The sequence below is a fragment of the Micromonospora sp. NPDC002575 genome, from assembly GCF_042889525.1.
Classification (GTDB): Bacteria; Actinomycetota; Actinomycetes; order Mycobacteriales; family Micromonosporaceae; genus Micromonospora; species Micromonospora carbonacea.
Genome location: NZ_JBIARA010000017.1, coordinates 1 through 115343, shown reverse-complemented (window position 1 = coordinate 115343; position 115343 = coordinate 1). Strand labels below are relative to the sequence as shown.

Sequence of the window (115343 nt, the reverse complement as noted above, 5' to 3'; positions counted from 1 at the left end):
TGCGCCCGTCCAGCCGCCCCGCCTCCGCCTCGGCCGCGAGGTAGCGGTGCGGCCAGTCGACCACCACCTCCCGCGCCTGCGGGAAGCGGCGCGCGGTGGCGAAGACCGCGCGGGCGTCGCAGACGGTGACCCGGTAGCCGAGGACGACGCCGATGCGGGCCAGCTCGGCCGCCACGTCGATCGCGCCGCACACGATCAGCCGGGGCGGCGGGGGATAGGAGCGCACCAGCACCTTCACCTGCTGTGCCGCGCCGGGGCCGGCGGGCGGCAGCCGCACCGGCCCGCTGCGGCCGGCGGCCAGCAGCCGGCGGCCGGCGGCCAGCGCCGCCCCGTCCAGCCGCGGGTCGCCGAGGCTGCCGTGGTGGCCCTCCGGCCCGGCCACGATCCGCCGGCCGAGCCGCCCCGGCGGCCCCTGCACGCAGGTCAGCACCGCCGCCGCCGTGCCCGCGCGGACGGCCCCGGCCAGCGCCGGCAGCTCCGGGAAGCCGGCGCGGTCGACCCGTTCGACGTACACCTCGATGGTGCCCCCGCAGGTCAGGCCCGCCGCGAACGCGTCGGCGCCGGTCACCCCGAAGCGCAGCAGCGCGGGCCGCCCGGTGCGCACGGCCTCCCGGCAGGCGTCGTGCAGCGCGGCCTCGACGCAGCCGCCGGAGACGCTGCCGGTGACCGCGCCGTCCGGTCCGACAAGCATCGCGGCGCCCGCCGGGTGGGGGGCGCTGCGCCAGGTCTCGACGACGGTGGCCAGGCCGACGGCGTCGCCGTCGGCGCAGCGGCGCGCCAGCTCGGCGAGCACCTCATCCACGGCCGGGCCGCCCGTCGGCGTCGGCGGGCGGCGCGTCGGCGGGAAACCCGGGCGCCTTGGGCCTGCCGTAGCGGCGGCCGGCGCCGGCGGCGAGCACCAGCCCGGCGACGGCGGGGGACGAACCGGGGGTACGGGACAGCTGCACGACGTCTCCCTCGCGCCGGGTGGAGCGCCCACGCCTGCCGATGCCCGCGCCGGGCCACGAGCTGCCTCCTCGCGGGGGCCGCTGCCCGAGCGGGCGTCGGATCGGCCCACCATGCGGAGCGGGCCGGGAGGCTGTCAAGGGCGTCCGCCCCGGGCGCGGCGATGCCCGCCGTGGTTTGGAGATTCGTCCAACGAAGCCGGGCCCGCCCCCGGCCGTGTTGTCGCCGGCGCGCATTGTCGCGCCGGCGGCCGGGTTGCTTGGATTCCCCCTGAACGGCCACCGCCGCCGGCCCGCGCCCCCTGACCCACGCGCCTGGGCCGGCGGCATCCGCCCCGAACGAAAGCGCGAAGCCTGTGGACCTGTTCACCGTGCACGACGTGATCGCCGCCGACGCCGACGTATGGCGGGAGGGTGACCGCTGGCTCGGCGGCGGCACCCATCTCTTCTCCCAGCCGCAACCGCAGGCGCGCCGGCTGCGCGACCTCACCGCCCTGGGCTGGCCCCCGCTGCGGTTCAGTCCCGACCCGGACGAGCCGGGGCTCGACATCGCCGCGACCTGCACCGTCGCCGAGCTGTCCCGGTACGCGCCGCCGCCGCGCTGGCCGTCGCTGGGCCCGCTGGTCCGGGACTGCTGCGACGCGTTCCTCGCCTCGTTCAAGGTGCGGAACGTCGCGACGGTCGGCGGCAACCTGTGCGCGGCGCTGCCGGCCGGGCCGATGATCTCGCTGGTCACGGCCGCCGCGGGGAGCTGCCTGATCCGCAGCCTCGACGGGCGGCGGCGGCGCGTGCCGGCGACCGGGCTGGTCCGCGACGTGGGCGTCACGGTGCTGCGACCGGACGAGTACCTGCACACGATCCGCCTGCCCGCGCGGGTGCTGGGCGGCCGGTTCGCGCTGCGGCGGGCCTCGCTGCACCCGCTCGGCCGGTCGGCGGCCCTCGTCGTCGGCCACCGGGACCCCGACACCGGGGCGTTCACCCTCACCGTGACCGCCGCCACCCGGCGGCCGGTCGGCGTCGCCCTGCCCGGCCCACCCCGGCCGGGCGAGCTGGCCGAGCTGCTGGACGCCCGGATCCCCGCCGGAGACTGGTACGACGACGTGCACGGCCTGCCGGCGTGGCGGCGGCGGATGACCCTGCGGCTGGCCGAGCAGGTCCGCGCCGAGCTGGCGCAGGTGACGGCGCGGTGAGCGTGCGGGTCAACGGCCAACCCTGCGCCGTCGCGCCGGCCGGCGGCCAGTGCCTGCGCGGCTACCTGCGCGAACAGGGCTGGTTCGGGGTGAAGAAGGGCTGCGACACCGGCGACTGCGGCGCGTGCACGGTGCACGTCGACGGCGTGCCGGTGCACAGTTGCCTCTATCCCGCCGTGCGGGCCGTCGGCCGCGAGGTGACCACCATCGAGGGCGTCGCCGCGGTGCCCGGCGGGCCCGAGACGCAACAGCGGTTCCTCGACGCCCAGGCTTTCCAGTGCGGCTTCTGCACCGCCGGGCTCATCATGACCGCCGTCGCCCTCGACGAGGCGCAGCGCGCCGACCTGCCCGCCGCGCTGAAGGGCAACCTGTGCCGGTGCACCGGCTACCGGTCGATCGCCGACGCGCTGCACGGCGTCCGCACCATCGAGGACGCCGCCCCGGGCGAGACGGTCGGCCGTAACCTGCCGGCCCCGGCGGGGCCCGACATCGTCACCGGCGCGGCCCGGTTCACCGCCGACGTCTCGGTGCCCGGGCTGGCCCACGTCCGGCTGGTCCGCGCCACCGTGCCGCACGCCCGGATCGTCGACATCGACGCGAGCGCCGCCCTGGCGGTGCCCGGCGTGCTCGCCGTGCTCACCCACCGGGACGCCCCGGCGGCGCTCTTCTCCACCGCCCAGCACGAGAACGCCGACGACGACCCGGCCGACACCCGGGTCCTCGACGACGTGGTCCGGCACGTCGGGCAGCGGGTCGCCGCCGTCGTCGCCGAGACCGAGGCCGCCGCCGAGCAGGGCTGCGCCCTGGTCCGCGTCGAATACCAGGCGCTGCCCGCCGTCACCGATCCCGAGCGGGCGATGCGGGCGGGCGCGCCGGCGATCCACGGCGACAAGGACGCGCGGTCCCGGATCGCCCGGCCGGCCGGGAACGTGGCCGCCGAGCTGCACGGCGAGTGCGGCGACGTGGCCGCCGGGTTCGCCGCCGCCGACGTGGTGTACGAGGAGACGTTCCGCACCCAGCGGGTGCAGCACGCGCACCTGGAGACGCACTGCGCCATCGTCTCGTTCGACCCGGACGGGCGGATCGTCGTGCGCAGCAGCACCCAGACGCCGTTTCTCACCCGACGGGCCCTCGCCCGGATCTTCGACCTGCCGGCCGAGCGGATCCGGGTGGTCGCCGGCCGGGTCGGGGGAGGCTTCGGCGGCAAGCAGGAGATGCTGGTCGAGGACGTGGCGCTGCTCGCCGCGCTGCGCACCGGGCGGCCGGTGAAGCTGGAGTTCACCCGGGCCGAGCAGTTCACCGCCGCCACCACCCGGCACCCGTTCACCGTCCGGGTCCGCGTCGGCGGCCTGCGCGACGGGACGCTGACCGCGCTGCGGCTGCGGGTGGTCTCCGACACCGGCGCGTACGGCAACCACGGGCCGGGGGTGCTGTTCCACGGCTGCGCGGAGTCGGTGGCGGTCTACCGGTGCCCCGCCAAGCGCATCGACGCCTTCGCGGTCTACACCAACACCGTCCCGGCCGGGGCCTTCCGGGGCTACGGCCTCGGTCAGGTCTCCTTCGCGGTCGAGTCCGCCGTCGACGAGCTGGCCCGCCGGCTGGGCATCGCGCCGCAGGAGTTCCGCGCCCGCAACGTCGTCCGCGCCGGCGACGACCTGATCACCCCGGCCGGACACGCGGCCGACCTCGCGATCCGCAGCTACGGCCTCGACCAGTGCCTGGACGTCGTCCGCGCCGCGGCGGCCGAGCCGGACACCGGGCCCGGCGCGCCGGCGGGATGGCTGGTCGGCGAGGGGTCCGCGGTGGCCATGATCGCGACCGGGCCGCCGGGGGGACACCACGGCCGCGCCCGGTTGAGCCTCACCCCGACCGGCGGTTACCAGCTCGACGTGGGCACGGCCGAGTTCGGCAACGGCTCCACCACGGTCCACCGGCAGATCGCCGCCGACGTGCTGGGCGCCACAGTGGACAGGATCCGGGTCCGGCAGTCGGACACCGCGCTGGTCGGGCACGACACCGGCGCGTTCGCCTCCACCGCCACGACGGTGGCGGGCACCGCCGTGCTCCGGGCGGCCACCGCGCTGCGCGCGCTGCTGCTCGACGTCGCCGCCGGGGTCCGCCCCGGCGTCGGCCCCGCCGGCCTGCGGCTGGGCCCCGACGCCGTCCACGGCGGCGGCGAGCCGCTGCCCCTGGCCGACCTGCACCGGCTGGCCGTCGCGCGGGGCGTCCCGCCGACCGCCACCGGGCACGCCGACGGGGCCGAGCGGTCGACGGCGTTCAACGCCCACTGGTTCCGCGTCGCCGTCGACCCCGACACCGGCGAGATCCGGGTGCTGCGCAGCGTGCACGCCGCGGACGCCGGCACGGTGCTCAACCCGATGCAGTGCCGCGCCCAAATCGAGGGGGGCGTGGCGCAGGCGCTCGGCGTCACCCTCGCCGAGCACGTGCGCCTCGACGCGGAGGGCCGGGTGACCACCACCGGCTTCCGCGACTACCACCTGCCGACCTTCGCCGACGTGCCGCGTACGGAGGTGCACTTCGCGCGCACCGCCGACCCGCTGGGACCGGCCGGGGCGAAGTCGATGAGCGAGAGCCCGTTCAACCCGGTCGCCGCGGCCATGGCCAACGCGCTGCGCGACGCGACCGGGGTCCGCTTCACCGACCTGCCGTTCACCCGCGACCGGGTCTGGCAACGTCTGTCCGGGCGGGACGGTCGGCACGTTCCGCCGTGAACCGGCGAGGATCCGATACGAGACGGAAACCTCACCGTCCTACCGTTTGCCGATCGGGTTCCTCGACGACGGGGATGACGATGCTGCTACGCGACGCGCTGGCCCTGCCGGCCCTCAGGCTGACCCTGCTCACCGGCGGCGACGGGCTGGACCGGCCGGTGACCCAGGTCTTCGTCACCGACCTGCCCGACCCCCGCCGCTACCTCTGCGGCGGCGAGGTGGTGCTCACCGGCCTGATGTGGCGGCGGGGGGCCACGGACGCCGAGAACTTCGTCCGGGCCTGCGCCACGGCCCGGGTCACCGCGATCGGCGCCGGGCACGCCGCCCTCGGCCGGGTGCCGGCCGACCTGGTCGAGGCGTGTCGCCGGCACGGCGTGACCCTGTTCGAGGTTCCGGTGGAGGTGTCCTTCCGCGAGGTCATCGAGGCGTTCGCGCCGTCGGTGTGGAAGCAGCGGGCCAACGGGCTGGCCACCATGCTCGGCCGGCAGCGGGGGGTGGTCGCGGCGATGGCCGCCGGGGCCCGGCTGCCCGACCTGCTGCCGGCCATCGCCGCCGACCTGGGCGTACGGTGCTGGCTGCTCGCGCCCACCGGCCGGCTGATCGCCGGCACCGCGCCGTTGCCGGCCCCGGCCGCCCGGCAGCTGTGCACCGCCTTCCTGACGGCCACCCGGCTGCCGTTCACGACCCGGGTCGACGGGATGCGGGTGTCGGTCGCCGCGATCACCGGATCCCCGGAGCACCGGATGGCTTCCTGGCTGCTCGCCTGCGCCCCGGCCGGGCCGGAACCGCCGGCGGTGCCCACCGCTGGCGGGGACGACGCGCTGGCCGAACTGGTCGACGTGGTCGCCCTGGAACGGACCCAGGCCGACGAGGCCGAGCGGGTCGAGCAGCGCCTGGCCGACCAGGTGGGTCGGGCGCTGGCCGGCGATGGCGACGAGGCCGACCTGCGGGCCCGGCTGCGGGCCTGCGGGCTGACGCCGGACCGGGGCTTCGTCGCGCTGGCCGCGACCCTGACCGGCCTGCGGACGCCCCCGGCGTTGGCCCTGGCGGTGCTGCGCGAGGCGATCCGCGCCACGGGCCTGCCGGCGGCCGTGACGGCGGCGCCGCCCGACGGCGCGCCGGACGCGACCCTGCTGGCGGTGGTGGGCGACGCCGCGTCCGGGCCGGCCGCCGCGAGCGTGGCCGGCGCGTTCCGCGACGCCCTCGACCTTCTGGCGGCCGGGCTGGGCGTCGGGCGGCTCTCGGTCGGGATCAGCACCCCCGGCCGGGCCGCCACGGCGCTGCCGGGCCTCGTCCAGGAGGCCACCCACGCCCTGCGCGCGGCGGCGGCCCGGCCCGGGCCGGTGGCCGTGGTCCGCTCCGACGAGGTGGCCTCCCATTTGATGCTGCTCGCCGGGGTGCCGGCCGACACCCAGCGGGCCTTCCGGTCCCGGCTGCTCGACCCGCTGACCGGCTACGACCGGCAGCACGGCACGGACCTGGTGCACACCCTGAACGCCTTCCTGTCCGCCAACGGCGCCTGGCGGCGGTGCGCCGAGTCGCTGCACGTGCACGTCAACACCCTGCGGTACCGGATCGGTCAGATCGAGCGGCTCACCGGCCGCGACCTTGACCGGTTCGCCGACCGGGTGGACCTCTTCCTGGCCCTGCGGCTGGGTGAGCCGTCCGGTTCCTGACCCCGCCGGCCGTAGCCGGCGCGGCGCGCGGGCGGCGGCCGTCCTCGAACTTCGGCGCAATCTACTGAAACCCGCCGCCCGCCTCGCGCGTCATCAGGTCGAGTCGAGTGAGGACCGCCAGCCGGCAGGGCTGCCGGCCTCGGCCTGAGCCTCGGGAGGCGGGGCAGTGGGGAGGTAACGGTGTTGGTGCGTAGGTGGCTCGCCGCGGCGGGCCTGGCGGTGCTGACCGGCGCCGCCGCGACGCTCTACGGCGCGTCGGCGTCCGCCGGTGACGCCGCACCGGCCACAGTGCTGCCGGCGGCGGTGCCGCCTGGTGCCGCGGCGCTGGCGGCCCCGGCGGCGCGGGCGAGCGCCGACCCGGTTCTGTCGGGCAAGCGCCGCGTCACGATCGTCCGGGTGGGGTCGTTCGAGTCGGGGCTGTCGCTGCTCGACGGCGGGCGGCTGGCCGAGGTCGACGACGACCGTGGCCGGCAGGTGTTCGTGCCGACCCCGCTGGGCGCGGGGGAATACCTGATCAAGGCGTACTACGGCGGCGGCGCCGGGCAGCCGGTCTGCTGGCAGGCGCGCAACCCGGACAACGGCCAGCCGCTGTACGTCGCCGGCGCCGCCTGCCGGGCCGACGACCCGGCGCAGCGGTTCGCCATCGCGCCCGCCCCCGGCGGCGGGGCCCGCGAGTACCTGGTCAGCAACCGGTGGGCGTACCTGCGCGACTCCGCGCGTTCGGGCCTGATCCTGGAGGAACTGGGCGACGCCCCGCCGGCCAGCAGCTTCCGGTTCAACGACACCGGACCGGCCCCGCGCCGGTGACCGCCGTCGGCGGCCCGGCCGGTAGTGTCCCGGCCGGGCCGCCGACGCCACCCGGGAGGACCCCCATTTACGGAATCGACCAGGTCGGGCGGAGACTTTGACCGATGCGTGACGCCGCGGAGTTCGACGCCTTCTACTCCGCGTCCGCCCACCGTTTGCTGGGACAGTTGTACGCGATGATCGGCAACCGGGCCGAGGCCGAGGACGCGGTGGCCGAGGCGTACGCCCGGGCCTGGGACCGCTGGGCCGTGGTGCGGGGGTGCGACAGCCCGGAGGCGTGGGTGCGCCGGGTGGCGTACCGGGTGGCGGTCAGCGCCTGGCGCAAGACCGTCAACCGGATGCGTGCCCACCGCCGGGAGGCCACCGGGCAGCGCGTCGACGCCGTCTCGGTCGACCATGTCGCGATCGTGGCCGCGCTGCGACACATCCCCGCCGAGCAACGGCGGGCCGTGGTGCTGCACCACCTGGTCGGGCTGAGCGTGGCGGAGATCGCGGCGGAGGTCGGCGCCAACGAGAACACCGTCAAGACGCGGCTGGCCCGGGGCCGCCGGGCCCTCGCCGCGCACCTGACCGAACCGGAGCACCACGGCGTGGACGAAAGGGCGCGGTCATGAGCTCTGACAACCAGCTCGCCGACGCCCTGCGGGCGCTGGCGGGCCACGGCGGGCGGGGGAGGGTCCCCGCCGCCGCCGACGTCCGGCGGCGCGGCGACGCCCGACGCCGGCGGCGACGGGCGGCCTCGGTGTCGCTCGCCGCCCTCGCCGTCGTCGCGCTCGGCGCGGGTGTCGCGCTGGCCCGGGCCGGCGGCCCGCCGCACCCCCTCCCGGTCGGGCCCGCCGGCCCCACCTCCGCCCCGACCGCGTCGCCCGGGCCGGACCGCACGTCCCCCGGGCCGGAGCGCACCTCGCCCGCGCCGGAGCGCAGCTCACCGGGGCCGGAGCGCACGTCGTCCGGGCCGGGCGGCACGTCCGGCCCGCCCACCGGATCGTCCCGCCCGCCCGCCGGGCCCCCGGCCGGCGACCCCGTGCTGTCCGGGCAGCGTCAGGTCACCGTCGTGCGGGTGGCGGCCTCGGCGGGCGGCGTGTCGCTGCTCGACGACGGCCGGCTGGCGGAGGTCGACGGGGACGAGGGCCGCCAGCTGTTCGTGTTCGCGCCGCAGGGCGACACCTACCAGATCCGCGCCGCCGAGCCCGGCCCCGACGGGGCCGACACCTGCTGGGAGGTCCGGTCGTCGGGCAGCGAGCCGCTGCGGGTCGAGGCGGCGCCCTGCGCGCGGGACGAGCCGAGGCAGCGGTTCACCGTCGTCCGCGACGGCTCGGCGTACGCGATCAGCAGCCAGTCGGCGTACCTGCAACACTCGCCGACCCGGGGGCTGATCCTGGAGGAGGCCGGCGACGCGGCCGTGACCGCCCGGTTCCGGCTGGTCGACAACGGGCCCGCGCCGGGCTGACCGCCCGGGCCGGGGCCGCGCCGGCCGCTACGTGCGCCGCCGTCGCAGGTCGAGCGCGATGTCGACGATCATGTCCTCCTGGCCGCCGACCAACTGCCGGCGGCCCACCTCGACGAGGATGCTGCGGGTGTCGAGGCCGTACTCGGCGGCGGCGGCCTCGGCGTGGCGCAGGAAGCTGGAGTAGACGCCGGCGTACCCCAGGGTCAGCGTCTCCCGGTCGACGCGCACGGGGCGGTCCTGGAGGGGGCGGACGAGGTCGTCGGCCGCGTCCATGAGCGCGAACAGGTCGCAGCCGTGCTCCCAGCCGGTGAGGTCGGCGACGGCGACGAACGCCTCGATCGGGCAGTTCCCGGCGCCGGCGCCCTGGCCGGCGAGGGACGCGTCGACCCGGTACACCCCCTCCTCGACGGCGACGACCGAGTTGGCCACGCCGAGGCCCAGGTTGTGGTGGGCGTGGATGCCGACCTGCGTCTCCGGCGCGAGCACGTCGCGGTACGCGCGCACCCGCTCCCGGACGCCGTCCATGGTCAACCGGCCGCCGGAGTCGGTGACGTAGACGCAGTGCGCGCCCGCCGCCTCCATGATCTTCGCCTGCTCGGCGAGCGCCTTCGGCGGCGTCATGTGCGACATCATCAGGAAGCCCGAGACGTCCATGCCCAGCTCCCGGGCGGCGGCGATGTGCTGGTTGGCGATGTCGGCCTCGGTGCAGTGGGTGGCGATGCGGATCGAGCGGACGCCGTGGTCCCAGGCTCTGCGCAGCTCGCGCACGGTGCCGATGCCGGGCAGCAGGAGGCCGGTGAGGGTCGCCCGCCGCACCACCTCGGCGGCGGCCTCGATCCACTCCCAGTCGGTGTGCGCCCCGGGGCCGTAGGTGAGGCTGCTCCCGGCCAGCCCGTCGCCGTGCGAGACCTCGATCGCGGCGACGCCGGCCGCGTCCAGGGCCGCGGCGATGGCCCGGACGTGGTCGAGGGTGTAGCGGTGCCGGATGGCGTGCATGCCGTCGCGGAGGGTGACGTCCTGTACGTAGATCCGGGTGTTCATCGGGCCGTCACCGCCGTCGCCAGTCGCTCGCCGACCTGCCGCGCGGCGGAGGTCATGATGTCCAGGTTGCCCGCGTACGTGGGCAGGTAGTGGCCCGCCCCCTCCACCTCGAGGAACACGCTGACCACCCAGCGGTCCCCGGGCGGAGCGTGCGGGACGAGGTCGGCCTCCGGGCTGTGCGCCGTGATCCTGCGGAACTGGACGTCCTGCTTGAGCCGGTACCCGGGCACGTACGCCCGGACCTTCTCGGCCATGGCCTGCACGGCCGCCGTGACCGCGTCGCGGTCGCAGTCGTCGACGACGCAGAAGACGGTGTCGCGCATGAGCAGCGGCGGTTCGGCGGGATTCAGCACGATGATCGCCTTGCCGCGCCGGGCCCCGCCCACCCGCTCGATCGCCCGCGCGGTGGTCTCGGTGAACTCGTCGATGTTGGCCCGGGTGCCGGGCCCGGCCGAGCGCGCCGAGATCGACGCGACGATCTCGGCGTAGTGGGTGGTGGCGACCGAGGAGATCGCCGCGACGATCGGGATGGTCGCCTGCCCGCCGCAGGTCACCATGTTGAGGTTGCGCGCGCCGAGGTGCTCGTCGAGGTTGACCGGCGGCACCACGTACGGGCCGATCGCCGCCGGCGTCAGGTCGACGAGCGTGAGGCCGGCTCCCCGCAGGGCGGCGTCGTTGGCGAGGTGGGCCTGCGCCGACGTGGCGTCGAACACGATCCGGACGTCGCCGAAGCCGGGGTGGTCGAGCAGCCCCCGCACGCCGGTCGAGACGACCGGCACGCCGAGCCGCGCCGCCCGCGCCAGGCCGTCGGAAGCCGGGTCGATGCCGACGAGGGCGGCGACCTCCATCGTCTCCGACCCGCGCAGGATCTTGATCATCAGGTCGGTGCCGATGTTTCCGGAGCCGATGATGGCGACCTTCGTCGTGGACATGTCTCCTGCTCCTTGGCCGGGGACGAAACGGACGCCCCGGCCGTTCCGCCCGGCGGGACGGTCATGCCGGCGCGACCCGGCAGCCCGGTCTCCAGGTGTAGACGCCGCGCCCACCCGCTGGCAACCTTGTGTTCCATGCCGCGGAACAACAGGGAACAATCCGCCGACGCCGACAGCCCGGGGGCGTCGGCGCCCGACGCTGCCGGGCCCGCGCGCGGCAACGTGCTCGACCGGGGGGTACGGCTGCTGCGCGCGTTCCGTCCGGCGGAGGAGGCCCTGCGCCTGACCGAGCTGTCCCGGCGCACGGGCCTGCCGAAGGCCACCGTGCACCGGCTGGCCGAACAGCTCGTCGAGCTGGGGCTGCTGCAACGCGCCCCGGCGGGGTTCGGGCTCGGCATCGGGCTGTTCGAGCTGGGCGAACTCGTGCCGGTCAAGCTGCGCCTGCGCGAGGCCGCCCTGCCGTTCATGCAGGACCTCTACGAGGCCACCCACGAGACCATCCACCTCGGCGTCCGCGACGGCCTCGACGTGATCTACGCCGACAAGATCCGCGGGCACGCGGGGATCGACACGCCGTCGCGGGTCGGCGGACGCCTGCCGTTGACCTGCACCGGCGTCGGCAAGGTGCTGCTCGCGTGGTGCGGGCAGGACCTCATCGACGAGGTGCTGGCGCAGCCGCTGCCCCGGCTGACCGCGCACTCGATCACCGACCCGGGGCGGCTCGCCGACGAACTGGCCCAGATCCGCTACTCGGGGGTGGGCTACGACCGGCAGGAGGCGGCCCCCGGGCTCTCCTGCGTGGCGTCGCCCGTCCTGGTGCACGGCCAGATCGTCGCCGCGCTGTCCATTTCGGTGCCCGCCCACCAGCTGCCGCCGGCCCGGCTCGCCCCGGCGGTACGCACCGCCGGTCTCGCCCTCTCCCGCGTCCTGTCCCGGGCGGGCCCGCCCGTTCTCAGGCCAGCAGGACCTCCCGCATCCGCGCGCCGGGGTTGAACCCGCCGACCACCCGGGGCCCGGCCGGGTCGTGCACGTCGAGGGTGTTGTTGCGGCGCATCAGCTCGCGCACCGCGGGCGGCAGCCGGGGCGGGTCGTCCATGGTGGCGAGGACCCGCCCAGCGGCCGCGATCAGGCGCTCGGCCAGCGCGGCGGCGTCGGTGTCCACCCGCACCCGCCCGTACTCCCAGCCGGCGGTGGTGAGGTCGAGCACCTCGAACACGTGGGTCACCAGCGGGGTCGGGTCGGTCACCCGGTCGAGCCGGTCGGCTCGGCTGCCGACCACCGCGGCGGCTGCGGCCACCTGCGCGTACGGGTGCAGGCCGGACGGCAGCGCGAACAGGGGCCACCGCAGCGAGGGCCCGGCCTCCTTCCACAGCGGCCGGTAGTTGCGCCGGTGCAGCAGCAGCCGCCGGCCCGTGCGCCGGTGCACGTCGTGCACCTGGGCCTGTAGCTCCGCGTGGGCCTCGTCGGCGGCCTCGCCCAGGATCCGGGCCGCCACCACCAGCCCGTCGTCGCCGTCCAGCAGCCGGGCGATCGCCTCGGCCTGCTCCGGGAACCGCTGCGGCGAGCGGGCGCCGTAGCGGTGCCGGACGTCGCGCAGCAGCGTCTGCTGCCGCTCCGGGTCGAGCTGGACCCGGTTGCCACCCAGCAACTGCCGCAGCCAACGCATCTCGCCTCGATTCAGCAGACGTCGTGGACCGCGGCAATGCTAGTGGGCCGGGCCCGCCCCGTATCGTGGTGGGGTGGCCCAGCGAACCCTGACCCTGATGGCGGTGCACGCGCACCCCGACGACGAGGCGACCAGCACCGGCGGCGTCCTCGCCCGGTATGCGGCGGAGGGCGTCACGACGGTGCTCGTGACCTGCACCGACGGGCGGTGCGGCGACGGCCCCGGCGGCGTCAAGCCGGGCGACGAGGGGCACGACCCGCAGGCCGTGGTGGCGATGCGCCGGGCCGAGTTGGCGGCCAGCTGCGAGGCGTTGAAGGTCACGCACCTGGAGACGCTGGACTACGCCGACTCGGGCATGATGGGGTGGGCGACCAACGACGCGCCGGGCGCGTTCTGGAACACGCCGGTGGCGGAGGCGGCCGACCGGCTGGCCGAGCTGATGCGGCGCTACCGGCCCGACGTCGTCGTCACCTACGACGAGAACGGCTTCTACGGCCACCCCGACCACATCCAGGCGCACCGCATCACGATGGCCGCCGTCGAGCGGACGGGCATCCCGGCGAAGGTCTACTGGACCACGGTGCCGCGCAGCGCGTTCCAGGAGTTCGGCCGCGCCATGAAGGAGATCGGCGTCGAGTTCCCAGAGCCGGACGCGCCCTCGGAGCTGCCGCCGATCGGCCTGCCCGACGAGGAGATCACCACCTGGGTGGACACGAGCGCCTACGGCGCGCAGAAGTTCGCGTCGTTGGCCACGCACGCCAGCCAGGCGGAGAACATCTTCTTCCTGCAACTCGGCCAGGAACGGTTCACCGAGCTGATGGGCATGGAGACCTTCGTCCGGGTCCGCGACACCACCGGTGCGCCGACGCCCGAGGACGACCTGTTCGCCGGGCTGCGCTGAGGCGGACGCGCCCGCCCCGGCGGGCCCGTATCCCCGCTGTTCCCCGACGCGACGGGGCCCGCAGCCGCCTGGCTGCGGGCCCCGCCTGTTGCCGGCGTGGGTCAGGCGGGCGCCCCGGTGACAGACGTCCCGGACTTGGTCACCTGGTATTTGATCTTCGTGCCGCTCCAGAAGTGGAACGTCAGCGTGACCGGGCCGTCCTTGACCTCGGCGAAGAACTCGGGCTTCATGATGATCGTGTTCGCCGTGTAGTCGGGCTGGAAGTTGGACCAGAACTCCTTGTAGGGGGTCCAGTTGGCCGGGCCGGCGGGGCTGCCGTCGGCGTACGTGGCCTCCATGGTGGCGAGCTGGTCCCCGCGGAACTGGGTCGGGATGGTGAACGAGCTGGTCGTCCCGGTGGCCGCCGCCTGGGTCGGCGGGTCGTAGGTGATGATGCTGATCTGCCACGGCACGCCCTGCGAGAAGCGGGCCTCGATGGTGGCGTTGACGCCGTAGGCGCGGCTGCCGACCAGCCGGGTCAGGGCCGAGGCGGTCAGGGTGAGGGTGGTGCCGGAGACGGTGTAGTCGGTGCCGGAGACCAGGTTGGTGCTGCCCTGCCGGAGGCCCTGGAAGGTCGCCCCGTTGAGGTTCAGGGTGAGCGACCTGCTGGTGATGGCGCCGGTGCGGGGCACGTAGACCTGGTCCGAGGAGGCGGTGGCGGAGCGGGTGGTCAGGCTCGCCTTCATCATGTCGTAGATGCCCTGGTCCCGCCATTGCAGCGTGTTGCGGTTGAGGAACGAGCCCGCGTCCCAGAGCATCGTGGTGAGCTTGCGGATCCGGGCGTGGTAGCCGACGGCCTCGAAAAACTTGAGCAGCTCGCCGCGTTCGATGATGCCGGGCCGGGTGTAGTCGTAGCTGAGCAGCGCCCACTCGCCGACGATCACCGGGATGCCCCGGGAGACGAACGTCTGCTGGACGCGGTCGAAGCCGTCGACGATGTCCTGCTCGACGTTGCTGTCGTAGCGGGTGCCGCCGGCGATGTTGACGCTGAACGGCCACCAGCCGTAGAAGTGGACGGTCGCGGCGATGTTGCGGTCCCCGAGCTGGTCGATCGTGGCCGTCAGCGCGTCGAGCCGCTCCTGGTTGGAGTTGGTGTAGAGGGTGGGCAGCACGAGCAGCCGGGTGGCGTTGTTGCCCCCGGACTGGCGCATCAGGCGGACGAACGCGACGTTCAGCTCGCGCAGCACCTCGTCGCTCTGGGCATCCCCGGACGTGCCGGTGAACTGCGGCTCGTTGATGCTCTCGAACGTCAGCTTCGAGGAGTAGTCGCGGAAGGTGGTGGCGAGCTGGGTCCACAGCGCGGTGTACCGGTTCATCACGTTCGTGCGGTCACTGGGATAGGTGTTGATCCACTGCCAGGAGTCGTGGTGCAGGTTGACCAACACGTAGAGACCCTCCGCCAGCGACCAGTCGACGACCTGCCGGACCTTGGCCAGCCAGGCCGGGTCGAGGGTGTAAGTCGGTGCGGGCCCGTGGTGGTTGCTCCAGGTCACCGGGATCCGGATGCTGCGGTAGCCCTGCGAACGGATCTTCTGCAGCAGGGCCTGGGTCACCGGCGGATTGCCCCAGGCGGTCTCGTCGGGGATGGCGTCGTAGGTGTTGCCCAGGTTCCATCCGGGCTGCATCGCCGCGACCGTGGCCATCGCGTCCCCACCCGGCGACGGCGACGGCGAGGTGGTGGGCGTCGGGGACGGGGGAGGGGTGCTGGTCGGGGTCGGGGTCGGCGTGCCGCCCACGCTCCCGGTGCAGGCCACACCGTTGAGGGTGAACGAGGTCGGTGCGGTGTTGCTGCCTGACCACGAGCCGTTGAAGCCGAAGGAGACCGAGCCGTTCGTGGCGATCGCCGCGTTGTAGCTCATGCTCTTCGCGGTGACCTGGTCACCCGACGAGGTGACCGTGGCGTTCCACGCCTGGGTGACCCGCTGGCCGGACGGGAACGTCCAGCCCAGCGTCCACCCGTTGACCGCGTCGCCGAGGTTGGTGACCGACACGTCGGCGGTGAAGCCGCCCTGCCACTGGGACGGCACCGCGTACGCCACCCGGCAGCCGGCCGCCGCCTGGGCGTTGCCGGCGACCATCGTGCCCGCCATCATCAGCGTGGCGACCGCGGCGGCGATCAGGCCGATCCGCCGTCGCGTCTTTCCGAGGTACTGCGAACTCATCAGGGACTCCTCGCCATGGTGGCGGTTGAGGGGGTACGCGGGGCCGCGCGGGCGGACCGACAGCGCTGCCCGCCCGCGCGCCCGGAGAATGCGGAGTGTGCGGACGCTGCCCAGGCGTCCGCCGCGACCTTCAAGGCTCCCGAATGGAAACGATCGGTCCGTCAAGGCCGAAAGTTTCCGGCCCGACGGTACGTCAACCGGTGATGTGCGTCAATGAACCTCGCCTTCCCCGGGGCAGGGGCCCGGCGAGCGGCGGTGCCGCCGGGTCCCCGCCAGGCGAAAAGCCTGGCCAGCGTGTGGCGATCCACTTCGGAAACTTTCAGATCAAGCGTGGAAAGCCGTCGGTGCCCGCCGGGCGACGGCCGAACGGCTATCCTTGCGCGCGGAACGACGCTGGTGGCCCGCCACACGGCGGCGTCGGCGTGGCGGGTGGCCGCCGCGGGAGCGTTGCAGAGGAGGCCGGGTTGACGCACGGCGAGTCGGGCGAGCCGGCCGACGAGGCGGGTTCGGTCACCGATTCGACCAGGCCGGTGACGATCGCCGTCATCGCCCGGTCGGCCGGAGTGTCGATTCCGACCGTGTCAAAGGTGATCAACGGGAGGTCCGGCGTCTCCGCCGACACCCGGGCCAGGGTGGAGGCGGCCCTCAGCCAGCACGGATACCGTCGGTCGGCGCCGGTCACCCGCAGCAACATGATGGAGCTCGTCTTCGACGAGATCGAGGACATGTGGGGCCTGCAGATCATCCGCGGCGTCGAGCGGGCGGCCCGGAAGCAGCGGGTCGGCGTCGTCCTGACGGAGTTCGGCCCGCAGCACAACGCGATCCGGTACTGGATCGACGACACCCTCTCCCGCCGCCCGGACTGCCTGGTGGTGGTCGCCCAGCTCGGCGCGGAGCAGCACGACCAGCTACGCGCCCGCGGGATCCCGTTCGTGGTCTTCGATCCCACCGCCGAGCTGCCCGACGACGTGCCGTTCGTCGGGGCGACGAACTGGGCCGGCGGCAGGTCCGCCACCCGCCACCTGATCGAGCTGGGCCACCGGCGCATCGCGATGATCGGGGGCCCGGAGCACGTCCTGTGCTGCCGGGCCCGGCTGGACGGCTACCGGGCCGCCATCGACGCGTCGGGGCTGCCGGTGGGGCCCGGCCTGGTCGTCCACACCGGGCTGAACCACGTCGACGGCCGGTCCGCCGCGCTCGACCTGCTGGGCCGACCCGACCGGCCCACGGCGATCTTCGCCTGCAACGACCAGCAGGCCCTCGGCGTCTACCAGGCCGCGCGGGAGCGCGGGCTGCGGATCCCCGCCGACCTCAGCGTGGTGGGCTTCGACGACCTGCCGCTGGCGGCGCTGGTCGACCCCCCGCTGACCACCGTCCACCAGCCGCTGGCCGAGATGGCCGCCACCGCCACCGAGCTGGCGCTCGCCCTCGGGCGGGGGGAACGCACCGCCCAGGTGCGACTGGAGCTGGCGACGACCCTCACGGTCCGGCAGAGCACCGCACCGCCGGCGGGCTGACGCGGCCCCGGCCGGCACGGGTCCCCCGGCCCGTCAGACCCCGGGTGCGCGGCTGGCGCAGGGGGTGGCCCGGCCGCCCGGCGGGAGGGCGCGTCACCGTTTGGTCAGAGCCACGGTGCACGATGGTGAGATGCGCACGAAGGGCTACGCGTTCGACAACGCGAGCGAACAGGCCGGCAGCCACCACGACGCGCTGGCCGACCTGCTGGACGGGTCGACCCGTGAGCTGCTCGGCGAGCTGACCGAACTGGACGGCAAGCGCTGCCTCGAGGTGGCCGCCGGCGCGGGGAGCATCGCCGCGTGGCTGGCCGAGCGGGCCGCCGAGGTGGTCGCCACCGACATCGCGCCGCAGCACATCCCGGCCCGTGCGCGGCTGGCCGTCCGCCGACACGACATCGTCGCCGACGAGCCGCTGGGCATCTTCGACCTCGTACATGCCCGCCTGCTGCTGGGCCACCTGCCCCGCCGCGAGGAGGCCCTGCGGCGGATGGTCGCCGCGGTGGCGCCCGGCGGCGTGCTGCTCGTAGGCGAGTTCACGCCCGCCCCCGGCAACTTCGTGACGTACGCGCCGGACGAGGCGACCGCCGACGTGCTGACCCGTTACATGGCGGCCCACACGGCGGCTCTCGTGGCCGCCGGCTTCGACCTCGCGTGGCCCCAGCGGGCTCCCGCGGCCTTCGTCGCGGCGGGCCTCACCGAGGTGGCCTTCCAGGTGCGGGGAGGCAGTTGGCGCGGCGGCGATCCGGGCTGCCGGCTGCTGCGTGCCAGCATCCCGCAGCTGCGCGACGCGCTGCTGGCGCAGGGCCTGACCGACGCCGATCTGGCGGCGGCGACCGAGGCGCTCGGCGATCACCGGGTGATCGTGAACGGTTTCCACTTCATCCAGATCAGTGGCCGCGCCGCGCGACGCCGCGGCGCGGCCTGAGCCCGATCCACGACGTCGGGCGGGGACGGCCCGGTGAGCTATCCTGGCTCGAGTTGCCGAGAGGGGAGCACAGCGTGGCAGGTGACGACGACATCTCCGGGTGAGAGCCCCGGAGCGGTGACCGACGGAGCAGGGCCGACCCGCCGTCGCGTCGCCCATGTCGTCATGCCCCGCTCGCGCCGGGCAGCGCGTGCGCGCGCCCGGACCACCTGTCTGCTGAGGTTCCCATGTCCGACAGTCATGTCGTCAGCTCCGCCCTGTCCTTCTCCTGGCCGGACGGCACCCCGGTCTTCCAGGACCTCTCGTTCTCCGTCCCCGGCGGGCGCACCGGCCTGGTCGCGCCCAACGGCGCCGGCAAGTCGACCCTGCTGCGGCTCGTCGCCGGCGAGCTGCGGCCCACCGGCGGCAGCGTCACCGTCGAGGGGACGCTGGGATACCTGCCCCAGCACCTGCCCTTCGCCCGGCAGCAGACGGTCGCCCAGGCGCTCGGGATCGACCACGTCGTCGCCGCGCTGCACGCCATCGAGGCCGGCGACGCCGCCGAGGAACACTTCACGACGATCGGCGACGACTGGGACGTCGAGGAACGAAGCCGCGCCGAACTCGACCGCCTCGGGCTGGGCGGCGTGGCGCTGGACCGGCGGCTCGGCACCCTCAGCGGCGGCGAGGTGGTGTCCCTCGGCCTCGCCGCCCAGCTGCTCAAGCGGCCCGACGTGCTGCTGCTGGACGAGCCGACCAACAACCTCGACGGCGAGGCGCGGGCGCGGCTGACCGCCGTGCTGCGCTCCTGGACCGGCTGCCTGCTCGTGGTCAGCCACGACCGGGCGCTGCTGGACGAGATGGACCGCATCGCCGCCCTCGACCACGGCGGAATCCGCTGGTACGGCGGCAACCACACCGAGTACGAGCAGGCGGCGCGGGCCGAGCGGGAGGTCGCCGAGCGGCAGGTGCGGCAGGCCGAGCAGGACGTCAAGCGGCAGAAGCGCGAGCTCCAGCAGGCCCGTGAGCGGGCCGCCCGCCGCGCCTCCACCGCCTCGCGCAACCTGGCCGACGCGGGGCTGGCCCGGATCGTCGCCGGCAACCTCAAGCGCGACGCGCAGGTGTCGGCGGCCCGGTCCCACGACGTGCACGCCTCGCGCCTCGCCGAGGCGCAGGCCCGGCTGGACCAGGCGAGCGGGGCCGCCCGCCGGGACGACCACCTCGCCCTCGACCTGCCGGAGACGACGGTGCCCGCTGGTCGCACCGTCTTCCACGGCGAGGCCCTGCAGGCCGCGTACGACGGGCGGCCGGTCTTCGACGGCGACGGCGTCGGCCTGGACATCCGCGGCCCCGAGCGGATCGCCCTCGTCGGGCCCAACGGCGCGGGCAAGTCCACCCTGCTCCGGCTGATCGGCGGGCACCAGGAGCCTGTCACCGGCGTCGCCACGCGGGCGCAGGGCCGGGTGGCGTACCTGTCGCAGCGCCTCGACCTGCTCGACCCGGACCGCACGGTCGCCGAGAACCTCGCCGCCTTCGCGCCCACGCGGGCCGAGGCGGAACGGATGAACCTGCTGGCCCGCTTCCTGTTCCGCGGCGCCCGCGCCCACCTGCCGGTCGGCGTGTTGTCCGGCGGCGAGCTGCTGCGCGCCACGCTGGCGTGCGTCCTGAACGCCGAGCCGGCGCCGCAACTGCTGCTGCTCGACGAGCCCACCAACAACCTCGACCTGGCCAGCGTGGCCCAGCTCGAGGGCGCGCTGCTGGCGTACCGGGGCGCGTTCGTCGTGGTCAGCCACGACGAACGGTTCCTGGCCGCGATCGGGGTGAGCCGCTGGCTCCGGTTGGCAGCCGGCCGGCTCACCGGGATCGACGGGCCGCGGTGACCGGCACGCCCTTTGTCCTAGGACGCTTTGGGGGGTGTGTGCTCCGGCCCAGGCCGTCGGCGGCGCGCGAGGGGCGGCCCGCCGCGGTGGCCGGCAGCCGGGGCCCGACGAGCTTCCTACCCGGCGGGCCCGTGACATGATGGCGCCCATGGCGAAGCAGCAGGACGTCGGCGGGCCCACCCGCCGCAGTGGGTCGGGCGCTCCCGCGGACGGCGCGGACGGCGACGGCGCCGAGGCCCGGCTCGCCCTCGCGCAGGACCCCGAGACGCCCCAGCTGACCCTCATCGACCTGGCGTCCGACCCGTCGCCTCTGGTCCGCAGGGCCGTCGCCAGCCGCACCGACGCGCCCGCGCAGGCGCTGCGGCCGTTGGCCCGCGACCACGACCGTCAGGTTCGGGAGGCCGTGGCGAGGAACCCCTCGGCCTCGGTCGGCAACCTCGTGCGACTGGTCAAGGACGCCGACCGGTGGGTCCGCTGGGCGGTCGCCGGCAACCCGGCCTGCGACGAGTCGGTTCGCCGGGTGATGGCGCAGGCCCACGACAAGGAGCTGCGCGGCCTCCTCGCCGAGTCGCGCGAGCTGGAGCCCGAGCTGGCCGCACGGCTGGTCGACGACGTCTCACCCGAGGTGCGGGAGCGTCTCGCCACCCACACCCACGACCCCGAGGTCATCACCGCCCTGCTGGCCGACCGCACCGCCCGCGTACGCAAGGGGCTCGCCCGCAACCCGCGGACCACCACCGCCCAACGCGCCGCGCTCGCCCGGGACCCCGTGGCGGACGTGCGCGTCGCGCTGGTGCTCGCGGTCGAGCTGACCGAGGCGGACCTGCGACGCCTGGTCGACGACCGCTCCGTGCAGGTGCGCATGGCGATGGCGACGTCGGAGCTGGTCCCGCCGCACATCCGGCAGGCGCTCGGCGACGACCCCGACGAGCTGGTCGCCGCCGCGGCGCGAAGCCCCCGCCCCGGGCGGGGAAGCTCCCCGGTGGTGCAGCCTCCCCGCGTCGGTCACCGGGCCGTCGGCGCCGGCCGGGGCCGACCGGGCGGCGGCCGGCGCTGACGCCGGCGGCCCGGTAGGGGACTCCGGATGACCGAGGCCGGCTGGCAGCCGAGCGCGCCGGGCGTCATGCGACTGCCGTCCGGGCGGCTGGTGCGTGGCCGTGGCCTGCGGAACCCGCTGCCGGCCGGGCCTGAGCCGCAGTTCGGGGTCTACCTGACAGGTGCCCCGCCGGGGCCGGTGCCGTGGGACAGCCGCTGGGTCCGCTGTCGGGACTTCTGGCTGCCCGCCGACCGCGCGGACTTCACGGCCGCCCTGCGCGAGGCGCTGGACCGGGCCGGCACGCAACGGGTCGAGCTGGCCTGCGGGGGCGGCTTCGGGCGCACCGGGACGGGGCTGTCGTGCCTGGCGATCCTCGACGGCGTGCCCCCGGCGCAGGCCGTCGCCTACGTCCGCGAGCACTACCTGCCCCAGGCCGTCGAGACGCCGTGGCAGCGGCGTTTCGTCGCCCGCTTCGACCCGGCGGCCCAGCACCGGCGCTGACCGGCTGGCGCTCCGGTCCGCCCGGGGCGCGTCGACGCCGAGCCCCACGGCCGGTAGCGTCGTCGGCGTGGACTCCGCCGACATCGCCGCCCGGCTCGGGGTGCCCGTCGAGGACGTCGAGCGCGTGCGCCGGCTCGCCGGGGACCAGCCGTCGGCTCCGCTGCCCGCCAGGGCCGACGCGCCCGCGATCCTCGACCGGCTCGCGGTGCCCCCGGACGACGCCGCCGAGATCATGGCGGGCTGGCCCGACGCCGACTCTCCGCTGTGGACCCCCGAGCTGCGCTGGCTGCTCGACCGCTCGATCGCCCTGGTCCGCGCTGACCTCGGGGGCCACGGCTGGCTGTCGCCCGGTCCGGCGCTGCCCCGCGACCGGGGTCCCGCCTGGCGGCACCTCTACGTCTACACGTACCTGGCGCTGGTCGACGTCGTCCGGGGCTACCACCGCGACCACGGCATCGCCGACGCCGTGTCGTGGACGACCCTCGCGGACCTGGGCCGCAACCTCGCGGTCGACCGGCGGATGCGCGGCGAGGGCTGGCCGGTCATGCAGAGCTGGCTGACGCTGCACGCGCGCGGCGGCCTCTACGAGCTGGGCCGGTTGCAGCACCACCGGGGCGACGACGCCATCGGCCTGCACGTCCCCGACTCGGGGCCGCTGACCCCGGAGGCGGTCGCGGCGTCGCTGGACGAGGCCCGCGCGTTCTTCCCGCGCCACTTTCCCGACGAGCGCTACACGGCGTTCGCCTGCGGCTCGTGGCTGCTCGACCCGCAGCTGCGGGAATACCTGCCGGAGGAGTCCAACATCGTGCGGTTCCAGCGGAGGTTCGCGCTGGAGCCCTACGAGGAACCGGAAGGGCTCGACGCCGACGTCGAGGTGCTGCGGTTCGTGTTCCGCACCCTGACCACGCCGCTGGACCGGCTGCCGCGCCGCACCGCGCTCCAGCGCGCGGTCGTCGACCACCTGAGGGCCGGCCGGCACTGGCAGTGGCGTCAGGGCCGCTTCCCGCTCTAGGCCGCCCGGCGGGCCGGCCTTCTCCCGGCGGTCGGGGTCAGCGCGCCGGCTGCCAGCCGAGCAGGGGGCCCAGCCGGGTCGCGATGTCGGTGAGCAGCTGCACGTAGTCGGCGTGGTCGAAGGTGAAGGGCAGGGCGAAGGCCACCTCGTCGACCTCCCGGAACGCGGCGAGCGCGGCCAGTTCCTCGGCGATCCGGTCGGACGGCCCGACCAGGTCGCGGGCGAACACCATCCGCTGCGGGCCCTGCGGCGACGTCGTGCGGGGGGTGCGGCGGCGGACGTAGTCCTCGTAGCGGGCGCGCTGCTCGGCGGTGGCGCTGTCGGTGGGGATGACCACCAGCCCCTGCGACACGCGGGCGGCGGGCCCGTCCGGGTGGTGGGCGCGGTACGCGCGGATGTGCGCGAGCTGGATGTCGTCGAAGCCGGTGGCCTCCTCGGCCTTGACCACGCTGCTGGTCAGCAGGTTCATGCCCTGCTCGCCGGCCCAGCGCGCCGACCGGAGGCTGCCGGCGCCGTACCACATCCGGTGGATCAGGCCGGGGGAGTACGGCTGCACCCGGCGGGAGTACGCCTCGAATCCCTCGACGCCGTCGAGGTCGCTGGCCTGCTCCCCGCGGACGAGATCGAGCAGCCGACTGACCCGGGCGTGGCCGAAGTCCTCGGCGTCGCCGGTGTCCGGATACAGCGCGTGCCGCACCCGGTCGTAGTGCATCGGCGGGCCCACGCTGACCCCCGGGTTCAACCGGCCACCGGAGAGGACGTCCACTGTGGCCAAATCCTCCGCGAGGCGCAGCGGGTTCTCCCAGCCGAGCGGGATGACCGCGGTGCCGAGCTCGATGCGGCGGGTGCGCTGCGAGGCCGCCGCGAGCACCGCGACCGGCGAGGAGATGCCGAACTGGAGGTGACGGTGGCGCACCCAGGCGCTGTCGAAGCCGAGCTGCTCGCCGAGCTCGATGAGGCTCAGCGTGGCTTCGTGGCCCGCACGGGGATCCGCCTCGTCGAAGAGGCCGATCGTGAGGAAGCCGAGCTTGTGCAGGGACACCGGGGGCTCCGTCGCTGGTGGGAGAGGGCGTCACCACGATAACCCACCTGGAGCATGGGGAATGGGCGGCCGGCGGCGGCTGCGTCGCGGGGGTTTCGGTGCGATGCTTCGACAGGAGACCATGAGCGACTACGCGGGCGCGGACGTCCCGTCCGGGCCGAGTGGGGAGAGTCATGACCGGCGAGTTCACCGGACTGACCGCCGTGGTGACCGGCGGCGCTTCCGGCATCGGCCTGGCCACCGCCCGCATGCTCGCCGGGCGGGGGGCGGCCGTCGCGTGCCTCGACCTGGACCCGTTCGGGGCGCCGGCCCCGCTGCACGGCCTGCGCTGCGACGTCACGAGCGACACGTCGGTGACCGAGGCCGTCGCCGCCGCGGCCCATCACCTCGGCGGCATCGACATCCTGGTCAACAACGCCGGCGTCGGCGCGCAGGGGTCCGTCGAGGCGAACCCGGCCGACGAGTGGCACCGCGTCTTCGACGTCAACGTGGTGGGCATCGTCCGGGTCACCCGGGCGGCCCTGCCCCACCTGCGGGCCTCCGCCTGCGCGGCCGTGGTCAACACCTGTTCCATCGCGGCGACGGTGGGCCTGCCCGACCGGGCGCTCTACAGCGCCACGAAGGGCGCCGTGCAGGCGTTGACCCTCGCCATGGCCGCCGACCACGTCGCGGAGGGGATCCGGGTCAACTGCGTCAACCCGGGCACCGCCGACACCCCCTGGGTGCGCAGGCTGGTCGACTCCGCCGCCGACCCGGCCGCCGAGCTCGCCGCCCTGCGGGCCCGCCAGCCCCTGGGGCGGCTGGTCGCCGCCGACGAGGTCGCCGCCGCGATCGCCTACCTGGCCAGCCCGCTGGCCGCCTCCACCACCGGGACCGTGCTCGCCGTCGACGGCGGCGTGCACGGGCTGCGCGTCCGGTCGGCCGCCCCCGGGGGCCCTCCGCCGGGCGACCGCCCCCGAACCGGCAACGAGGAGACGTCATGAGGACCACCCGCCTGGGGCGCTCGTCGGCCCCGGTCACCGCCGTCGGATTCGGCGCGGCCGGGATCGGCAACCTGTACCGGGCGGTCGACGACGACACGGCCCGCCGGGCGGTCGAGGCCGCGTGGCAGGCCGGCATCCGTTACTACGACACCGCCCCGCACTACGGCCTCGGCCTGTCCGAGCGCCGGCTCGGCGCGGCGCTGGCGGGCCGGCCCCGCGCCGAGTTCACCGTCTCCACGAAGGTCGGCCGGATCCTGGTGCCGTCGCCGCAGACGGCGCACCTGCGCGACGAGGCCGGCGGGTTCGACGTGCCCGCCGACCACGCGCGGCGCTGGGACTTCAGCGCCGACGGGGTACGCCGGTCGCTGGAGTCCAGCCTCGCCCGGCTGGGCCTCGACCGGGTGGACGTCGTGCTGATCCACGACCCGGACGAGCACTGGCGGCAGGCGGTCGACGAGGCGTACCCGGCCCTGCACGAGCTGCGCGACCAGGGCGTGGTGGGCGCGATCGGCGTCGGCATGAACCAGTGGCAGATGCTGGAGCGGTTCGTCGCCGACACCGACGTCGACGCCGTGATGCTCGCCGGCCGTTACACGCTGCTCGACCAGTCCGCGGCGCGGACGCTGCTGCCCCGGTGCCGGGAACGGTCGGTCGCGGTGCTCGCCGCCGGAGTCTTCAACAGCGGCATCCTCGCCACCGAGCCACCGGGCCGCACCTACGACTACGGTCCGGTGCCGGACGCGACGTACGCCAGGGCGGTGCGGATCGCGCAGGTGTGCCGCGCGCACGGGGTGAGCCTGCCGCAGGCGGCCATGGCCTTCGTGGCGCGGCATCCCGCCGTCGTCTCCGTGGTGTTCGGCGCGGGCGACGCCGAACAGGTCGACCGCAACGTGCGGCTCGCCGCCACGCCGGTGCCCGACGCCCTGTGGGCCGACCTGCTGGCCGAGGGGCTCATCGACCCGTGACCGCAGCACCTCACACCGTTATCCCTCGGGGCGTCAGGTCGCCATAGGGTGGGGCGGTGGACACGGAACTGGTCCGGCGGGCGTACGCGTCCGCCGCGGAGCTCTACATCGAGCTGCTCGGGACGACCCGGCAGGTGCACGCCGACGACCTCGCCTTCATCGGGCGTCACCTTGCGGTCTGCCCCGGCCCGGTGCTCGACCTGGGCTGCGGGCCCGGCCACCTCACCGCCCACCTCCGCTCGCTCGGCGTCGACGCGACGGGAATCGACCTGGTCGGCGAGTTCATCGACCATGCGCGGGCGACCCACCCGGACGGCCGGTACCTGCTCGGGTCGATGGAGAGGATCGCCGTCGCCGACCACTCCGTGGCCGGCATCCTGGCCTGGGGCTCGGTGATCCACCTGCCGCCGCCGGACCTCGACGGCGTGCTCGCCGAGTTCCGGCGGGTCGTCGCCCCGGGCGGGAAGCTGGTGGTCGCCATCTTCGTCGGTGACGAGGTCGCCGCCTTCGACCACAAGGTCGTGACCGCCTGGCGCTGGCCCGTCGACGAGTTCTCCGCGCGGCTGGCGTGCGCCGGCTTCACGGAGGTCGAACGCCTGCATCGGCCCGGCGACGGCACCCGTCGGCCGCACGCCGCCGTCGCGGCGGTCGCCACCGGGGGGTGAGGGCGGCGGGGTGGATCCGTGGGAACGAGCGTCCACTCCCCACCGCCATCCATCCACCCGCTGCGTCCGGGCCGTCCAGTGCGCTGAAGTGCGCAAACCCGGGTGTTGACTCCTCTGGAGGGCGTGTGCTTAGGTGTGTAACTAGTTACCTGAAACTAGTTACATCACTCCTTCAGAGGGATGCACAACATGAGAAAGTCACTCCCCGTCGCGCTCATGTTCGGACTTCTTTGCATCACGCTCGCCGCCTGCACCTCGACGAGCGTCGACGACGGCGCGGGCGACGTCCTGCTCGTCGAGGGCTACGGCGCCGAATACCAGCAACTCTTCGAGGAGACCGTCGCCAGGCCGTTCACGGAGAAGACCGGGATCCGGATCCAGTACACCGCCGGTGGATCCGCCTCGGAACAGTACGCGGCCATCCGGGCGTCGAAGGGAAACCCCGGCTTCGACGTCGCCGTGATGACCAGCATGGAGCTCTACCAGGGCAGCATCGACAAGCTCCTGGCCGAGGTCACGCCGGAGCAGGTGCCCAACCTGGCGAACCTGCCGCCGAAGCTGCGCGAGCACACCTATCGGGCCGGGGCCGTCCAGGAGGTCCAGCAGGTGGTGCTCATGTACGACCGGAGGGCCTTCGCGCAGCCGCCGACGAGCTGGAACGTCATGTGGGAACCGCGCTACCGCTCCGGCACGCTGATCTTCAACCCGGCGAACGTCCTGGGCGTCTACGCGATGCTCAACGCCGCGGAACTCGACGGCGGCGGGATCGACGACACGGCGCCCGGCTTCTCGCGGATCGCCGAGCTGGCGAAACACGCGCTCGCCACGCCACAGGCATCGTCCGAGGCGGTGCCGTTCATGCAGAAGGGCACGGCGACCGCGTTCCCCTACTTCGACGGGCGAGCGGCCATCTACGCGCAGACCACGAACTACGACTACACCGTCCCGAGGGAGGGCACCTACGCGCTGCTGGGCGCGCTGGGCATCCCCGTCGGCGCCGCCCACAAGGAGGCCGCCTACTCGTTCGTCGACTACTGGCTCTCCGCGGACGTCCAGCGCCGCTGGGCGCTGGCCTACAACGTGGGGCCGGCGGTCACCGGCCTGGACTTCCCGGCCGAGTTCGCCGCCAAGCACATCACCACGCCCGACCAACTGGACAGAACCAGGATCGCCGACGCGGCGAAGGTCATGCGGAACCGGACCGCATGGGGGCAGCAGTGGGCGGAGGCCGTCCGGTGACGGTATCCGCGGGGAACCCGCCGGCCCGAAGCCCCGCCCGGCCCCCCACCACCGTCACCCGACCCGGCCCCCGGCCCCCGTTGCCGTGGCTGGCCCTGCCCGCGACGGTCTGGGTGCTGGCGACCTTCGCGATCCCGACGGCGATCCTGCTGGCCAGCAGCGTCCTGACCTACGACGGCGCGACGCTGACCGGCCCGCTCACGGCCGCCAACTACGCCGAGTTGTTGGGCAACGGCTACTTCCGGTCCGTGCTCTGGGAGACGGTGTGGATGTCGGGCACCGTGGGCTGCGTCTGCATGACGGCCGGGCTGTCGGTCGCGCACTTCCTGGTGCGGTCGGGGTCCCGGTTGCGGACGCTCGTCCTGCTCATCGTGATCTCACCCCTGGTCTCCAGCGTCGTCGTCCGGACCTACGGATGGCTGGTCCTGCTCCAGGACGACGGCCTGGTCAACAAGGCCCTGCTCGCGGCGGGGCTGATCGACTCGCCGGTGCCCCTCATCGGCTCCCGGTTCGCGGTGATCCTCGGTCTCGCCCACGTCCTGTTGCCCTTCGCGGTGTCCACCGCCATGTCGAGCCTGCAGGGCGTCGATCCCCGCCTGGAACTGGCCTCCCGCGACCTGGGCGCCGGCCCGGTGACGACGTTCTACCGGATCACCCTGCCGCTGATCCGCCCGGGTCTGATCGCCGGGTTCACCCTGACCTTCGCGATCAGCCTCGGCGCCTACGCCTCGGCCGCGGTGCTCGGCGGCGGGCGGGTGCAGACCCTCGCCACGTTGGTGCGCGACCGGATGGTGGTCAGCCTCGAGTGGGGCCAGGCGGCGGCGATCTCCGTGGTCATCCTCGTGGTCGGGGCGGTGACCGTCTCCGCGCTGCTGGTGACCGGTCGCCGGTCCCGGGGGAGGCTCGGATGAACAGCCGGATGCTCCGTGCCGCCCTCCGGCACCGCCAAACGTGGACCGCCCTGCGCGGCGTGCTGCTCGTGCTGATCCTCGCGTTCATCGCCGTGCCGATGCTCATGGTGGTCTGGACCTCGATCCAGCCCGACACCTATCCGGCCTTCCCGCCCAGCGGCCTGTCGCTGCGCTGGTGGAGCGCGGCGCTGACCCGCGAGTGGCTGCTTCCGATGGCCCTGTCGGCGCAGGTGGCCCTCGGGTCCGCGGTGTGTGCGCTGGTGTTGGGGTCGGCCGCGGCCTACGCCCTGACCCGGGGCGTCGGCCGCGGCAGGAGGTTCCTCGAGGGGTTCCTCGCGGCCCCGTTGCTGCTGCCCGAGATCGTGATCAGCCTCGCCGTGGTCCAACTCGTCTCGGTGCTCGACGCGCGGCGGCTGATCGGTCCGACCCTGCTGGTGGTGACGCACGCGCTGATCGGAATCCCCTTCGTGCTGCGGACGGTCGGGGTCAGCCTGCTCGGCGTCAACCCGGTCTGGGAACGCGCCGCCCGCGACCTCGGGGCCTCGGCCTGGCGGGCCTTCCACACGGTGACGCTGCCGCTGATGCGGTCCGGGATGTTCGCCGGAGCCCTGTTCGCGTTCATCGTGTCCTTCAACAACGTCGAGCTGTCGCTGTTCCTGACCTCCCGTGACGCGAACACCCTGCCCATCCGGCTGCTCCAGTACATGGAGTACCAGTATTCCCCCACCTTGGCCTGTGTGGCGGTGACGAGCGTCGTCGGCATCTGCGCGATCGCGGGTGCGGCCTCCCGGTTCGTGCGCCTGACCGACTTCATCCACGGAGGATCCACATGATCGCACCAACGCGAACCAGCGCCGAGCCGTCGGCTCGCGCGTCCGAGGCGGGGACCTCCGGCGGCTTCGGCGTCGTCCTGCGCGGCATCCGCAAGCAGTTCCGGGCCTCGGTGGCCGTCGACGACCTGGACCTCGACGTGCGTCCCGGCGAGTTCCTGACCCTGCTGGGCCCGTCGGGCTGCGGCAAGACGACGACGCTGAACATGATCGCCGGATTCCTCACCCCGGACCGGGGGCGGATCCTGCTCGACGGGCAGGACGTCAGCCGGCAGCCGCCGGACCGGCGCGACACCGCCATGGTCTTCCAGCAGTACGCGCTCTTTCCGCACCTGACCGTCGGGCAGAACGTCGGCTACGGGCTCAGGATGCGCAGGCGACGCCCGCAGGAGATCCGGACGCTTGTCGCGGACGCCCTCCAGCGGGTCGGCCTGGCCGGTCGCGAGGGGGACGTGCCCGGTCAGCTCTCCGGGGGCCAACAACAGCGCGTCGCCCTGGCCCGGGCGATCGTCGTCCGGCCGAAGGTCCTGCTCTTCGACGAGCCGCTGTCCAACCTGGACCTCAAGCTCCGTGAGCAGCTCCGCCTGGAGATCAAGCACCTGCAACGCGAGCTCGGCATCACATCGGTGTTCGTCACCCACGACCAGACCGAGGCGCTGGTGATGAGCGACCGGATCGCGGTGATGCGCGCCGGACGCATCGAACAGCTCGGCACGCCCGAGCAGATCTACCACGACCCGGTGAACTCGTTCGTGGCCGGCTTCGTGGGCCAGTCGAACCTGGTCACCGGCACGTGCACGGCCGCCGGACCCGGTGCGGCCGAGTGCACCGTGCGGCTGCCCGGCGCGCACCTCGTCCGCGCGCGGGTCGCGGGGACCGAGCTCCCCGGGCCCGGGGCGTCCATGCAGATCCTGCTGCGACCGGAGGCGTTGCGGCTCGTCGGTCCCGCCGATCCGCCCGCCCCGGCCGGCGTCACGCTCGACGGCCGGGTGACGGAGGTCGTCAACGAGGGCAGCGTCGCGACCGTCGTGGTGCGGGTCGCGGAGGCGCTGCGGCTGCGGGTGGCCGTGCCCGACCCGGGCAGCCGGGGGATCCCGGCCCCGGGCGGCGAGGCGTCCGTCGTGATCCCGCCGGGCGTCGCCCGTGCCCTGCCGAACTGAACACCGGCCGTCCCGGCAGTCCCGCCGACACGCGTCGGCGACCCGACCCGTCCCCCGAGAGAAACGGAACTCAGATCACCATGGTTGAGCACGTAGTCGTCATCGGCGCCGGCGTCTATGGCGCGGCGGTGACCGCCGCCCTGACCCGGCGCGGGGCCCACGTCACCGTCGTCGACGCGGCGGCACCGGCCGGCGGCACCTCCGGTGCGACGTTCTCCTGGACCAACTCCTGCGGCAAGCAGCCCCGGCCGTACCACGACCTGAGCGTCGCGAGCATGGCGGCACACCGCAGGCTGGCGGCGGAGACGCCGCTGAGCGACTGGTACCACGAGGGCGGCAACCTGGAATGGGCCGACGACGAGGCCGGGCGCGCGAAACTGCGCAGGAAGGTCGACGGCGTCCTCGACTACGGGTACGAGGCGCGCTGGCTCACCCGGGCGCAGGCGCTGCGCCTGGAGCCGGACATGAACCCCGCCGAGCTGCCCGACGACGGGATCGCCTACTTCCCGCGGGAGGGCTGGATCGAGCCGACCCGGCTGATCGGACACCTGCTCTCGACCGCCGTCGCCGGCGGCGCGGAGCTGGTGCGCGACAACGCCGTCACCGGTCTGGAGGTGACGGACGGCCTGGCCCGGTCCGTGCAGCTCGCCTCGGGGCGGCAGATCGCCACCGACGCGGTCGTGAACTGCGCGGGGCCGGGGGCCGACCGGATCGCCGGCCTGGCGGGGCTGACGCTGCCGATGCGCAACACCCGGGGCGTGCTCATCTACACGTCCCCGGCCGCGGTCGCGGTGTCCCGCGTCGTCCACGCACCCGGCGTGCACCTGCGTCCCGACGGCGGCGGACGGCTCCTGCTGCACACCCACGAGATCGACGGCGCGGCGCGCCTCGACGACAGCGGCGCGATCAGCGTCGAACAACCGGCGGTCGACAAGGTGCTCGCTGCCGGCCGCGCGTTGTATCCGGGGATGCGGGACGTGGTCGTGGAGAGCGTGCGGGTCGGCGAGCGCCCCATCCCCGGCGACGGCCTGCCGGTGCTGGGCCGGGCGCTGGGCCTGCCCAACTTCCACTTCGCCGTCTCGCACAGCGGGGCGACCCTGAGCGTGCACGCGGGCGACCTGGTCGCCGCCGAGGCGCTCGGCGAGGACCGGGACGACGCCCTGGCCGCGTTCCGGTTCGAGCGCTTCTGACCCTGAGCCGGAACCACGTGAGGGAGAGACTGTGGCAACGACCGTCCTGCACGCCTGCGATTTGATCGACGGCCAGGGAACGGACCAACAATCGGGGATCGACGTCGTCGTCGAGGGCGACCGCGTCGTCGAGATCGTCCCCTCCCGGCCGGCGCAGACCTACGAGGCGGTGGACGAGATCGTCGACGCCAGCGGCATGCTGGTGCTTCCCGGCCTGATCAACAACCACACCCACGGCACCGCGTACGGGCCGCTGTTCCCCAGCGGCCACGAGCGCCTGTCGCACGAGCAGGTGCGGGCCAACCTCGACCGCCACCTCCTCGAGGGCACGACGACGGTCCTCTGCGTCGACGGCTTCGTCACGGCCGAGGAGCTCGCGAGCACCGACGAGGCCCACCCCGTGAACGTCCGGCTCGCCTCGTGCAACACCCCGGCCTGTCTGGAGGCGGCCACCATCGCCGACGGCGGTGGCCTCACCGAGGCGAACCGCCGGTTCGGCGCGGGACAGGCCGTGGCGGCCGGCGCGGTCGCGCTCGGTGAGATCGGGGCCGGGCACACCCTCGGCGGTGGCGGGGCGAGCTACATGTACATCCCCGCGGAGGTGCGCAGGCGCACCGGGGTGACGATCACCCCCCGCCAGGCGAACGGCCTGAAGGTCGCGGTGCTGGGCCGGCACATCTCGGCGTCGGCGTTCGACCGCGACGCGGTCGAGGAGGCGCTCGCCGCTGCGGGGCTGATCGGCAGGTTGTCGGTCGAGGACGTCCGGGAGATCGTCTCGGGCATCGTGCTGCCGGCCTTCGACGTCGCCCTGCGCGGGCTCGCCGAGGCGGCCGAGCACGCCCGGGCGAACGGCGTCCCGGTGCTGGTGCACAACGCGGCGGCGTCGATGACCCAGGTCACCGCGATCGCCAAGACCGACGTAAGGTTGATTGCCGGACATTCCAACCATTCGAGCTTCGCCCTGCGCGAGGCCGTCGAGCACGCCGAGCGGCTGAAGGAGGCGGGGGCGATCGTGGACGTCTCCACCCTGGACACGTTCGGCGCCCAGCGGCTCACCCCCAGCCCGGACCTGCTCTACGCCATGTTCGCCGCGCAGGTGGTGGACACCATCTCGACCGACTACGCGGGCGGCCACCACGACCCGATCCTGCTGGCGATCGACCGCTGCGTCAGGGCGGGCGTGGTGGGCCTGCCCGCGGCGGTCGCCATGGCCACCGCCAACGTCGCGGACGCGATCCCGGGCGTGGCCCCCCGGCGCGGCCGGGTCGTGCCGGGGGCGATCGCCGACCTGATCGTGACCGACCCCGCGGAGCTGACCCGGGTGGGGCTCGTCATGATCGGCGGCAGGGTCGTGGTCCGCGACGGCCGGCGCGTCACCGGCTGACGACACCAGGTGGAGAGGAAGCTGCGAGGCATGGGAAGGCGAGTAACCATCGGCGACGTCGCCGCGCACGCTGGCGTATCCACGGCCACGGTCTCCCGGGTCATCAACGGCGGCACCGTCGCCGAGGCGACAGCCACCAGGGTGTGGGAGGCGGTCACCCGTCTCGAGTACACCCCCAACGCGCTCACCAGGAGCATCTTCGCCGGGCGCTCCAGCACGATCGGAGTCGTCATCCGTGACCTGAGCAGCCCCTTCTACCTGGATCTCATGCGCGGCATCGAGGAGGTGGCGGCGACGAACGACAGCCTCGTGATGTTCGCGAACACGTTCCGCCACGCCGACCTCGACGTGGCGCAGGTGCGGGCGATGGACGAACAGCGCGTACGGGGCCTGGTCGTGACGACCGGCGAAGCCTCCGACAAGCTGACCCGGCGGATGGCCGAGCGCGGCACGCCGTGTGTGATCGTCGCCCGCACCGTGCCGGACCCCGTCGCCGGCATGCACTCGGTCAGCCTGGACAACGCCGAGGCGGGCCGGCTGATGGCCGCGCACCTGGCCCGGTGCGGCCGGTCGGCCGTCGGCGTCGTCTCCTCCGGGGCCCGGCCGTCCCAGGTCGAGCGCACGGCGGGCCTGCGGCGCGGGCTGGCCGACGCCGGCCTGCCGCTGCCCGAGGAGGCGGTGACCGTGGCGGAGAACGAGGACGGGGTGGACGGGGCCGTCGGTGCGCTGCTCGCCGCGGGACAGGCCCGGGGCAAGCCGCTGGACGCGATCGTCTGCACCGCCGGCTGGTTGACGGTCGCCGTCTACTCGGCGCTGGTGGCCCGCGGTGTCGCCATCCCCGACGACGTGGCGTTCCTGACGATGGACGACTTCCCCTGGGCGGCCATGCTCGGGATCACCGTGATCGACCAGCCCTCCTACGAGATGGGTCGGCGGGCGGCCGAGCTCGTCGTCGAGGCCCCCGACGACGCGGTCGAGATCGTCTTCGAGCCGGCACTGGTGGCCCGCCGCTCCTGCGGGGAGCAGCCGTGACCCGGTGCCGTCGCGCACGAGCCGCGACGCGGGGGGCGACGGCCACCGACGGCGGCGGTCAGATCATCCCGGAGCGGAGGGCGTACGCCACGGCGTGCGAGCGGTTCCGCAGCTTGAGGCGGTGCGTGAAGCCGTAGATGACGTTCTTGACGGTGCGTTCGGAGTAGCAGAGCCGGCTCGCGATCTCGTTGGTGTCCAGGCCCTCGGCCATCAGGCGGAGCACGTCGAGCTCCCGGGTGTTGAGGCCCGAGGCGGTCAGGCCGTGCGGGGTGAGCACGTCGCGCTGGAGCCGTTCGATGTGCTTGAGCAGCTCGCCGACCAGGTTCGGCGGCATCACCCCGCCGCCGTCGCGGGCCGCCACCACGCTGTCGACGAGCCGGTCCGCGGTGACCGCCGCCCGGGGCTGGATGGCCACCACCCGGCAGTCGACCGCCGTGATCAGTTCCGCCTGGCTGATCTCGTTGGCGATCAGGACGGTGGGCGCGCCGGATTCGGCCGCGTTGCGCCGCAGCACCGCCACGACGTCGGTGGTGAGCCGGTCGGCGACGACGAGCAGGACGTCGGCCTCGCCGTGCCGCCCGTCGTCGAGCAGGGTCACCTCGGCGCGATGCCGCAGGTAGTCGCCGATGCCGGCCCTGCTGAGCGGATCCGTCGCGTGCACGGCGACCCTGACCTGTTCCACGGAAACCTCCCGGTGACTCGGTGCGTCACCGAGTCTCGGCGGGGCGTCTTCACGAACCCTTCACGATCCCGGCGGGCGGGTCACGGCGGGCGGGTCACCGGGGCGGCCGGCGGGCGAGCCGAAGGGCCTCGATGTACTTGGGCAGCTCCCGGGCCGCGTGCTCCAGCCGGCCGGGCGTCATCTGCTCGGCGAAGACGACGTCCACGACGGCCTGGGCGAGCCCCGGCGGGAGGTCGCGCACGACGGGGCGGGCCCCGCCCTCCCACACCCGTAGCAGCCGCATCCGCTCCACGACGACGTCCAGCGTGCGCCGCAGCCCGGCGACGGCCTCGTCGGCCACCGCCGCGTCCAGCTCCAGGCGGCCCTGCGCGGCCAGCGTGAGGAACAGGTCCCCGGCGAAGTCCTCGGCGTCCACCGGGCCCGTCCTCAGCCGACCGCGGCCAGGCCGCCCGTCGGCTGCGGGCTCCAACGCACGCCGACCAGGTCGGCCACGGCCAGGGTACGCGACGCGGCGGTGCGGGCCAGGCCGGCGGCGAGCAGGTGCGCGCCGCGTACGGTGGGCTCGGCCAGCTGCGCGGCCAGGTCCGCGATCGCCGCGCGTACGTCGTCGGGCACCTCGTGTCCCCGGCGCAGCAATTGCCGCACGGCGATCTCGCCCAGCTCGGCCGCCGGGTGCTGCGGCACCCGCCAGTGTTGGCCGAAGACGTCCGCCAGCCCCGGCGTCCCGTCGGCCATCGGCTCCTCGCCGATCAGGACCACCAGCGGGTCGGCCGGGTTGTCGCGCATCTCGTCGACCAACGCCTCCAGCACCTCGGCGGCGCCCTCGGCGCGGACGTGCTCGACGACCAGCACCCCGCCCCGCGCGTCGCGGGCCGCTGCCCGGACCAGGTGGCGGGCCTGGCCGGGCCACTGCGGCGCGAGCTCGCCGGCCACCGACACCCGGACCACCTGGCCGGTCTGCACCAGGCCCAGCTCGGACAGCGCCGCGGCGTAGTGTCGGGCGTACTCGGTGCGGCCGTTGCCCCGCCGGCCGGTGATGACGACGTTGCCGGCTCTGCCGATCGACCGGCGACGGCCGCGCAGCCGGCAGAGCTCCACCAGGGTGGCCGCGGCGGCGTCGCGCACGGTCCCGCCGCCGACCAGCTCGCCCATCCGCCGCCAGCCGTGGGTCGCGTCGACCGCGCCGGCCGGGTCGGCCGCCGCGTCCGGCGCGGCGTCGGCCGGCACCGGCAGCTCGTCGAGCAGGGCCAGCTCCGGCCCCAGGTCGGCCGCGGTCAGGCGGTTCAGGGCGACGTCCCGGCCCGGCGGCAGGGCCGCCAGCCGGGACGCCTGGTTGTTGATCATCGCCTCGAACAGCTTGCGGGCGACCCGGCCGTTGCCGAACGTCGGACCCTTCGGCACCCGCTCGAAGTAGCGGGTCACGGCGTCGTGGGCGTCGTCGGTCAGCTCGTAGTAGTGCTTGGCGCACAGGTTCGAGGTGATGGTGACCAGCTCGTCGACCGAGTAGTTCGGGAACTCGACGGTCCGGGTGAAGCGGGAGGCCAGGCCGGGGTTGGAGTCGAGGAACCGCCCCATCAGCTCCGAGTAGCCGGCGACGATGACGACCAGCTCGTCGCGGTGGTCCTCCATCATCTTCATCAGCGCGTCGATGGCCTCCTGGCCGAAGTCCGGCCCGGAACCGCCGGAGCCGGCGGAGAGCGTGTACGCCTCGTCGACGAACAGGACCCCACCCAGCGCTCTGGTGACCAGCTCGGTGGTCTTGATCGCGGTCGATCCGATGTACTGTCCGACCAGGTCCGCCCGGGCCGCCTCGACCAGGTGTCCCTTGGTCAGGACGCCGAGCTCGGCCAGGACCGAGCCGTAGAGCCGGGCCACCGTGGTCTTGCCGGTGCCCGGCGGGCCGGCGAAGACGAGGTGCCGGCTCATTGGCGGCATCGGCAGGCCCATCCGCTGCCGCGCCTGCGCCATCCGGATGAGGTTGACCAGGGCGCTGACCTCCTGCTTGACGCCCCTGAGCCCGATCAGGCCGGCGAGTTCGCCCAGCGCCCCGGACGGCGACTCCGCGCCGGCCGGCGGGGTCGGCTGCCCCTCGTCGCCCGGGGACGCCTCGGGCGGGCGGGGGGAGTGGGCCGGCGCGCGACCGGGGTCCTCCGTGTCCCGCAGCGCCACCCGGGCGTCCGCGCCACGGCGCAGGTCCTCCCCGGCGCTGCCCCGCACCGTGCAGCGGGTCAGCTCGACCGGCAGGTCGGTGTCGACGCCGACACCGTCGCCGGCGCTGTCCAGCACCTCGCACTCGGTGAGGGCGCCGCTGCTGCCGGGACCCAGCAGCACGCCGGTGCGGCCGGCGTCGCGGACCCGGGTCCGGGCGGCGGTGAGCACCACCCCGTCCCCGGCGGTCAGCGCGGTGCCCGACGCCGCCACGATCTCGCAGTCGCGCACGGTGACGGTCGCCGCGTCCACGGCGAGCAGCCCGGCGCCCCGCAGCCGGGCCGATTCGAGCCCCAGGGTGGACCCGCCGCCGACCGTGACGGCGTGCTCGCCGCTGCCGGAGAGCCGCGCGTCGCACACCGTCGCGACGCCGTCGCCCCGGACCTCGACGGCGACCCCCTCGCCGCCGTCCACCCGCAGGTCCGTGCCCTCGACCGTCGCGCCGTCGACCAGCAGGCCGCCGCCGGCGAACCGGTCGGCGCGCAGCCGCCGCAGCTCGGCGCTGGCGCCGCCGACGACCCTGGCGACGTGCTCGCTGGTGCCGTGCACGGTCAGGCCGTCGAACCGGGGCCGGCTCCCGCCGTCGGCCTGGACGCCGACCGGGGAGTCGGCGACCGTGCAGTCGGTGAAGCGGGGGCGGGCCCCGCCGGTGACGTGCACGGCGGCCCCGCCCGCCGAGCGGAAGAGGCAGTCGTGGAAGTGCGGCGTGGCGTCGTCGGCCACGTGCGCCGCCTGCACCTCGGCACCGGTGAACTCGGAGCCCGTGACCGTCAGGTCCACCCCGCCGCGGACGTAGAGGTCGACGTTGCGGCTGTCGCGGACGGTCAGCCCGGTGACCCGGGCGTGCCCGCGCTGCTCCACCACGAGCGCCGGCTTGCCCGCACCGGTGATCTCGCACTCCTCGATGACGCAGCGGGCGTCGCCGTTGACGCAGATGCCGTTGTCGCCGGGGCTGCGCACGGCGCTGCGCCGCAGGGTGAGCACGCCCTTCTCGGCGACCACGATGCCGGACGAGCTGACGTCGGTGACCACCGTGTCCTCGACCGTGCTGAGCCGGTCCGAGGTGACCACGATGCCGGCGCCGCCCGTGCTGCCGACCGTGCAGCCGTGCAGCGCGACGGAGCCCTCGTGCCGGGCCAGCAGCGCCACCCACGCGGCGCCCCGGACGGCGCAGTTGTCCAGCGCCACCTGCCCGGAGTGCACGTCCACGGCGGCGAGCCGGTCGTCCGCGCTGGAGAGCACGATGCCGCGCAGTTGCGCCCCCGCGCCGTTGCCGACCAGGACGCTGCCCTCCTCGACGTGCACCTCGACGGTGCCGACGCCGTCCTCGGCGGCGATCGTGACGCCGTTGCCGACCACGAGCCGCTCGCTGTAGCGCCCGGCGTGCACCGCGATGGTCGTGCCCGGGCGGGCCCGCGACAGCGCGGAGCCGATGGTCGGGTACGCGTTCGGGCGGCCCCCGCCGACCACCAGCACCTCGCCGCTCACCGCGCCGCACCGCCGCCGACGAGGCCGGGCAGCGCGGCGAACCGGCCCGCCGCCCCGGGCCCCACCCGCGTCGCGGGCTCGGCCGCGGCCCACCGGTCCACCCCGCGCCGCAGCGTGGTCAGGGCCAGCTCGTCCAGGGACAGGCGGTGCGGATCGACCCGCCCGTCGGGGTCGATCTCGTTGGCGCCGAGCTCCCGCATCATGACGTGACCGCGCCGGCCGCCCTCCGGGCGGCGTACCTCAAGGATCTTGAAGCTGGTGCCGGGCACGAACAGCACCCGGTCCTCGGCGCGTTCCTCGCCGTCGGGTTCGAGCAGGGCGGTGCGGCGCGCGGTCATCGACCACAGCAGCACGTCCACGTCGCCGTCCTGACCGGCGCACGGCGCGGTCAGGGCATTGACGAAGCCCCACTCGGTGACGAGCTTGCCCCTGCGGTAGAGCGCCCACTGGGCGTCGGAGGCCGTGGTCGTGTAGACGGTGGCGCCCCGGTGCGACGGCAGCCGGGACAGGCCGGCGACCGCGCAGCGGGCGAAGGGCACGTGCGGGCCGGGCTCCCCGTTGCGCAGGCCCGCGTCGATGGCCGTCCCGCGCCGGGACAGGTAGAGGCGGACGGCCACCCAGTCGGCCAGGACCTCGTCGACGGCGTGCCCGGCGCTGCGCTGCATCCCGGGATGCTCGGACAGCAACCGGGCCACCGAGCTGGCGAGCTGGTCGAACTCGCGGCTCAGCGTCCGCCGCAGCCAGGCCCGCTCGTCGGTCAGCGGTCGTCCCTCGACCATCAGCGCCGCCGCCGCCGGAGCGGGGACGGGCTGCCGGCGGACCGGGGCCGGCGCGGGCGCGGGGGCGGGCGGGCCCGGCGTGGGGGAGGCGCCGGTCGCGTCGGTCGCGGCGGGGTGCGGGCGCGGCGCGGGGGGCGGCGGGGCGGACGTCGGCCCGGGCGACACCGGTTCCAGCCCGACCGCCAACGCGATCGGCTCCGGGACGGCGGCGGCCGGCGCGGTGATCGGCTCCGGGACGGCGGCGGCCGTGACCGGCTCGATCGCGGCGACGACCTCGACGGCGACGACCTCGACGGCGGCACCCGCGACGGCAGCGGCGGCCCCGATGGTGGGGGCGGGCGGCAGGCCCCCGCCGGCCGGCGACGCCGAGGGCGCCGCGACCGGCGGCCGGTCGGCGTCCGGGCTCAGCGCGCCGAGCGCCGGCCCGGCGGGCCGTGACTGCGGGGCCAGGGCCGACGCGGGCAGCAGCACGTTGCCCGCCGCCGTGCGCTCGTCGAGCCGGGCCAGCACGTCCGCGGCGAGCTCCCGCATCCGGGTGGCGGTCCCCTCGACCGAGTCGTCGAAGAACAGGGTGCTGTGCTCCGGGTCGACGAACGCGGCGCGGACCCGCTCGGCGTTCGGCGGCACCTGCGGCGGCCGGATCCACAGCCCGGCCTGCACGACCTCGATGACGGCGTCGGCGGCGTACCAGTAGACGCGCGGCTCCACCTCGTCGCTCCAGCGCAGCGGGCCGCGGTGGCTGAGCACCACGGGGCACCGGGCCGCCGACCGGGGGCGTGAGCGGGGCGCGTATCCGAGCTCGCTGGCGAAGACGGGCCAGCCCAGCGACGCGTCGGCGCGTACGGTGAGGAACTCCGTCCGGTCCGGGGTGCCGATCGGCACCCCGGTGTAGCAGACCACCGTGGCCTGGAAGAGGTCGGCGAGCCGTTGGCCGAGGGCCTCGCCGTCGGGCAGGTCGACGGCGCCGTACTGGACGAACCGGGCCCGGGTGCGGCTGTCCGCGTCGAGCTCGCGCCAGAATCGCATGACGTCGTCGAGCGACAGCGGCGCGGTGCCGGGGCAGCCGAGGAGCACGGTCATCGTCTCGTGGTGGCACGGCACGCCGTTCACCAGCCGGTCGCGGTGCCGCTCGATCAGCTCCGGCTCGCCGGTGTCGTGGATCCACACGCCGCCCGGCAGGGGCTCGATCTCCCCGGTCGAGCTGGACGCGCGACGCCGCACGGCGGCGGCGTCCCAGGACGGCGCCGGGTAGCGTTTCGAGTCCCATTCCGGCGCCCGGCCGGGCCGGAACCGGATCCAGCCGCTGTCGGAGGCGGAGTGGACGAACAGCGATCCTGCCGCCCCCCGGACGAGGGTGCCGTCGGGGGCGACGACCGTGCGGTTGAGCCGCTCGGACAGCCACTGCCCGGCCATCGCCGCCGGCCCGTGCTGGCGGCCGCAGGTCATCAGGCGGATGCCCCGGCGGCGGCGGGGCAGCGCCCCGGCCATCGACTCCCACGACGTGATCGGCATTCCGTCGGCGAGGTCCAGCACCACCACGTCGTTCTCGTGGTCCTCGGCCACGGCGAGCGCCAGCGACTGGGCCTCCGGGCTGATCACGCCCTCGGCGTGCAGCACCACGGCGTTGCCCACGGTGTGCCGGACGATGCCTCCGGCGTCCCGGTCACCACGGAAGCGGCCTCGGAGCAGGGATACCACGGCGTTCCACCTTCCGTCGAGGTCGGGTGACGGGCACACGGCCCGCGCGGCCCGCCCGCTGCGGGGGCCACGCGGCAACCGGACCGTACAAGCGGTGGCCCGGCCGGGTCTGCGCCCCGGCGACGGGGAGGTACGAGCGCGCAACATGACTGCACGCGAGCGCCCGCCCGGACGAGCGCGGGCCCCGGGACGGCGCAGAATCACACCGTGGGGGCGGCGCGGTGGATCAGTGGGCGTGGTCGAGCCAGAGCAGGACGGCCTCGGTGCGGTTCTGGACGCCGAGCTTGGCGAAGATGTGGTTGAGGTGGTTCTTCACGGTCTTCTCGGTGAGCCCTAGCCGGCGGCCGATGGCGGCGTTGGTGATGCCGGTGCCCAGCAGGTCGAGCACCTCCTGTTCGCGCCGGGACAGTCCGTACCTGCGCAGCGCCGACTGTCGGGCCAGGTCGCGGGCCCCGGCGTCGTCCGGGTGGGGCCCGTGCCGGCGCAGCGCGGTGACCGCGACCGAGGCCGCGGTGGGCGACAGCCAGCTTCCCCCGGCGGCGACCTCCCGGATGGCGTGGAGCAGGTCGTCCGGCCGGAACTGGCCCCAGACCAGGTAGCCGCCGGCCCCGCCGCGCAGCATCCCGGACACCGTCTCCGGGTCGGTGTCGCTGGTCAACGCCAGGACCCTGGTGTGCGCGCTCAGGTCGCCGACGACCGCCAGCCCGTCGGCGACCGGCATGCGGTAGTCGAGCAGCGTCACGTCCGGGCGCAGGCTGGTCACCAGCCGCACCGCCGCCCGCCCGTCGGACGCCTCGCCGACGATCCGCACGTCGGACGCACCGGCCAGGAAGCCCCGCACGGCCGCCCGGACGATCGGGTTGTCGTCCACGACGACGAGGTCGATCATGCGGGTCGGTACGCGGGGACCGGCGCGAACCGCGGCACGCCGACCTCGATCGTCACGCCGCGCCCCGGGCTGGAGCGCACCGTGGCCGTGCCGCCGATCGTGCGCGCCCGTTCGGCGATCCCCAGCAGGCCGTAGTGGCCCGTGGCGCGCAGCTCGGCGAGGTCGGCCGGCACCTCGAAGCCCTTCCCGTCGTCCTCGACGGTCAGCCGCAGGACCGCGCCGGTGCGCGCGAGGCCGACCGTCACCCGGCCGGCTTCGGCGTGCCGCTCGACGTTGTGCAGCGCCTCCCGCAGGATCCGGCTCAACTCGTAGCGCACGGTCGCCGTGGGGTCGACGTCCTCGGTGGTGAGCCGCACCGGCGTCCCCGTGGCCGCCGACCACTCCCGGCAGATCCGGTCGAGGCAGCCGGGGAAGTCCTGGTCGGCGTCGTCGAGGCGGAGCCCCTCGATCAGGTCACGCGCCTCGCCGGCGGCGGCGTCGGCACCGGCCGCGACGACGTTGGCGAGCTGTTCGGCCAGCTCCGGGCCGCTGCGCAGCGACGCCGGCAGGGCCAGGGCGGCGAGGGAGACGCCGCGCAGCGTCTTCGCCACCGAGTCGTGCAGCTCCCGGGCCAGCCGGGCCCGCTCGGAGGCCGCCGCCGAGCGCTGCGCGACCCCGATGATGTCGACCAGCATGTCCACGTGCCGCACGGTCGCCTGCGTCACCCACGCGGCGACGATCCCGGTCACGACGGTCGCCATCGGGAACGCCACCACGAACGCGGACACCTCCGACGGCACGTCGTCGGCGCGCAGGATCCGCGCCGCCGCGATGAAGCCGAGGAGCGCGTCCACCGCCCACAGCGGCCAGGCGCGGGTGCCCAGCAGGACCCCGGCCAGGGCGGCGCCGCCGGCGGCGAACAGGAAGAACGCCGCGCCGCCGGCCTGGAGCGCGAGAACCGCGCCGAGCAGCAGCGCGTCGATGGCGAGGGCGGAGCCGACGAAGCGTACGTAGTGGGGACGCCGGGAGAGCACCGCCACCTCGACGGCGGTCGACAGCACGACGAGCCCGATCACCATCAGCAGCCGGTCCGGGCGGTCGACGATCAGCAGGCCGGCCGCCGAGGCGGTGACCGTGACGACGGCCCGCCCGAGCAGGACGGCGCGGCACAGCGCGGCCACCGCCGCCAGCCGCTCGACCTGCGTGGCGGAGTGGACCCGGTCAGCCGACGATGGCGATGTCATCGAGGTAGAACCGGTTGACGTGTGGGACCTCGTCGGCGGCCACCACCAGGTCGATGCGGGTCAGCGAGGCGGCGTCGGTCAACTGGCCCAGCCGGACCGAGTAGTTGGTCCACCGGTCCGCGCGGGCGCTGACGGTGACCGTGCCGTGCCCGGCGGAGACCCTGAGGACGGTGCCGTAGTCCCGGCCTCCCCACACCCGGAACCGCAGCACGTCGTCGCCGTCGATGCGGACGGGCCGGGCGGCGACCAGCGCCATCTCGGTCTGCGGCAGCCCCGGCCGGGTGCGCTCCACCCGGAGGGCGACCTCGTCGGTCTCCGGGACCTTCCAGCCGGGCAGGAGCTTCAGGCCGTGGCCGGTGGCCCGCCAACCGTTGCCGAAGCCGACGTCGTAGATGCCGCAGGAGACCCCGGCGGTGAGGACGACGTCGTCGCCCCCGGCTGTGGCGGCGCATCGGGACGTCGGGCCCGACGCGTTCGGCCCGGCGTCGCGACGCGACGCGGGACGGCCGGCGGTGGGTGTGGCCGCGCCGGAACCCGGCGACGCGGCGGCCGGGGTCGGCGGGCCGGGCGCGGTCGGTGAGCCCGGCGGGGTCGGTGGGCCGGTGGGCGTGCCCGCCGGAGCGGACAGCGCCATCGGCGGTGGGCCCGTCGCGGCCGGTCCGTCGTCGTCGGGGCCCATGACCAGGGACGGCAGGGCGATCGTCGCCACGGCGACGCCGATGAGGAGCGCGCCGAGCTGGACGCGACGCCGGGGCGCGCCCCGGGGGAGGATGTGACGGTCGGCTCCGCCGACGTCCACAGTGGACGATCCGTCCCCGCCCGCGTCGTCCCCCACTCCCATGATTCGGGCACGATACCGGCCGCCGAGGAAGCGGAGCAAGTCGAGCCGACGCAGGTTGACCCGGCTGTTTCCGGCCGATGTCCAGCATGGACACGAACGGCGCGGAGCCGCCGGAAACCGTCGTCCGGAGATTCGGCGACGCCATTGCGCGACGGCGGCGGGGCCCGCGAATTGGGTCCCCGACAACGGCCACGGTGGGCACTTGGACCCATCGTCGCCGCGCGCCGCTGACCTATGTTTCCGGCGTCCGCCCGGCCGCGGCCGGGAGGACGGTTCGTCGAAGCTGCGCAAAGGCGGTCAGCAATGGTGAGGACAGAACGGACGGATGCGGTCGCCGTCGGCGACGCGGCTGGGGTGCGGCTACGGGTGTCGGTCCTGGGCCGGCTGCGCGCCTGGGTGCACGGCGGTGAGATCGACCTCGGCCCGGCGCGGCAGCGGGCCGTGTTCGCGGTGCTCGCCGCCCGCGCCGGCCGGGCGGTCGGCCGGGACGAGCTGGTCGAGGCGGTGTGGGGCGCCTCCCCACCGGCCACGGCGGTCGGCAGCGTCTACACGTACGTCTGCGGGCTGCGCCGCCGGCTGCAACCGGACCCGGACCGCCCCCCGGCCAGCGACCTGCTCACCTCCACGCCGCACGGCTACGTGCTGCGCCTGCCCGGCGACGCGCTCGACGCGGCGGTGTTCGAGCGGTGGCGGGCCGAGGCGGCGGCGCTGGTGGCCGCCGGGGACGCCGAGGGCGCCATCGGACGGCTGGGCGACGCGCTGCGGTTGTGGCACGGCGACCCCTACGCCGGGCTCCGCGCGCCGCACCTGGAGTGGGAGCGGGAGCGGTTGACCGAGCTGCGGCTGGCCGCCGCCGAGCAGTGGGCCCGGCTGCTGCTCGAGCGTGGCCGCGACGACGGGCTGGTGGCCGAGCTGGCGGGCCTGGCCCGCGCCAACTGCCTGCACGAACCCGTCCACGAGCTGCTGATCCGGGCGCTGCACCGGGCCGGCCGGCACGCCGACGCCCTCGTGGTCTTCCAGCGGCTGCGGCGCACCCTGCGGGAGGAGCTCGGCGTCGAGCCCGGCCCGGCCCTGCGCGCCGCGTACCGCCGGGTGTTGGCGGCGGGCGTGCGTCCGTCGGCCCGGGCCGAGGCCGCCCCGGCGTCGGCGGCGCGCGGCCACGGCCGCGACCACGCCGTCCCGTTCCGGCACGACCTCGCCCCGGCGCGCACGGCCTGACCGAGGAGCCAGACCAACCAGGGAGCAGGAATGACCGAACCGGCCACCAACAGGACGATCTTCGTGTCCGTGGCCTCGTACCGTGACCCGGAGCTCGTCGCCACCGTCCAGGACTGCCTGGCCAAGGCCGACCGGCCCGAGCGCCTCCGCATCGGGGTCAACTGGCAGCACGCCGACGGAGAGGACATCTCCGCGCTGCGCGGCGACGCGCGGATCAGGATCGTGGAGTTCGACGCGGCCGAGAGCCGGGGCGCCTGCTGGGCCCGCGCCGAGGTCATGCGGCTCTACGACGGCGAGGACCACTTCCTCCAGATCGACAGCCACACCCGGTTCGCGCCCGGCTGGGACAGCAGGGTCCTGCGGCACGCGGCGGCCACCGGCTCGGCGAAGCCCATCGTCACGTCGTACTTGCCGGCCTACGAGCCGGGCGCCGACTGCGACGGCACGGGCGAGCCGACCGTGATGGTGTGCGAGAGCTTCACCGACGACGGCATCCCGCTGTTCGGCCAACGGGCCATCGACGGCTGGCAGCAGCTTGCCGCCCCGCCCCGGGCGCGGTTCGTCTCGGCGCACTTCCTCTTCGCGCCCGGGTCGTTCGTCGCCGAGGTTCCGTACGACCCGAGGGTCTACTTCATGGGCGAGGAGATCAGCCTGACCGTCCGCGCGTACACCTGGGGTTACGACCTGTTCCACCTGCCGGACCTGCTGGCCTGGCACTACTACCTGCGGCAGGAGGACGCGAAGCACTGGACCGACCACACCGAGCCCGGGGCGGGCAAGCCCTGGTGGGCGCGGGACCGGGCGAGCCGCCGCCGGGTCGTGACCATGCTGCGCAACCCGACGCCGGGCCCCTGGGGGTGCGGCCCGGTGCGCACCGTCGCCGACTACGAACGGTACGCGGGGATCGGCTTCCGCTCCGGCGTCAGCTCGCCCGAGTGCCGGGCGGGCGTGGAGCCGTCGTCCGGGGCCCCGGTGGGCGCCGGCACGGCCGGCTGAGCGCCGCCGCCGAAGCGGGCCGCGTCGCCGTCGGCCGGGGGAGCGTCCCACCGGACGACGGCGACGCGGTCGTCGGCGCGCAGGCAGCGCCCGGCAGCGGCGCTCACCTCCGCGTCGGTCATCAGCACCGTCTCGCGGACGAACTCGCCGGTCAGCCGGGTCGTGGCCGGGCCACCGGGGTTGACCAGCACGTCGACGCCGTCGACCAGCAGGGTCACCAGGTCGTCGGGGTCGCCGCGACGCCACGCCGGCGGCGCGCTGCGGGCCCGGTGCGCGGGCGCGGTCGCCACCACCACGCAGGGCACGCCGTCGGGGGACCGCACGACCAGGGGCCGCCCGTCGCCGTCCACGCCGATGTCGAAGGCCGAGTCGCGGAGGACGAGCTGCAACTGTTCCGCGTCGGCCCGGTGGGACATGACGAGCCGCAGCACGGCGTCCAACGGGTCCGTCGGGGCGTTCCGGTCGCGCGGCAGATAGCCGGGGTTCGCCCGGAACGCCCCGATGTCGCCGCCGTCGGTCACCGGCCACCCGCCGACGACCACCTCCAGCGGCGGCACCTCCGCGCCCGGCCCCGGCTCCCAGTCCGGGTCCAGCAGGAGGAAGTAGTGCGCGGCGTCGTGCGGCTGCCCAGGCTGCATCCCGGCGGCCGTGCGCGTCGGCGGCACCCGCCTCACCGGGCCGGAGCCGCGGCGACGGTCCAGGCGGGCGGCTGCTCGACGGGAGCGGTGAGCGCCACCATCGCGCGGTGCGCGGCCACCGAGTCGACGACGGGTGGGTCACCGGCCGACCGCAGGTGCGCCATCAGCTCGACGTCGGGGCTCAGGCCGTACCTCTCCAGGTAGTACGCCACGGTGTCGGTCCAGATCCAGGCCCCGTCGGTGCGGTAGCTCATCGGCACCACGTCGCCGCGCCGCGGCTCGACGACGTCGGGCGCGCCGGCGGTCGTCGCCATCAGCACGTGCCCGGCGCGTAGGTAGGACAGGACGCGTTCCCGCTCCGCGCCGGTTGGCAGCACCTCGTGGCCGGGATCGAAGCGGGGCCCGGCGACCGGGTCGACCCGGTCGAAGACCCGGGCGACCGTGACCGGGCCGGCGGGCCGCGCGGCCCACAGCAGCGCCGAACGGCCGCGCGCGAGCCGTTGGTACGGCGGCAGCGCGGTCGCCGGGCCGTACACCTCGACCTGCGGGTGCTCGACCCCGGCGGCCCACAGCACGCCCTGGACGGCGGCGGCGACGCCGGGCCGGTCACCGGGCGCCGCCGTGGTCTCCAGCAGGTAGACCGGCACCGGCCGGCCCGGGTTCGTGGCGTTGGGCGCCCGCCACGCCCGCCACAGGCCGACGGCCCCCGGCGTGGTGGCCGCCGCCGCGACGGCCGCCGCGTCCGGGCCACCGTCGACGGCCGCGGTCGCCGTGAGGTCCAGCACCACCGGCACGGCGGCGGAAGCCCCGGGCAGCAGCGGCGCGAAGGCGTACGCCGGCAGGGCCGCCACCCGCGCGGCGCCCGACGGGGCGGGATCGTCGACGTCCGGCAGGGCGTCGGCCAGCAGCGCCGCCTCGGCGGCGTCGACGGTCAGCCGGCCCGACCCGACGGCGGCGCGCAGCGCCCGGGCCACGTCCTCGACGCGCCCCTCGGACAGCCGTTGCCGGGCTCCCGTGACGACCACGTCCGACACCCGTCCGGCCAGCCTGAGCAGCAGTTCGTGGTAACGCCCGAGCGTCGTCGTTGCGGTCATCGCCTGCCTCCCGTCCTGTCGTTGCGCCTCAACCTACGGCGGCACGGCGTCCCGCGAGCCGTGCCCGCGGATCGTTGCCCCGACATCGTGGCGGACTGCCCGACCGCACCGTGCCCCGGCCGCACCGTGCCCCGGCCGCACCGTGCCCCGGCCGCACCGTGCCCCGGCCGGGCGGGCCGGCGGCCGGGCGTCCGCATCAGGTTGGCGGCCCACCGGCCGGCCGGCCGGAGCCGGGGAACGTCACGAGCATCCCCATGTCGGACACGGTGATCTTGTGCTTGTCGGTGAGCGACACCCACGTGGTCTGCGTGCCGCCGTACGCCTCGCCGTCGTGTCCCCACGACTGGACGCTGCGCACGAACTCGTACACCGCGCCGCCCGGCCCGGGGTAGCGCGCGCCGCTGCACGACACGAACAGCAGCGGCGCCTGCCGGCCGGAGGGTGCCCGCAGGAGGGCGCCGGACTGCCACACCAGGAACGCCAGCTCGTTGCCCCTGAGCTTGCGGTGCGCGCCGCTGGCCGCCAGCCGGACGAGGAAGCTCGTCGGGTCGGCGTGGGCACTGATGTAGAACAGCTGCCGCTGGCCGAGCCCCGCGCGACCGCCGAACGGGGTCGGCAGCTCCTGCTGGAACCTGTCGGGGTCGCCGTCGCTGGTCTGGGCGTAGTGGTCCAGCGGATCGTCCTCGGCGACCTCCTGGAACTCGTACCAGATCCTGGTGCTGCCCTGGATCGGGAAGACGATGCCGACGACCTTCCCCGCCTTGTGCACGACGACGTGCTCGACGTCGTCGATGGTCAGCGGCTGTCCCCGCCTGGTCGGCTGGTCGGCGGCGGTCGGCGCGGTGACGGCCAGGGGCGCGGCCGGGGCCGTCGGCGGCGTCGGGACGGTGCCGCCCGGCGACTGGGGGATCTGCACGTACATCCCCATGTCGCTGACGGTGATCTTGTTCTTGCCGAAGACGGACGGCTCCAGCCGCTGGGTCGGCCCGAACGCCTCGCCGAGATGTCCCCACTCCTGCACCTGCCGGAAGAAGTCGTGCGCGGCGCCGCCCGGGCCCGGGTATCGGGCGCTGGAGGACGACAGGAACAGGATGGGCGCCAGCGCCCCGGAACGCGCCCGCCGCAACGCGCCGGTCTGCCGGACGAGGGCGGCGAAGTCCCCGCCCGTGAGGAGCCTGGTGCCGCCGCCGCGCAACGCCACCGCGAACCTCGTCGGGTTCCCCTGGGTGTAGACGTACACCGGTTCCCGTCCGCCGAACGCCCGCCGTCCGCCGAAGGGCATCGGCAGCTCCTGCTCCTCGCTGTCCGGTTGGAGGCTGGTGGTCTGCGTGTAGGACTCCAGAGCGTCGTCCCGATCGATCACCGCCACGCTCTCGGGCATGTGCTCACGGTCGCGGGGCCGGACGGGAAAGACGACGGCGACCACCTTCCCCGAGTCGTCCCTGAGCACGAGGTTCTCGGTGTCGCCGATGCCCAGGCCGGTGTCGCCGGTGGGGTCCGGCGCGCCCGGTCCGGCCGTCGACACGTCCCAGGAGACCGGGTCCTCCCCGCCGGCCGGCACGGCTGCTGTCGACGCCGCCGGGAGCAGCGCGGCGGCGCGGAACTCCTCACTCGTCAGGCCCGTGGCCGGGGCGACGGTGAACGTCTTCCACCGGTCGGCGGTGGTGGATTCCGCCGGTCGGCCCCGGCCGTCCCCGCCCCGGCCGTCCCCGTCCCGGGCGGGCGCGACGAACGCCCGGCCGTCCGACGTGGTCCACGCCGTACCCTCCGGGGCGGTGACGGGTGTGCCGGGCAGCAGCCGGGCGAGCTGCTCGGCGACGCCCGACCCGGCCGCCGTGTGCCCGGCGACGAGCAGCACCGGCCGCCCCAGCCAGCGTGGGTCCGCTCGGATCAGGTCCGCGAGCTGCGTGGCTGGCAGCGGCGTGTCGCCGACGACGATCCCGCCCGCGTCGCCGTCGGCGAAGACGACGAACGTGTCGTCGCGGGCGGGGAAGCGTCGCGCGGCGGCGAGGGCGGCGGTGTCGCCCGCGTCGGCGAGGAGCAGCCCGGCCGGCACCGGTCGCGGGGTCACCGGCGTCGTGGCCGGGCCCCACGGCACCGCCGCCGGCCCGGGTGCCGTCGCCGGCTCGTCGAGGTGGGGCCCGGCGCTGGTGGTGGTCCCGGCGTCGGGGGTGATGCGGTGCCAGGCGGCGGCGTCGGTGGCGCCGGGCCGGGGGCGGCCGTCGGCGGTGTAGACGGTGGGCGCCGTGAAGGTGTGGTGGTCGGGCGTGGTCCAGGCGGCGTGGGTGGGCGCGGTGACGGGCACGCCGAGGTGGTGGGCGAGCTGGGTGGCGAACCCGTCGGGTCGGGCGGCGGTGTCGCAGCTGACGAGGGTGACGGCCTGCCCGGGACGCCAGGCCGGGTCGGCGCGGATGAGGGCGGCGAGTTCGGCGGCGGTCAGCGTGGCGCCGGCGGCGGTGAGGTGGGTGGGGGTGCCGTGGGCGAAGACGAGATACCGGCCCGGGACGTGCGGGTGGCGGGCGGCGAGATCCAGGTTGGTGGTGTCGGCGGCCGGCAGCCAGACGAGGCCGGCGGGCACGGGGGCGGCCACGATCGGGCCCGCACCGGCGGTGGCCGGCGACTCGGCGAACCGGACGGCGGCGGGCGGGTCGACGTCCATCCCGTCGCCCTCGGCGTCGTCCAGCTCCATGTCGTCGCCGGGGCCGCCGACCTCGTCGTCGTCCGAGTCGGCCACGTCCGGGTCCTCGTCCATCGCGTCGTCCATGGCATCGTCGGCCGCCGCGTCGTCCGAGGCGGCGTCGAGGTCTTCGGTGTCCATGGCGTCGGACTCCGACTCCGCGTCGGCCCGGCCGCCGCCCCCGGTGTCGCCGTCGCCGTCGCCGGGCCCGGTGGCTGCGGCCTCGGGCGGGGGCGGGGGCGGGTTGGCGGTGGTGTGCAGGTGCCGGTACAGGCCCCGCGGAAGGGTGTCGCCGAACTGGCCGGTGAGTTCCTCGAGGTCGACGCTGGGCCGTTCCATGTCCATGACCGCGCCCAGGGCGTCCAGGTCGACGGTGGACGCGGCGCGGGCCAGCAGGTCCGTGCCGTCGGAGACCGCCGTGAAGCGGTCCTGACCGTCGTAGTTGGACATGAAGTAGTCGCGGCGGGTCGTCGCGGTGGCCTGGACCGGCCAGGGGTCGCAGATCACCGCGTCGGGGCTGTCGGGGTCGCCGATAACCACGAACGCGTGGTCGAGGCTGTGGTTGATCTGGGTGAGCCGGACCCCGGGCAGCAGCTTCCAGAGCAGCGAGAACGCCAGCGCGGCGTTCTCGCCGCAGTTGCCGGTGTGCAGGTGCGCGGCGACCACGCCCTGCTGGGCCAGGCGCACGGCCGGATCCTGGTCCGGGGTGAAGTAGTCGCCGCTGCGGACCTTGCCGAGGTACTCGTGGGTCAGCCCGCCGGTGCGGGCCACGTGGTCGACCTGGTTCGCCGAGCCGCGGTAGAGGTGCCTCTTCGTCGTCTCGATCACGTGGTCGCTCACCATGAGCAGCAGCCTCTGCTGCTGCTCCGGGGTGCCGGTGAGGGCCTGGAGCTGCTGCTCCCGTTCCGCCTGCCGCTCCGAACCCCGGGCCTCCTGGAGGTCCTGGAACGCCTGCCATGCCTGCTGCTCCCAGGACGGCGGCGGCGGTGACGGCGCCCACCTGACCGGCCCGGCCACCGCCGGGTGCGCCGCCCCGCTCAGGCGCGCCCCGTCGGGGCGCAGGTCGACCTGCCCGGTCGCCGGATCCACGGTCACGGTCCGCCACTGGTCGGCCTCCGTGCTGGGGGCCGGCCGGGGACGCCCGTCGGCGTCGTAGTCGGTGCCCGCCACGAACGCCTGACCGTCCCCGGCCAGCCATGCCGTGCCGTTCGGCGCGGTGACGGGGGTCCCCGGCAGCAGGCCCGCCAGCGTTTCGGCGAAGCTCGCCGACGGCGTCGCCGCCCCGGTCGGCGCGGCGGCCGTGTCGCACGCCATCAGGACGATCGGCCGGCCGCCCCAGGCGGGATCGTCCTGGATCATCCGGGCGAGCTGCGCGGGCGTGATCCGGCGGTCGCCGACGACGAGGTGCCCGGGCGTGCCGTGCGCGAAGACGACGTACCGGTCGGGGTCGGGCGCGAAGGCGCGGGCGGCGTCGAGGTTGGCCCGGTCCGAGCCCGGCACCAGCACCCGTCCGGCGGGCACGGACAGGTCGACCACGTCGCCGGGCGCGTCCCCCCGCGCCCACGGCACGGGCTCCCGGGCCGCCTGCTGCGCGGCCGTGGTGACCCTGGTCGCCAGGTCGGCCGTCTCCCCGGCGAGCCGGGTGGCGCTGCGCTGCTGCCCGGCGACCTCCGGCAGGGCCGTGTCGAGGGCGGCCGACCACTGCGCGGGGCTGCCCGCCGCCGCGTCCGCCCGCGCGAGGCCGTCGGCGGCAGCGGTGAGCGCGGCCCGCGCCCGGCCGTGGGCCGACCTCGCCGCGGCGTACGCCGCCCATGCCTCGCGGGCGGCCAGGCGGGCGGCGGCCGAGTGCGGCTCGGCGGCGGCGATCCGGGCCGCGCCGTCCCGTGCCGCCGCCTGCGCCCTGGCGACCTCGGCCGCTGCCTCCGTGACGTGGCTCGCGGCCCGGTCGAGCTGCGCGACGGCCGGGTGGACCGCCGCGGCGTACGCGTGCAGGCGTCCGGCCGTCTCCCGGGCCCCGTCGAGCGACCCGGTGGCGGTGGCCAGCGCCTCCCCGGCCCGGCGGAGGGCGTCCTGCGCGGCCGACTGCGCGTCCCGCGCCGGCTGGAGCCTGGCGGCGGGCGCCTTGGCGGCGAGTTCGGTGACCTCCCCTGCCGCCAGCTCGACGGCCGCGCGGGCGTCGTCGTACGCCTTGCGCACCTGCCCCTCGGCGGCCTCGGCGGCGGCGATCCCGGCCGTCGCCGCACGATCGAGGTCCGCCGTGCGGCGGTGTGGCCGCGACTCCCCGGCGAGCCGGTCCGCCTCGGCCGACGCGGCGGTGACCTCGGCGCTCAGGTCGGCGAGGGCGACGTCGAGGTCGGCCAGGTCCGCGATGGCGGCGAGCTCGGCCGCGTCGACCGCGTCCGCCGCGGCCTGCGCGGTGAGCGCGTCCAGGCGTGCGACCTCGTTCGCGTGGTGCTCGACGTCCCGGCGTGCGGCGTCGAGCTGGTCGCGGTGCTGCTCGGCCGTGCCGGCGTTGGCCGTCGCCTCGGCGAGGGCCCGCATGGCGTCGGCGAGGGCGAGGGGGGCGTCGGCCATCCCGGCCTCGGTGGCGGACCGGGCCGACTCGGCGTCCGCCGCCGCGTTGCCGGCCGCGTCCCGGTGCCGGGCCAGCAGCATCGCGGTGGTCCTCGGGTCGGTCGCCGTCCCGTCGGCCGCCTGCTTCGCCAGATCGGACGCGGCGGCGACGGCGGTGGCGATCGTGGCGGCGCTGGCCTGGGCCGTCGCCTCCGACTGCCGGGCGTGCCGGGCGACGCCGTCGGTGTGGGCGGCGGCCCGCGAGGCGACGTCGGCCGCGTAACGGGTCGCCTTGTCGAGCCGGTCGAGCTGCTGGGCGGCGTGCAGGGCCCGGTGCAGGGCCTGTTGGGCGGCGGACCGGGCGGCCATCGCGCCCAGCAGCGCCTGGGTCAACGCGTCCCGCCGTTGTCTGGCCCGCTGCGCCGACGGCGTCTGCCGGTCGGTGATCAGGGGCGCGATCTCCGCGAGGGTCCGCTCGCCGACGGTCAGCGCGGCCTGTCGGGCCCGTCCGGCCTGCTCGTCGAGTGTCTTCGCCTCGCCGAGGGTGGTCAGCGCCTGCCGGGCGAGGTCGGCCACCCGCCGGTGCGGCGGGGCGATGTCGGCGGCGGCCCGGTCGACCTGCGTCGCCGTCCGGGTCGCCGCGTCGGCCAGGTCGGTGACCGCGTCGATGGTCCGTTCGATGCTGCGGCCGATGCCCGTCAGCTCGAACAGGGCGTGCTCGGCGGTGGTGTCGAAGGTGTGCAGGGCGATGGCGGCCGGCGTGACCTCCTCGACGACGATGTGTTCGTAGCGGTCGTTGGTCGTGCGGCTGACCACCCTGAACCGGGCGCCGGGCAGGAAGAGCACCTCCTGTTCGGCGGGCTTGGCCGACAGCGGCGTGATGTCCCGTCCCGAGTGGCCGTCCAACCGCAGCTCCAGCAGCACGGGATGGCTGGTGCCGTCGGGGGCGTAGTCCGCCAGGAACCCCTCCGCGACCGCGCTCTGCCGGCTCGCGCTGCTGAGCGTGCCGAAGGTGATCTCGGTGCCGCCGTACTGGCCGAGTTTCCCCGACACCGGGTCGCCCAGCTTCCCGACCGCCCAGTCACCCCGCCACACCGTCATGCCCGTCGCGGGCGGGAGCAGCTGGATGGCCTCGATCGCCATGTCGAAGTGCGCCCGCATCTCCGGTTCGAGCTCGGCCGCCAGGGTGCGTGCCCGGTCGCGGAGCTGCTGCCGGTAGGACTCGGCCTTGTCCCGTCCCTCGGGGTCGGACTGGAGCTGCCCGAGCAGCTCGACGACGGTCGGGTCCGTCCGGACCGCCGACGGGATCTCCTTGGCCGCGGCTCCGAGGGCCTCCTCGACGAGGTGGTCGACGCTCCTTCGCACGGCGCGTTCGAGGAGCAGGCCCGACGCGACGGTGGCCAGGACGGTGGCGGGCGCGACGGCGTTGAGCAGGCTGTGGTTGCTGCCCGTGTACGCCTGGAGCGCGGTGAAGTGCGCCGGGGTGAGCTGCCGGGCCAGCGCCCTCGCGTCGATCCCGTTCGCGCCGATCCAGTCGATCATGGCCCTCGACGCCAGGTGCGGCTGGCTCGATGCCTGCCACAGCTCGTGCTGCCTCCTGCGGGCGCGCGCCAGGTGGCCCGGGGCGAGGCTTCTGAAGCCGTTTGCCTCCGCCTTGGCCTGGTAGGCGGCCTCGTGCGGGAGCATGCCGGAGTCGGCGAGGCCACGCAGGGTCGTGATCGGCAGGCCCAGCGTGGCGAGCGCGTGGTAGACGTCCTCGGCGCTCGTCGCCTCCGACACGACGGGCCCGACGTCGACGATCTCCGCGCCGCGGAGGATCTCGTACAGCGAGTGGTCCTCGGAGGTGAGCATCCACGCGGCGATGGCCAGCAGGAAGTGCTCCGGCGCGACGCCCGGGACCTTGAGCCAGGCGAAGGCGGCGAGCAGCCGGGCGGTGGTGCCGGAGATGCCGGCGACGACCGGCAGACCGGTCTTGGTGTGGGTGTCGCGGTACCACAGCGAGGTGGTGTCGTTGTCGAACCAGGCGCGTCCGCCGACCCAGGGCAGGGGCAGCTCGACCCCGAGGGCGCCCTCGTCCGTCCAGGTGCCCTCCGGCTGGTCGTGGCGCTGCTCGGTGCCGTCGGCGGTGGTGACCGTGAAGGCCCTGCGCCCGGGGCCGGTGAGGTAGCGGCGTTCCCGATCGCTGAGCGCGGCGCCGAGGGCGGCGAGCTGCCGGGGGGTGAGCTTGCCGGGCACGCCGAGGTTCTTGGCGAAGTCGGCCGCGCCGAGCCGGTTGGAGCGGCCCGCCTGGCTGGCGGTGATGGCGGTGGTGTCGGCGGCCGGCTTCTTCGACAGGGCGGTGATGTTTCCGAGGGCGAAGGGGTCGACGGCGTAGTTGTAGCCCCTGCCGACCATGTCCGCGATGCCGTGCATGACGGAGCGCCTCCAGCCGGTCAACTGCTGGTGCAGCTTCCGCAGCGCGGCGGTGTCGAGGCCCAGCGCGTCGGCCCGGGTCCAGTCCTGGTCCGCGACGATGCTCTGGAGGACCTTCTTGAGGGTGGCGTCGGCGCTGGCGTCGTTGTAGTAGGCGGCGTTGTAGAAGGCGGTCATGAGCTCGCGCAGGTTGCCGTCGCGCAGCAGCTCACGGACCTCCGCGTCGGTGAGGTGGTCGCCCACCTGGCCGGCGCTGGTCGGATCGTCCTTGACGAACGAGCGGCGCACGCCGTCGGGACGCCCGTCGTTCGCGTACGCCTCCAGCACCTCACGCAGCCGTTCGACCGTGGCCTTCGCGGCGTGCTGGACGTGGGGGAGCTGATAGAGGTGCGCGCCGAGGTCGCGTTCGAACCGGGTGGCGTGTTCCCGGTACTCGGCGGTGCCGAGGATGGGCCGGGCGCCGTAGGGGCGGCTGTCGGGACTCCAGGCGACCGGGTGCGGCGGTGCCGGGGCGGCGGCGTGGGGCGGCGTCGAACCGGCGAGGCGGGGTCCCAGGTCGTCGACGGCGAGGAGGCCGTCGGGCGTGGGGGTGAAGGTGCGCCACCCGTCGTCCGGGCCCGGTTGCGCGGGCCGGGGCCGCCCCTCGGCGTCGAGGACGGTGCCGGCGACGAGCGCCGAACCGTCTTGAGTGCTCCAGGCGGTGCCGGTGGGCGCGGTGACCGGCACGTCGAGCAGGCGGGCCAGCGCGGCGGCGAAGCCGGTGTCGCCGTCGGCGGCGGTGTGACACGACATCAGCAGGATCGGCCTGCCCCGCCACCCGGGGTCGTTCCTGATCAGCCGGGCCACGTCCGCCGGGCTGCGGCCCCGCCCCCCGCCGAGGTCGAGCTCGTGCGGCGTGCCGTGCGCGAAGATCACGTACCGGTCGTCGTCCGCGGGGAACGCCCGGGCGGCGGCCAGGTTCGCCCCGTCGAACGCGGTGACCAGGACCCGCCCGGCGGGGACCTGCTCGTCGACGACCGGGTCGGTGACCCAGCCGATGGTCAGCTCGCCCTCCAGCGGCGAGGCGGCCGGCCCGAAGGTGTTGGCGGCGTCGAACGCCAGCGCGTCGAGGTCGTCGACGAGTTCGTCGATCAACCGGGTCAGCTCCTGCGACCGGTCGTACCGGGAGTCGATCTGCTCCGCCAGGGACCGCACCGCGTCGAGGGCCGAGCCGGCGCTGCCGATCTCCCACTCCGCGCTGGCGACCGCCGCCTCGACCCGCCGGAGATCGTCGGCCAGGCCACGGATCTGCATCGGCAGGTGGGCGTGCGCCGCCTCGGCCTCCAGCATCGCCCGGGTGGCGGCGTCGCGGTTGCGGGCCAGCGCCCCCGACCGGATCAGCAGTCCGTCATCGTCGTCGGCCGGCAGGCCGTGGGTGAGCCTGGCGGACTCCTGCTCGGTCGCGGCGATCTGCGTGACGCCGTCCTCGATGGTGTCGACGGCCTGCCCGGCCTCGTCGATGGCGCGCTTCCCCGACTCCGTGGCCTGGAAGTCGGCGAAGAGGACGTTCTGCGCCTGGCCGAGGGCCCGGCTGACGGCCGCCGCCTCGTGCTCCATGGCCTCGAAGAGGTCCTGGGCGTCCTCGCCGGCCTGGTGCAGGTCGGCCCAGACCCGTTCGGCCTCCGTCACGATCGCCCGGGCGTTGCCCGGGTCCTGCGCCCGGTCCTCCAGGTCCCGCACGACGGCCCACGCGCTCGCGATGACGTCCGCGTAGCGGGCAGTCGCCTGCTGGGCCGCCAGCACCCTGCCCCGTTGCTGCCGCACGGCGTCGGTCGCCTCGGCCGGGGCCGTGGACCGGTCGAGCAGGTCGTGGAACGTCGCGACGGCCGCGGTGAACTGCGGCGTCAGCGCCCGCACCTGCTGCGCCAGGGCCGGGACGTCCTCGGCGAGGTCCCGGACGGCGGCGCCGAGCCCCGACACCTCCGCGAGAGACCGCCTGGCCTCGGCGACGAGCGTCTCCCGGGCGACCCCTTCGGGCTCCACCTCCCTCATCATGATCTTTTCGATGCCGGCGGCCTCGTCGATCTCGCGGGACGTGACGGCGAAGCGGGCGCCCGGAAGGAACAGCACCTCCTGCTCGGTGGGCTTCCCCGAGAAGGGGGTGATGTCCCGGCCGGCGTAGCCGGCCAGCTCGATCCCGATAAGCACCCGATGGCTCGTGGCGCTGTTGGTGTACTTGGTCAGGATCTCCCGGGCGACGCGCTCGTCCCGGCTGGCGCTGTTCAGGCCGGTGAGGGTGAGGTCGTCCCCGCCGTAGGCCGAGAACACCTTTCCCAGCTGGTTGGCCAGGCCGCCGGCCGCCCAGTCCCCGCGCCACACGACGCCCTTGTCGGCCGGGGGAAGCTGCCGCAGCGCGTCCACGATCATGTCGAAGTGCGCCCGCAACTCGGCCTCGACGGCGCCCCGGATCTCCCGGCCCCGGTCCTGCGCCTGCTCCCGCACGGCGGCGACCCGTTCCGGCGTCCGGTCGGGATCGGCGGCCAGCTCGTCGTGCAGGCCACGCAGGATCGGGTCGTTGGTGAGGATGGTCGGGATCTCGGCCGCTACGAGATCGACGAGCAGGTCCACGGCCTCCCGGATCTTGTGCTCCAGCACCAGCTCCGAGGCGAGGTCGGTGAGCGGGCCGGCGGGGGCGACCGCGTTGATCAGGCTGTGGTTGGAACCGGTCCACACCTGTAGGGCGAGCAGGTGGGCCCGGGTGAGCCGGTGGGCGAGGGCCTTCGGGTCGACGGAGTTGAATTTCAGCCACTCCTGGGTGAGCTGCTTGGCCGTCGCCACGTCGTAGGCGGCGTTGGCCAGCTCGTCCGACACCTCCAGGGACTCGTCCAACTCGTCGGAGGTCATCGCGGAGTAGCCGTGGGCGGTGTGCGCCGCCCGGGCCTTGGCGTAGTAGGCGGCCTCGTGCGGCAGCAGCTGCTCCAGGATCGCCGTGTCGGTCAGGTCGACCGCCGGAGGCAGGCCGTCGGGCGTGGCCGCCGGCAGCCGGTGCTGCGGATCGCCGACCTGGCGCAGGACGGGGGCCGGCACGCCGAGGGCGGCGAGCGCTTCGTACACCTCGTCGGCGGCCATGGTGGACACCGGGTGGCCGCTGCCCACGATCTCGGCGCCGCGCAGGATCTCGTACAGCGAGTGGTCCTGGAAGGTGAGCATCCACGCGATGACGGCCAGCAGGAAGTCCTCGCGGCTGACCCCCGGCACCTTCAGCCACTCGAACGCCATCATGAGCCGGGCCGTGGTGCCGGAGATGCCGGCGGTCACCGGCAGGCCCGCCTCGTGGTGGGTCCGGCGGTACCAGACCGACGCCAGCCGGGAACTGGTGTCCAGCACGACGCCGGCCCGGCCGCCGACCCAGGGCAGGGGCATCTCGACGCCCAGCGAACCCTCGGCGGTCCACGAGGTGTCGGGCTCGGCGTGGGCCGCCTCGGTGCCGTCCGTCCCGACGGTGGTGAAGGGCCGCCGCCCCCGGCCGGCGAGATACCTCTTCTCCCGGTCGCTCAGCGGCGCGCCGAGCGAGGCCAGGCGGGTGGGGGTGAACTTGCCGGGCCCCCCACGGTTCGCCTGGTCGTCGTGGCGGGCGATCCGGTTGGCCTGGCTGCCGCCGAGCGCGATCAGGTCGGTCAGCGGTTTTCCCGACTGCCCGGCCACCCGGCCGAGGGCGAACGGGTCGCCCTCGCCGAAGGTGTGCCCCCGGCCGACCAGCTTGGCCAGCCCACCGATCAGCGCACCGGAGAGCGTGTCGAGCTGCTGGTGCTGCCGTTGCAGGGCCGGCACGTCCAGGCCGAGCTGCGCCGCGCGGTCCCAGTCCGTGTCGGCGAACAGCTCCTGGACGACGGTCTTCAGGGTCGGGTCTGGCGAGGCGTAGTGGAAGTAGGCGGCGTTGTAGAAGGCCGTCATCAGCTCGCGCAGGTTGCCGTCGTCCAGCAGCTCGTCGACCTCCGCGGCGCTGAGCCGGTCACCCACCTGCCCGGCGCTGGTCGGGTCGTCCTTGATGAACGAGCGCCACACGCCGCCGGGACGACCGTCGAAGGCGTCCAGCACCTCCCGTAGCCGCGCCACGGTGGCCCGCGCCGCCCGCCGCACCCGGGGTAGTCGGTACAGGTACGCCCCGAGCTGCTCCTCCAGGTGGGTCGCGAAGATCAGGTGCTCGGTGGTCTCCAGGACCGGTCGGTTGGCGTACGGCCGACCGTTGCCCTTCCACGCGACGGCGTCCCCGACCGCGTCCGCGCCCGGACGGGGCGGGGTGCCCGGCAGGTCGGAGCCGGCCTCCTGCACGTGGGTGTCGCCGGTGGCGTCACCGGTGAACGTCCGCCACCCGTGGCCGGCGTCCGGCTGGGCCGGGCGTGGGCGTCCGTCGGGGCCGTAGGCGGTGCCCGCGACGAACGCGTGCCCGCCGGGGGTCGTCCAGACCGTGCCGGTGGGGGCGGTGACCGACGTGCCGGGCAGCAGCCGCGACAGCTTGGCCGCGAAGCCGTCGGCGTCCGCACCCGTGTCGCAGGACATCAGGGTGATCCGCTGTGGACGGTCGGCCCCGAGCAGGTCGGCGAGCTGTTCGGGCGTGACCCGCCGGTCGCCGAGCACGAGGTGGTCGGGGGTGCCGTGCGCGAAGACGACGATCTCGCCGTCGCGGTCGGGGAACGAGCGGGCGGCCTCGACGTGGGTCGTGTCGTACGGGTCGATGAGCGCCCACCCGGCCGGGACCGGCTGTGACCCGTGTGCCGCTGGTCCGCCTGGCCCGTCGGTCGGGGTCGGCCGTGGCCCGTCGGTCGGGGTCGGCCGTGGCCCGTCGGCCGGTACGGGCCCGCCCTCGCCGCTCGCCTGTCCGGTCGGCGGGGGCGGCTCGGCGGTGGCCCGCACCGGCTGGGTCGACTGGGCCGCCTCGGTCGGCTGGGTCGACTGGGCGGCCTCGGTCGACTGGGCCGCCTTGGTCGGCTGGGTCGCCCCGGCCAGTGGGGCGACCGGCCCCGGCGTAACGGTCCCGACCGGCGGCTCGACCGGCTGGACGACGCTGTCGGCCACCTGTGGTGGAGGCCCGGCGGCGGAGCTGGTGGCGGTGCGCGGGCCGGCGTCGCGAGCGGGGTGCCCGCCGGGCCGAGGCGGCCCGGTCGTGGCTCCGCGCGGGGGCGCGGTGGTGCCGTCGCGGGCCGGCAGGGCCGGGCCGGCAATGCTGGTGGCCGGGGCGGCGGTGCTGGTGGCCGGGGCGGTCGTGGCCGGCGTGGTGGCGGTGGTGGTGGCGATCCCCGGCACGGCCACCGGACCGGCCGGCGGGACCGGGCCGGCGGGCGTCAACTGGGTCACCACGCCGGGCAGGCCGGGGCCCGTGGGCCGCTGGTCCGCCTGGCCCGGCGGCAGCACGGGCGGGCTGCCGAGCGGGGCCGAGCCGCCGACGTCGCGCGGGGCACCGGTGTGACCCGCGGTGACGCCCTCGGCGTCCTGAGGGAGCGGGCCGGCCCGCAGGCCGGTGTCCACGGGCGGGGGCACGTGGCCGCCGGGGCCGTGCGCGCGCGCCTCCGGGCCGGCGGGGCGGTCCTCCGGGCCGGCGGGATGGGTCTGCGGGCCGGCGGGTTGGTGCTCCGGGTTGGCAGGGGGGTGCTCGGGGCGGGCGGAGGGGTGCTCCGGGTCGCCGATGCGGTGCTCCGGATCGGCCGGACCGGGTGTGTCGCCCACCGGGGACGGCGTCTCGCCGGGGACGGCGCGCCCGGGGTCGAGGGTGGATGGCTGCTCACCGGGCCGCTGCGGCGTGTGCTCGGGACCGCCGGAGGCGTCGTCCCGGTCGAGGGGCGGCGTGTCCCCGCCGGCGGGCAGGTCACCCGGGCCGGTGGGCGGGCGGGTGGCGGACTCGTGGGTGGCGGGTGGGCCGGTGACCGGCGCGGGGTCGCCAGGCGCGCCGTCGCGGGTCGGCGGCGTCCCGCCGCGGGTCAGGGGCGCGGGCTCGGTGACGGGGTGGGTGACGGGCGGGGGGTCGCGGCGGGCGGTGGGGTCCGTTGAGCCGCCCGTGGCCGAGGGCGTCTCCGGATCGTCGCCGGCGTTCGTCGGCGGGCCGGTGCGCTGCGCGCCGGGCTCGCGCCCCGGCCCGCCGAGCCGCCCACCGTCCGCCACCGGGAACGGGCCCCCCGTCACGTCGTCGTACGAGGGCGGTTGCTCGTGCGGGGGCGGGTCCTCGCCGGTGACCGGCGGCGGGCCGGGACGTTCCGCCGGTTCGTCGTCGCGTGTCGTCGCGTCGTCGCGGGGCGGCGATCCGTGCCCGTCCCGCCCGATCCCGAGCGGGCCGCCGCCCGGCCCGTCCGCCCCGGGCTTCTCTTCCGGGGAGTCGCCGCCCGGCCGCCACGGGTCCTGTCCGGGGCCGGACTGGTCGGTCTTCGGGCCGTTCAGGCCGGCCGGGTCCCCGATGCCGTTCCCGCCCGGGCCGTCGCCGCCCGAGTGCGGCCCGGGGCGGATGCTGTGGCCGACGTCCTCGGCCCACTGCTGGGTGAAGCCGGTGATGACGGACGAGGTCACCGTGGCGCCCGGGTTGAAGTCGCCGCCGAGGATCCCCCACAGGAAGGTCTCGCCGAGGAGCTCGCCGGCTGCCGCGAAGATCTCCTGGCCGTACCGGTGGGTGCCGACCTTGGGGAACCACTTCGCGCCGGCCTGTATCACGCCGCTCGCCGTCGCCCCGATCAGCATGCCCGCGAGGAAGTCCAGCAGCACGTCGGCGCCGTCGACCTTGTCCCGGTTGCCCTCGACCATCTGGAGGCCCTGGGCGGCCAGGCCCTGCCACAGCTCCTCGAAACCCTCGCCGATCGCGTCGAACGTCAGGTTGGCGATGCGTTGCAGGATGCGGCTGCGCAACTGCGCGATCAGGGTGCTGACGATCTCGCTGCCGGTCCGGATCAGGGCCGGCACCATGAAGGCGCTCGCGCCGCCGGACAGGGCCAGGAAGACGTCCCACAGCGTGGTGAACATCGCGATGGCGATGTTGTACTGCGTCTGCTCCGCGTCGAGGGCGAAGTCGTAGGCGCTCTGCCCGAGGGCGGTGGAGATGTCGCCGGCCACCGGCACGTTCGTGGTGAGGCTCTGCGCGAAGTGCTCGAACGCCTGCGCCGCGTCGCCGCTCAGGAGCGCGGGCATGTTGCCCGCGAGGCCGGCGGTCCCGGCCACCTCCTCGTTGAGGGTGTTGGTGAAGGCGAGCAGCTCGTCACCCATCTGGCGCAGGGCGGTCGGGTCGGCCTCCGGATACTCCTCGCCGACGCCGTAGAGGATGGCGTCGTAGACCCACTGCCATTCCGGGTCGGTGGAAATGTGCAGGTCGGGCATCGGGCGCTATCCCTGAGCCGTGCCGTACGGCTCGGACGTGCCGTCGGGGTGGTAGTCGACGTACGTGTGCACGGCGGGCGGGACGTCGGCCGGCGCGCGTTCCACCAGGAACAGCTGGTAGCCGTCCTTCACCTCGAACGGCGTGCCGTCGAGCCGCACGTCCGTCCCGGGCGGCAAGGGGGTGATCGCGCGGTAGTGACTGGTGTCCACCCGCACGGTGCCCGGCGCGACCTCCCGGAAGTACACCACCTGCTGCTGGTCGCCCACCGGCACGCCGCCGACCAGGATCTCGGCGTCCGGCGGCAGCGCCGGGGCGAGGACCGAGGAGCTGAGCGTGCCCGCCGGCACGGTGAAGACCAGCCCCGGCCTCAGCTGTTCTGGCTCCCGTCGGTCCGGCACGGTACGCAGCAGCGCCGGCCGTTGCCTCTCCTGGCCACGGTGGTCCGTGCCGGAGCTGGTGACCGGGTTCGGGCGGAGGTTCCCGAAGACGGTCCCGAGCCTGCGGCCGGCGCCGTACGCGTCGTCGTCGGCGCCCCGGAAGGTCGTGCCGGAGACGGTCAGGCCGTCGGCCGTGTAGTCGAGCGTGTCGGCCGCCGCGCCGACGATGCCCTCCAGCGCGAGCAGCCCGGCGACGAACTTCTCGGCGAACTGCTGGCCCAGGTCGTCGGTGCCCCAACTGGTCCCGTACGTGTAACGCAGGGCCTCGATGTACGCCTGGAGCTGGCGGAACGCCTCCGCCCGGCCACGGTACTGCTCCCCGAGGCGGCCCAGGCCCTCCGGGTCGACGAAGAGGTCGCCGCTCATTCCGACACCCTCCCCAGCCCCAGCTGCTGCCGGACGCTGTTGACCATCCGCGGCTGCGGCGGCAGCAGCGTGTCGGTGTCCACGTCGCCGCTGATCAGGTCCCGGGCGTTCATCCCGTCCGGCAGCAGGGGCGCGATGACCGCCGCGGCCTGCGACTGGGCCTCCTCCCTCGCCTCCCCGATGGTCTGCATGAGCAGGGCGCGCAGCTCGGCCGGCGCGAGCCGGCGGTAGGCGTTGGTGGGGAAAGTGATGTCCGAGACGACGCCGTCGTGCCCCACGGTCGCGGACACCTCGCGTCGCGGCGACGTGCGGGTGACGGCGATCGACCGCATCCGCCGCCGCAGGGCGCCGAGGCCGTCGCGTTGCTGCTGGTACCGCTGGAACAGGCTCTCGATGCGCTCGCTGAACTCCACGCGCTCCTCCTTCGCCGGACGCGGCCCCCAGTACAGGGCCGGCGGCGGCCGTGGCCAAAGCGCCGACGACCGATCAGGGCGGAACAGGCAGCGGATCTTCCCGAGCGTGCCGCCAGGGCGCCGGGAGGCAATCCGGGGCGTCGAACGGGCAGTCCCGTCGGCGGAAGCCTCCCGACGGGCAGGGTCGATTGGCAAAACTGTCGCCGACGCCGGCGGAACCGGACGACCGACCGCGCGGCGTCATCGCGGAACGACCGTTCGGAGGAGATTCGCTGTGACGATGCCAGTGGTGCAGACCAACGAACCGGGCATGCAGCAGGCGGCCCAGGAGTTCGCCAGCCGGGCAGAGGAGTTCACCACTCACCTGCGCAACGTCAACGACCAGATGGCAATGCTCCAGGCGTCCTGGACCGGTGAGGCGTCGGCTCAGTTCAACACGGCCATGGACGCCTGGGAGAACGCGTTCCAAAAGGTGATCAACGAGCTGCTGACCATCATGGAGACCATGGGTGTCAACACCCAGTCCTACTCGGCCGCCGAGGACGAGGCGTCCTCCACGGCGGCGTCCTTCGCGCAGGCGCTGCCGGGCTTCTGACCACACCACCGAGAAAGGACCTGATCGATGTCGAACTACCGTTTCAGCTTCACCCAGGCCGACGCCACGCTCACCGACATGAACGGGATCAACGGGCGCATCACCTCCGCGCTGGCCGAGATGGAGGGCAGCGTCGAGCGGACGCTCGCCGAATGGACCGGCGCGGCGCAGGAGCAGTACCAGGTGTCGAAGGCGGCCTGGAACGCGGCGGCTGCCCAGATGACGGTCGCGCTGGATTCGGCGCGGCAGACGCTGCTCAGCATCGCGGACAACTACGGCACCACCGAACAGAACGCGGCGAAGATCTGGAACGACGTCCGGGGCGGGTGACCGCGCGTCGGGGCTGCTGCGCGGCGGCGGCCTCGACGTCCACCCGACCGGCGGCATTCCTGGTCATCGTGTTCTGGAGGTCAGATGGTCGACTACAGCACGCCGAACGACGAAGCCATCAAGAGCCTGGGGCTGCTCGACCGTTTCGACGGCGACCGCTATCCGGGCTGGGCTTTCGACACCATGGTGCGGATGCGGGAGGACGCCGCAGACAACTTCATGGACAACGAGTACACCCTGTACGAGACCAGCATCTGGGTGTACTACCGGGACGAGATCCTCCCGCAGGACAAGTGGGAGAAGCTCGTCGAGAATCCGGCCCCCGATCCGGGGGACTACGATCCGCAGCGCCACTACACGGACAAGCCGCCCATCGACTTCGAGCCGCCGACGGGCGTGCACGGAAGGTCGGGCGACCGGGGCGAGGTCGTCATCAGCTCGGCGGCCATCGAATACTTCTGCCGGCAGATAGAGAGCATCACCGAGGACGGCTCGCTCAGCCAGGCGGTGCGGAAACTGTCGGCGCTGGACATCAAACCGGGCACCTTCGGTCACGCCGTCGCCCTGCGGGAGGTGATCACCGGACCCAGCGGTTCCACCACCAACTACGGCCTCAAGGGCGACACCATCGGGTTCCTCAACGCGGTCGACCAGGCGCTCGTCGGCCTCGCCAGGAACCTGCGCGCGATGCTGCGGGAATACGAGAGCGCCGAGGAACTCAACAAGTTGACCGCCGCCACGTTCGACAACGCCATGCGGGACACCTGGTCCAAGATCGGCATGTTCAAGGACTACGGCAACAGCAGCTCGGGCGTGCCGGGCGGCTCGACCGGTGGCGACGGCGACGACGAGGGCGCCCCCGCCCAGCCGTAGGGGAGAGCCGGCTGTCGCCAGCCGGTCGTACTTCAGATGGATCGAGGATGAACCGTGGCGGACAACAACTCCGACCCCGATGCCGACTGGAAGCGTCCGAACATCGATCCGGACGCCGTCTTCGGCAGCACGGCGGCCACCGCCAAGGACCTCAACGACTACTTCGACTGGGCCAACAGCGACCCGCCGCAGTGGAAGAAGCTGAAGGCATCGGTCGTCGGGGTGTCGGCCACCGCCCTCTCCGGGGCGGAGAAGACGGCGATCGCCACTGGCATCGTCGACGCCCAGTCCCTCGCCGACGCCTATGGCGCCTTCCAGTACGCGTACGAGTTGTTGTCCTGGCTGGAGTCGTTCATCTACGACCAGGCGCACGCGATCGCGGGCGAGGACCGGGCGTGGGCGGGAGTGGCCGCCGAGGCGTTCCTCGCCAAGATGCAGCTGTTCGCCGACTACCTCGGGGCCAACGCCGAACGGATCGCCGGCGGGGGCGGCAGCGGGGGCGTCGGATCGGTCCCCGACCAGCTCTGGAACAGCGCCAACTACCTCGCCTGGGCGCAGAACGCCATGGAGACGATCGACGTCGGCTGGGCGGAGATCGCCAAGGCGAACGGCGCGGGGGTGACCGACACCGGGCTCGTCGCGATCAGCTCCACCGAGTACGTCAAGCCGATGACCGCCCAGATGTTCGAGGTGGTGGACACGCTCGCCGGTCAGTACCAGCTCACGTACGGCCGGGTGGTCCCCCCGACCCCGAGCCAGAGCTTCCAGACGACGCCGCCGACGACCACGACCAGGCCCACGACGACGCCGCCATCCACCACCACGACGAAGCCGCCGCCGACGACCACGACGAAGCCGCCGCCCACCACCACGACGAAGCCGCCGCCGACGACCACGAAGCCGCCGCCCACGAAGCCGCCGACCGTCACGCCGCCGCCCACCACGACCAAGCCGCCGCCGACGACCACGAAGCCGCCGGTCACGCCGCCGGTGACGAAGCCGTCGTTGACGTCCCCGGTGGTGACGCCGCCGGTGACGAAGCCGTCGTTGACGTCCCCGGTGGTGACGCCGCCGGTGACGAAGCCGTCGTTGACGTCCCCGGTGGTGACGCCGCCGCCGACGAGGCCGCCGTTGTCGACGTCCGCGCCCGTGGTGACGCCGCCCGCGACGAGGCCGCCGTCGAGATCCCCGGTCGTGACGCCGCCGCCGACGAAGCCGTCGTTGACGTCTCCGGTGGTGACGCCGCCGGTGACGTCCCCTCCGGTGGTCACGCCGCCGCCGACGAAGCCGCCGACGCCCCTGCCGGTCGGCTCCCCGCGACCGCCCGGCGGCACGCCGCCGGTGACCACGCCCCCGCCGCGCGTGGACCGGCCCGGCGGCACGTCGCCGCCGACCGGCACGCCGCCGCCCCGCGGCGGCGGTGTGCCCGGAGGCCAGGACGGCGGCGGGCTCCCGGGCTTCGAGACGCCGGACGTCGACGCTCCGCCGACGGTCGGCCCGCCCGGCGTGGACGGGCCCGGTGGGCTCGCCCCGCCGGCGCTCGGCGGCGTGGATCCGCCCGACGCGACCGGCGGCGGCAGGCCGGACGGCACCTCCGGGGCGCCCCCGTTCCTGCCGCCGCCGTCGGGTGCGCCCGGTGGCGCGGGGGGCGGCGCGCCCGAGCGTCCGGACGCGTCCGGCCTGGTCGAGGGGGAGCCGCAGACGTGGCAGCCTCCGGTGCCGGACGGCGTCGACGCGCCGGACGCCCCGCAGGGCGCGCCGCCCGGGGGATCCGGCCTGCCGCCGGTGCTGCCGCCGGCCGCACCGGCCGATCCCGACGAGCGTGCCGCACCGGAGCGGCCGGACGCCGCCGAACTGCTCGACCCCGAACCGGACTGGCACCAGGACCTGCCGGTGCCGGTGCCGCTGCCCGTGCCGTCGCGGGCCGCCGGCCCGCAGCGTGCCCCCGAGCCGCGGCGTGAGCCCGGCCCGAAGGGCACCCCCGAGCCGCAGGGTGCCCCCGGCCCGGAGCGCGCCGGCGACCCACCGGGCGGCCCCGCCGCGCCGGTGCGGCCGGTGTGGGCGGCAGCGCCGGTCGGTTCGGTGCCCGGGCCCGGGGAGCGGGAGAGGGCCGAGCGGCCCGAGGCCGCCGAGCTGTTGACCGAGGCCCCGACGAGCTGGGCCGCCGCCGACGACGCGCCGGCTGAGGACCGGGTGCCGGTGGTACGCCCGACCGGCGAGCCCGAGGACACCAGCGCCTGGGACGCGCCGGGCGAACGATGGTGGCTGGCCGGCGCGGACCTGCCGGCTGCCGACCCGAACCGGGCGGACCGGAGGACGGATGGGTAGCCGGCCGGAACCGGTGCGCACCTGGCGGTGGGACCGGCGGGGCGCCCCGCTCGCCGAGGAACAGCCGCCCCGCTGCGGCGGGCCGGACTACACCGCGGCCCAGCGGGCCGAGCTGCGCGCCCGGGCCGAGGCGGAGCGGCGGGCCCGCGCCGAGGCGGAGGCCGGGGAGCGCGCCCGCGCCGCGCGCGCCCGCGCCGGACGTCGGCCCGCCACCGGCCCGGCCGACGCCGCCGACGACCCCATGGGCGAGGAGCCGGCGAAGGGCACCGAGAAGGACACGCGGTACGCGGTCACGCTGCTGCGGGAGGACGACGCCTGGGGCGGCGGATGAGCAGCCGGATCCGAGGAGGGCGCACGTGAACACGATCACCGTCAAGCGGCCGCCGCGTGCCGCCGGGCCGGAGGCCCCGGACGGGGAGGTCGAGCTCCAGGAGCCCCCGCTGATGGCGGAGGAGGCCCCGCTGGACTTCCGGTCGTTCGCCATGATGGTCCCGATGGGCCTGGGCATGGGCGGCATGATGATGATGTTCGGCCTGTTCAACCGGACCCCCATCCTGTATGTGATGGGCGGCGCGATGGCCGCCGGGATGCTGTTCATGGGCCTGGTCCAGATCGGCCGGGCCGCCGCCGACCGCAAGCGCAAGATGCGCGGCGAACGGCGGGACTTCCTGCGCTACGTCACCCAGCTCCGCAGGCAGGCCCGCAAGGCCGCCAACCAGCACCGCCAGGCCGTGCTGTGGGACAACCCCCAGCCGGAGACGCTCTGGTCGGTGGCGATGAGCAGCCGCCTCTGGGAGCGCCGCCCGAGCCACGACGACTTCGGCAAGGTGCGGATCGGCCTCGGCCGGCAGAACGCGATGATGCGGTTCCTGCCACCGACCACCAAACCGATCGAGGACCTCGAACCCCTCTCGTCGATCTCCCTGCGCCGCTTCTCCGAGGCGTACCGCACGGTGTCGGGCGTGCCGATCGCCGTCGGCCTGCGCGCCTTCACCAGCGTCGAGTTCGAGGGCGAGAGCGGCCCGGCGGCCGAACTGGCGCGGGCGATGCTCGCCCAGCTCGCCACGTTCCACGCTCCCGACGAGCTGCGGATCGCGGTGCTGGCCGCCGAGGAGCACCGCGCCGAATGGGACTGGATCAAGTGGCTGCCGCACAACGCGCACCCCACCGCGCACGACGCCGCCGGCCCGGCGCGGCTCTTCGCCGCCGGCCACGACGAGCTGATGGACCTGCTCGGGCAGGAGGTGATCGATCGCGGGGACCACGACCAGACGGCCCGGCCCAGCTCGGCCGAGCCGTTCGTCGTCATCCTGGCGCACCTGGTGCGGCTTCCGGACAGCTCCCGGCTGTACGGGGCGGGGCTGCGCAACGTCGTGCTGCTCGACCTGACCGGGGCCCTGCCCGGCGGGCCGAGGGTGCTCCGGCTCGACGTGCGGGACACCGAGGTCGTCTTCCCCGCCGGCGACGAGACGCGGTCGGCCGAGCGCGACGGTCTCGGCGTGGTGCCGGCCGAGGCGCTGGCCCGCGTCATCGCGCCGAAGCGGACCAGCGGCACCCTCGAAGCGGTCGAGAAGCCGCTGGAGTCGAGCTTCGACCTGACCACCCTGCTCGGCATCCGCGACGCGCACACCTTCGACGTGCAGGCGTCGTGGCGCGGCCGGCAGCCGCAACGTTCCCGGCTCGCCGTGCCGATCGGGGTCACCGCCGACGGCGAGGTCATCGAGCTCGACCTGAAGGAGTCCGCCCAGGGCGGCATGGGCCCGCACGGGCTGCTCATCGGCGCCACCGGCTCGGGCAAGAGCGAGCTGCTGCGTACCCTGGTCTGCGCGCTCGCCGCCACCCACTCCTCCGAGATCCTCAACCTCGTCCTGGTGGACTTCAAGGGCGGCGCGACGTTCCTCGGCATGGAACGCCTGCCACACACCTCGGCGGTCATCACCAACCTGGCCGACGAGCTGCCCCTGGTCGACCGGATGCAGGACGCGCTCAACGGCGAGCTGACGCGGCGGCAGGAGGTGCTGCGGGCCAGCGGCCACGCGTCGCTGTTCGACTACGAGAAGGCCCGCGCGGCGGGCGCCCCGCTCGTGCCGTTCCCGGTGCTGCTCGTCGTCGTCGACGAGTTCAGCGAGCTGCTGTCCAGCAAGAGCGAGTTCATGGACCTCTTCGTCTCCATCGGCCGGTTGGGCCGCAGCCTCGGCGTCCACCTGCTGCTCGCCTCGCAGCGGCTCGACGAGGGCCGGATCAACCGGGTCGAGGGACACCTGTCCTACCGGCTGGCCCTGCGGACGTTCTCCACCATGGAGTCCCGCGCCGTCATCGGCGTCGGCTCCGCCTACGAGCTGCCGTCCGAGCCGGGCAACGGCTACCTGAAGGTCGACACCAGCAACCTGGTCCGGTTCAAGTCGGCGTACGTGTCCGGCCCGTACACCGGCGGGCGGCCGGCCGTGGACGAGCCCGGCCGGCAGGCACGGGAGCCCGCCGACGTCGTCCTGTTCGGCACCCGGCAGGTCCGCGTCCGGCACGACCCGGCGCGGACGGACGCCCCGGCGGCCGGGCCGGCGGACGGGGCGGGACCCGACGAGGAGGCCACCGGTCCCAGCCTCGTCGACGTCCTCGTCGGCCGGCTGGCGGGGTCGGGCCCGCCGGCCCGCCAGGTGTGGCTGCCGCCGCTGTCCGACCCGCCGAGCCTGGACACGCTGCTGCCCAGCGTCGTTCCCGACCCGGCGCGGGGCGCGACCGTCGGGGACCCGGCGCTGCGTGGACGCCTGCGGGTGCCGGTCGGGATCGTCGACCGGCCGCAGGACCAGCTCCGCGAGCTGTTCGTCGCGGACCTGTCCGGCGCCGACGGGCACGTCGGCGTCGCCGGTGCGCCGCAGAGCGGCAAGTCGACCCTGCTGCGCACCCTGATCCTGTCGCTGGCGGTGACCCACACCCCCGAGGAGGTGCAGATCTACGGCCTGGACTTCAGCGGCGGCGGTCTCGCGGCGGTGGCCGGGCTGCCGCACGTCGGCTCCGTCGCGACCCGGCTGGAACGCGACCGGGTGGTCCGCACCGTCGAGGAGGTCCGGCAGGTCCTGGAGCGGCGGGAGGCCGAGTTCGTCGAGCGGGGCATCGACTCGGTAGCCACGTACCTGGCGCACCGGGCGGCGGGCGCGATCGACGATCCGTTCGGGCACGTGTTCCTCGTCGTCGACGGCTGGTACACCGTGAAACAGGACTACCCCGACCTGGAGCAGCGGATCGGCGAGCTCGCCTCCCGTGGCCTGTCGTTCGGCATCCACCTCGTCGTCACCGCGACCCGCTGGTCGGAGCTGCGCACCTGGCTGCGGGACCTGCTGGGCACGAAGGTCGAGCTGCGCCTCGGCGACTCGATGGAGTCGGAGGTGGGCTCGCGCAAGGCGGCCACCGTGCCGAACCAGCCGGGGCGCGGCATCACCGCGGACGGCCTGCACTTCCTGACCGCGCTGCCCCGGATGGACGGCAGCTCGGCGGTCGACGACCTGGCGGAGGCCACCAAGGCGGTGACCGAGGAGATCCGGGTGTTCTGGCCGGGTCGCCTCGCCCCCGAGGTGCGGCTGCTGCCCACCCGGCTGCCCGCCGCCCAGCTGCCGCCGCCGGAGCCCGAGTTCAGGGTGTGCGTGGGCCGCGACGAGCAGCGCCTCGCCCCGGTGTGGCACGACTTCCTGACCACCCCCCACCTGCTGGTGTTCGGCGACGCCGAGACCGGGAAGTCCAACGCGCTGCGCCTGGTGCTGGACGCGGTCCGCCGCCGCTACCGTCCGGACGAGGCGAAGGTCGTGCTGGGCGACACCCGGCGGGACCTGGACACCGCCCTGCCGGCCGAGTACCAGGTCGGCACCGGCCTCACCGGCGACAAGCTGTTCGAGCTGGCCGGCCAGGCGGCGGTGTCGATGAGCCGCCGCATCCCGGGCCCGGACGTCTCGTCGGAGCGGATGCGCCGGCGGGACTGGTGGCAGGGCCCGGAGCTGTTCGTCGTCGTCGACGACTACGACCTGATGACCAGGGGCGTCGGCGTCGGCTCGGCCCTCGACCCGCTGCTGCCGCTGCTGGCCCAGGGCGCCTACATCGGCCTGCACCTGATCGTCGCCCGGAGCACGTCCGGGGCGATGCGGGCGATGATGGACCCGGTCATCCGCCGGCTGTGGGAGCTCGGCAGCCCCGCCCTGTTGTTCTCCTACCCCAAGGAGGAGGGCCGGTTCCTCGGCGAGGCCGCGCCGCGGCAGTTGCCGGCCGGCCGCGCCCAACTGGTGACCCGGCGCGGCGTACGCCTGGTCCAGACCGGCTTCGTGACCACCGGGAGATGACGTGAGCAGCACACTGGACAACGACCTGTGCCGGATCAGCGTGACCGGCCCCCGGCGGAAGGTGGACCTGGCCGTGCCGTCGGGCACCCCGGTCGCGACGCTGCTGCCGATCCTGTTGCGGCACACGGCGACGGCGGGCCCACCCGCTGCGGGCGCGTCCGGCGAGACCGGGTGGGTGTTGCAGCGGGTCGGTGAGGCCCCGTTCGACCTGGCGGGCACGCCGGAGAGCCTCGACTGGCTGGAGGGCGAGGAGCTCGTGCTGCGCCCGGCCGAGGACCCGCTGCCGGAGCTGGACTTCGACGACCTGGCCGACGGGATCGCCACCAGCGTCAACCGCCGCGCCGACCGCTGGCAGCCGCACCACCGCCGCCGGCTCTTCCTCGCGCTCGCCGCCGTGGCGCTCGGCGTGCTCGGGTACGCGTCGGTGGCGCGCGGACCGCTGCCGGCCCAGGTGGGCGGCACCGCCGTGCTGGCCGTCGGGTGCGGCGCCGCCGCCCTGCGGATCGCCAGGCGGATGGCCGACGCGGCGCTGTCGCTGGTGTTCGCCGTGGCGTCCACGGCGTTCGCGGCGCTGGCCGCCGCCGCGGCCGTCGACGGCGCGCCGGAGCGGATCGCGGTCACGCCGGAGGCCGGCAGCGCCGCCGCGGTCGCCGCCACCGCCGTGGCCGTGCTGTTGATCCTCGCCCAGCGTACGGTCGCCCCCGCGCTGCCGCTCGCCCCGTTCCTCGTGGTGATCGTCGCCGCGCTGGTCGTGGTCTGCGTCATCTCGCTGCACGCCACGATGGGCATGAGCGCCGAGCGGGCCGCGGCGGTGGCGGCCACGGCGGTGGTCGTCGCCGTGGTGCTGGCGCCCAGGGCGGCGATCCGGATGTCCGGGCTGCGGGGGCCGCAGCTGCCCAAGACGGGCGCCGACATGAGCGTCGACATCGAGCCTGCGCCCTCGGACGAGGTACGGGACCGCACCTACCTGGCCGACACCTACCTGACCGTGACGATGGTCGTCGCGGCGCTGCTGCTGCCGGTGCTGCTCCTGTTCGTCATGGCGGCCCCGGGCTGGGTCGGCTGGACCCTCGTGACGGTCCTGGCCGCTGCGGTCCTGCTGCGGGCCCGGACGTTCACGGGCCTGTGGCAGCGGGTGGCACTGGTGGCCGCCGGAGGATCCGGGCTGCTGTTGGTGGTCACGATGTTCGCCGCGCGGGCGACGCCGGTGGCGCGGCTGGGGCTGCTCGTCGCGCTGGCCTGCCTCGTCGTGGCGCTGGTGTTCGCGGCGATCCGGCCGTGGCCCCGCCGGATGCTCCCGATCTGGGAGTACCTGGCGACGTTCCTCGACGTCACGACCGGGCTGGCGGTGCTTCCGTTGCTGACGCACGTCCTGGGCGGCTACGCCTGGGCCCGGGGCCTGTTCGGCTAGGGGCGGGGATGCAGACCCAGCGGGACCACGTCCACGCGTACCAGTTCATGATGGACCGCCTCAGCTGCGCCCTCGTGCTCGGCGACCCCGGCACGGCGGTCTTCCCGGCCCGGCGGGCCCTGACCGGTCTCGGCTTCGGCATCCTGATCGCGGTGCTCGTCGCGGCCGGGTTCGGCGTCTACGGCTGGATCGTCCCGGGCGGCAGCGCGGCCTTCCGGGAGAAGGGCGCGATCCTCGTCGAGAAGGAGTCCGGCACGCGGTACGTCTACCTCGACGGGGTGCTGCACCCCACCCCGAACCTGGCCTCGGCGATGCTGTTGCAGGGCGGTCAGGCGAAGGTCAAGCTGATCTCCCGCAACTCGCTGCGGGACGTCCCGCGCGGCCCGGCCCTGGGGATCGCGGACGCCCCGCAGCTCGTGCCGTCGCCGGCCGAGCTGACCACCGGTCCGTGGCTGGCCTGCCTGCCCGGCTCGGTCGTCGACGCCCCGGGCGAGTCCCTCGGCGTCAACCTCGACCCACGCGCGGTCGCGGAGCCGCTGCCCGCCGGGCGGTTCCTGCTGGTGCGGGGGCCGGACGGAGCGCGGTTCCTGATCCACGCCGGCGCGAAGCACCGGGTGCTCGACGACGCGGTCCCGGTCGCGCTCGGCGCGCTCGACGCCCGACCCGTCCGGGCGCCGCAGCGGTGGCTCGACTGGCTCCCGGACGGCCCGGCGCTGCGGGCGGCCGTCATCGCGGGGGCCGGCGCGGCGGGCCCGCGGGTCGGTGGCCGCAGCCGCCCGATCGGCAGCCTGTACCGGCAGGAGTTGGCCTCCGGCGAGCGGCGCTACTTCGTGCTGCGCGCCGACGGCCTCGCCCCGGTGAACCGCACCGAGGCCCTGTTCCTGGAGGCGGGGTCGGCCGGGGCCGCGGTCGAGCTGGACACCGCCACGCTGGCCGCGGCCCCCAGGTCGGCGGACCGCTCGCTGCTGTCCCGGCTGCCCGACCTGTCGGCGGCCGGGTGGCAGGACCCGGGCGGCCGGGTGCTGTGCCTACGGCAGCAGCCCGCCTCGGCCGGCACGTACGCCAGCACGGTCGTCCTGGCCCCGCGCGAGCAGTCCGCGATCGACGCCCGCGGGCGGGGCTTCGTGCACGCCCGACCCGCCTCCGGCATGCTCGTCGCCGCCGCACCGGGCGACGGGACGGGCCCGGCCGAGATGGCCCTGATCTGCGACGGCGGCGTCGTGTTCCCGCTCGCCGACGCGCAGGCGGTGGCGGCGCTCGGACTCGGCGGACGACCGCCCGTCCCGTTTCCCCGCGAGCTGTTGGCGGCGTTGCCGCAGGGTCCCCGGCTGAGCCGGGCCGCGGCGGCGCAGCAGATCACCCGACAACCCGGAGGAGACGAGCGTGCAGGCTGAGGTCAGGGCCGTGCTGGACCGCGCCGAGCGGCTGCGGCAGCGGATGGCCAGCGCACAGGAGGAGCTGGCCCGCACGTCGGTGACGGGCCGGGCCGGCGGGGGACTGGTGACGGTGACCCTGTCCGGGCTGGGGGAGCTGCGGCAGGTGCACGTCGACGCGGCGGTGTTCGCCGAGGGCGACGCCCGCCGCCTGGAGGAGCTGTTCGTGGCGGCGGTGCGGGACGGGGCGGAGTCGGTCCGCCGCCTCGCGTCGGCCAGGATGGGGCCGATCGAGTTCATGTCCGTCTTCTGAGCGGCCCGGCGGGCCGGGGTCAGCCGGCCCCCGGCCCGCCGCCCGTGAGGTTCTCCGGCAGCGGCTTGGTGTGCAGGACGACCAGCTCCGCGACGGCCCGGGTGAGGGCGACGTAGAGGCGGCTCATCCCGCGGGGCTCGGCGGCGACGATGTCGGCCGGCTCCACCAGCACCACGCGGTCGTACTCCAGGCCCTTGACCTGGCTGACCGGGACGGCGTCCAGGGCGGCGGCGAGGTGGTCGGGGGCGACGACCGTGCCCGTCTCGCCGGCGACCGCCTCGGCCAGGTCGTCGACCCGGCGGATCTCCAGGCTGCCGCCGGGCCGGAAGGACCGGGTCGGCGCGATCCCCGGCGCGAGGGCGCGGGCGGCGAAATCGGCGATGACCTGCGGCACCCGGTAGCCGGTGGGCAGGTCGAGCGTCCGGGCCCCGCGCTTGCCCAGCCGCCGCACCAGATCCTCCCAGGAACCGGCGGCCAACGGGTGGGTGGCCTGGCCGAGGTCGCCCACGATGGTCATCGAGGCGTGCGCGGCGCGGCGGGCGATCATCCGGCACTCCATCGGCGACAGGTCCTGCGCCTCGTCGAGGATGACGTGCAGGTAGGCGTCGTCGACGGGATCCTCGGTCTCGGCCACCGGCAGCGGCTCGGCCAGCACCGGCACGAAGCCCTCCTCGCCGTACGGGTCGAAGCCGTCGACCCAGCTCACCACCTGGTGGCCCTCGCGCAGGATGATCGCGGCGGCCCAGCGCTGCGCCGCCCAGTAGCCGTTGTGGTCGATGGACTGGCCGGACAGCGCCATCGGCGTGGCCAGGCCGGGGGCGAAGAGCTGCCAGCCGTCGTTGAGGCTCCAGCTCAGCACGAATGTCTCGGCGAGGCGTGCGCCGCTGTGCAGCTCACGAAGCTGCCACTCGGGCCTGGCCCGGGTCGGCTCCGGCGGCCTGCCCAGGATCTCGGCCAGCTCGTCGAGCAGCGGCACGTCGTCGACGGACCACTGCCCGTCCTGCGCGGGCAGGACGTCCTGCGGGGTCAGCGGCGGCCACCAGGCGTTCAGGAAGGCGTCCGGCGCCTCCCCGCCGCCCAGCAGCTCCGTGAGCACCCGCGCGGCCTCGCCCCGCGCGCCGTTGACGGTGACGCCCCTGGCCTCGCACCTGCGCCGGATCTCGACGCGGGCCTTCGCCAGGTCGTCGGCGGTGAGGCCGCGCAGGTGGTCCGGCGCGTTCGGCGGGGTGTCCCAGGCCAGGTCGGCCAGCACCCGCACCATCTTCAGGTCGCCCTTGGCGCGGGCCACGGCGGCGGGGTCCCGCCGGGTGGCGACGACGCCGTCGAACAGCTCACCGATCGCGCGCAGGTGGACGCTGTCCTCGCCGAGCCCGGGCAGCACCTTCCCGATGTACTCCGTGAACACCGTCGACGGGCCGACCACCAGCACCCGCCCGTCGGTGTACCTGCCCCGGTCGGTGTAGAGCAGGTAGGCCGCTCGGTGCAGGGCCACCTGCGTCTTGCCGGTGCCCGGGCCGCCGGTGATCACGGTGACGCCGTGCGCGGGCGCGCGGATCGCCTCGTCCTGCTCGCGTTGGATCGTCGCGACGATGTCGCGCATGTGTGCGCCGCGCGCCCTGGTCAGCGACGTGAGCAGGGCTCCCTCGCCGACCACGCCGTCGACCTCGCGCGTGGTGAGGACCTCGTCGTCGAGGCCGACGACCCGGGGGCCCGCGCAGGTGATGACGCGGCGGCGTGCCACGCCGAGCGGCTCGCCCGGGGTGGCGCGGTAGAACGGCGCCGCGGCGGGCGCGCGCCAGTCGACCACGAGCGGCTCCCGGTCCTCGTCGCGCACGCCGAGCCGGCCGATGCGGTAGGTGTAGCCGTCGTCGAAGTCCAGCCGGCCGAAGACGACGCCCTCCTCCTGGCCGTCGAGCTCCGCCAGCCTGGCGGCGGCGCGCAGGACCATGGCGTCGCGCTCGACCAGGCCGGTGACCGGCCCGGAGCCGGCGCGGCGGTGTCCCTCCGCGTCCAGTTGCCTCGTCTGCTCTCGCATGACCTCCAGGCGCGCGTACACCCGGTCGACCACCTGCTGTTCGACGGCGATCTGCTGCGCTGCTTCCGACACGGTGCCACCGTTCCCTGCGTGCGTCTGCCCCCGCGGGCCCTGGCCGAGCCCTTCGACGCGGGCCGGGTCGACAGGCGCGCGGGGCCGCGTCCCGCGCGCCCGGACGGGCGCGCGGCCGGGTCGAGACTATGCGTCGGTCGGGGACGGAAGATCGGCATCCCGGACGATTCGGGCGGCTTGACCGGCCCATATGATGGAGATGGCGCAGGGGGCGGGCGCGACCCGCCCGGCGCGTTCGTGTGGCCGGTGGCGACACCGCCGGTGCTCCGGGGAGGCATGCCGGGGCATGCCCGTCCCCGGAGCTCGGCGTCGTCAGGCGACCGTGCAGGCCGCGCCGTTGAGGGCGAACGAGGTCGGCTTGGCGGCGTTGCCGCCGTGGGTGACCTGGAAGCCGATGTCGATCGATCCGTTGGCCGGGATGGCCGCGTTGTAGGCGACGTTCCTGGCCGTCACCTGCCCGGAGGTGGGGGAGTAGGTGGCGTTCCAGCCGGAGGTGATGGTCTGTCCGGCTGGCAGACCGAACACCAGGGACCAGCCGTTGACGGCGCTGACGCCGGTGTTGGTGATGGTGAGGTTCGCGGTCAGCCCGGTGTTCCAGGCGTTGACGGCGACGGTCACGCGGCAGGCGCCGGAGGCCGGCGGCGTGGTCGGCGACGGCGGGGGCGTGGTCGGGTCGGGCGTCGTGGTCGGGGTGGGCGACACGGTGGGGCTGGGCGTGGCGGTCGGGCTCGGCGTGCTGGTCAGCCCGAAGAACTGGATGGCGACCGCGGCCATGCCGCCGGAGGGCAGGCTGTGCCCGGCGCCCTGGATGCTGTACGCCTCGACCTGGACGACGCCGCTGGCGTCGGCGTACCGGCGGCGGTTCCAGCCGGACTGCGGGGTGTCGGTGGACGTGGGGGTCTGGCTGAGGCCGAACACGTTCGTCCACTGCTCGATCGACTCCTGGAGCAGGCTGTACGGCACGAGCGTGTCGGCGGTGCCGTGCCACACCTGCACGCGCGGGCGCGGGCCGGAGTAGCCGGGGTACGCCTGCTGGCGGACCGCGTCGCCCCACTGCTGCGGCGTCCGGTTCATGTTGCCGCCGGTGCACTGGCTGCTGCCCGGCGGGTAGTCCGCCGCGCCGGCGAAGCAGTTGTAGGGCACCCCCATGAACGCGGCCCCGGCCTTGAACACCTCGGGGTAGACGGCCAGCATGTGGTTGGTCATCATGCCGCCGGACGAGCTGCCGGTGGCGTAGACCCGCTCGGGGTCGGCGCCGTACTGCTGCTGCGCGTAGCGGATCATCGAGACGAGCGACACCGGGTCGCTGCCGCCGTCGTGGCGCTTGGCGGCGTCCGACCAGGTGTCGAAGCAGTTGCCGAACCCGGCCTGCTGGGTCGCGGTCGGGTAGATCACGATGAATCCGTACCGGTCGGCGAGGGAGGCGAACTCGCTGCCGGAGTAGAAGGCGGGGCCCGAGCCGCCGCAGCCGTGCATGGCCACCACGGTCGCCGGCCGCGCCGGCCGGTTGTCCGGCACGTAGATGTGCATGCGCATCCGGCCCGGGTTGTTGCCGAAGCTGGTCACCTCGACCAGCGACGCCGCGTACGCGGGCTGGAACGTCGGGGCCACCAGGCCGGCCGCCACCAGGGTCGTGGCCAGGCCGAGCAGCAGTTTCCTTCTGATTCTCACGGGACGACTCCTTCGGTCACCTGTGCAGGCTGAGGTCGGGCCACGCGCGCTCCGGTCGGGGGTGCCCGGCCCCGCAGGATCGCGTGTCGCCCATTGCGTGTGCTCGCCCGCCCGGCTCCGCGGGGCATCATATAGCACTTAGTGTTCCCCTGGGTCCCACAAGTGTCAATCGATGTGGCTCGATCACATTGGGTGTCGGTCCGGCCTGGTCAGGGTGCGCCCGCCGTGGCGAGCCGGGTCGCCGGAGATCCGTCTAGAGTCGTTGTTCCGTCCCCGAGTTCGAGCCCGGAGCGCCTGTGGCAAGCCCGTTCAGCATCGAGGAGATCTATCCGGACGACGAGCACCCGCTGCGGCTGCCCCGCAGGCAGTCCGGCAACTCCCCCCAGGGGGTCGCGGTGACCCTGCTGGCGGACTACACGCTGCGGACCCGGGCCGCGCTCCCGTCCGCCGCCATCGTCGCGCTGCTCGCCGAGGCCGGGGTGTCCACGGCCGGCGCCCGGACCGCGATCAGCCGGCTGGCCCGTCGGGGCGTGCTGGAGGGCAGCCGCCAGGGCCGGCGCAGCGCCTACCGGCTCAGCCGCGCCGCCGCCGCCAGCCTCGCGGCGGGCGGGCACTGGATCGTGGCGTCCACCGCCACGGCGCTGCCGTGGGACGGGTGCTGGACGATCGTGGCCTTCTCCCTGCCGCAGGAGCGGAGCGCGCAGCGGCGGGCCCTGCGCGGCCGGCTCCGCTGGCTCGGCTACGCGCCGCTGTACGACGGGCTGTGGATCTCCCCGTACGAGCTGACGCCCAAGGCGCGGGCGCAGCTCGCCCAGCTCACCCTCGGCGCCGTCACGGTGTTCCGCGGCCGGCAGGCCGACCTCGACGCGGTCAGCCACCGTGCCCCCGTCGACGCCTGGGACGTCGACGCGATCAAGCTGCACTACGAGGAGTTCCTGCGGCGGTGGAGCCCGCTGTCGCCCCGGCTGAGGTCCGGGCGGCTCGACGGCGCGGCGGCCGTGCGGGCGCGCACCGAGGTCATGGACACCTACCGGCGCTTTCCCACCCTCGATCCGCAGTTGCCGCTGGACCTGCTGCCGCGCGGGTGGCCGAGGCAGCGGGCCCGGGAGCTGTTCGCGGCGGTCTACGACGGCCTCGCCGAACCCGCCGAGCGGCACGTCCGGGCGGTCGTCGCGCGGTTCACCGACGGCGCGCAGCCCGGCATCGCGGCCCACACCACCGCCGATCTCCTCGCCGGGGTGTGCGATGCGGCCACCCCCGTGCCCTGACCTCCCCTCCCGGCCGCCGGTGGGCCCGTCGCGAGGCGTCCCGCCCGGCCCGGCGGACCGATCAGGAATCGAGAAGCACGGCCACGCCGTCGGGCCTAGCCTTTTGCCAGGTAGCCGGCACTCCGCCGGCCCGCAACGGTGCAAGGGAGCCCGCATGTCCGCCAAGGAGTCCGCGACCGCGTCCGACGGCTTCACCCCCGAGGAGCGCGCCGCGATGAAGGAGCGCGCCGCCGAGCTGCGCGCCGAGGGCAGGAAGGGCGCCAAGAAGGCCGACGGGATCCAGGCGGTCCTCGACCGGATCGCGCAGATGGCGCCGCAGGACCGCGCGCTCGCCGAGCGTGTGCACATGGCGGTGACCGCCGCCGCCCCGCAGCTTTCGGCCAAGACCTGGTACGGGATGCCCGCCTACGCCGACGCGGACGGCAAGATCGTCGTCTTCTTCCAGGACTCGGGCAAGTTCAACTACCGCTACTCGACCCTCGGCTTCCAGGACGCGGCCAACCTCGACGACGGCGACCTGTGGCCGGTGGCGTACGCGCTGCAAGCGTGGAGCCCCGCCGTCGAGCGGAAGGTCGTCGAGCTGGTCAGGGCCGCCGTCTCCTGACCGGGGCCCGGCGGCCGTGGTCGATCGTGAGCGTGGCCCAGCAGTCCCGGGTGGTCGGTGGTGTCGTCGCCGCCCAGCACAGGCAGCGCGAACCGGTGCGATTCGGCAGGACTTGACGGAGGACTTGTTATCGTTCACAGTCGATGTCGAGGATGCCGGCGTCGATGGCCCACCGGGCGGGCCTGCCGGTCGCACCTCGGGAGCGCGACTTCCCCACAGGGCATGCGGGGGTCGTGTCAGCACCCCCATCAGCGCTGCCGGTGACGGCGGGACGGGCCGCGCGCGGCCACAGTGACCGTTTCACGATCATCCGCCCGGATCTCCTCTGCGAAGCGAATCCGGGCGCACCACCACCGCTGCAATCCACCCGGAGAAGGAATCGACATGAGACGCAAGAGAGCCCTCCTGACGACGGTGACCCTCGCGGTCACCGGCGCACTCACCGCCGGTGTGCTGGTGGCCATGGCCCCCGCCGCGAGCGCCGGGACGACCCTGCGGGCCGCGGCGGCCGAGAAGGGCCGCTACTTCGGCGCCGCGGTCGCGACGGGCAAACTCTCCAACAGCACGTACACGACGATTCTCAACCGCGAGTTCAACAGCGTCGTGGCCGAGAACGAGATGAAGTGGGACGCCACCGAGCCGCAGCAGGGCCAGTTCAACTACAGCGGCGGCGACCGCCTCGTCAGCCACGCCCGGGCCAACGGGATGAGCGTGCGGGGCCACGCCCTGCTCTGGCACCAGCAGGAGCCGGGCTGGGCGCAGAACATGTCCGGCAGCGCCCTGCGCAGCGCGATGATCAACCACGTCACCCAGGTCGCCACCCACTTCAAGGGGCAGATCTACGCCTGGGACGTGGTGAACGAGGCGTTCGCCGACGGCAACAGCGGCGGCCGGCGTGACTCCAACCTCCAGCGCACCGGCAACGACTGGATCGAGGCGGCGTTCCGCGCCGCGCGGGCCGCCGACCCGGGCGCAAAGCTCTGCTACAACGACTACAACACCGACGGGGTCAACGCGAAGTCGACCGGCATCTACAACATGGTGCGCGACTTCAAGTCCCGGGGCGTGCCGATCGACTGCGTCGGCTTCCAGTCCCACCTGGGCACCACGCTGGCCAGCGACTACCAGGCCAACCTCCAGCGCTTCGCCGACCTCGGCGTCGACGTGCAGATCACCGAGCTGGACGTCATGACCGGCGGCAACCAGGCCAACATCTTCGGCGCGGTCACCCGGGCCTGCATGAACGTGTCGCGCTGCACCGGCATCACCGTGTGGGGCGTGCGGGACTGCGACTCGTGGCGCGGGTCCGACAACGCCCTGCTGTTCGACTGCAACGGCAACAAGAAGCCGGCGTACGACTCCGTCCTCAACGCCCTCAACGCCGGCCCCGGCATCCCCAACCCGACGACCACCCCGCCGAACCCCACCACCACCCCGCCGAACCCGACGACCCCGCCTCCGACGACTCCGCCGCCGGGTGGGGCGGGGTGTTCGGCGTCGGTGTCGGCGAACTCGTGGACGGGTGGGTTCGTGGCGACGGTGAAGGTGACTGCTGGTTCTGGTGGTACCCGGGGTTGGAGCGTGAGTGTGACGTTGCCGGGTGGCACGAGTGTGACGGGCACGTGGTCGGCGACGGCCAGTGGTAGTTCGGGGACGGTGCGGTTCGCCAACGTGGACTACAACGGTCAGCTCGCCGCTGGTCAGGTGACGGAGTTCGGGTTCCAGGGCAACGGCACCGCGCCCACCCAGACCCCCACCTGCACCGCCAGCTGACCCGCCCGTCGGCCCGGCCCGGGGTGCTCCGGGTCGGGCCGACGGCCCCTGGTCGGGCCCGCCCGTCGACCGGCGCGCGGCCCGGCCGGGCCGGGCACCGCCCCGCCGCCGCACCCCACCCACCACGAAGGAACCGCCGATGAAACGAAGGATCGCCCTGCTGGCGGTCGCGCTGGCGACGGCCCTGGCGACGACGACGGCCGTGATCAGCGCCGCCACCCCCGCGTCGGCCGCGACGCTCACCCAGGTGACCAACTTCGGCACCAACCCGACCAACCTTCAGATGCACCTGTACGTGCCGGACCGGGTGGCGGCCCGGCCCGCGCTGCTGCTGGCCCTGCACTACTGCACCGGCAGCGGCCCGGCGCTGCACACCGGCTACCAGCTCAGCTCCCTCGCCGACCGCTACGGCTACATCGTGATCTATCCGTCGGTGACCCGCAGCAGCAAGTGCTGGGACGTCTCCTCCCCGCAGGCCCTGCGCCGCGACGGCGGCAGCGACCCCGTCGGCCTCAAGTCCATGATCGACTACGTGCGGGGGCGCTACCCGGTCGACGCGAACCGCATCGGCGTCATCGGCTTCTCGTCGGGGGCCATGATGACCAACGTGATGGCCGGCCTCTACCCGGACGTGTTCCACGCCGGGGTGAGCTCCTCCGGCGTGCCGTTCGGCTGCTTCGCCACCACGAACGGCTCGGAGTGGAACAGCGAGTGCTCCGGCGGACGGATCGTCAAGACCCCGCAGCAGTGGGGCGACCTGGTCCGCAACGCCTACCCCGGCTACACCGGCAGGCGTCCCCGCATGCAGATCTGGCACGGCACCACGGACACCACGCTGAGCTACGTCAACTTCGGCGAGCAGATCAAGCAGTGGACCAACGTGCTCGGCGTGTCCCAGACGCCCGCCTCCACCGACTACCCGCAGACCAGCGCCACCCGCACCCGCTACGGCGGCACCGGCGGCACGGCGCCGGTCGAGGCGATCAGCTTCCAGGGATACGGCCACTCCATCCCGTTCGACGCCGCGCAGGCCATCCGCTTCCTCGGCTTCGACGTGGCCAGCCCCACCACGCCGCCCCCGACGACCCCGCCTCCGACCACGCCGCCCCCGACGACTCCGCCTCCGACGACCCCGCCTCCGACGACTCCGCCGCCGGGTGGGGCGGGGTGTTCGGCGTCGGTGTCGGCGAACTCGTGGACGGGTGGGTTCGTGGCGACGGTGAAGGTGACGGCTGGTTCTGGTGGTACCCGGGGTTGGAGCGTGAGTGTGACGTTGCCGGGTGGCACGAGTGTGACGGGCACGTGGTCGGCGACGGCCAGTGGTAGTTCGGGGACGGTGCGGTTCGCCAACGTGGACTACAACGGTCAGCTCGCCGCTGGTCAGGTGACGGAGTTCGGGTTCCAGGGCAACGGCACCGCGCCGACCCAGACCCCCACCTGCACCGCCTCCTGACCCACCGGACGGGCGGCAGGCGTACCCCGGCTCCGGGGCGACGGACGGACGGTCCGTCGCCCCGGGGCCTCGTCGTGCTTCCGGCGCGCCCCCGGCCCCGCTCGTGCCGGGTGGCAAACATGTGATGTCTCTATAGTGGGGTGCTGCCGGCACCCGCTGGGCGTGGGTGCCGGGTCCCGTGCCGTCGGCGCATGGCGGCGGGTGCTGAGGGGGCCGGCGTGGCACTGACCGACGACGCGATCGCGAAGATCCGGAGCATGATCCAGAGCGGCGAGCTGCCGCCGGGCGCGCGGCTGCCGCCGGAGCCGCAACTGGCGGCGCAGATGGGGCTGTCGCGCAGCGGGGTGCGGGAGGCGGTGAAGGTGCTCGAATCGGCCCGGGTGCTCGACGTGCGGCGGGGCGACGGCACGTACGTCACCAGCCTCGCCCCCCGGCTGCTGCTGGAGGGCCTGGGCGTCGCGGTGGAGCTGCTGCGCGACGACACGCTGCTGGAGGTGATGGAGGTGCGCCGGATGCTGGAGCCGGTGGCCACCGGCCTGGCGGCGCTGCGGATGACCGACGACGGCCTCGACGAGCTCAGCCGGATCCTGGAGGAGATGCGGGCGGCGGCCGACGACGCGGAGAAGCTGATCCGGTTCGACACCGCGTTCCACCACACCGTCGTCGCCGCGACCGGCAACGAGACCCTCACCTCGCTGCTGGACGGGCTGTCGAGCCGTACGGTGCGGGCGCGGGTGTGGCGCGGGTTGATCGAGGGCAACTCGGCGCACCAGACGATCGACGAGCACCACGCGATCTACCTGGCGCTGCGCGCGCGCGACCAGTTGCTCGCCCAGGCCAGCGCGCTGATGCACGTCAACACCTCCGAGGCGTGGCTGCGCCGGGTGCTCGCCGCGCAGGCGGCGGACGGCTGACCGGCCCCGCTCCCGGCGGCCTCGCCGCCACGGCCCGACGCCGCGCCGGCCCCGGGGAGGGTTGACCCGCACCCGCGCGAGAGATATAACGTATGACGACTAACTAGTCGACGTTTATCTATGAATAGGCGCGACCCTATCCTCCCTCATGCCGCACCGCACCGCACCACCACCACACGGGTGTCGGTCCCAGCGGGGTGACCAGGCCGGCGAGGTCGAGCCGTGTTCCCGGGGAGGCCCCGACCCATGTCAGAATCCAGGCGGCTCTTCCGCCGCCCATCGGCCCTCGCGCTCCTGGTCGCCGGGAGCCTGCTCGCCGCCGGCGGCGCGGTGGGCGGGCTCGCCGCGCCGGCCCGGGCCGCCACCTCGATCACGATCAACGGGGCGTCGGGCGGCAAGACCTTCGACGGCCTCGGCGCGGTCAGCGGCGGCGGCGGCAACAGCCGGCTGTTGATCGACTACCCGGAACCCCAGCGCGGCCAGATCCTCGACTACCTCTTCAAGCCCAACTACGGCGCCTCGTTGCAGATCCTCAAGGTGGAGATCGGCGGCGACACCAACTCCACCAGCGGGTCCGAGCCGAGCCACTCCCACTTCCGCGGCGACCTCGACTGCAACCGCGGCTACGAGTGGTGGATCATGGAGCAGGCCAAGCTCCGTAACCCGAACATCAAGCTCGTCGGGCTGGCCTGGGGCGCGCCGGGCTGGATCGGCAACGGCACCTTCATGTCCCAGGACTCGATCGACTACCACCTGTCCTGGCTGGGCTGCGCCAGGCAGCACAACCTGACGATCGACTACCTCACCGCCGCACAGAACGAGCGGTTGTACGACGCCAACTGGACCATCAACCTGCGTACCGCGCTCAACAACAACGGCTACGCCGGGGTGAAGCTCATCTTCGGCGACGACTACCCGGGCAGCTGGAACCCGGCCAACGTGGCCGTCAACAACGCGGCGCTGCGCAACGCGATCGACGTCATCGGCGGCCACTACCCGTGCGGCTACCTGGCCGCGCAGACCACCTGCACCGTCTCGGCCAACGCCACCGCCACCGGGGAGACCCTGTGGAACAGCGAGGGCGGCTCGCAGGACTACAACGACGGGGCCAAGCCGCTGGCGCGCGGCATCAACCGGGGCTACCTCGACGGGCGGATGACCGCGTACATCAACTGGAACCTCATCGGCGCGACCACCACGAACATCCCCTGGGCGACCGTCGGGCTGATGCTGGCCAACCAGCCCTGGTCCGGCTGGTACGCCGTGGGCAAGAACTCCTGGACGCTGGCCCACACCACCCAGTTCACCGCCCCGGGCTGGAAGTACCTGGACTCGTCCAGCGGCTACCTCGGCGGCGTGCGCAGCAACGGCAGCTACGTGTCGCTGAAGTCGCCGAACAACTCCGACTACACCACGGTCATCGAGACGATGGACGCGACCGCCGCGCAGACGCTGAACCTCAGCGTCACCGGCGGGCTCTCCACCGGCTCCGTGCGCGTGTGGTCGACCAACCTGAACTCCAACAACACCGCCGACCACTTCGTCCGGGGCGCCGACATCACCCCGTCCGGCGGGGCCTACTCGCTGACCGTGCAGCCCGGCCACCTCTACACGATCACCACCACGACCGGCGGCGGCAAGGGCGCCGCGACCAGCCCCCCGCAGGGCCAACTGAGCCTGCCCTACAGCGACAACTTCGACAGCTACCCCGCCGGCAAGCTGGCCCGGTACCTCCAGGACAACCAGGGCGCGTTCGAGACCGCCGCCTGCGGCGGCGGCCGTGCCGGCATGTGCCTGCGCCAGTCGTCCCCGATGGCGCCGATCACCTGGAAGACCCTGGCCGACCCCAGCACGTACGGCGGCAACCTGAACTGGAACAACTACACGGTCTCGGCCGACGTGCTGTTGGAGAGGGCCGGCTACGTCCAGCTGGAGGGCCGGGTCGGCAGCCAGAACCTGGACCCGGTCAGCGCCCAGAACGCGTACTTCCTGCGGGTCACCGACGCCGGCGCCTGGTCGATCCTGCGCAACAACACCAGCAACCAGCTCACCACCCTGCGCAGCGGCACCGTCGCCGCGCTCGGCACCAACCGCTGGCACAGCCTCGCCCTCGGCTTCTCCGGCAGCACCATCACCGCCACCGTCGACGGGGTCGCCGTGGGCACGGCCACCGACTCGTCCTTCGGCGCGGGCCTCGTCGGCTTCGGCACCAGCCAGGGCCAGACCGCCCAGTTCGACAACCTCAGCGTCGTCCCCGGCGTGGGCGGCGGCACGCAGTTCCCGCTGCGCAACACCAACGCCGGCCGGTGCCTGGACGTCCCGTCCCAGTCGCAGACCAACGGCACCCAGCTGACACTGTGGGACTGCAACGGCGGGGCCAACCAGCAGTGGACGCAGACCGCCGGCAAGCAGCTCCAGGTGTACGGCACGAAGTGTCTGGACGCCGAGGGCGCGGCGACCTCGTCGGGCACGAGGGTGATCATCTGGGACTGCACCGGCGGCGCCAACCAGCAGTGGAACCTCAACACCGACGGCACGATCACCGGGGTGCAGTCCGGGCTGTGCCTGTCCCCGACCGGCGGCGGCACCGCCAACGGCACGCAGGTGGTCATCTCGACCTGCACCGGCGGCAACAGCCAGAAGTGGACGCGGAGCTGACCGCTGACCGCGCCTGCCCGGGAGGGGCCGCCCCAGGGGTGCCCCTCCCGGCGGCGGTGCGCGCGTCAGCGCACCAGCCGGGCGGTGTCCGGCCCGCTGCGGCGGACGAGCCACGCCTCGGTGATGTGGGTGATCATGGCCTGGGCGGCGCCGTCGGGGTCGTGGGCCGCGATGCGTTCGTAGATGCGCCGGTGTCCCCGGTTGGACGCCACGCAGAGCGCGCGCTCGGTGCGGCCCATGTACCGGGCGGTGTTCACGACCTGGCTCTCCAGGGCCCGCACCACGCCACGGGCGATGCGGTTCCCCGACGCCTGCATGATCACGTCGTGGAACGCGCGGTCGTGCTCGTGGTACGTGACGTGGTCGTCCACCAGCTCGTCCATCCGGTCGACCAGGGCGCGCAGCCGGTCGACGGTCTCCTGGTCGGCGAGGCGGGCGGCGACGTTGGCCATGTCGGACTCCAGCACCCGGCGGGTGACGACCAGGTCGTCGAGGATCGCCAGGCTGTCGTCCTCGGCGATGGTCGCCGCGAGGACGAGTTCGTCGAGCATGTCCCACGTCGACGGCGAGGTGACGATGGTGCCGCTGCCCTGGCGGACCTGCACCAGCCCCTTCTCCTGGAGGATCTTCACCGCCTCCCGCACGACCGTGCGGCTCACGGAGAACGCCCCGCACAGCGCCGGCTCGGGAGGCAGGGGAGTCCCCGGGGGGTGCACCCCGCGGACGATGCGCTCCACGAGCTCCGCGGTGACCGCCGTGGCGAGGTTGGCGGGCCGCCGGGCCCACGCCGGGGGGCCAGAGGTGCTCGGGGTGGTCTGCTGTGCTGCCGTCATGTCCCCTCCAGTGCCCCCGCGGGCGGCGGTCGTGGCGCCGTCGGGAAATTCTACGCCTCAGTGTTGACGTCATACGTCATACGAGTTACCTTCTCGTCAATTCTTGCATCGACGGCCGGCTTTCCGGCACTCGCATAGTCGAAGGTGAGCAGCGATGAAGCAGCGAGCGGTGTGGCCAGCGATACTCGTCGCGGCACTGGTGCTGGGTGGCTGCGGGAGCGCCTCGGGGACGCGCTCCTCGCCCGGTGGCTCCGACGCGAAACTGGTGGTCTGGGACTGGAAGTCCGGTGAGGCCACCGCCGCGCAGTACGTCGAGAAGGCGAAGGCGGACTTCGCCAGGAAGCACCCCGGCGTGACCGTCGAGTTCGTCGCCCAGCCCCACGACCAGTACTACACCCTGCTCGGCACGGCGATCCAGTCGGGCAAGGGGCCCGACGTGATCCTGTTCAACGGGGGCGGGCAGATCCGGGACCGGGTGGACGCGCTCCTGCCGCTGGACGAGTACGTGGCCGAGGACCGGCAACGGCTGGCCGGCTGGGACGCGTTCACCAAGGACGGCAAGACCTACGCCGGCCCGGTCACCCTCCAGGGCCACCCGATCTACTACAACCGGGCGCTCTACGAGAAGGCCGGCCTCGACCCGGCCAAGCCGGCGGCCACGTGGCCCGAGTTCGTCGCCAACTGCGCCACGATCACGGAACGGACCGGCGCGAAGTGCTTCGCCCTCGGCAACAAGGAGGGCATCGGGATCCAGTTCTTCCTCTCGGCCCTCGGCTCGGGCGTGCTCACCCCGCAGGAGTACGACGCCTGGATCGCCGGCAAGCGGGACTGGACCTCGCCCCACGTCAAGCGGATCTTCGCGCTCTGGAAGGAGACCCAGGACGCGAAGCTCAACAGCGACGGGCCGAACTCGACGGCGATGTTCAACGACGCCTTCGCGCTCTTCCAGTCCGCCAAGGCATCCCACGTCATCGGCCTGATGTCGGACATCGGGCACTGGAAGGACTTCGGCGAGTTCCTCACCGCCGACAAGGTCGGCGTGATGCGCGCGCCGGTGGTCGTCCCCGGGGCCACCCCGAGCCTGCCGTTCGACGGCGGCATCGGCTACGGGGTCGCCAAGTGGACCAAGGACCCGAAGCTGGCCGCCGACCTGGTGCGGTCGTTGACCTCGACAGACGCTCTGACGGCCTTCCACGCGCAGGCCGGCGCGATCGCCGCCGACACGACCATCGACGTGTCGAAGGGCGGACCGGCCGTGACCACGATCGTCGCCGACCTCGCCAGCGGCAAGCCCGCCCTGCACGTGGCGCTCTCCTCGCGCACCCTGGACCTGATGGGCCGGGTCTCCCAGAAGCTGCTGAGCGGCTCGATCACCGTCGACGAGGCCGTCCAGCAGTTGGCGGCCTCGGACCAGGCCGGTTGACCCGTGCCCAGTGGAGAGCCGCTGACGTCGGTCCGCCCGGTGGTGGCCGGGCGGACCGACCGGGCGCGACGCCCGTCGCCCGCGCCGCCGGGCGCCGCCGCCCGGCGCGGTCGGCGCGCCCGGCGCGCGGAGCGCCTCGCCCCGTTCGTCCTGCTGGCCCCGGCCGTGCTGATCATCGTGCTGCTGCGGCTGTGGCCGCTGGTGCTCGGGATCAACTTCTCCTTCACCGGGGACGGCGACCGCGACGGGACGATGGTCGGTCTCGACAACTACCGGGAACTGTTCGCCGACCCGCTGTTCCGGACCGCGCTGCGCAACGTCGGGCTGCTCGTGCTGCTGCTGCCCGTGGCGGTGGCGATTCCCGGCCTGCTCGCGACCTTCATCTACCTGCGCGTGCCGGGGCACCGCCTCTACCGCAGCGTCTACTTCTTCCCGGCGGTGCTCTCCCCGGTCATCGTCGGCGCCATCTTCAACCTCCTGCTCGCCTTCGACGGCCCGCTCAACACCGTGCTCGGCGGCGTCGGCATCGGGCCCACGGACTGGCTCGGCGACCCCGACGTGGCGATGTTCGTGGTGGTCGGGGTGCATGTCTGGGCGACCTTCGGCATGGCGCTGGTGGTGTTCCTCGCCGGCTTCGCCACCCTGGACGCCTCGCTGCTGGACGCCGCCCGGGTGGACGGCGCGTCGCTGCCCCAGACCATCCGGCACGTCATCGTCCCCAGCCTCTCCCGCACCATCCAGTTCGTCTTCGTGACCACCATGATCGGGATGCTGACCTCCATGTTCGGCCTGCTCTACGTGATGACCAGCGGCGGCCCGGAGGGCTCGACCTACCTGCCCGAGTACTACATCTGGATCCAGCAGGGCCAGATGAACCGGCCGGCGCTCGCGTCGGCCGCCTCGACGGTGCTGTTCGGCGTCATGCTCGTGGTCGGGCTGCTGCAGATCGGCCTGCTCCGGCGGGGGGTGAGGGAGGTTTGATGTCCCGCGTCCGGCCGAGCAGGTGGCTGCTCGCCCTCCCGATGGCCCTCCTGGCGCTGGCGACGATCTATCCGCTGGTGTTCACCGCCAACGTGGCGATGAAGACCCGCCGCGAGTACGTCCTCGACCGTTTCTCGCTGGCCGACGACCTGCGCTGGGACAACATCGCCACCGCGTGGAGCACCGTCGACATGGGCCGTTACCTGGCCAACTCGGTCGGCACGGTGACCGCCGCGGTGGTCCTGCTGCTGCTGTTCGGTTCCATGGCCGGCTTCGCGCTGAGCCAACTGCGCTTCCGGGGCTCGTCGGCGCTGTTCCTGGGCTGCCTCGCGGCGCTCTTCGTCCCGTTCCAGGTGATCATGGTGCCGCTGAACCGGATCATGGCCGACGCCGGGCTCGTCGACACCTACCCCGGCCTCGTCCTCGCCTACGTCGCGCAGTTCCTCCCCTTCACGATCTTCTTGATGACCAGCTACTACCGGACCATCCCGACGGAGATCGTCGACGCGGCCCGCATCGACGGCAACAGCGTGTACGGCGTCTACCGGCGGATCATGCTGCCCCTGGGCGCCCCGGCGCTGCTGTCGGTCGGCATCCTCGACGCCCTGTTCTGCTGGAACGACGTGCTGATCGCGCTGCTGCTGATGCCCTCGGCCGAGCACCGCACCCTCATGGTCGGGGTGACCTCGCTACGCGGGCAGTACTCCGCCGACATCCCCACCTTCGCCTCCGGGGTGTTGATCGCCGCGATCCCCGTCCTGGTGATCTACCTCTTCCTCCAGCGTCAGATCGCCGATGGCGTCGCCGCCGGCTCCACGAAGGGCTGACATGCGGATCACCGGATACCGGACCCTCACGACCAGCCAGGAATGGGGACGCCCCGTCGGGGACGCCAACGGCGTCTTCGCCGACGGCGTCACCGCCGTGCCGATCGTCCTGGTCGAGACCGACGAGGGCATCACCGGCGTCGGCCTCGGGCCGCACGGGGACATCGAGAACATCTTCGCGGCGATCCACGGCGAGGACCCCCGCGCCGTGACCAGCCTGTACGACCGGATGCTGCGGCAGACGTTCAAGGCCGGCCACGCGGGCTCGGTCTTCGGGACCATCGGCGCGCTCGACACCGCCCTGTGGGACATCAAGGCACAGGCGGCCGGGCAACCGCTCTGGCGGCTGCTGGGCGGGCGCGACCGGCGGGTGCCCGCCTACGCGTCCGGCCTGGACATCGGGCTCGGCGACGACGAACTGGTCGCGGCGTACGAGGACTACGCCCGGCACGGGCTGCGGGCCGCCAAGCTCAAGGGCGGCCTCGACATCGAGCGGGACCGCGACCGACTGCACCTGGTGCGGGACGTGCTGACCGAGGCCGCGCACGGGCAGCGGCCCGGCCTGATGCTCGACGTGAACGAGGCGTGGACCCGCAAGCAGGCCGTCCGGCACGTCTGCGAGCTGGAACGCACCCTGGACCTCATCTGGATCGAGGAGCCCGTGCGCCGGTGGGACGCCGAGGGCCTCGCCGCCGTCGGACAGGGCATCCGCGCCTCGGTCGCGACCGGCGAGAACCTCACCGGCCTGGAACAGTACCGTCCGCTGCTCGCCGCCGCGGCGGTCGACGTCGTCCAGGCGTCCGCGGTGTGGGGCGTCACCCACTTCCTGCGGGTGTCCGCCCTGGCGCACGCCTTCGACCTGCCGGTCAGCCCGATCGGCAACAGCCCCATCGGGCTGCTGCACGCCGCCACGTCGGTGCCGAACCATCTGGTCAGCGAGTTGCAGGACCTGCACGCCCCGGTCGGGGTCAGCCTCGACCTGCACGTCTCCGACGGCGCGTTCGTCCTCGGCGACTCACCCGGCCTGGGCGTCACGATCGCCGAGGACCAGCTCCGCGCCCCGCACCGCCGCCCGCAGGCCCCGGCCGCAGACGGCCCCAACGTCCGGCCGGAACGGGCCGGGCGACGCCTGCTGGCGGTGGCCGACCACACCCACACCACGGCGCGACCGCACGCCACCGTCCGGCCCGGCGCGCCCGCACACACCCACGACGGCGTCTCGCCCGCCGTCCGGCCCTGACGCCGGCCGCCACCCCACCACGATAGGAGTCCCGCCGTGCCCGTCCCGTCATCCCCCAGCAGGCGTCGGCCGGTGCTGGCCGGCGTCGCCGCGGCGGCGCTCGCCGCCGCAGCCGCCGTGTTCGCCGTGGCGACACCCGCCCTCGCCGCCACCACCACCCTCTACGCGTCCCCCTCCGGCAGCGGCACCGCGTGCTCGGCCAGCCAGCCGTGTGCGCTGACCGAGGCGCAGAACGCCGTCCGCTCCCGCACCGCGTCGATGTCCGGCGACATCGTCGTCGAGCTGGCCGACGGCGTGTACCGGCTCGCCGCGCCGCTGCGGATGACCGCCGCCGACTCCGGCACGAACGGCTACACCGTGACGTGGCGGGCCGCCGCGTCCGCCCGCCCCGTCATCAGCGGCGCCCGGGCGGTCACCGGCTGGTCGCTTGTCGACTCGGGCAAGAACATCTGGCGGGCCAGCGTCCCCGCCGGCCTCGACAGCCGGCAGCTCTACGTCAACGGCGCCGTCGCCACCCGCGCGCGCACCGCCGTCAACCGGGCCGACTTCACCTTCACCACCACCGGCCTGCGGTTCAGCAACAGCTCGCTGAACTACCTGAACAACCTCGGCAACCAGAACCGGGTCGAGGTGGAGAGCGTCGGCTCGTTCACCGACCGGTACTCCCCGGTGCAGAGCATCAGCGGCAACTTCCTCACCATGCAACAGCCGGCCTGGAACAACAACACGTTCGGCTTCGACACCCTGTCCAGCCCGCACCGCGCGGGCCCGTTCTACCTGACCAACGCCTACGAGTTCCTCGACGCACCCGGCGAGTGGTACCTGAACCCGGGCAGCGGGCAGCTCAACTACATCCCGCTGGCCGGGCAGAACATGAGCAGCACCAGCGTGGAGCTGCCGCAGTTGCAGTCCCTGGTGAACGTCGGCGGCACCTACGACGCGCCCGCGCACCACATCTCGTTCAGCGGGATCACCTTCACCGGCACCAGCTGGCTCGGCCCCAGCAGCAGCAACGGCTTCGCCGACCAGCAGACCGGCGCGCACATCGTCGGCACCTGGGCCCGTCCGGCCGACGCCCTGACCTCCTGCCAGGCCGGCTGCCCGCAGTTCGAGGCCACCCGGCCGAACTGGGCCCAGATGCCCGCCGCCGTGCAGGTGTCCGCCGCGAACACCATCAGCTTCAGCGACTCCCAGTTCGTCAACCTCGGGCAGACCGCCATCGGCATCGGCAACGACGCCAACGCCCACGCCAGCGGCGTCGGCCTCGGCGCCAGCAACATCACCGTCACCCGATCCGAGATCGCCCGCAACTCGGCCGGCGGCATCGTCGTCGGCGGCGTGCGCGCCGACGCCCACCACCCCGCCGACCAGCGGATGGTCAACCGGAACATCACCGTCAGCAACAACCGGGTGCACGACCTGGGCCTGGAGTACCGGGGCGTCGTGTCGATCCTGACCACCTACGTCAGCACCGCCCTGGTCTCCCACAACGAGGTCTACAACATGCCGTACACCGGCCTGTCGGTCGGCTACGGCTGGGGGGCCAACGACGCCGGCGGCAGCAACCACTACGCCAACCGCGGCCTGTACAACTACCAGCCCCGCTACACGACGGCCACCACCGCGTCCAACAACCAGGTCATCGGCAACTACGTGCACGACGTCATGCAGCAGATGACCGACGGCGGATGCATCTACACCCTGTCGGCGAACCCGGGCGCGACCATCAACGAGAACTACTGCCTGCGCACCAACGGCTGGTTCGGGCTCTACTTCGACGAGGGGTCCCGCTACTACACCGCCCGCAGCAACGTGTTCTCCAACACCGGCACCTGGGCCACCGCCAACTACTGGTACGCGGAGAACATGGGCAACTTCACCGTCACCAACAACTGGTCGACCAACAACAGCACCAACGTGACCAACGGCGACCGGGGCAACGTCGTCAACAACAACACGGTCGTCAGCAACAACAACTGGCCCTCGGGCGCGCAGACCGTGATGGCCAACGCCGGGGTGCAGGGCGGCAGCAACCCGCCGGCGCAGGGCGTGCAGATCGTCGGCGTCCAGTCCGGCCGGTGCGCCGAGATCGGCGGCTCCAGCACGACCAACGGCACCCAGGCCCAGCTCTGGGACTGCGTTGGCGCGGCCAACCAGCGGTGGACGCAGACCGCCGGCCGGCAGCTCATGGTCTACGGCACCAAGTGCCTGGACGCCTCCGGCCAGGGCACCGCCAACGGCACCCAGGTCGTGATCTGGGACTGCAACGGGCAGGCCAACCAGCAGTGGAACGTCAACGCCAACGGCACGATCACCGGCGCGCAGTCCGGGCTCTGCCTGGACGCCAACGGCGCCGCCATGGCCAACGGCACGAAGCTCATCCTCTGGGCGTGCAACGGCGGCACGAACCAGCAGTGGAGCCTGCGGAGCTGAGCGGAGGGCGCGCGGGGCCGGCACGTCGCCGGCCCCGCGCGCCGCACCTCGGCGCCGGCCGCCGGCTAGCGGCGGGGCGGCTGCCGCCGCCGCACCCCGCCGACCGCCCGGCCCGGGGCGACCCGGCGTGACCGCCCGGCCACTGTCCCGGACCGGCCCGGGAACGGGGGAGGGCTATGCTTCGGCGCGGAGCGTGGCCCGTCCCCCGAGCGCCGGGGCGGGCGTCGAGTCGAGGGCGGTGTGATGAACATCGGGGAGATCGCCCGGCGGGCGGGGGTGTCCCGCAGCACCGTGTCGTACGTGCTGAGCGGGAAGCGGACCGTGTCGGAGGCGACCCGACAGCGGATCCAGGCGGTCATCGACGAGCTGGACTACCGGCCCAACGCCAGCGCCCGCGCGCTGAAGGAGGGGCGCACCCGCACCCTCGGGCTGGTGATCCCCCCGGCCAGCCAGCGGCTGACCGACATGCAACTGGGCTTCGTCGCCAGCGTCGTCGAGGCGGCGGCCCGGCACGACCTGGACGTGCTGCTGTCCCCGTCCGGCGGCGACCACGACCGCTCGTTCGAGCGGATCGTCGCCGGGCGTCGGGTCGACGGGGTGGTCCTGATGGAGATCCGGCTGGCCGACGACCGGGTGACCCGGCTGGCCAAGGTGGGCCTGCCGTTCGTCACGATCGGCCGGACGGCCGAGCCGCACGGCATGAGCTGGATCGACATCGACTACGCCGGGCTGATCGCCCGGTGCGTGCACCACCTGGCCGACCTGGGACACCGGCACGTGGCCCTGGTGAACCGTTCCGCCGAACTGGTCGCCTCCGGCTACGGGCCCAGCCACCGGGCGCTGGCCGGCTTCCGGGCGGCGGTGGCGGAGCGCGGCCTGGTCGGTGTCGACGTCTGCTGTGGCGACGACGCCGCCTCCGGCGAGGCGTGCGTGGACCAGCTGCTCGCGACGCACCCGCAGCTCACCGCGATGGCCACCATCAACGAGGCCGCGCTGCCCGGCGTGCAGCGCGCCCTGGCCGGCGCCGGGCTGGCCGTGCCGGGGGACTTCTCCGTCACCGGGGTCGCCGCCCAGCACTGGGCCGAGGACTTCTCCCCGCCGCTGACCGCCGCGGACGTGCCGATGCGCGACATGGGCACCGAGGCGGTGGCGCTGCTGCTGGAGATCATCGCCGCCCCCGACGCCGTGCCGCGCCACCGCCTCTACAGCCCGCCCGTCTCGCTGCGGTCCAGCACCGGCCCGGCCCGGCCCCGCTGACCGGGCCGGCTACCCGCCGGCGGCCCGCCGCTGCCCGGCGGCGGCGAGGAGGAGATAGCTGCTCGCGGTCCAGGTGTACGCGCGGTCCCGCAGCCCCGCGCCGGTCTCGGCGTCGAAGTTCTCCGCGAAGCCGGACTTCTCGCACAGCGCGAGGAAGCGCCGGCTGATCTCGTCGGCGAGCCCGGTGTGCCCGGCGCGGCGCAGCCCGTCCTCGACCAGCACCGTGGAGGGGGCCCAGATCGGGCCGCGCCAGTAGCCGTCGGCCAGGTAGTCGGCCGAGTCCGGCGGCTCGGTGGCCAGCCCGTGCGTGGTCAGGTGGGCCTCGACGCCCCGGGCCAGCGCGGCGGCGACCGGGGCGGGCAGGTCCGCGCCGAGCGTGACGGGCATCAGGTCGAGCAGGCTGCGGCTCGCCCGCCGCCGCCCCGTGCGCGGGTCGCGGGCGGTGAAGCGCGCGCCGTCCCACAGGTCCCGCAGCATCGCCGCGCGGATCCGGCCGGCCTCGGCGGACCAGCGGCCGGCGGGCTCGCCCAGCTCGGCGGCGAGGTCGGCCAGGCAGCGCAGTTGCGCGACCAGGAACGCGGCGAGGTCGGCGGTCTGCAGGACCCGGCCGCCGTCGAAGGTGGTGGCGTTGTCCCAGCCGCTGTCGTTGCCGTGCTGGTAGTGGGGCAGGTCCTGGCCGGGGGCCCGGCGCGCGTCCAGCCAGAACCCGGTCCAGCGGGCCAGCCGGTCGTACGTCTGGGCCAGCGCCGCCCGGTCCGGCGGCGCGGGCAGGCGTCGGCGCAGGTGCCGCAGGGCCCAGCCGTGGATGGGCGGCTTGACGTAGTTGTGCAGGACCTCGGAGTGGGTGACGGAGTCGGGCAGGGCCCCGGCCGGGTCCTGGTGGTCGAAGGGCAGGTGGAACTGGTGCCAGGCCAGCTCCGGCTCGCCGGCGGCCAGGGCGATCGCGTTGAAGCAGTGGTCCCAGCTCCACACCTTGTCCATCCAGTGCTTGGACATCAGGACGGCGGGCCGGGTGACGAAGCCCGCGGGGGCGACGGTGGCCGACCACAGCACGTACGCGGCCAGGTCGGCGGCCGGGGTGTCCGCGCCGCGCCACGGCGCGACCGCGTCGAGGAAGGCGGCGAACTCGGCGCTGCGTTCGCGGCACAGCCGGTCGAAGGCGACGGGCGCGGCGTACGGCGGGCGCGCGGTCTCGTGCTCCTCGATCGCGACCTCCCACGGCTGGTCGCCGGGCAGGTCGAGGAACCGGTCGGCGGCGCCGAGCGCCTCGACGCCCGCGGTGCGCCGCAGCGCGCCGGAGAGCACGGTGACCCGGTAGCGGCGGCCGGTCTCGTACGAGGTGAACACGTGCGAGCCGTCGAGCGGGTCGAGGTAGAGGTAGGTGCCGCTGAACGGGGTGAGGGTGGACGCCGCCGCGGCGATCCGCAGCCCGAGCCCCCGGCCCCGCAGCCGCACGGTGTCCGGCCCGGCGTAGACGGCCTCGATCCGGCCGGCCCCGTCGCGCCAGGTCAGCAGCGTGGGGGTGGCGACGACCGTGGCGCCGGACCCCGCCGGGGCGAGGCGCAGCACGGCGTGCAGCCCGGTCTGGTGCGAGACCAGGTGCAGGTCGTCGGCGTACGTCTTCTCGGCGATCACGGGGGAGATGTCGAGCCAGGACCCGCGGTAGCTGAACGGGATGTCCTGGATGGGGAACTCCGGACCGGACAGGGCGACGGTCATGGGTGGCGGGTGCCTTTCTGTCGTGCGGGCGGTCGATCCCCGGCGGTGCGGGGCGGTCAGTCCTTGACGGCGCCGGCGGTCACGCCCGTCGAGACGTACCGCTGGGCCAGGACCAGCAGCACGGCGGCGGGGACGGAGGCGACGACGGCGGTGGCCATGATCGCGTTCCACTGCTGGTTGTTGTTGCCGATGTAGTGGTAGATGCCGAGGGTGATCGGCCGGTGGTCGCCGCCGCCGGCCAGGGTCGAGGCGTAGACGAAGTCGGACCAGGACCACAGGAACGCGAACAGCGACACCGTGACGATCGAGTTGCGGCTGACCGGCAGCACGACCGACCAGAAGGTGCGCAGCCGGCCGGCACCGTCGACCTGGGCCGCCTGGGTCAGCTCGTCGGGTATGCCGGACATGAAGGCCGTGAAGATCAGGACGCCGAACGGCACGGCGAGGGTCGAGTCGGCGAGGATCAGGCCCGGCAGGGTGTTGAGGAGGCCGAGCTGGAGGTAGCCGGCGTAGAAGCCCATCGCCATGATGATCCCGGGGATCATCTGCGCGATCAGCAGCACGAAGCTCAGCACCGGTCCGCCGGGCGGCCGGAGCTTCGCCAGCGCGTAGCCGGCGGGGGCGGCCAACGCCACGGTCAGGGCCACCGTGCCGAGGCCGACCAGGAAGCTGGTGCCGAGGTACGGCAACTGCTGGTCCAGCACGGCCCGGTAGCCGTCCCAGGTGCCGTCGGTCGGAAACAGGTGCGGCGGGCTGGCCCGCATGTCCCGGTCCCGGGTGAACGAGACGTTGACCATCCAGTAGACGGGGAAGAGCATCAGCCCGGTCAGCGCCAGCCCGACCCCGGTCTTCCACCACGTGCGGCGGGCGGCGGCCCTCATCGCAGGCCCTGCTTCCACGTGGTCCGCAGGTAGCCGAGCCCGGCGATCAGGGCCGCCACGATGAGCAGGTTGCCCACGGCCGCGCCGGGCCCGAACTCGGGCAGCAGGTTGCCGAAGCCGAGGCGGTACGACCAGGTGGCCAGCGTGGTGGAGGAGCCGGTCGGGCCGCCCCTGGTCATGATCCAGATGACGTCGAAGACCTTCAGCGTGTAGATCAGCTCCAGCAGCAGCGTGACCGCGCAGACGGGGCGCAGCAGCGGGAGGGTGACCGACCGGAAGCGCCGCCAGCCGGTCGCGCCGTCGAGCGCGGACGCCTCGTAGACCTCGGTCGGGATCGCCTGTAGGCCGCTGTGCAGCACCACCAGGTTGAACGGGATGCCGATCCAGACGTTCGCGATGATCACCGAGACGAGCGACCAGCGCGGCGAGGTGAGCCAGTTGACCGGCTCCACCCCGACGACGCCGAGCGCCGCGTTGACCAGCCCCGAGTCGCTGTTGAGCAGCCACGACCAGGTCGACGCCGAGACGATCAGCGGCAGCAGCCACGGCACGAGGATCAGCGCCCGCAGCGTGCGCGACAGCGGGAAGTGCTGCTGGAAGAACAGCGCCAGCGCCATGCCGATGGTGAACTGGAAGGCGAGCGACGCGGCGGTGAAGACCAGGGTGTGCGCCACCGCCGGCCCGAAGGCCGGGTCGGCCAGCACCGTCCGGTAGTTGTCCAGGCCGGCGAAGGGCGCGCCGCCCTGCACGAACGAGCGGACGGTGTACTCGCGCAGGCTCAGCTCCACGTTGCGGTAGAGCGGGTAGGCGTAGCAGGCGACCAGGTAGCCGGTCACCGGGGCCAGGAACCACCACGCCGACCAGCGGCCGGGCCGGCGACGCCGGGGCCGGGGAGGCGCGCCGGTCGCCCCGCCCCGGGCCCGCGTGGTGGGGGGCGTCCGTGTCGTGGGCAGCATGACGTCGGTCTCGCGCGTCACCTGGCCGTGGCCGCGGCCTGGGCGGCGGCCAGCGCCTGCGGCGGCGTCTTCGCGCCGCTGAGGGCCGCCTGCACCGCCGTCCACAGCGGCTCGGAGATCTTCGGGTACCGGGTGCCGAGGTTGTCGCCGGTGCGGCCCCGGGCCGCCCGGACCGCCTCGACCCAGACCTTGAGCTTGGGGTCGGCGGCCACCTGACGCTCCTGCACGGCGGCGACGGGCGCGACGTAGGAGAGCGTGGTGTCGGTGGTGAGCAGGTTGTCGGCGCTGGTCAGGCAGGCCACCAGCCGCTGCGACGTGGCGTACCGGCCGGTGTCCTGCTGCACGGGGACGGAGACGAACTCGCCTCCGGTCGGCGCCGGCGCCGGGCCGCCCGCGCTGGCCGGGATCGGGACGATGCCGTAGGCGAAGTCGAGCTTGTCCGCGTTGGCGAGCTGCCAGGTGCCGTTCTCGGCGAAGGCGTAGTCGCCGGTGGCGAACTCCTGCCAACTCGTGGTCTGGGTGTTGTTGATGACGGAGTTCGGGGCGTGGCCCTGCCGGAGCCAGTCGGTCCACAGCGTCAGCGCGGACACCGCCTGCGGGGAGTCCAGGGCGGTCAGTTGGGCGCCCGACCCCCAGAACCAGGGCAGGAACTGGAAGCTGCCCTCCTCGGTGCCGATCGCGGAGAAGGTGATGCCCTTCTTCCCCCTGGCCTTGACCCTGGTCAGCGCCGCGTTCAGCGACGTCCAGTCCGTGATCGAGGCCGGGTCGACGCCTGCGGCGCCCAGCACGTCCTTGTTGTAGTAGAGGGCGAGGGTGTTCGCCCCGATCGGCACCCCGTACGTCTTGCCGTCGCGCTGGCCGGCGCCGAGCAGGTTCGGCTCCATGCCGGAGACGTCCAGCCTGTTCTCGTCGGTGGTGGTGAGCGCCCCGGCCTCGGCCAGCGTCGAGACGACCGGGTTGTCCACGATCAGCACGTCCGGCGCGTTGCCCTGCTGTGCGGCGAGCAGCGCCTTGTTCGTCAGGTCGCTGGTGTCGTAGCCGGTCCGCTCGACCGTCACCCCCGCCGATGCGCCGCATCTCCTGAGCAGCGCGACCCACGCGGAGTCGTCGGCGAACTGCGGGTACGGGTCCCAGACGAGGTAGGCGCGGTCGCCGCCGGAGGGGCCGTCGGAGGACGACGAGCAGGCGCCGGCGGCGGCTGCGGCGAGTGCTATCACGGCGACGGCGGCCAGGCGTCGCCGCCGGCGGGGTCCTGTCATGGGCTGCCTCACTTCACGTCGGTCGTCGGGCGTGGGCTCGGGCTGGGCGTGCTTCCGTCGCGGGCGCGACGCCGGTGGGTGGGGAGGCGTCGCCAGAGGACTGCGAATCGATTCGACGAATCGGTTCGGACGAAGATAGGTCCGTCTATGGTCGACGGTCAAGGGGTGGCGCGACGTGGGAGGTCTACCAGGGCAGAAACGACGTCGTCACCGCGCTGTCACTTCATTGACATCAATCGACGCCCGGTCCTACGATCCCTGCGAATCGGTTCGCAAGTGCTGCCCTCCGGAGAGCGTCCCCACGCCCCACCAAGGAGCCGCCCGTGAAGACCCCGTCCCGCAGCAGACCAGGAGGAGCCCGTGCGCTCGTCGCCCGCCTCGTGGTCGCCCTGCTCGCTGCCACCGCCGCCGTGACCGTCGCCGGGTCCCCCGCCCGGGCCGCCGACGAGTCGATCACCGTCAACTTCGCCACGACCACCGGCACGCCCACCTACCGGGCGTCCGGCTGGATCTACGGCATGACCGAGAACGCCAGCGGCCCGGCCGACCACTTCTACCGCGACGTCAAGTTCCAGTACATGCGCGCCGGCGGCGCGCAACTGGCCGGCAGCGGCTGGGTCGGCGGCACGTACGACCGCCGGTGGAACTCCACGCTCGCCCAGGCCCGCCGGACCGCCGCCCTCGGCGGCCAGTTCATCATCCTGCCGCACGACCTGTGGGGCGCCGACGGCGCGGGCATCTCCCGGTTCCCCGGCGACAACGGCAACTGGACCGACTACGACAACTTCCTCACCCGGCTCATCGGCGACGTCCGGGCGTCCGGGCTGACCGTGCAGTGGGACATCTGGAACGAACCCAACATCACCATCTTCTGGAACCGCCCGATCTCCCAGTACCTCGAACTGTGGCGGCGCACCTACCAGCGCCTGCGCGCGGAGCTGCCCAACCAGCTCATCGTCGGGCCGAGCTGCGCCTGCGTGCCGTCGACCAACCACGCCTTCTGGAACCAGTACCTCGACTTCGTCCGCTCCACCAACACCGTGCCGGACATCGTCAGCTGGCACTCGCTGCCGGGCGACCCGGTCGCCAACGTCGCCGCCGCCAACGCCACGCTCGACCCGCGCGGCATCGCCCACCCCCGGCCGTACCAGATCAACGAGTACGGCGCGACCGACGAGCAGAACCCGGCCGACGGCGCGTGGTACATCGCCCGCCTGGAGCGGGCCCGCGCGGACGGCCTGCGGGCCAACTGGGCCGGCGGCGGCAACCTGCACAACGACCTCGCCAACCTGCTGGTCCGCAACTCGGCCGGCCAGCACCAGCCCAAGGGCGAGTGGTGGGCCTACCGCTACTACGCCTCGCAGACCGGGCAGGCCGTCGCCGTGACCGCCAGCCAGTCCTACGACGCGTACGCCACCAAGACGACCGGCGCGGCGAAGGTCCTGGTCGGTGGCGGGCGCACCACCGGCAACCTGACCGTCAACCTGCAACGGCTGGACACCACCAGCGGCATCGTGCAGAACAACCAGGTGCGGGTCCTGACGCAGCGCATCCCGTACAACGGCGGCGGCGCGGTGCAGGGGCCGGTCACGGTCTCGAACAGCGTGGTCAGCGTGGCCAACAACAACGTCGCCGTGACCCTGCCGTACGGCAACCAGACCGACACCTACACCGTCACCCTGCTGCCGCCCGCGGACACCGGCTTCCAGTCGGTGGCGGTGGCCCAGCACTCCCAGCAGTGCCTGGACAACACCGGGCTGGGCGTCGCCGACGGCAACCTCCAGCAGCAGTACTACTGCGAGGGCGGGGACCAGCAGCTGTGGAACTTCCGCCCGGTCGACGGGGTGGCGAACACGTACACCGTGGTCAACCAGGGCAGCGGCAAGTGCCTCGACGTCAGCGGAGTCTCCACCGCCGACGGCGCGGCCGTGCACCAGTGGACCTGCCAGAACGGGCTCAACCAGCAGTTCACCCTCCGCAAGGTGACCTACTCCGGCAACGACTCCCACGACTACCAGCTCGTCGCCCGGCACAGCGGCAAGTGCGTCGACGTCAGCGGGGTCTCCACCGCCGCGCAGGCACGGGTCCACCAGTGGACCTGCAACCCGGTCGGCCAGGGCAGCCCGTTGAACCAGACGTGGCGGATCTGGGGACGGTAGCCCTCGCGGGGCCGGCCGTCCGCCGGGCGGCCGGCCCCCGACCACGACCGGCGCCACCCGCGGCGTGTCCGCCACCCCGCCCGCCCCCACCCACAGAGAAGGAGCCATTCCGTGCGAATCCCGTCCCGCAGCGGGCCAGGAGCGGCCCGCGAACCCGTCCCGAGGCGGCGTCGACCGCGCCGCCTCGGCGTCCTGGCCGGCGCGCTGCTCGGCCTCCTCGTCGTCGGCGTCGCCGCGCCCGGCGTCCTGTTCCCGGCCGCCGAGGCGGCGTCGGCGGCGGCCATCGAGCCGGGGCAGAGCGCCCCGATCGTGGGCGTGCAGTCCGGCCGCTGCCTCGAGGTCCCCAACTCCAGCACCGTCAACGGCACCCAGACGCAGCTGTGGGACTGCGGGAGCAGCGCCAACCAGACCTGGACCTGGACCTCGGGCCGGCAACTCGTGGTGTACGGCAACAAGTGCCTGGACGCCTCCGGCCAGGGCACCGCCAACGGCACGCCGGCCATCATCTGGGACTGCAACGGCCAGACCAACCAGCAGTGGAACGTCAACGCCAACGGCACCATCACCGGGGTGCAGTCCGGGCTGTGCCTCGACGCCAGCGGCAACGGCACCGCCAACGGCACCAAGGTGGCCCTCTGGGCCTGTCACGGCGGCGCCAACCAGCAGTGGACGTCGCCGTCCACCCCGCCGACGACCCCGCCGCCGACCAGCCCGCCGCCGGCCGGCGGGCGTCCCTGCGACATCTACGCCTCCGGGGGGACCCCGTGCGTGGCGGCGCACAGCACGACCCGGGCGCTCTACGCGGCGTACAACGGCAACCTCTACCAGGTCCGGCGCTCGTCGGACAACACGACCCGCAACATCGGCCTGTCGGGCGCGGGCGGCACCGCCAACGCGGCGACGCAGGACTCGTTCTGCGCCGGCACGACCTGCGTGGTCACGGTCGTCTACGACCAGTCCGGGCGGGGCAACGACCTGTGGTACCAGGGGTCGAGCGTGGTGCCGGGCTCGCCGCAGAGCAAGCCGGCGATCGCCACCTCGGAGTCGCTCACGGTGGGCGGCGCCAAGGCGTACTCGCTCTACATCAACCCCGGCAACAGCTACTGGCGCGACGGCCACCTGACCGGCGTCCCGACCGGCGCCGCCCCGGAGGGCATGTACATGGTGACCAGCGGCACCCACGTCAACAACGGCTGCTGCTTCGACTACGGCAACAGCGAGACGACGAGGAAGGCCGACGCCGCCGGGGCGATGGACGCCATCAACTTCGGCACGCAGTGCTGGTTCGGCGGCTGCTCCGGCACCGGCCCCTGGGTGCAGGCGGACCTCGAATGGGGCCTGTTCCCCGGTGGCAGCAGCTCCTGGAACCCCAACCAGCGGGCGTTCACCAGCAAGTTCGTCACCGCGACGCTGAAGAACAACGGCACCACGCGCTTCGCGATCAAGGGCAGCAACGCCCAGTCGGGCAGCCTCTACACGCTCTGGGACGGCGCGCTCCCGCCGGGCTACAGCCCGATGAAGAAGCAGGGCGCCATCATCCTGGGCAGCGGCGGGGACTGCTGCAAGCCCGACGGCGGCGCGAACCTGAGCGCCGGCACCTTCTACGAGGGGGCCATGGTCGCCGGCTACCCGTCCGACGCGACGGAGAACGCGGTGCAGGCCAACGTGGTGGCCGCCGGCTACCGCTGACCCGCCGGCGGGGCCCGGGAGACCCGCCGGGCCCCGCCGCGCCGGGCTCAGCCGGTCCGCGCCCGGCGGGCGGCCAGCTCGGTGCGGTTGCGCACGCCGAGCTTGCGGAAGATGTTGCCCAGGTGGAACTCGATCGTCTTGACCGAGACGAACAGCCGTTGGGCCGCCTCCCGGTTGCTGAGCCCGTCGGCGATCACGGCGGCGACCCGGGCCTCGGCGTCGGTCAGCGCCGGCTGCCCGTCCCAGCGCACGAACGCCGCCACCGCGCCGCCGGCCGGGGGCTCGTCCGAGGGGGCGGGGTCGACGGCGCGGGACGCGGGCGCCGGGGCGGGGCCGGCGGACGAGGCGGGGCCGCCGGAGGCGGCGGAGGGTGCGGCGTCGGCGTGGGCAGCGCCGCCCGGCCGGTCGCCGAGCAGCCGCAGGTCGGTCAGCACCAGGGCGAGCAGCCCGGCGGCGCCGGTGCGGGCGTACCCGGCACACGCCTGCTCCAGCAGCCGGGCCGCCTCGCCGCGCCGGCCGGCCCGCCCGTGGTGCGCGCCGAGCAGCCAGGCGATGCGGGCCGCCAGGAGCTGCTCGACGGGCCGGGTCAGCCCGCCGAGCGAGGCCGCGAGGTCCGCCATGGCCGACGGCGAATCCGGGGCGAGGATCCAGGCCCGCCACGCCGGCAGCGCCGGCCCGCCCGGCCAGGAGGCGGGCGGGTCGTCGACCCCGGCGAGCACGTCGGCGGCCACCGCCGCCCGGCCGGCCAGGGCGTGGTGGGTGGCCAGCTCCCAGCGGTGCTCGTGCTGCAGGCCGGCGGTCACGCCGGTGTCCGTGGCCACCACGAGTTCGAGCAACCCGGCCCACGCGTCCCAGTCGCCCCTGGCGAACGCGAGCGCCGCCGTGCACTCGGGGAGGTGGCGGGCCACCCAGGCCGAACCGACCCGCGCGGCCAGCTCCCGGGCCTGGTCGAGGTGGGCCGCCGCCAGGTCCAGGTCGCCGCGCAGCGCGTCGCACTTGGCCAGCCACGACGTCGCCTCGGCCTGCACGTCGAGACTGTCGCAGAGCGCGGCGAGCCGCGCCGCCTCCCGCAGCTCGGCCTGCCCCCGCACCAGGTTCCCGGCCCACGCGTCGCCGACGCCGACCAACGCGGTCAGCCGCGCCCGGTCCGCCGGCACGAGGTCCAGGGCGTCGACCAGCGGGGCGAGCCGCCGCGCCTGCTGCGGGCGCATCAGCGTCAACACGGCCGTCAGCGCGCACTCGACCAGCACCGGATCGGTGCCGAAGGCGTTCTCGTCGAAGATCCGTACGGCGGTGTCGAGATGCTCCGGGCCGTCGGCGCGGCCGGCCCGGGTGGCGGCGATCCCCGTGAGCGTGTGGTGGATCAGCGCCGTCCGGGTCGAGCGGCTCGCGTGGTGCGCCTCCCGCGCGCGGGACACCAGCGGGAGCAACTGGTGAGCGTCGGCGGTGCGCGACAACGCGACGAACGCCCGGAAGGTCAGTCGGGCGGCCTGATCCGGGTCGGCGCTGTCGGCCGCCGACAGGAGGCGCTCGGCCGCGATCTCGCTAGACACGCCGGTGAGCGTAGAACCGGGGTCCAAGCCCGGGATTTCCCTGGTGTCCACCGACCCCCGCCGGCACACACTGCTTTCCACCCGCCGCCCTTGCGGCGGCGTAGCGAGAGGTAGGACCATGCTGCCCCGGGACCGGACGGCGTCGCCCCGATGATCGGCCGGCGGCGGGTGCCGGTGGTGCTCCAGGTCGCCGCCACCGACTGCGGCCCCAGCGCGCTGGCCATGCTGCTGGCCGCGTCGGGCCGGGCGGTGCCCGTGGCGAGGCTGCGGGCCCACCTCGACGTCGGCCGGGACGGGCTGAGCCTGCGCGACCTGCGGGACGCGGCGCACGACTTCGGGCTGCGTTGCCGGGCGATCGCGCTGCCGGCCCTGCGCCAGGACGCGGCCCGCCTGCGGGAACTGCCGCTGCCCCTGGTGGCGCACTGGAACGGCGACCACTACGTGGTGGTCGAACGCATCGGCCGGCGCGGTGTCGACGTCGTCGACCCGGCCGTCGGACGGCGGCGGCTGACGCCCGCGCAGTTCTGCGCCGGCTCGACCGGAGTGGTGCTGCTGGCCGAACCCGCCGGCCCCGCGCCGCCGGTCACCCCCACCCCCGGGCCGGTGCGTCAGCTGCTCGCGCCGGTGCTGCGCCGGCACACCGGGCTGCTCGCCGTGCTCGCGGCGGCGTCGCTGCTGATCACCGTGGCGGGGTTGGCCGTGCCGTGGGCGACGGCGGCCATCATCGACGCCGCGACGCCCCCGCAGGCGTCGTGGCTCGCCGCCGTCGCCGCACTGGCGTTGGTCACCGGGACGCTGTCGCTGGCGCGGGGCCTGGCCGTCACCGCCCTGCAACGCCGGATCGGCGCGCGGCTCGGCGTCGACACGGTCGGCCGGCTCTTCGAGGTGGTCTACCGGTACTTCCAGCGCCGCTCGGCCGGCGACCTGATCGACCGGGTGCGCGCGGTCGGCTCCGTGCGGGACCTGCTGGCATCGTCGCTGGTGGCCACGGCGCTCGACGCGCTGTTGGTCGTCGGCTACCTGACCGTGGTGACGGTGCTGGCGCCGGCGTTGGGCCTGGTGGCCGCCGGCGTCATCGCCGTGCAGGTCGGCACGGCGGCGTGGCTCGGCAGCCGCGCCAGCGCCCTGCAACGGGAGGAGCTGCTGGCCTCGGGCGAGGAGGCGGCCCGACTGACCGACGCGTTGCAGGGCATGGCGGCGATCCGGGTGGCCGGGGCGCAACGGCGGGTGCTGCGGCTGTGGCAGGAGTCGTTCGACCGGGGCGTCGACGCGGCGTACCGGCTGGCCCGGCTGGCGGCGACCGGGGAGGCGCTGCTCGCCGCGTGGTCGGTGGCCAGCCCGGTGCTCATGCTCCTGGTGGCGGCCCGGCTGGCCGACTCGCCCGGGCGGGCGGCCGGGCTCGCCGCGCTCGCGGTCGCCGCGATCAACCCGGCGGTGGCGCTGGCACAGCGGCTGCCGTCGTTCACGCTGCTGACGCCCACGGTGGACCGGCTGGCCGACATCGCGCAGGCACCCGTCGAACAGCCCGCGCCGGGGCGGCCCGCGCCCGCGCTGATCGGCCTGGTCACCCTGACCGGGGTGGGCTTCCGGTACGACCGGCGCTCCCCCTGGGCGCTGCGGGGGGTGACCGCCGTGTTCCGGCCGGGGGAGAAGGTCGCGGTGGTCGGCGGCTCCGGCAGCGGCAAGAGCACCCTGGTCGGTCTGCTGACCGGGCTGTACGCGCCGACGGAGGGGCAGATCCGGTTCGACGGCGTCGACCTGGCCACGCTGGAGCTGTCCTCGGTGCGCCGGCAGATCGGCGTGGTCCTGCAGGAGACGTACGTCGGGGCGGGCACCCTGCGCGAGGCGCTGACCCTGTCCCGTCCCGACGCCTCCGACGCCGCGATCGCCCGCGCGATCCGGCTGGCCGCGCTGCACGACGACGTGGCGGCCCTGCCGATGGGATTGCAGACCCGCATCGGCGACGGCGGGGCCGGCCTGTCCGGCGGGCAACGGCAGCGGGTCGCGCTGGCCCGGGCCCTGCTGGCCGATCCCGCCCTGCTGATCCTGGACGAGGCGACGAGCGCGCTGGACACGCTGACCGAGGCGGCGGTCGAGGCGGGCCTGCGCGCGCTGCCCATGACCCGGGTGGTGATCGCGCACCGGCTCTCCACGGTCGCCGACGCCGACCTGGTGCTGGTGCTCGACGGGGGTCGGCTGGTGGAGTGCGGGCCGCCCGGCGTGCTGCTGGCCGCCGGCGGCCCGTTCGCCCGACTGGCCGGCGCCACAGCCGCTCCCGACGCCACAGCCGCTCCCAGTGCGCCCGACGCCACCCGGGCGTGGTCCGGCACCACTCCCTGACCGACTCCAGCGATCTTGTCGGTCGCTACTGTTAGCCTCCGTGCGTCGTCGATCATGACGGATTCCTTGTGGAATCTGGTGATTTCGCCATTGCGGAGGGTATTCCTGATGGGCTGGTTAGCGGTGGGAGACTCGTACGAGATCTCCCTCGTGGACGGAAAGGTGGCGGCCCGGTCGGCCGGCCCACGGGCCACCGGGCGTCCACTGAAGACCCTTCCCAAGGCGCTGCGGGACGACCCGGAGGTGGACCGGCTGCGCCAGCTCGCCCAGTGGCTGGACCGGCACGCCGCCGAGTGCCTGGCCCGGGTCGACGCCTGGGTGGTGTCGTCGCTGCCGGTGCCGACCGCGCTGCTGGCCCGGGTGTGGCCGGACCCGGCCTGGCGGGACGCGCTGCGCGACCTCGTGGTGCTCGGCGACGACCCCGCCGCGCCGGGCTTCCTCCGCGACGTCACCGACGGCGGCGACCTGCGGATGGTCGACCTCGACGGGGAGACCGTCCGGCTGTCGCCGACCAGCGCCCGGCTGCCCCATCCGGCGCACCTGCCCGCCCTGGCCGACCTGCGCGAGTTCGCCGACGAGCTCGACATCACCCAGCGCGTCGAGCAACTGCACCGGGGCACCTGGTCCCGGCCCGCGACCCTGACCGACCGGGATACCGCCGTCACCGACTTCCGGGGCACGAAGGTGCCCAACCGGTTGGCCGTCCGGGCCGCGACGTTCGGCTTCCGGGTCTCCGGCTCGCAGGTCAGGTGCCGCGTCTGGGAGGACGGCCGCACGGTCGAGGCCGCCCTGGGCTTCGACGAGGACTACTGGGACTCCGAGGCGACGCTGGGCGGCCTCTCCTGGTCGGTCGTGGACGGGCCGACCCTGCGGCTGGCCGAGGTGGGGCCGGTCGCCTGGTCGGAGGGAATGCGCATGGCGACGGCCCTGTCCGGGGCCGCGACCACCACGGGGAGGGCGGCATGACCGGGACCACCACCACCGCGGCCCCGCCGTCGGCGGAGAGCCTGCTGGCCGCCGGGGCGGTGCTGCCGGCCGGCGCCGCCGGAGCCGGCGACCGGGCGGTGCCGCTGACCGCCCGCAGCTACCGGCACCCGGTCCTCGACGACCGGCCGGTGGTACGGCTGGTCGACGCCGCCCTCGGCGAGGGCGAGGACGCCGCCGTCGACTTCCTCGGCCTGACCCCGGCCGCCGAGCCGGCCGTCGTCGGGCTCGGCCCCCGCCGTCCGTTGGCGTTCCCCGAGTGGGTGCTGGTCCACCACCCGGCCGACGGCCGGCACGTCCTGGCGGTGGTGCCGGAGCTGAGCAAGCTCGCCCGGCAGGCCCGGTCCCGGCCCAAGGCCGCCCTGGACGGGCACCTCGCCATCGCCGAGCGGTTCGCCCGCACGCTGCCGCACGTGCTGCCGACGTTCTTCGAGCAGGCGGCCCGGGTGTTCCTGGCCGCCGGGCAGGACACCTACGCGACGCAGTTGTTCAACAAGGCGCGCCGGGCGGAGGCGCAGCACGGCCTGCCGATCGACCTGAACCGGCTCGACGAGGTCTACCTGGAGTTCGCGTCCGCCAAGGTGGTGTCCGGCGCCGCGCTGGCCGGCTACGCGAAGGAACTGTCCGCCCAGTTGCCGGCCGCCGAGGCCCTGGACCGGTTCTGCCGGCTGGCCCTGCGGGCGGCCACCGCCGGCGTGGTGCCGTCCACCCAGTCCGCCACCGCCGTCAACCGGCTGGCCCGGGCCGCCGGCAGGGCCGACGCCGGCGCCGCCGACCGGGTGGCCGCCTACCTGACCGAGCTGCTCCGGCTGCCCGCCGTCGCCGGGGCGCCGGCCGGCTGGTGGCGGGCGCACCTGCCGACGGTGACGGCCCTGGCCGGCCGGGACCCGGCGGTGCGCGGCAGCCTGCTCGACCTGATGCCCACCGACCGGGACGACCTGGTCTCCTGGCTGGTCCTGCTGACCGAGACCGGCGCCCTCGCCGGGCTGTCCGACCCCGACGTGCCGGACGCGGCCCGCCCCCGCGACGGCGCCGCCGGGTGGCTGCGCCGCTTCCTCGACCGGGCCACCTCCGGCTACCGTCCCCCTCGGCTCCCGGCGCTGTATCCGCTGGTCGAGCGGATGGCCGACCGGTTGCGCGCCGAGCTGGCCGACAGCGGCGAGACCCTCGCCATCGGCGACGACCTGGACCTGCTCGACCTGCTGCTCGCCCTCGACCTGCCGGTCGCCGCGCCGCGGCAGCGCGAGACCCTGGACCTGGCGCAGTGGGCCAGGACCGGGGGAGAACGGGACCTGCGCGCGCTGGCCGGCGACGACCGGTTCGCCGAGCCCCTGCGCCGGGGGCTGGCCCGGCTCGACACCGAGTCGGAGACGCTGCGCCGGCTGGCCGACACGCCGGGCCTTCGGCCGCTGCTGGCCGACTGGCTGCGGGGCCGCGTCCGCGACCGGTTCACCGCCGGGCTGCCGTACCTGCAGGAGTCGGTGGGCTGGCTGGGCGGGCTGCCGGCCGAGGCGCTGCGGCTGGTCACCGACGACGCCGACGGGCCCGACGGCCCTGGCGGCGACCTCGGGTGGGCCCTCGGCGTCGACCTCGCCGAGCAGGTCGCCGCCAGCCTGCGCGGCGGCATCTTCGACGAGCTGGGCTGGCCGGAGTGGGAGACGGCCTGGCAGGAGGTGACCGGCGGCGACCACCGGGTCGAAACGACCTGGCAGGAGGCGTGGCCCTACGCGATCCTCGGCGGCCCCACCACCGTCCGCGTCATCGGCGCCGAGGGCATCGTGCTCCGCCACGACCTGCGCATCCCCGCCGACGACAGGTGGGGCCAGGCCGGCTACCACTACGTCGACGGACGCCTGCTGGTCTTCTGGCGCTCCCAGGAGCTCGACTACAACCTGCGCGGCTACTGGCACACGGCCCCCGACGAGCCGCAGCCCCTCCAGGGTCGCACCCGTGGCAGCCAGCCGCGACGCAACACGATCACCCTGCCCCTGGCCGGCGGCGGGCGGACCACCGGCGACGGCGTGCTGCACGCCGGGGACACCGCCGTCCCCGACGAGCTGCCGGTCATCACCGACGGCACCACCCACTGGGTCTACCGCAGGGGCGACGACGGCGACCGCGGCTGGCGCGAGTACGACCCGGCCAGCGGCGCCCACGGCCGGCGTAGCCTGCCCCGGTTCCTGGCCGACCTGCCCGCCGGGGAGCACCTCACGGAGCGGACGAGCTGGCTGCGGCCCGCCCTGTCACCGCGGGCCACCCCGGCCGCCGCGCCGGTGGACGGCCTGCTCGGCTGGCGGGTCGTCACCCGGCCCGACGGCTCCGTACGCGGCGAGGACCTGGCCGGCCGCGCCGTCACCGTGCCGGCGGGACAGGAGCCGATCGCCGCGCTGGTGCTGCCCGGCGACGACCGGCCCCGCGCCGTGCTCGACAACCTCGCGCTGCTCGATCCGGACGGCGTCGCGTCGGCCGTGGCCGGGGAGTCCGGCCGGGACTACACCCCCGGCGCGGTGCCGCTGCCCGGCCCGGACTTCCTCGGCAACCTGCTGCCCCGGGACCCGGCCGGCTCGGCCGCCCTGCGCCGGATCGACCGGGACGCCGTCGCCGACCTGCTCACGGCCGCCGTCGACGAACGGCGCGCCCAGCTGGCCGACGCGGCGGCGAACCGGACCGGCGCGGGCCGCCCCGGCTCGGTTGCGCCGGCGTCGACCGGCGGGCAGGCCGCACCCACCCCCGACCCGCTGGTCGCGCTGATCCGGTCGGCGGTGCCGGCGATCAGCCACGACGCGCTGCTCGCCGGGGTCGCCGGGGTGCTGCGGCTGGCCGCCCGCGTCCGCACCGACCTGGACGCGACGACCGGGCGGCTCACCCGGGCGCTGTCCGCCCCGGCGCAGGGCCCGGCGGCCACCGCCGCCGGCCCCACCGACCGTCGGCTCGGCGCGGCGCTCGACGGGCTGCGCGGCACGGGCTACGGGGAGGCCGACCTGGCCCACGCCTTCACCCAGTTCGAGGCGCTGGACGCCCAGCGCTCCGCGACCGGCGGCGTTGACCCCGCCGTGCGGTTGCACATCGACGGGCCGGTGCTGCCCGGAGCCCTGCACTGGTGGTCGGTGCTCGACGGCGTCGGGGCGGTCGCCTACCGGGCCGTCGCGGCGGTCACCCCCGACGAGCAGCGGGAGGACCTGGCAGCCCTCCTCACGGAACTCGACCGGCTCGACCTGACCACCGCCACCGAACCCGCCCGGTGGCGTCGGCTGCGGCTGCACCTGCTCGACGACGACCTGAACGACGCACAGGGCAAGCGTCGCCGTCCCCAGCCGGGCATCCTGCCGCTGCCCGGCGGGGCGTTCCTCGCCGTCCTGTCCGCCAGCGGCACCCGCACCGGCTACCACTTCGACGCGTTGTACCACGACCCGGCCGGCGTGTTCGCCGTGCCCGAGCCGTACACGGTGGACTCCGCGACCCCGGTCGGCGAGGCCCGGCCGGCCGGCTGGCTGGCCGGCTTCCGCACCGAGTGGGCCGCGCGCGGCCCGCTGCCGTGGCGGCCGGAGGCGGCCGAACGGTTCGCCGAGCTGACCGGCGTCACCCCCACCGCCGCGAAGCTGGTGCTGGCCGGCGTGCCGCACGCGGACTCGGCGACCCCCGTGCCGGTCGAGGTGCGCCGGGCGCTCGGCATCCGGCAGGTCGGCGAGGTCAAGCTGGCCTTCGGCGTGCTCAACGAGGCCGGCGCGCCGCTGCGCCGGGCCGTGGTCGCGGCGCTGCTGCCCGCCGACCCGGCCCGGCTGTGGACCGACGGGCCGGACGTCGACGCGGCGGCGGCGGTCTGGAACGCGGCCCTCGGCCGCCGGGTCGTGGTGCCCGAGCACCTGCTCGCTGCGGCGGTGCGGGCGGTCCGCGTCGCCTGGAGCCCCGCCCAGGCGCTGCCGGCGCTGCTGGACCCGGCCCGTTCGGTCGAGCTGAGCACCGACCTGGCCTTCCGGATCAGCGGCGACCAAGCCCGGCCCGTCGACGACCGGGCCACCGGCTTCACCGGCGCGGTGCTGACCTCGGCGGTCGCCCTGGCCGCCTGGGTCGCCCACCACACGCCGGCCCGCGACACGTGCCGGGCCGCGCTGCCGGCCGCCCTGGCCGCGATCCGGGACCGGCTGGCCAACCCCGAGCTGCTGCTCGACCTCGACCGGTACGTCTCCCTGCCCGACTTCCGCCAGGTGGCGGGCACCCCGTCGGAGACCGGGCCAGGCTGGGAACGCTACGGCGCCATCGTGCTGGCCACCCACGACGACCAGCCCTCGCCCGCGCTGCGACCGGACCTGCTCGACGCCGACGGCACGGACCCGTACCTGCCGGCGCTGCGCTACGACGCGGCCCGGCCGTACCCGATGGAGGTGGCCCTGCGGCTGGTCCGCGACCCGCGGTTCGCGGCGCTGCTCGCCGACCCGGGCGACCCGGCCGGCGGCGACCGGGCCGCCGACGGGACGTGGTGGCCGCAGGACCCCACCCGGTCCGTGCCCGACCTGGTCGCCGAGGCGGCCGCGGCACACGGCCTGGGCGCGGACGCGGCGGCGGTGTACCTGATGCTGCTCGCCATGCCGGACCCGACCGACCGCAACACGGCGACGTGGACCGGCTGGAAGCCGGCCCGGCTCAAGGCCGCCCGCGCCGAGCTGGCCGGCACCGACCTGGTCGTCGCCGCCAGCCGGCCCCGGGCCGGCCGGTCGCTGTTCCTGCCCGGCCCGTGGCTGGCGCGCGGCGGCGGGCAGGCTCCCCTCGAAGGCTGGAAGGCCACCCTGTTCGACCTGGCCCCCGACGGCACGGCCGCGCTCGGCGTCACCGTGCCCGGCGAGCCGGTCGCCGACCTCTACCGGCGGGCCTGGCGGCGGCTGTGCGACGGCGACCGGCCCCGCCTCGACGCCCCGCCCACCCGCGCCCCGCGCTGATCCCCGCGTCGGGGGGGGGGGGGGCGGGCCCCCCCCCCCCCCCCCCCCCCCCCCCCCCCCCCCGCGGGGGGGGGGGGGGGCCCCCCCGGCCGGGGGGGGGGGGGGGGGGGGGGGCCGCGATTGAACAGGTCAGAGAGAGAACG

At 74.5% G+C, this 115343-nt stretch carries 79 protein-coding genes (1 of these 79 running past the window's edge); 52 read left to right on the top strand and 27 right to left on the bottom strand.

Features of this window, described 5'->3' with window-relative positions; genetic code table 11:
- Positions 1-802, bottom strand: partial view of an XdhC family protein gene (locus tag ACFYWL_RS23670; protein ID WP_386976333.1) — the 5' portion only. It extends 308 nt beyond the left edge of the window; 802 of the gene's 1110 nt are visible here — the first part of the coding sequence; it begins with the start codon at positions 800-802; its stop codon lies beyond the left edge, outside the window.
- Positions 795-947, bottom strand: a complete 153-nt coding sequence (locus ACFYWL_RS23665; RefSeq protein ID WP_386976330.1) for a hypothetical protein — start codon at positions 945-947, stop codon at positions 795-797. Before ACFYWL_RS23665 ends, ACFYWL_RS23670 begins: the two co-directional genes overlap by 8 nt.
- Positions 948-1300: 353 nt before the next feature.
- On the opposite strand from ACFYWL_RS23665, the gene ACFYWL_RS23660 reads away from it, so the two are divergent.
- The 6 genes from ACFYWL_RS23660 (at position 1301) to ACFYWL_RS23635 (ending at position 8799) form a co-directional block, all read left to right on the top strand.
- Entirely contained in the window at positions 1301-2134 is an 834-nt protein-coding gene (locus ACFYWL_RS23660) for an FAD binding domain-containing protein (protein ID WP_386976327.1), read from the top strand.
- On the top strand, positions 2131-4866 hold the full coding sequence (locus tag ACFYWL_RS23655; protein ID WP_386976324.1) for a molybdopterin-dependent oxidoreductase: 2736 nt from the start codon (positions 2131-2133) through the stop codon (positions 4864-4866). Before ACFYWL_RS23660 ends, ACFYWL_RS23655 begins: the two co-directional genes overlap by 4 nt.
- An 80-nt stretch (positions 4867-4946) precedes the next feature.
- Positions 4947-6542, top strand: coding sequence for a PucR family transcriptional regulator ligand-binding domain-containing protein (locus ACFYWL_RS23650; RefSeq protein WP_386976321.1), 1596 nt, complete (start codon positions 4947-4949; stop codon positions 6540-6542).
- A gap of 180 nt (positions 6543-6722) precedes the next feature.
- Positions 6723-7349, top strand: a complete 627-nt coding sequence (locus ACFYWL_RS23645; protein WP_386976318.1) for a hypothetical protein — start codon at positions 6723-6725, stop codon at positions 7347-7349.
- Positions 7350-7453: 104 nt separating this feature from the next.
- Complete coding sequence (locus ACFYWL_RS23640) at positions 7454-7963, top strand: sigma-70 family RNA polymerase sigma factor (protein ID WP_386976315.1); 510 nt, start codon at positions 7454-7456, stop codon at positions 7961-7963.
- Positions 7960-8799 carry a hypothetical protein gene (locus ACFYWL_RS23635; protein ID WP_386976312.1) on the top strand — a complete coding sequence of 280 codons (840 nt, stop codon included), beginning with the start codon at positions 7960-7962 and terminating at the stop codon, positions 8797-8799. Before ACFYWL_RS23640 ends, ACFYWL_RS23635 begins: the two co-directional genes overlap by 4 nt.
- 27 nt (positions 8800-8826) lie before the next feature.
- Here ACFYWL_RS23635 and dmpG read toward each other — a convergent pair whose 3' ends face one another.
- Positions 8827-9840, bottom strand: a complete 1014-nt coding sequence (gene dmpG, locus ACFYWL_RS23630; protein ID WP_386976309.1) for a 4-hydroxy-2-oxovalerate aldolase — start codon at positions 9838-9840, stop codon at positions 8827-8829.
- Positions 9837-10772, bottom strand: coding sequence for an acetaldehyde dehydrogenase (acetylating) (locus ACFYWL_RS23625; RefSeq protein ID WP_386976306.1), 936 nt, complete (start codon positions 10770-10772; stop codon positions 9837-9839). Before ACFYWL_RS23625 ends, dmpG begins: the two co-directional genes overlap by 4 nt.
- 135 nt (positions 10773-10907) lie before the next feature.
- Here ACFYWL_RS23625 and ACFYWL_RS23620 point away from each other — a divergent pair, with 135 nt between their 5' ends.
- Complete coding sequence (locus ACFYWL_RS23620; protein ID WP_386976303.1) at positions 10908-11765, top strand: IclR family transcriptional regulator; 858 nt, start codon at positions 10908-10910, stop codon at positions 11763-11765.
- On the opposite strand, the gene ACFYWL_RS23615 is transcribed toward ACFYWL_RS23620, so the two are convergent.
- Positions 11725-12438, bottom strand: a complete 714-nt coding sequence (locus ACFYWL_RS23615; protein ID WP_386976300.1) for a hypothetical protein — start codon at positions 12436-12438, stop codon at positions 11725-11727. The genes ACFYWL_RS23620 and ACFYWL_RS23615 overlap by 41 nt on opposite strands.
- 73 nt (positions 12439-12511) lie before the next feature.
- Here ACFYWL_RS23615 and ACFYWL_RS23610 point away from each other — a divergent pair, with 73 nt between their 5' ends.
- A complete protein-coding gene (locus tag ACFYWL_RS23610; protein WP_386976297.1) occupies positions 12512-13339 on the top strand; it encodes a PIG-L family deacetylase in 828 nt (275 codons plus the stop codon).
- A 101-nt stretch (positions 13340-13440) separates the two neighbouring features.
- Here the strand turns inward: ACFYWL_RS23610 and ACFYWL_RS23605 are convergent, their stop codons facing one another.
- Positions 13441-15540, bottom strand: coding sequence for a cellulase family glycosylhydrolase (locus ACFYWL_RS23605; protein ID WP_386976294.1), 2100 nt, complete (start codon positions 15538-15540; stop codon positions 13441-13443).
- 464 nt (positions 15541-16004) lie between these two features.
- Here ACFYWL_RS23605 and ACFYWL_RS23600 point away from each other — a divergent pair, with 464 nt between their 5' ends.
- From ACFYWL_RS23600 to ACFYWL_RS23575, 6 genes are all read left to right on the top strand, one after another.
- A complete protein-coding gene (locus ACFYWL_RS23600; RefSeq protein WP_386976291.1) occupies positions 16005-17057 on the top strand; it encodes a LacI family DNA-binding transcriptional regulator in 1053 nt (350 codons plus the stop codon).
- 130 nt (positions 17058-17187) lie between these two features.
- Positions 17188-17982, top strand: a complete 795-nt coding sequence (locus ACFYWL_RS23595; protein ID WP_386976289.1) for a class I SAM-dependent methyltransferase — start codon at positions 17188-17190, stop codon at positions 17980-17982.
- Between the two features lie 227 nt (positions 17983-18209).
- Positions 18210-19841 (top strand): ABC-F family ATP-binding cassette domain-containing protein, encoded by a 1632-nt coding sequence (locus ACFYWL_RS23590; RefSeq protein ID WP_386976286.1) that lies wholly within the window; start codon positions 18210-18212, stop codon positions 19839-19841.
- Between the two features lie 148 nt (positions 19842-19989).
- A complete protein-coding gene (locus tag ACFYWL_RS23585; RefSeq protein WP_386976284.1) occupies positions 19990-20898 on the top strand; it encodes a hypothetical protein in 909 nt (302 codons plus the stop codon).
- Positions 20899-20925: 27 nt separating this feature from the next.
- The gene (locus tag ACFYWL_RS23580; RefSeq protein WP_386976281.1) at positions 20926-21378 is read left to right on the top strand and encodes a protein phosphatase; all 453 of its coding nucleotides are present in this window, start codon (positions 20926-20928) and stop codon (positions 21376-21378) included.
- A 67-nt stretch (positions 21379-21445) separates the two neighbouring features.
- Positions 21446-22390 (top strand): acyltransferase domain-containing protein, encoded by a 945-nt coding sequence (locus ACFYWL_RS23575; protein WP_386976278.1) that lies wholly within the window; start codon positions 21446-21448, stop codon positions 22388-22390.
- 37 nt (positions 22391-22427) lie between these two features.
- Here ACFYWL_RS23575 and ACFYWL_RS23570 read toward each other — a convergent pair whose 3' ends face one another.
- Positions 22428-23432, bottom strand: a complete 1005-nt coding sequence (locus ACFYWL_RS23570) for an LLM class flavin-dependent oxidoreductase (RefSeq protein ID WP_386976275.1) — start codon at positions 23430-23432, stop codon at positions 22428-22430.
- Positions 23433-23605: 173 nt separating this feature from the next.
- Here ACFYWL_RS23570 and ACFYWL_RS23565 point away from each other — a divergent pair, with 173 nt between their 5' ends.
- From ACFYWL_RS23565 to ACFYWL_RS23520, 10 genes are all read left to right on the top strand, one after another.
- Positions 23606-24415, top strand: a complete 810-nt coding sequence (locus tag ACFYWL_RS23565; protein WP_386976272.1) for an SDR family NAD(P)-dependent oxidoreductase — start codon at positions 23606-23608, stop codon at positions 24413-24415.
- Positions 24412-25380, top strand: coding sequence for an aldo/keto reductase (locus ACFYWL_RS23560; protein WP_386976269.1), 969 nt, complete (start codon positions 24412-24414; stop codon positions 25378-25380). The genes ACFYWL_RS23565 and ACFYWL_RS23560 overlap by 4 nt, the downstream gene beginning before the upstream one ends.
- Positions 25381-25436: 56 nt before the next feature.
- Complete coding sequence (locus ACFYWL_RS23555; protein WP_386976266.1) at positions 25437-26045, top strand: class I SAM-dependent methyltransferase; 609 nt, start codon at positions 25437-25439, stop codon at positions 26043-26045.
- Positions 26046-26234: 189 nt separating this feature from the next.
- Positions 26235-27284, top strand: a complete 1050-nt coding sequence (locus ACFYWL_RS23550; RefSeq protein ID WP_386976263.1) for an extracellular solute-binding protein — start codon at positions 26235-26237, stop codon at positions 27282-27284.
- Complete coding sequence (locus ACFYWL_RS23545; RefSeq protein WP_386976260.1) at positions 27281-28195, top strand: ABC transporter permease; 915 nt, start codon at positions 27281-27283, stop codon at positions 28193-28195. The genes ACFYWL_RS23550 and ACFYWL_RS23545 overlap by 4 nt, the downstream gene beginning before the upstream one ends.
- Positions 28192-29028 carry an ABC transporter permease gene (locus tag ACFYWL_RS23540; protein ID WP_386976257.1) on the top strand — a complete coding sequence of 279 codons (837 nt, stop codon included), beginning with the start codon at positions 28192-28194 and terminating at the stop codon, positions 29026-29028. Before ACFYWL_RS23545 ends, ACFYWL_RS23540 begins: the two co-directional genes overlap by 4 nt.
- Entirely contained in the window at positions 29025-30185 is a 1161-nt protein-coding gene (locus ACFYWL_RS23535) for an ABC transporter ATP-binding protein (RefSeq protein ID WP_386976254.1), read from the top strand. Before ACFYWL_RS23540 ends, ACFYWL_RS23535 begins: the two co-directional genes overlap by 4 nt.
- A gap of 80 nt (positions 30186-30265) precedes the next feature.
- Positions 30266-31375 carry an NAD(P)/FAD-dependent oxidoreductase gene (locus tag ACFYWL_RS23530; protein WP_386976252.1) on the top strand — a complete coding sequence of 370 codons (1110 nt, stop codon included), beginning with the start codon at positions 30266-30268 and terminating at the stop codon, positions 31373-31375.
- A 31-nt stretch (positions 31376-31406) separates the two neighbouring features.
- A complete protein-coding gene (locus ACFYWL_RS23525; RefSeq protein ID WP_386976249.1) occupies positions 31407-32759 on the top strand; it encodes a hypothetical protein in 1353 nt (450 codons plus the stop codon).
- 30 nt (positions 32760-32789) lie between these two features.
- Entirely contained in the window at positions 32790-33791 is a 1002-nt protein-coding gene (locus ACFYWL_RS23520) for a LacI family DNA-binding transcriptional regulator (RefSeq protein WP_386976246.1), read from the top strand.
- 58 nt (positions 33792-33849) lie between these two features.
- Here the strand turns inward: ACFYWL_RS23520 and ACFYWL_RS23515 are convergent, their stop codons facing one another.
- The 7 genes from ACFYWL_RS23515 to ACFYWL_RS23485 all read right to left on the bottom strand — a co-directional run bounded on the left by ACFYWL_RS23515 (position 33850) and on the right by ACFYWL_RS23485 (position 43557).
- A complete protein-coding gene (locus ACFYWL_RS23515) occupies positions 33850-34473 on the bottom strand; it encodes a response regulator transcription factor (RefSeq protein ID WP_386976243.1) in 624 nt (207 codons plus the stop codon).
- 94 nt (positions 34474-34567) lie between these two features.
- Positions 34568-34888 carry a hypothetical protein gene (locus tag ACFYWL_RS23510; RefSeq protein WP_386976240.1) on the bottom strand — a complete coding sequence of 107 codons (321 nt, stop codon included), beginning with the start codon at positions 34886-34888 and terminating at the stop codon, positions 34568-34570.
- Positions 34889-34899: 11 nt separating this feature from the next.
- Positions 34900-38169, bottom strand: coding sequence for a right-handed parallel beta-helix repeat-containing protein (locus ACFYWL_RS23505; RefSeq protein WP_386976237.1), 3270 nt, complete (start codon positions 38167-38169; stop codon positions 34900-34902).
- Positions 38166-40646, bottom strand: coding sequence for a hypothetical protein (locus tag ACFYWL_RS23500; protein ID WP_386976234.1), 2481 nt, complete (start codon positions 40644-40646; stop codon positions 38166-38168). The genes ACFYWL_RS23505 and ACFYWL_RS23500 overlap by 4 nt, the downstream gene beginning before the upstream one ends.
- A 226-nt stretch (positions 40647-40872) precedes the next feature.
- On the bottom strand, positions 40873-41535 hold the full coding sequence (locus ACFYWL_RS23495; protein ID WP_386976231.1) for a LuxR C-terminal-related transcriptional regulator: 663 nt from the start codon (positions 41533-41535) through the stop codon (positions 40873-40875).
- The gene (locus tag ACFYWL_RS23490) at positions 41532-42758 is read right to left on the bottom strand and encodes a sensor histidine kinase (RefSeq protein ID WP_386976228.1); all 1227 of its coding nucleotides are present in this window, start codon (positions 42756-42758) and stop codon (positions 41532-41534) included. Before ACFYWL_RS23490 ends, ACFYWL_RS23495 begins: the two co-directional genes overlap by 4 nt.
- Positions 42736-43557: a hypothetical protein gene (locus tag ACFYWL_RS23485; protein ID WP_386976225.1), complete on the bottom strand. Its 822-nt coding sequence runs from the start codon at positions 43555-43557 to the stop codon at positions 42736-42738. Before ACFYWL_RS23485 ends, ACFYWL_RS23490 begins: the two co-directional genes overlap by 23 nt.
- 345 nt (positions 43558-43902) lie before the next feature.
- Between ACFYWL_RS23485 and ACFYWL_RS23480 the strand changes: the two genes are divergently transcribed.
- On the top strand, positions 43903-44817 hold the full coding sequence (locus ACFYWL_RS23480) for a BTAD domain-containing putative transcriptional regulator (RefSeq protein WP_386976222.1): 915 nt from the start codon (positions 43903-43905) through the stop codon (positions 44815-44817).
- Between the two features lie 30 nt (positions 44818-44847).
- The gene (locus ACFYWL_RS23475; RefSeq protein WP_386976219.1) at positions 44848-45813 is read left to right on the top strand and encodes a GlcNAc-transferase family protein; all 966 of its coding nucleotides are present in this window, start codon (positions 44848-44850) and stop codon (positions 45811-45813) included.
- On the opposite strand, the gene ACFYWL_RS23470 is transcribed toward ACFYWL_RS23475, so the two are convergent.
- The 5 genes from ACFYWL_RS23470 to ACFYWL_RS23450 all read right to left on the bottom strand — a co-directional run bounded on the left by ACFYWL_RS23470 (position 45702) and on the right by ACFYWL_RS23450 (position 63736).
- Positions 45702-46451: a type VII secretion system-associated protein gene (locus ACFYWL_RS23470; protein ID WP_386976216.1), complete on the bottom strand. Its 750-nt coding sequence runs from the start codon at positions 46449-46451 to the stop codon at positions 45702-45704. The two genes, ACFYWL_RS23475 and ACFYWL_RS23470, sit on opposite strands and share 112 nt — an antisense overlap.
- 32 nt (positions 46452-46483) lie before the next feature.
- Positions 46484-47545: a hypothetical protein gene (locus tag ACFYWL_RS23465; RefSeq protein ID WP_386976213.1), complete on the bottom strand. Its 1062-nt coding sequence runs from the start codon at positions 47543-47545 to the stop codon at positions 46484-46486.
- A gap of 196 nt (positions 47546-47741) precedes the next feature.
- On the bottom strand, positions 47742-62519 hold the full coding sequence (locus ACFYWL_RS23460; protein WP_386976210.1) for a hypothetical protein: 14778 nt from the start codon (positions 62517-62519) through the stop codon (positions 47742-47744).
- 6 nt (positions 62520-62525) lie between these two features.
- Positions 62526-63323, bottom strand: a complete 798-nt coding sequence (locus ACFYWL_RS23455; protein ID WP_386976208.1) for a hypothetical protein — start codon at positions 63321-63323, stop codon at positions 62526-62528.
- Positions 63320-63736 (bottom strand): YbaB/EbfC family nucleoid-associated protein, encoded by a 417-nt coding sequence (locus ACFYWL_RS23450; RefSeq protein WP_386976205.1) that lies wholly within the window; start codon positions 63734-63736, stop codon positions 63320-63322. The genes ACFYWL_RS23455 and ACFYWL_RS23450 overlap by 4 nt, the downstream gene beginning before the upstream one ends.
- A 274-nt stretch (positions 63737-64010) precedes the next feature.
- Here ACFYWL_RS23450 and ACFYWL_RS23445 point away from each other — a divergent pair, with 274 nt between their 5' ends.
- The 9 genes from ACFYWL_RS23445 to ACFYWL_RS23405 all read left to right on the top strand — a co-directional run bounded on the left by ACFYWL_RS23445 (position 64011) and on the right by ACFYWL_RS23405 (position 75284).
- The gene (locus tag ACFYWL_RS23445) at positions 64011-64331 is read left to right on the top strand and encodes a WXG100 family type VII secretion target (protein ID WP_386976202.1); all 321 of its coding nucleotides are present in this window, start codon (positions 64011-64013) and stop codon (positions 64329-64331) included.
- Positions 64332-64358: 27 nt separating this feature from the next.
- Entirely contained in the window at positions 64359-64661 is a 303-nt protein-coding gene (locus tag ACFYWL_RS23440) for a WXG100 family type VII secretion target (protein ID WP_074478818.1), read from the top strand.
- 84 nt (positions 64662-64745) lie between these two features.
- The gene (locus ACFYWL_RS23435) at positions 64746-65534 is read left to right on the top strand and encodes a hypothetical protein (protein WP_386976198.1); all 789 of its coding nucleotides are present in this window, start codon (positions 64746-64748) and stop codon (positions 65532-65534) included.
- 54 nt (positions 65535-65588) lie between these two features.
- Complete coding sequence (locus ACFYWL_RS23430; protein ID WP_386976195.1) at positions 65589-67862, top strand: hypothetical protein; 2274 nt, start codon at positions 65589-65591, stop codon at positions 67860-67862.
- Positions 67855-68193, top strand: a complete 339-nt coding sequence (locus ACFYWL_RS23425; protein WP_386976192.1) for a hypothetical protein — start codon at positions 67855-67857, stop codon at positions 68191-68193. Before ACFYWL_RS23430 ends, ACFYWL_RS23425 begins: the two co-directional genes overlap by 8 nt.
- Before the next feature lie 25 nt (positions 68194-68218).
- Positions 68219-72187: a type VII secretion protein EccCa gene (gene eccCa / locus ACFYWL_RS23420; protein WP_386976189.1), complete on the top strand. Its 3969-nt coding sequence runs from the start codon at positions 68219-68221 to the stop codon at positions 72185-72187.
- A gap of 1 nt (position 72188) precedes the next feature.
- Positions 72189-73598, top strand: a complete 1410-nt coding sequence (eccD, locus tag ACFYWL_RS23415) for a type VII secretion integral membrane protein EccD (protein ID WP_386976186.1) — start codon at positions 72189-72191, stop codon at positions 73596-73598.
- A gap of 8 nt (positions 73599-73606) precedes the next feature.
- Positions 73607-74992: a type VII secretion protein EccB gene (gene eccB / locus ACFYWL_RS23410; RefSeq protein ID WP_386976183.1), complete on the top strand. Its 1386-nt coding sequence runs from the start codon at positions 73607-73609 to the stop codon at positions 74990-74992.
- On the top strand, positions 74982-75284 hold the full coding sequence (locus ACFYWL_RS23405) for a YbaB/EbfC family nucleoid-associated protein (protein WP_386976180.1): 303 nt from the start codon (positions 74982-74984) through the stop codon (positions 75282-75284). The genes eccB and ACFYWL_RS23405 overlap by 11 nt, the downstream gene beginning before the upstream one ends.
- Before the next feature lie 19 nt (positions 75285-75303).
- On the opposite strand, the gene ACFYWL_RS23400 is transcribed toward ACFYWL_RS23405, so the two are convergent.
- On the bottom strand, positions 75304-77391 hold the full coding sequence (locus ACFYWL_RS23400; protein ID WP_386976177.1) for a HelD family protein: 2088 nt from the start codon (positions 77389-77391) through the stop codon (positions 75304-75306).
- A 312-nt stretch (positions 77392-77703) separates the two neighbouring features.
- Positions 77704-79062 carry a PHB depolymerase family esterase gene (locus ACFYWL_RS23395; RefSeq protein ID WP_386976174.1) on the bottom strand — a complete coding sequence of 453 codons (1359 nt, stop codon included), beginning with the start codon at positions 79060-79062 and terminating at the stop codon, positions 77704-77706.
- A 296-nt stretch (positions 79063-79358) separates the two neighbouring features.
- On the opposite strand from ACFYWL_RS23395, the gene ACFYWL_RS23390 reads away from it, so the two are divergent.
- The 6 genes from ACFYWL_RS23390 (at position 79359) to ACFYWL_RS23365 (ending at position 87732) form a co-directional block, all read left to right on the top strand.
- Positions 79359-80330, top strand: coding sequence for a PaaX family transcriptional regulator C-terminal domain-containing protein (locus ACFYWL_RS23390; protein WP_386976171.1), 972 nt, complete (start codon positions 79359-79361; stop codon positions 80328-80330).
- Positions 80331-80484: 154 nt separating this feature from the next.
- Positions 80485-80934 (top strand): iron chaperone, encoded by a 450-nt coding sequence (locus tag ACFYWL_RS23385; RefSeq protein WP_386976168.1) that lies wholly within the window; start codon positions 80485-80487, stop codon positions 80932-80934.
- Between the two features lie 384 nt (positions 80935-81318).
- Complete coding sequence (locus ACFYWL_RS23380) at positions 81319-82707, top strand: endo-1,4-beta-xylanase (protein ID WP_386976165.1); 1389 nt, start codon at positions 81319-81321, stop codon at positions 82705-82707.
- Positions 82708-82846: 139 nt separating this feature from the next.
- Positions 82847-84160, top strand: a complete 1314-nt coding sequence (locus ACFYWL_RS23375; RefSeq protein WP_386976162.1) for a PHB depolymerase family esterase — start codon at positions 82847-82849, stop codon at positions 84158-84160.
- Between the two features lie 218 nt (positions 84161-84378).
- Complete coding sequence (locus tag ACFYWL_RS23370; RefSeq protein ID WP_386976159.1) at positions 84379-85074, top strand: FadR/GntR family transcriptional regulator; 696 nt, start codon at positions 84379-84381, stop codon at positions 85072-85074.
- Positions 85075-85320: 246 nt separating this feature from the next.
- A complete protein-coding gene (locus ACFYWL_RS23365; RefSeq protein WP_386976156.1) occupies positions 85321-87732 on the top strand; it encodes a ricin-type beta-trefoil lectin domain protein in 2412 nt (803 codons plus the stop codon).
- Positions 87733-87797: 65 nt separating this feature from the next.
- On the opposite strand, the gene ACFYWL_RS23360 is transcribed toward ACFYWL_RS23365, so the two are convergent.
- Positions 87798-88565 carry a FadR/GntR family transcriptional regulator gene (locus ACFYWL_RS23360; RefSeq protein ID WP_386976153.1) on the bottom strand — a complete coding sequence of 256 codons (768 nt, stop codon included), beginning with the start codon at positions 88563-88565 and terminating at the stop codon, positions 87798-87800.
- A gap of 154 nt (positions 88566-88719) precedes the next feature.
- Here ACFYWL_RS23360 and ACFYWL_RS23355 point away from each other — a divergent pair, with 154 nt between their 5' ends.
- From ACFYWL_RS23355 to ACFYWL_RS23330, 6 genes are all read left to right on the top strand, one after another.
- Positions 88720-89988 (top strand): ABC transporter substrate-binding protein, encoded by a 1269-nt coding sequence (locus ACFYWL_RS23355; RefSeq protein WP_386976150.1) that lies wholly within the window; start codon positions 88720-88722, stop codon positions 89986-89988.
- A 3-nt stretch (positions 89989-89991) separates the two neighbouring features.
- Positions 89992-90969, top strand: coding sequence for a carbohydrate ABC transporter permease (locus ACFYWL_RS23350; protein ID WP_386976147.1), 978 nt, complete (start codon positions 89992-89994; stop codon positions 90967-90969).
- On the top strand, positions 90969-91796 hold the full coding sequence (locus ACFYWL_RS23345; RefSeq protein WP_386976144.1) for a carbohydrate ABC transporter permease: 828 nt from the start codon (positions 90969-90971) through the stop codon (positions 91794-91796). The genes ACFYWL_RS23350 and ACFYWL_RS23345 overlap by 1 nt, the downstream gene beginning before the upstream one ends.
- Before the next feature lies 1 nt (position 91797).
- Positions 91798-93036, top strand: coding sequence for a mandelate racemase/muconate lactonizing enzyme family protein (locus ACFYWL_RS23340; RefSeq protein WP_386976141.1), 1239 nt, complete (start codon positions 91798-91800; stop codon positions 93034-93036).
- 36 nt (positions 93037-93072) lie between these two features.
- Positions 93073-95469, top strand: a complete 2397-nt coding sequence (locus tag ACFYWL_RS23335; protein WP_386976138.1) for an RICIN domain-containing protein — start codon at positions 93073-93075, stop codon at positions 95467-95469.
- Positions 95470-95712: 243 nt separating this feature from the next.
- Positions 95713-96726 carry a LacI family DNA-binding transcriptional regulator gene (locus ACFYWL_RS23330; RefSeq protein ID WP_386976135.1) on the top strand — a complete coding sequence of 338 codons (1014 nt, stop codon included), beginning with the start codon at positions 95713-95715 and terminating at the stop codon, positions 96724-96726.
- A 9-nt stretch (positions 96727-96735) separates the two neighbouring features.
- Here ACFYWL_RS23330 and ACFYWL_RS23325 read toward each other — a convergent pair whose 3' ends face one another.
- The 4 genes from ACFYWL_RS23325 to ACFYWL_RS23310 are packed head-to-tail and all read right to left on the bottom strand — an operon-like array spanning position 96736 to position 101541.
- Positions 96736-98445: an amylo-alpha-1,6-glucosidase gene (locus ACFYWL_RS23325; protein WP_386976132.1), complete on the bottom strand. Its 1710-nt coding sequence runs from the start codon at positions 98443-98445 to the stop codon at positions 96736-96738.
- Positions 98446-98501: 56 nt separating this feature from the next.
- Positions 98502-99326, bottom strand: coding sequence for a carbohydrate ABC transporter permease (locus ACFYWL_RS23320; RefSeq protein ID WP_386976129.1), 825 nt, complete (start codon positions 99324-99326; stop codon positions 98502-98504).
- Complete coding sequence (locus ACFYWL_RS23315) at positions 99323-100282, bottom strand: carbohydrate ABC transporter permease (RefSeq protein WP_386976455.1); 960 nt, start codon at positions 100280-100282, stop codon at positions 99323-99325. Before ACFYWL_RS23315 ends, ACFYWL_RS23320 begins: the two co-directional genes overlap by 4 nt.
- A gap of 17 nt (positions 100283-100299) precedes the next feature.
- The gene (locus ACFYWL_RS23310) at positions 100300-101541 is read right to left on the bottom strand and encodes an extracellular solute-binding protein (protein WP_386976127.1); all 1242 of its coding nucleotides are present in this window, start codon (positions 101539-101541) and stop codon (positions 100300-100302) included.
- 323 nt (positions 101542-101864) lie between these two features.
- Between ACFYWL_RS23310 and ACFYWL_RS23305 the strand changes: the two genes are divergently transcribed.
- Positions 101865-103700: an RICIN domain-containing protein gene (locus ACFYWL_RS23305; RefSeq protein ID WP_386976124.1), complete on the top strand. Its 1836-nt coding sequence runs from the start codon at positions 101865-101867 to the stop codon at positions 103698-103700.
- A gap of 111 nt (positions 103701-103811) precedes the next feature.
- Positions 103812-105389: an arabinofuranosidase catalytic domain-containing protein gene (locus ACFYWL_RS23300; RefSeq protein WP_386976121.1), complete on the top strand. Its 1578-nt coding sequence runs from the start codon at positions 103812-103814 to the stop codon at positions 105387-105389.
- Positions 105390-105436: 47 nt separating this feature from the next.
- Here ACFYWL_RS23300 and ACFYWL_RS23295 read toward each other — a convergent pair whose 3' ends face one another.
- Positions 105437-106942 (bottom strand): LuxR C-terminal-related transcriptional regulator, encoded by a 1506-nt coding sequence (locus tag ACFYWL_RS23295; RefSeq protein ID WP_386976118.1) that lies wholly within the window; start codon positions 106940-106942, stop codon positions 105437-105439.
- Positions 106943-107092: 150 nt separating this feature from the next.
- On the opposite strand from ACFYWL_RS23295, the gene ACFYWL_RS23290 reads away from it, so the two are divergent.
- From ACFYWL_RS23290 to ACFYWL_RS23280, 3 genes are all read left to right on the top strand, one after another.
- A complete protein-coding gene (locus ACFYWL_RS23290) occupies positions 107093-109282 on the top strand; it encodes a peptidase domain-containing ABC transporter (protein ID WP_386976115.1) in 2190 nt (729 codons plus the stop codon).
- 108 nt (positions 109283-109390) lie between these two features.
- Positions 109391-110248, top strand: a complete 858-nt coding sequence (locus tag ACFYWL_RS23285) for a DUF4132 domain-containing protein (protein WP_386976112.1) — start codon at positions 109391-109393, stop codon at positions 110246-110248.
- The gene (locus tag ACFYWL_RS23280) at positions 110245-115200 is read left to right on the top strand and encodes a hypothetical protein (RefSeq protein ID WP_386976109.1); all 4956 of its coding nucleotides are present in this window, start codon (positions 110245-110247) and stop codon (positions 115198-115200) included. Before ACFYWL_RS23285 ends, ACFYWL_RS23280 begins: the two co-directional genes overlap by 4 nt.
- Positions 115201-115343 lie beyond the last annotated feature (143 nt).

What these genes read in the sequence shown, in the direction of transcription:
- ACFYWL_RS23425 (WP_386976192.1), top strand. Translation starts at nt 67,855, where the DNA reads ATGGGTAGCCGGCCGGAACCGGTGCGCACCTGGCGGTGGGACCGGCGG.
- ACFYWL_RS23635 (WP_386976312.1), top strand. Translation starts at nt 7,960, where the DNA reads ATGAGCTCTGACAACCAGCTCGCCGACGCCCTGCGGGCGCTGGCGGGC.
- ACFYWL_RS23620 (WP_386976303.1), top strand. Translation starts at nt 10,908, where the DNA reads ATGCCGCGGAACAACAGGGAACAATCCGCCGACGCCGACAGCCCGGGG.
- ACFYWL_RS23650 (WP_386976321.1), top strand. Translation starts at nt 4,947, where the DNA reads ATGCTGCTACGCGACGCGCTGGCCCTGCCGGCCCTCAGGCTGACCCTG.
- ACFYWL_RS23550 (WP_386976263.1), top strand. Translation starts at nt 26,235, where the DNA reads ATGAGAAAGTCACTCCCCGTCGCGCTCATGTTCGGACTTCTTTGCATC.
- ACFYWL_RS23520 (WP_386976246.1), top strand. Translation starts at nt 32,790, where the DNA reads ATGGGAAGGCGAGTAACCATCGGCGACGTCGCCGCGCACGCTGGCGTA.
- ACFYWL_RS23540 (WP_386976257.1), top strand. Translation starts at nt 28,192, where the DNA reads ATGAACAGCCGGATGCTCCGTGCCGCCCTCCGGCACCGCCAAACGTGG.
- ACFYWL_RS23585 (WP_386976284.1), top strand. Translation starts at nt 19,990, where the DNA reads ATGGCGAAGCAGCAGGACGTCGGCGGGCCCACCCGCCGCAGTGGGTCG.
- ACFYWL_RS23625 (WP_386976306.1), bottom strand. Translation starts at nt 10,772, where the DNA reads ATGTCCACGACGAAGGTCGCCATCATCGGCTCCGGAAACATCGGCACC.
- ACFYWL_RS23595 (WP_386976289.1), top strand. Translation starts at nt 17,188, where the DNA reads ATGCGCACGAAGGGCTACGCGTTCGACAACGCGAGCGAACAGGCCGGC.
- ACFYWL_RS23315 (WP_386976455.1), bottom strand. Translation starts at nt 100,282, where the DNA reads ATGCTGCCCACGACACGGACGCCCCCCACCACGCGGGCCCGGGGCGGG.
- ACFYWL_RS23495 (WP_386976231.1), bottom strand. Translation starts at nt 41,535, where the DNA reads ATGATCGACCTCGTCGTCGTGGACGACAACCCGATCGTCCGGGCGGCC.
- ACFYWL_RS23340 (WP_386976141.1), top strand. Translation starts at nt 91,798, where the DNA reads ATGCGGATCACCGGATACCGGACCCTCACGACCAGCCAGGAATGGGGA.
- ACFYWL_RS23465 (WP_386976213.1), bottom strand. Translation starts at nt 47,545, where the DNA reads ATGACCGCAACGACGACGCTCGGGCGTTACCACGAACTGCTGCTCAGG.
- ACFYWL_RS23605 (WP_386976294.1), bottom strand. Translation starts at nt 15,540, where the DNA reads ATGAGTTCGCAGTACCTCGGAAAGACGCGACGGCGGATCGGCCTGATC.
- ACFYWL_RS23590 (WP_386976286.1), top strand. Translation starts at nt 18,210, where the DNA reads ATGTCCGACAGTCATGTCGTCAGCTCCGCCCTGTCCTTCTCCTGGCCG.
- ACFYWL_RS23490 (WP_386976228.1), bottom strand. Translation starts at nt 42,758, where the DNA reads ATGACATCGCCATCGTCGGCTGACCGGGTCCACTCCGCCACGCAGGTC.
- ACFYWL_RS23615 (WP_386976300.1), bottom strand. Translation starts at nt 12,438, where the DNA reads ATGCGTTGGCTGCGGCAGTTGCTGGGTGGCAACCGGGTCCAGCTCGAC.
- ACFYWL_RS23640 (WP_386976315.1), top strand. Translation starts at nt 7,454, where the DNA reads ATGCGTGACGCCGCGGAGTTCGACGCCTTCTACTCCGCGTCCGCCCAC.
- ACFYWL_RS23345 (WP_386976144.1), top strand. Translation starts at nt 90,969, where the DNA reads ATGTCCCGCGTCCGGCCGAGCAGGTGGCTGCTCGCCCTCCCGATGGCC.
- ACFYWL_RS23455 (WP_386976208.1), bottom strand. Translation starts at nt 63,323, where the DNA reads ATGAGCGGCGACCTCTTCGTCGACCCGGAGGGCCTGGGCCGCCTCGGG.
- ACFYWL_RS23375 (WP_386976162.1), top strand. Translation starts at nt 82,847, where the DNA reads ATGAAACGAAGGATCGCCCTGCTGGCGGTCGCGCTGGCGACGGCCCTG.
- ACFYWL_RS23360 (WP_386976153.1), bottom strand. Translation starts at nt 88,565, where the DNA reads ATGACGGCAGCACAGCAGACCACCCCGAGCACCTCTGGCCCCCCGGCG.
- ACFYWL_RS23565 (WP_386976272.1), top strand. Translation starts at nt 23,606, where the DNA reads ATGACCGGCGAGTTCACCGGACTGACCGCCGTGGTGACCGGCGGCGCT.
- ACFYWL_RS23280 (WP_386976109.1), top strand. Translation starts at nt 110,245, where the DNA reads ATGACCGGGACCACCACCACCGCGGCCCCGCCGTCGGCGGAGAGCCTG.
- ACFYWL_RS23530 (WP_386976252.1), top strand. Translation starts at nt 30,266, where the DNA reads ATGGTTGAGCACGTAGTCGTCATCGGCGCCGGCGTCTATGGCGCGGCG.
- ACFYWL_RS23355 (WP_386976150.1), top strand. Translation starts at nt 88,720, where the DNA reads ATGAAGCAGCGAGCGGTGTGGCCAGCGATACTCGTCGCGGCACTGGTG.
- eccB (WP_386976183.1), top strand. Translation starts at nt 73,607, where the DNA reads ATGCAGACCCAGCGGGACCACGTCCACGCGTACCAGTTCATGATGGAC.
- ACFYWL_RS23460 (WP_386976210.1), bottom strand. Translation starts at nt 62,519, where the DNA reads ATGCCCGACCTGCACATTTCCACCGACCCGGAATGGCAGTGGGTCTAC.
- ACFYWL_RS23380 (WP_386976165.1), top strand. Translation starts at nt 81,319, where the DNA reads ATGAGACGCAAGAGAGCCCTCCTGACGACGGTGACCCTCGCGGTCACC.
- ACFYWL_RS23440 (WP_074478818.1), top strand. Translation starts at nt 64,359, where the DNA reads ATGTCGAACTACCGTTTCAGCTTCACCCAGGCCGACGCCACGCTCACC.
- ACFYWL_RS23290 (WP_386976115.1), top strand. Translation starts at nt 107,093, where the DNA reads ATGATCGGCCGGCGGCGGGTGCCGGTGGTGCTCCAGGTCGCCGCCACC.
- ACFYWL_RS23535 (WP_386976254.1), top strand. Translation starts at nt 29,025, where the DNA reads ATGATCGCACCAACGCGAACCAGCGCCGAGCCGTCGGCTCGCGCGTCC.
- ACFYWL_RS23385 (WP_386976168.1), top strand. Translation starts at nt 80,485, where the DNA reads ATGTCCGCCAAGGAGTCCGCGACCGCGTCCGACGGCTTCACCCCCGAG.
- ACFYWL_RS23475 (WP_386976219.1), top strand. Translation starts at nt 44,848, where the DNA reads ATGACCGAACCGGCCACCAACAGGACGATCTTCGTGTCCGTGGCCTCG.
- ACFYWL_RS23560 (WP_386976269.1), top strand. Translation starts at nt 24,412, where the DNA reads ATGAGGACCACCCGCCTGGGGCGCTCGTCGGCCCCGGTCACCGCCGTC.
- ACFYWL_RS23480 (WP_386976222.1), top strand. Translation starts at nt 43,903, where the DNA reads ATGGTGAGGACAGAACGGACGGATGCGGTCGCCGTCGGCGACGCGGCT.
- ACFYWL_RS23580 (WP_386976281.1), top strand. Translation starts at nt 20,926, where the DNA reads ATGACCGAGGCCGGCTGGCAGCCGAGCGCGCCGGGCGTCATGCGACTG.
- ACFYWL_RS23330 (WP_386976135.1), top strand. Translation starts at nt 95,713, where the DNA reads ATGAACATCGGGGAGATCGCCCGGCGGGCGGGGGTGTCCCGCAGCACC.
- ACFYWL_RS23325 (WP_386976132.1), bottom strand. Translation starts at nt 98,445, where the DNA reads ATGACCGTCGCCCTGTCCGGTCCGGAGTTCCCCATCCAGGACATCCCG.
- dmpG (WP_386976309.1), bottom strand. Translation starts at nt 9,840, where the DNA reads ATGAACACCCGGATCTACGTACAGGACGTCACCCTCCGCGACGGCATG.
- ACFYWL_RS23365 (WP_386976156.1), top strand. Translation starts at nt 85,321, where the DNA reads ATGTCAGAATCCAGGCGGCTCTTCCGCCGCCCATCGGCCCTCGCGCTC.
- ACFYWL_RS23310 (WP_386976127.1), bottom strand. Translation starts at nt 101,541, where the DNA reads ATGACAGGACCCCGCCGGCGGCGACGCCTGGCCGCCGTCGCCGTGATA.
- ACFYWL_RS23435 (WP_386976198.1), top strand. Translation starts at nt 64,746, where the DNA reads ATGGTCGACTACAGCACGCCGAACGACGAAGCCATCAAGAGCCTGGGG.
- ACFYWL_RS23285 (WP_386976112.1), top strand. Translation starts at nt 109,391, where the DNA reads ATGGGCTGGTTAGCGGTGGGAGACTCGTACGAGATCTCCCTCGTGGAC.
- ACFYWL_RS23320 (WP_386976129.1), bottom strand. Translation starts at nt 99,326, where the DNA reads ATGAGGGCCGCCGCCCGCCGCACGTGGTGGAAGACCGGGGTCGGGCTG.
- ACFYWL_RS23470 (WP_386976216.1), bottom strand. Translation starts at nt 46,451, where the DNA reads ATGCAGCCTGGGCAGCCGCACGACGCCGCGCACTACTTCCTCCTGCTG.